The organism is Desulfococcus sp., from assembly GCF_050178255.1.
Taxonomy (GTDB): Bacteria; Desulfobacterota; Desulfobacteria; order Desulfobacterales; family Desulfococcaceae; genus Desulfococcus; species Desulfococcus multivorans.
In genome coordinates this window covers 57,672-173,014 of the sequence record NZ_JBFXGG010000001.1, presented here as the reverse complement: position 1 = coordinate 173,014, position 115,343 = coordinate 57,672, and the positions used below count along the sequence as shown (strand labels likewise).

The window sequence follows — 115,343 nt, the reverse complement described above, 5'->3', positions numbered from 1 at the left end:
TCTGTGGCATCCTCGAAGGTCATGCCGAAACGCAGATCGGGCCGGTCCGAACCGGTTCGGTTCATGGCGTCCAGCCAGGTCATACGCGGGAAGGGACGCGGCAGATCGATGCCGCCGACGGAGAACATGCGAACGGTCAGTTCCTCGAAAAGATCGAAGATGTATTCCTCGTCGATGAAGGAGGCCTCGAGGTCCAGTTGGGTGAATTCCGGCTGCCGGTTAGGCCGCAGATCCTCGTCCCGGAAGCAGCGCACGATCTGGAAATAGCGCTCCATGCCGCCCACCATGAGCATCTGCTTGAACAGCTGGGGCGACTGGGGCAAGGCGTAAAAGCTTTTGGGAAACTGTCGGCTGGGCACTAAATAGTCCCGGGCGCCCTCGGGCGTACTTTTGGTAAGCATCGGGGTTTCGACCTCGATGAATCCCTGCTGATCCAGAAAATCCCGGATGGTCTTGACGATGCGGTGCCGCCGGATCAGGTGATCCTGCATGGTGGGACGGCGCAGATCGAGATAGCGGTACTGCAGTCTCAGATCCTCTCCCACCGTCTCGTCCCGCCTGACCACGCCGCCCGCCAACATCGATTTTTCCGATATCTGAAACGGGAGCGTCGCACAGCTGCCAAGGATGGCCAGGTCTTCAGCCACCACCTCGATATCGCCGGTGGCGATGCCCGGGTTTTCGGTCCCCCCGGTCCGTTGGATGACCCGGCCGGTGACACGGACGCAGAACTCGCTCCTGAGCACCGAAGCCCTGTCGCAAACCGCCTGTGGCGTGCCTTCGGGGGTGAATACGACCTGTACGATACCGCTGCGGTCACGCAAGTGAATGAAGAGCACTTCTCCGTGGTCCCGCAGGGCGTCCACCCAGCCGGCAAGGGTGACGGATTCGCCGGCATGGGACAGGCTCAGTTGACCGCAGTAGGATCGACCGATGGTTGGCATGGCTTCCACCTTTCATTCATATAGGTTTCATTCGCCGCAGGAGCCAAAACGACATCATGGCGAAGGCATGGCATAAAAGCGAATCAATTAGCATAACACCCGGCATTAATCAAGGCAGAGGTGCAAAGCTTTTTTCGCTTGCGGTGCTTCGGATTTTAAAGGTAATCGTTGTCACCCGAAATACGCTTTTTTGACGGCGTAATGAGGTTATGGTGAACATATGATACCCTGAACATCGACAAAAACGATATCGGACATCCAGAGGAACATACTTCATGAGCACCCAAAAGTTCTATGCGGTTGCAAAGGGCCGGAAACCCGGCATCTATACCCGATGGTTCGGGGAAGCGGGGGCCCAGGCCCAGGTCAGCGGCTTCCCGGGGGCCGTCTACAAGGGATTCCTGACCCGGGAGGAGGCTGAAGCCTTTTTGAAAAATCCGCCAAATCGTTGGAAACGCAAGTCTTCCGGCGGCAACATCTCCGCAGCGAAGGCCTCCCGAGATGCCGGGGAGCGGCTGCCCGATGCGGACCGCGTCATCATCTATACGGACGGCGGGGCCCTGGGAAACCCGGGTCCGGGAGGTTATGGAGTGGTTGTCGTCGAAGACGGTGCGACCCGGGAATTTTCCGGCGGATTTCGGCTCACCACCAACAACCGCATGGAACTGACCGCCTGCATTGTCGGCCTGAGCGCTCTTGAAAAGCCGTCTGCCGTTACCCTTTACAGCGATTCAAAATACGTTGTGGACGGCATCACCAAAGGCTGGGCCAGACGATGGCGGTCCAACGGCTGGATGCGGACCAGGACCGACAGGGCCGTCAACCCCGATCTCTGGGCAAAGCTGCTCGATCTCTGCGAGAAGCACGACGTCGAATTCCGGTGGGTCAAGGGGCATGCGGGGAATGCCGGCAACGAACGGTGCGATCAGCTGGTCCGGGTGCAGTCCGCCAGGCCCGACCTCCCGCCGGACACGGTCTATGAAGCGTCCAGACATCTCTGAGGGCCGGGCGGCTCCTCTCTCCGGACGTCAATCGGAGGGTCGGTTTCTCAGGATGAGCCCCTGGGGATCGCAGACTTCCCGAAGAATCCTGAGTTCGGTCGCCGTGGGCGGCGAGGCTTCGCAGGACCGGGAGACATCGACGGCAAAGCCCGTGCTGTCCTGGATCTCCCGGGGAGCGATTCCGGGATAATACCGGTCGAGATAGAGCCTCCGGGTCTCCGGATCGATCCGCATCACCGCCTTGTTGGTGATGACGACCCCAATACCCCCGGGACGCAGGCCGGCCTTCTCCCGCGACCTGCCGCCGTCGAGTCCTCCCGGACTCGTCAGATAGTCGATCCGCTCGACGAACTTGCGTTTTTCATGCTGCATAAAAGCGATACACCGGGGGACGAAGGAGGCTACGTCGCATCCGCCGCCGCTGCCGGAGAAGCGAATCACCGGTCGGTCGTACGGACCGATACAGGTGGTGTTGAGGTTCCCGAACGGGTCGATCTGTGCCGCCCCTAAGATCGCGATGATCCGATCACCGGTGAACCGGTTCTGCATGAAGGCAAAGGCGTCCAGCAGGTTCCCGTGGGCGGCCGCGCCATACATGATCCGCGGATCGGATACCGCCAGCGGCAGCTCTGCGATGCGGGCGTCAACAGCCCCGGTCTCAAAAAAGATGACGCTGTTCGGGGCGTTGATCTTCTTGGCGGCGACAGCGGCCAGCATTGAGATACCGGTCCCGCAGAACACGATGTCTCCGTCCCCGATCTCCCGCGCGGCCATGATCGTCATCATCTCCCGAGGGGTGTAGCACAGCTTCTCCATGGGTTCATCCCCTTTTCATGTTCACGGCATAACCAGTCTCTGGATCGGCTTTCAACGCCTCTAACCTCGGCCGCCCAACCGCTTCCAGAAACGCCTCGTGGGAGTCGACCCCGAAAATGTACCGTTCCTGGTAGGCCGCGAACCGCTCCTCGTCCCCTGCGGCCTCGGCATAGGCCTTCAGGTATTCGGCGTCGTAGTCGTAACGGCGGTAGACCGCGGTGGGATACCCGCCCCAGGGAACATGGCAGACGGCGCTGACGTGGGGAAAGGCAAGCTGGTTTCGCTCCGGATGAGCCCGAAGGGCCTCGGTTGTCGTCAGCGTCTCGCAGGTGACGATGACATGGCGGGAGGCCTTGGCCTGTTCGATATCCCCGAAAGGCAGCCCGTCAATGCGACATGTCCCCATGGCATCCGCGGTCTGGACGTGGAGCAGGGTCACATCGGGATTGACGGCCGGCACCAGCAGCACCCGGGAGGCCTCCCCCCAGGCGCCGAAGGGGTTGTCCATCACGATCAGCTTGTCGTCCGGAAGGCGGGGATCATCTCTCCGCATCGCCTTCGAGAACCCCCACCGGGCGGCGATGTCCGATCCCAGACCGGAGAGGGTCGGCAGAAAAGGAACCCCCATGGCTCCTGCCAGGAATCGGAGACTCATCATATAATTGGAGTAATCCTCAACCACGATGCGCCCCGCCTCCACCGCCTTCCGAAATCGAATGCAGGTGGGCGTCGCCACGCCGTTGCCGCCATAGGCGATCTCGAGTCTCGCAACACAGCCCCCGCCGATCAGTTCGTCCAGTCCGGTGCCGTTGGAGTGGGCATAGAGATGCAGGTTCCGGACCCGTTGCCGGACGATCTCCCGGATCGCCGCCATGGGGTTTCGATTCAGGGTAAATCCGCCAATGGCCAGGTGGGTGCCGTCCCGGACATATCGACGGACGGCATCCGTAAGCGGCACCACCTTATGATGCTGCGGTTGCCTCTGTGTCATGGTCCGATATCATTCCCCCGATCCGCTGTCGGATGCATTGGCAGCACCGGAAGCGGGTTCGTCAGGCGGTATCACCTCTATGTAGTCAACCCGCTGGTATCCCCTGGGCAAGAGCTTTCCGCGGCGGCCTCTCTCCCCCATGAAAACCGACAGGCTCTCCCAGGTAAACCTGACCGCCTGTTTCCCGGAATGAACCTTTATTGTCGCCCCTTGGGGCACGATCTCGATGATGTTAACCAGTTCCCGTCGCTCCCGGGCGGCTTTCGGGGGGATCTGAATGATCTTGTTTCCCTTCCCCTTGGACAACTCCGGCAGATTCCGGACGGGAAAGAGAAGCATCCGGCCTTCGGTGGTGACGATCGCCAGACAATCGGTTTCAGGATTCCGGACCTCCCGGGGCGGCAGGGGTCTCGCGTTCCGGGGAAGGGTCAGCATGGCCTTGCCCTTGGTGTTCTTGGTGGCCATGTTGTGGGCGTCGGTCACAAAACCGTATCCGCAGTCGCTGGCCAGCAAAAGCTTGCGGCCGGGTTCACCCATAACGACGGCGACAAAGCGCTCCCCGCTCGCCAGGGACAGCCGGCCTGTCAAAGGCTCCCCCTGACTTCTGGCCGACGGCAGCGTGCCCGACAGCAGGGCGTAGCTCCGTCCGGCGGTGTCGAGAAAGACGGCCGGCTGATGGGTGTTGCCCCGGGCCACGCTCAAAAGCGTGTCGCCGGCCTTGTAGGAGAGCTGTGCCGGATCGATGTTGTGTCCTTTTGCCGCTCGAACCCACCCGTTTACGGAAAGCACCACGGTAATCGGCTCGGGCGGTGCCAGATCCGTCTCCTTGATGGCATGGGCTTCCCTCCGTGCCACGATTCGGGTCCTCCGGGGATCGCCGTAGGTTTCCGCATCCGCGGCAAGTTCCTTCTTGATCAAGGTTTTCATGCGTCGATCCGAACCCAGAATCCGCTCGATCCGATCCCGCTCCTTCTCGAGGCCCGCCTTTTCCTCACGGATTTTAATCTCCTCCAGCCGCGCCAGTTGACGCAGGCGGATCTGAAGGATGGCTTCGGCTTGTAAAGGGCTGAGGTCGAAACCTGACATCAGGGCCGTCTTGGGCTCGTCGCTGTCCCTTATGATCCGGATCACCGCATCGAGGTTGAGATAGGCGGCGAGGAGCCCGTCCAGGATATGAAGGCGTTCGGTGATTTTGTCGAACCGGAACCGCAGCCGTCGCGTCACCGTGTCCCGACGGAACTCGAGCCATTGGCGCAGGAGGTCGACGAGGCCGAAGGCCTGGGGTTTCCGGTTCAGGCCGATGGCCGTCATGTTCACCTTGACGCTTTTCTCGAGGTCGGTGGTGGCGAAAAGATGGCTCATGAGGGCCTCCTTGTCCACGCGGGCAGACCGGGGCAGTATCATGATGCGCGTCGGCTCCTCCTGGTCCGAAAGATCCCGGATATCCGAGACCATGGGAAGCTTTTTGGCGATCATCTGCGCGGCGATCTGCTCGATGACCTTCTCGGGGGAAACCTGATAGGGCAGGGCTGTGACGACAATGTCGCCGTTGTCGAGCTCATAGGTGGCCCGCATCCGGATCATGCCCTGACCGTTCCGGTAGATCTCCGTCAACTCCGCCGCCGGCGTGATGATCTCCGCCCCCGTCGGGAAGTCCGGCCCCGGGACGATCCCGCAGATATCCTCCAGCGACGCGTTGGGATTGTCGATGAGGTGGATGCAGGCTGCAACGATCTCCCGCAGGTTGTGGGGCGGGATGTCCGTGGCCATGCCGACGGCGATCCCTGCTGCGCCGTTCAGAATGATATTGGGCAGCCTCGCCGGCAGCATCCGCGGCTCTTCAAGGGTTCCGTCGAAGTTGGGCACCCAGTCGACGGTGCCCATGGAGAGTTCCGAGAGGAACACATCGGCATAGGCCGAGAGACGGGCCTCGGTATACCGCATGGCGGCGAATTCCTTTGGAGAGGCGATGGAACCCCAGTTCCCCTGTCCGTCGATGAAGGGATACCGATAGGAAAAATTCTGGGCCATGAGCACCATGGCCTCGTAACAGGCCGAATCGCCGTGGGGGTGGTATTTACCGAGGACATCCCCCACCGTTCGAGCGGATTTCTTGGGCTTTGCGGTGGCCTTGAGGCCCAGTTCGCTCATGGCGTAGACGATGCGGCGCTGGACCGGTTTGAGACCGTCTCCCACAAAGGGCAGTGCCCGGTCCATGATCACGTACATGGCGTAGTTGAGATAGGCGGGCCGGACAAAATTTCCGAGGGAAAGCTGCTCGGCGCCTTCATCGACGATGGATGCGGTGTCGCTCATTAGACTTCACTCCGTGGCGGTGTGTCGAATGGGTTTCAGAGGATTTCGGATTCGGCCAGGTCGCCCTCGGCCTCGAGCCAGTGCCTGCGGTCCTTGGAGCGCTTTTTGGCCAGAAGCATGTCCATGGTTTCAAATATTCCGGCCTCATCATCCAGGGTGAGTTGGACAAGACGCCGGGAATCCGGAAACATGGTGGTCTCCCTGAGCTGACCGGGGTTCATTTCCCCCAGACCCTTGAACCGCTGGACACCGATCCGCCCCTTTTTGGGGCTCTTTTCGAGCCGCTTCAGGATGGCGTCCTTTTCGTTTTCATCCAGCGCATAATAAACGCTCTTGCCCTGGTCGATCCGATAAAGCGGGGGCATGGCGACGAAGATACGCCCCGCCGCGACGAGCGGCTTGAAATGTTTGAGAAACAGCGCGCAGAGGAGGGTGGCGATGTGAAGCCCGTCGGAATCGGCGTCGGCCAGGATGATAATCCTTCCGTACCGGAGTTCGGAAAGGCTCGACGCTCCGGGATCGACCCCGGTGGCCACGGCGATATCGTGAATCTCGTTGGATTTCAGGATCTGGTCGGTGTCGACCTCCCAGGTGTTCAGAATCTTTCCGCGGAGCGGCAGCACCGCCTGGGTTTGCTTGTCCCGCGCCTGTTTCGCCGAACCGCCTGCCGAGTCCCCCTCCACGAGGAAAAGCTCGGCCTCGGACGGATCCTGGGAGATGCAGTCGGCAAGTTTTCCCGGCAGGGTCGGCCCCGACCCTGCTTTTCTGCGCACGACCTTTCTGGCGGCCTTGAGACGTTTTCGGGCATTTTCGATGGCCATTTCGGCCAACCGTTCCCCGGCATCGGTATTGAGGTTGAGCCAGAGGGCGAAGGCGTCCCGGACGATGTTCGACACAAAAGCGGCACACTCCCGGGATGAGAGCCGCTCCTTGGTCTGGCCCGAGAACTGGGGATCGTTCATTTTCACCGAGAGCACGTAGGCACAGCGGTCCCACAAATCTTCCGGGCTCAATTTGATGCCGCGGGGCATCAGGTTCCTGAAATCGCAAAATTCCCGCAGAGCCGCCAGGAGGCCGCTCCGGAAGCCGTTGACGTGGGTGCCGCCCACCGGTGTCGGGATCAGGTTGACGTAGCTCTCGGCAACCATCGGCGCCTGTTCCGGGAGCCAGACCGCAGCCCAGGCCACCGCCTCCCCTTCTCCCTCATGGCTGCCCATGAACGGATCCTCGGGGATGCGCTCGTGATCGGCCATGGCTTCCAGGAGATAGTCCTTGAGGCCGTCTTCGAAATACCATTTTTCCGTCTCCCCCGAAGCCTTGTCGGTGAAGATCACCGTGAGCCGGGGACAGAGAACGGCCTTGGCCCGAAGGGCATGACGAAGCTTTCGCACGGAAAAGCCCGGCGTATCGAAATAGCGCGGATCCGGCCAGAACCGCACCGTCGATCCGGTGTTGCGGATCCCCACCGTTCCGATTGGGGTCAGCTCCGACATTTTGCAGCCGTTGGCAAAGGCGATGGCATACTTGTTTCCGCCGCGTCGGATCTCCACCTCGAGGCGTGTGGAAAGCGCGTTGACCACCGACACCCCAACCCCGTGCAGCCCTCCTGAGAACCGGTAGTTTTTGTTCCCGAACTTGGCCCCGGCATGAAGCTTCGTCATGATAACCTCGACCCCGGTCATCCCCTCTTCGGGGTGAAGGTCGACCGGCATGCCCCGGCCGTCGTCGGCCACCTCCAGAGAACCGTCCTCGTAAAGCACCACTCTGATCTGACGGGCAAAGCCGGCAACGGCCTCGTCCACGGCGTTGTCAATGACCTCCTGAGCGAGATGGTTCGGCCGGCTCGTATCCGTATACATTCCCGGCCGCCGGCGGACCGGATCGAGCCCCCGCAAAACCTCGAGGGACGCAGCATCGTAATCCCCGCCGGAATTACCGTCAAAAAGATCCCTGCTTTTGATAATCAACCTCCGTTCACATCAAGCAGAGCAGCGCCCAACCAACAGGCGCCGTCGTTGTAAATAGACTGAAGACTGAAGGCTGAAGGGGTGCACCCGTGATGAACGGAGTGTTTATCCTCATTCAATCTTCAGTCTCCATATGCTGAAGGGGTGTAACCGTGGCGAACGGAGCATTTGTGCCCCTTCAGCCTTCAGTCTTCAGTCTTCAGTCTTCAGCCTCTAAAATACCATTCCCGCATCAAAAAGCAAATCCTAATCCGCGGCGGCCCGTTGTTCCGGCACTGCTGAAGAAAGCCCCTCGATGCCGGGATAACGGTTGAATTCCCTTCGCGTGGCGGCTATAATTCCAACACCGTGGAGGAAATATCGTTCGGCACAGACCGGGATCCAGGCCGCTCCGGACGACTGCGTTCAGGGATTCATGACATGGAGGGAGCTCTCATGAGCGTCTGCGTTGAAGACAATGTGCTGGAAGAACTGATCAAGCTCTTGAAACTGGAAAAGATCGAGGAGAACATTTTTCGCGGCCAGAGTCAGGATCTGGGTTATCGCAGCGTCTATGGGGGACAGGTGCTCGGTCAAGCCCTGTCGGCAGCCTGCCAGACCGTTCCCAAAGACCGTAGGATTCACAGCCTTCATGCGTACTTTCTGAGAATGGGCGACGCCCGGAAACCCATCGTTTATGACGTGGACTGCATCCGGGACGGCAAGAGCTTTACGACCCGCCGGGTGGTCGCCATCCAGAAGGGACGCGCCGTATTCAGCATGTCGGCATCGTTTCAGGTGGACGAGCCGGGCTTCGAGCATCAGGACGCCCCGCCGAGCGTACCAGGGCCCGAAGGTCTCGAATCCGACATCGAATTCGCCCTCCGCCATCAGGACAAAATACCGGCCGCCATCCGGGAAAAAATTATCTGCAGAAGACCCATCGAGATGCGACCCGTCAACCCCATCAAGCCCTTCGCTCCGGAGAAACGGGAACCGGTCCGGTACACCTGGTTCAAAACCATCGACCGGATGCCCGATGACCCGGCTGTTCACCGGTATCTGCTGGCCTATGCCTCCGACTTCGGCCTGGTGGTAACGGCGCTCTATCCCCACGGCCACAGCTACTGGGAGCCGTCCATGCAGGTGGCGAGTCTGGATCATGCCATGTGGTTCCACCGGGATTTCCGCATCGACGACTGGCTGCTTTATGTCATGAAAAGCCCCAATGCCTGTAAGGCTCGAGGCCTGGCCTCAGGGAGGATTTACACCCGGGACGGCAGGCTCATTGCCTCGGTGGTGCAGGAAGGCCTGATCCGCTACCACGATGATCCGCACCAGGGCATCCCGTGAAACCGATCCATCTGCCGCTTCGCAGGATCCGAGCCGTCGGGCGGGCGCTTCTGGATTTCACCTTCCCCTCCAAATGCACGGTTTGCGGTGCATTTTTCCCTGGGACCGTCGAAGCCGATCCCAGCGGCGTGGCGGCACCGCCGCCCCAGGCCTTTGCAGCCGCGTTAACCCCATTTTTCTGCCCCCGGTGCCGCAGCGACTTCACTGCCTGGGACGGCCCTCACTGCTGTCGTTGCGGCAGACCGATCGACAACCGCGGGGAGTGGGGTCCGATCTGCGATTCCTGCCTGAAAAAACCAAGGCAATTTCACAAAGTCCGGGCATTCGGCATCTACGACGGCAGCCTCAAAACCGCCCTTCATCAACTCAAATACCGGTCCAGAACCCAACTGGCCGGTCCCCTGGGGCGCCTCCTTTTTTCAACCTTTCTTCAGCACTGGCCCGAAGCGGATATCGATCTCGTGATCCCGGTTCCGCTTCACCCCCGCAAGTTCCGGCGACGGGGATTCAACCAGGCCTTTCTGCTCATACGACAGTGGCCCGAGCTCGCCGCCGAAATGCAGATTCCCGTTTTCCAGGAGATGATTCAAAAATCCGCCCTGAAAAGGGTCCGCGATACGGACACCCAGGTCGGAATGAAACGGAGCACGCGCCGGACAAACATCCAGAACGCCTTTGCCGTGGCCGGAGAGTGCGATGTCCGTGAAAAAAAAATCCTGTTGGTGGACGACGTCTACACCACCGGCGCCACGGCCGATGAGTGCGCGCGAACCCTGTGCAGGGCCGGGGCCGGGAGGGTCGACGTGCTCACGCTTGCGCAAACCGTTCAAAGCCGGTAATAGACCGGTCCATGGGAGGATGATCGAACCGCATGTATCCGGATCAGCCCCGCGTCGGCGTCGGCGCCGTGGTATTCAAGAACGACAAGATCCTGTTGGTCCTTCGAGGCAAGCCCCCCGCGGAAGGGGTCTGGGCCATCCCCGGCGGTCGTCTCAACCTGGGAGAGACCCTGAAGGAAGCGGCTGAAAGGGAGATCAGGGAGGAGACCGGCATCGACATCCGGGCCGGTGAACCGGTGTTTACCTTTGACGTCATCGAGCGCGACCCGGACGGAGGGATACGCTTCCATTACGTCATTGTGGATCTCGCGGCGGAATACGTGGGGGGCGTACCCTCGGCCGGAGACGACGCCGTAGAGGTCCGATGGGTGTCTGCGGCGGAGATGGATGCAATGGACGTCAATCCCACCACCCGAAAATTGCTGAAAACCCGGTTCAGTTTTGGCTGATCAGCCCGGAGCGGCTTCCACGGACCCGCGAAAAGGTTGACGGGTTATCCTACCCATTCGACTTTCGACTTTCATGATGGTGATCGGATAGAGGTGCCGGGAGGATACGGCCTATGAATTACCCATTATCAAAGACGGATTGTATGGAAAAAAACCGCGTCAAATGGAACGAAAAGTATCGGAAGGATCCCCATATGAAACCGCCCACGGCCATTGTCCGACGTTTTGGACCCATGGCTCCCGCAGGTCCGGCTCTGGACATCGCATGCGGCACCGGCGGAAACACGCTCTTCCTGGCTGAAAAGGGATTTGACGTCGATGCCGTCGACATCTCCGACGCAGCCCTTGCCGTCATCGCCGGCAAACACCAGCGGATCCGGACCGTTCACGCCGACCTGGACACCTATGATATCCCACCGGAGCGGTACACCCTGATCCTGAACATCCGTTTTCTGAACCGGCGCCTCTTTCCCTACATTCGAGAGGCGCTCCGTCCCGGGGGAATGCTGATCTTCGAGACTTACGTGGAAGCCCCCGAATACGGCGCCCAGGCCGTATCGTGCCGCGACTATTTGCTGCGGGACAACGAGCTGCTTCACGCCTTCATTTCCCTTTATATCATCTATTACCAGGAAAAGACCGTCTCCACGCCCAGGGGATTGTGGCGCACGGCAACCCTGGTGGGGATCAAACGATGAAACATTCCCCAGGGATGGACACCGCCGTTTCGGCGCCGTGGGTAAACCCGTTTTTCGCTCTGGTGGTCGGCGTCTTCGCCGTGTCTACGGGGGCAATCTTCGCCAGACTGGCCGGTGAGGCCCCCGCCCTGGTCATCGCGGCCTATCGCGTGGGGTTGGCGACGCTGGTCCTTCTGCCCGTGGCCTTCTTTACCGCCCGACGTGAGCTGATGCGCCTTTCCGGAGCCGATCTGAGGCTTGCCGGATTTTCGGGCCTCTTTCTCGCCCTTCATTTCGCCACATGGATCTCCTCCCTGGATTACACCTCGGTTACCAACAGCGTCGTGCTCGTCAACACCAATCCCCTGTGGGTGGGCATTCTGACGCCCTTCATCACGGGAGAGCGTCTGGGCAGAACCGCCGTGGTCAGCATTCTCATCAGCGTCGTGGGCGGCGTCATCATCGGCTACGGAGATTTCGAGACCGGCGGCAAGGCGCTTCTGGGCGATGCCCTCGCCCTTGCCGGGAGCATCTGCGCGGCGGTCTACCTCCTGATCGGCCGCCGCCTTCGGCAGAAACTGACACTCACGGCCTATGTCACCGTCTGCTACGGAAGCGCCGCCGTCATTCTGTGGGCCATGGTCCTTTGTCTTCGACTGCCGATCAGCGGTTTTTCCACCAACACCGTCACCGCCTTCTGGGCCATGGCCCTCATTCCCCAGCTGATCGGCCATACGAGTTACAACTGGTCTTTGCGATGGTTCAGCGCCGGCACCATCGCCGTGAGCCTCCTGGGAGAGCCCATCGGCAGCAGTATCATGGCCTATTTTCTCTTCGACGAGGGCTTCACCGTCCACAAGCTGCTCGGCGGGGGCCTGATCCTTTTCGCCATCTACCTGGCGTCCCGGGGGGAAGCGACAAAGAAAGCGGGATGATTCCCGTTGACAAAGCGGCATCGATGCTTTAAGCAACACCCAGTCGAAATTTGGCCGTCGATCCCGGCACCGCACCTTTCAGGGCACCGCACCTTTCAGGCGTAATGACGGATACGGCAGCCGCGGACTTTCATGAATGAGCAATTGAATGAAGACGGAGGCAGACCCATGGCATATGAAAACATTCTGTTTACGGTGGAAGACGGTATCGCAACACTGACCTTCAACCGCCCCAAAGCCCTCAACGCCCTCAACGGGGCGCTCCTGGACGAACTGGCTCAGGCCCTGGACGATACGGCGCAAAATGAGGACATCCGCGTACTGATATTGACGGGCGCCGGTGAAAAATCCTTTGTGGCCGGGGCGGATATTACCGAGCTTGCCACCTTCGGCCCCCTTCAGGCCAAGTTTTTCGCCCAGAAGGGTCAGGCCGTCATCAGCAAACTCCAGGCCCTGGCCATTCCGGTTATTGCGGCGGTGAACGGTTTTGCTTTAGGCGGCGGCAGCGAGATGGCCCTGGCGTGCGACTTCATCTACGCATCGGAAAGCGCCAATTTCGGCCTGCCGGAAATCGGCCTCGGCATCATCCCCGGGTTTGGCGGCACCCAGCGCCTGCCGCGCTTGATCGGCGCCAACCGGGCCAAAGAGATGATCTTCACGGGAAAAATGATCCCAGCGGCCGAAGCGCTGGAAATCGGTATGGTCAACAAGGTCTTCGCACCGCAAGCCTTGATGGAGGAGACCCTTAAAACCGCACGCACCATCGCGGCCAAAGGCAAGGCTTCCCTCAGGGCGGCCAAGCAAAGCATCAACCGGGGTCTCAATGTCGATCTGGCCACCGGCCTTGATATCGAGGCCGAAGCCTTTGCGCTTTGCATGGCCAGCGAAGACGCAAAGGAAGGCACCACTGCCTTCCTCGAAAAGCGAAAGGCCGTTTTCAAGGGTCGCCTGAAATAAAAGGTTCTTTTCGCTTGACACGTTTTCCCGGATTCGTTATGGGTGATTTCGAAATTCTTTCCAACATTTAACAATGGGTTAGCGCCTATGCTCCGGTTTCCCTTTTTTGACGGTCTCGGCTTTTTCAGTGGATTTTTTTACTTTAAAAGGTCCGCTCATGGGCTGAGGGCGTAGACAACCTCGACAAAAAGACAAAAGCGCCATGAGTGGACACAACGTAGGGTGACATTCATGGTATATTGAGAGGGCTGTGGGTGGCGCACCGACAGCCCTTTTTTTGTGCACCCGAATCCGGTCGCAGCCGCCACGGCCGATCCCTTTTCAAACCAACGATCCCACAGTGCGTGAAATCCGGTGGGAACAAGGAGGACAGAACATGATATACGACATCGAATACGAAACCATGCCGAGGGAGGCCCTGGAGGCCATCCAGCTGAGGCGACTCCGCTCGACCCTGGAACGGGCCTACGCCACCGTCCCCTTCTACCGCAAAAAATTCGCCGAAGCCGGCATCACACCCGGTGACGTCAAATCCCTGAAGGATCTTTGCCGTCTGCCCTTCACCACCAAACAGGACCTGAGGGACAATTATCCTTTCGGCATGTTCGCCGTTCCCATGGATATGGTGGTCCGGATACATGCATCGTCCGGGACCACCGGCCAACCCACGGTGGTCGGCTATACGGCCCGCGACGTCAATACCTGGGCCACCCTGATAGCCCGTGCCCTGGCCGCCGGCGGCGCCACCCGGGGAGACATCATCCACAATGCCTTCGGGTACGGTCTTTTCACCGGCGGACTCGGGGTCCACTACGGCGCCGAAAAACTGGGAGCATCGGTCATTCCGGTATCGGGGGGCAACACCAAGCGCCAGATCACCATCATGAAGGATTTCGGCCCCACTATCCTCACCGGCACCCCATCCTACGTCCTTCATCTGGCCGAGGTCGCCTCTGAACTCGGCGTGGATTTCAAGGACCTGAAATTCAAATACGGCATCTTCGGCGCCGAACCCTGGTCCGAACACATGCGGGAAGAGATCGAAAGAAAACTCCACCTGAAAGCCGTGGATATCTATGGGCTGAGCGAGGTCATCGGCCCCGGGGTCTCCATCGAATGCCACGAAGCCCAGCGCGGTATGCACATCGCGGAGGACCATTTCATCGCCGAAATCATCGATCCGGACACCGGCGAGCCCCTTCCCTACGGCGAGACGGGTGAATTGATCTTCACCTCCATCACCAAGGAGGCTTTCCCGGTCCTGCGCTACCGGACCCGGGACATCACCTCCATCAATCCCGAGCCCTGCATCTGCGGTCGGACACTCGTCCGGATGAACAGGGTCAGCGGACGGACGGACGACATGCTCATCATCCGGGGCGTCAACGTGTTTCCCTCCCAGATCGAGAGCGTCCTCATGGAGACCAAGGGCGTGGAACCCCATTACCAGCTTCAGGTGGACCGCGTCGACAACCTGGACAAACTGACGGTGATGGTCGAGGTGGGAGAGAATCTCTTCTCCGACACGGTCAGCCCCCTTCAGGAGATCGAGAAAAAAATCACGAAAGACATCAAGGAGATCATCGGGGTCTCCGCTCACGTCAAACTGGTGGAGCCCAAGACCATCCAGCGCAGCGAGGGCAAGGCCGTTCGGGTGATCGACAACCGGAAGTTGTAACGGCGGGAATTTTCCGATATATATTCCCCGTAGCCGCCGTTCGCCGTCGACGATATCGGAAGGAAAAACCCTATCAGTCAGAGGAGACAACATTATGCGCGCAGAACAGATTTCCATTTTCCTGGAGAATAAATCCGGACGCCTCGCCGAGGTCACCCGGATCCTGTCCGAAAACAAGATCAACATCCGGGCGCTGTCGGTGGCCGACACATCGGATTTCGGGGTCCTGCGACTCATCGTGGACGACAATGAAAAAGCCTGCAGCGTCCTGAAGGAAAACGGCTTCACCGTGGGGAAAACCAACGTGGTGGCCGTCGAGGTGCCGGATCAGCCCGGCGGGCTCTACCATATTCTCACCATCCTTCAAAACGGAAACGTCAACGTTGAATACATGTACGCCTTTGTTCAGCAGAGCGGCAGCAACGCCGTCATGATCTTCAGGTTCGATCATACGGAGGAGGCCCTGAAACTGCTCAAGGATAACGGCGTGACGGTGATCGAGGGACGCAAGCTCTATACCCTTTGACCCCGGTGCGCCGGAATCGACCGGCATGTAGGGATCTCACCCCACACCCCATAACCCCAAATGGAGGAAAGCGGATGCAAACACTGACGGGAGTCAGACGAAACGGTTGGCGGTTGCTCTTGACATGGGCCGTCGTTACGATTTTTGCGGGCGGTGCGCTTGCCGAGGAGACTTACAAGATCGGCGGAATATTCTCCGTCACCGGCCGGGCGTCCTTCCTGGGCGATCCGGAGAAGAAAAGCATGGAAATGGTGATCGAAAAAATCAACGCGGCCGGCGGCATCGACGGACGCAAGCTCGAGGCCGTCATCTATGATACCGAGGGGGACCCCACGAAAGCGGTCATGAGCGTCAGCAAGCTGCTCAACAAGGACAAGGTCCTGGCCATCATCGGGCCAAGCACCACGCCCACTACCCTTGCGGTCATGCCCTTTGCCGAAAAAGCCCGAACCCCCCTCATCAGCTGCGCCGCCGGGAACAAGATCACCATGCCCATCAATCCGTGGGTGTTCAAGACCGCCCAAAGCGACATCCACGCCGTTCAGGCCATCTATGAGCACATGAAGACCCGGGGCATTCGGAAGATCGGCATCCTCACCGTCGCCGACGCGTTTGGCGAGTCCGGACGGGAACAACTGGAAGCCCAGGCCGGGGACTTCGGGCTCACCATTGTCCAGGCCGATAAATTCGGGGGCAACGATACCGACATGACCGCTCAACTCACCAAGATCAAGAGCGCCAAACCCGACGCCGTCATCTGCTGGGGCACAAATCCGGGACCCGCCGTTGTCAACAAAAACGCCCGGCAACTGGCGCTGAACATCCCCGTTTATCAAAGTCACGGGGTGGCGTCGCCCAAATTCATCGAGCTGGCCGGGGAGAGCGCGGAAGGCACCCTGTTGCCCACCGGAAAGATCCTGATCCATGACCTCCTGCCGGAAACCGATCCTCAGAAGGCGGTCCTGGCCGAATATGCCGGAACCTACACCGAGACCTTCAAACAACCCGTATCCGGATTCGGCGGTTACGCCTATGACGCCGTCAATATCCTTGCCCAGGCCCTCAAGGGCACCGACGGCGACCCGGAAAAACTGCGGGACAACATCGAATCCTTGACAGATCACGTCGGCGTTTCCGGCGTTTTCAATTTCGGGCCGAAAGAGCACAACGGCCTCTCCGCCAATGCCTTCGTGATGGTCCGAATCCAGAACGGCACCTGGGAGCTCGTGCAGTAAGTGGAGGAGTTCGCCCAATATGTGTTTTCCGGTCTGACCAACGGCGCCATCTATGCAGTGATCGCCATCGGCTTCTCGATGCTCTTCAGCGCAACGGAGCTGATCAACTTCGCCCACGGTGAATTCGTCATGCTGGGTGCCCTGGGGCTTGTGACGCTGTGGGGGGAGCTGCACCTCCCCCTTCTCCTCGCTATCGTCATGACCGTCGGCGGAGTCGCAATGGCGGGGCTTCTTTTCGAACGCATCGCCATCCGGACCGTTTCAAAACCCCACCCCATCGTACTGGTCATCATTACGGTGGGCGCATCCATTTTTCTTCGGGGGGCGGCCATGATCATCTGGGGGAAGGATGCTCGCAGCGTTCCGCCCTTCTCCGATCATCCGCCCCTGGACCTGGCGGGAGCGAAACTCTTGCCCCAGAGCATCTGGATCCTCGTCATCGCCGTACTCCTTGCCGTAGGCCTCTTTTATTTCTACCGGAAGACCCTCACGGGAAAGGCGATGCAGGCGACAGCCATCAACAAGCGCGGGGCTTGGCTTTCAGGCATCCCCTCCGAAAAAATGGTGCTCCTGGCGTTCGTCATGAGCACGGGACTCGGCGCGACCGCGGGGGTCATCATCGCCCCCATCACCATGTGCGGCTACGACATGGGAACCCTGCTCGGCCTGAAAGGTTTCTGCGCAGCCATGCTGGGCGGCATCGGCAGCCTCTGGGGATCGCTTGCAGGCGGATTCCTGCTGGGCCTCCTGGAGGCGCTGGGGGTGGGCTACATCTCCTCCGCGGCCAAAGACGCCGTCGCGTTCGTCCTGCTGCTCCTCATCCTTTACATCAAACCCGGCGGGCTCTTCGGCGCCGCCGACGCCTCGCGTTTCTGACCGGCGATGGCTCCTCCAACGGAAATCATGACCGTATCCCTTCGAAAGGGCGCTACCCCTGCCCTGGCCCTCCTTATGATCACCGGCGTCGGCCTCGTGACCACCAATCCCTACCACCTTCAGGTGATGACCTTCATCGGGATCAACACATTGCTGGCTCTCGGCCTCAACCTGCTCATGGGGTACGCCGGCCAGATCTCCCTGGGCCATGCCGCTTTCTACGGCATCGGCGCCTACACCACGGCGATCCTCACGACGACCTGCGGGCTGTCACCCTGGTTATCGCTTCCCCTGGCGGTGTCGGCCGCGGTATTGGTCGCCTTTCTGGTGGGCATGCCGACACTCAAGCTCTCGGGGTATTACCTCGGCATGGGAACCCTGGGGTTCGGCATGATCGCCTTCATTGTCTTCCGGGAATGGGACACGGTCACCGGGGGGGCCTCAGGGCTCGTCGGGATACCGCCCCTCTCCATCGGCTCCCTCAATTTTTCTTCGGGGAAAAATTATTTCTATCTGGTCTGGGGCATTCTCCTCATAACCGTCCTGGTCTCTCGACGCATCATCGATTCCCGCACGGGTCGAGCCCTCCGTGCCATCCACGACAGCGAAAAAGCAGCACGCGCCGTAGGCGTCGACACCATGCACCTCAAACTGAAGATTTTCGTATTCAGTGCGGGGATCGCCGCGATGGCCGGTTTCCTCTATGCCCACTACGTCAATTTCATCAGCCCGGGAAGCTTTGATTTCCTCATGTCGGTCCGGATGGTGACCATGGTGGTCATCGGCGGTATGGCCAGCATCTGGGGCGCACTTCTGGGGGCGTCCCTTTTGACCCTGCTTCCCGAATGGCTCCATGCCTTTTCAGACTTCGAGATGGTGGTCTACGGGCTCATCATGATGGGGGTCATGATCGTCATGCCCCAGGGCCTGACACGCGGTTTTCTGGACATCTACGAACGCGCCCGAGGTAGATATGGCCGATAAACCGAAGCTCCTGACGCTTCAGGAAATATCCAAGGCCTTCGGCGGGGTGCAGGCCCTGTCAGGCATATCCTTTGCCGTTGATGAAGGCGTCATCATGGGACTCATCGGTCCCAACGGCGCAGGGAAGACAACGCTCTTCAACGTGATCACCGGTGCCTACACGGCGGATTCGGGAAATATATTTCTCGAGGGCGTCTCCATCCGCGGAAAGCGAATCCAGGACATCGTCCGCCTGGGCATCTCCCGTACCTTTCAAAATGTAGAGCTCTTCGAAAGGATGTCGGTCATCGAAAACATCATGGTCGGCGGTCACGTCAGAACCCGAACCGGTTTATGGGGCGCCGTCACCCGACTTCCGGCGGTTCGAAAAGAGGAGACGGCCTTGAAAGCGCGCGCCCGGAAACTTCTCGATTTCGTCGGCCTCACCGTGGCGCCCGATCAACGGAGCGGCGATCTTCCCTTCGGCTGGCAGCGACTGCTGGAAATCGCCCGGGCCCTTGCGTCGGACCCCAAGGTGCTCCTTTTGGATGAGCCCGCCGCCGGCCTGAACGCAGTGGAAACCGAACGGTTGGGAATACTGATTCGAAAAATACGGGATCTCGGTGTAACGGTCATGCTGGTGGAGCATGACATGAGCCTCACCATGAACGTCTGCGACCGAATCCTTGTCCTCGATCAAGGCCGGATGCTGGCCGAAGGGGCTCCCCGGGAAATCCAATCCAATGCGGCCGTCATGTCCGCCTATCTCGGAACCGGCTGAAACCATGCTGCAAATCAAGAATCTCCGATGCTACTACGGCAGAATCATGGCCATCAAAGGCGTCAGCATTTCCGTGCGCCGGGGAGAGCTCATCACCCTCATCGGCGCCAACGGCTCCGGCAAGAGCACTCTGCTGATGTCGATCTGCGGACTGCTTTCCGCCTGGAAGGGGGAGATCGCCTTCGAGGATGCCTCCCTCAAGGGGATGGACCCGCCTGCCATCGTCCGGAAAGGCATCAGCCTCGTGCCCGAGGGTCGACAGGTCTTCGCACCCTTGAGTGTCCTGGATAACCTGAAATTGGGCGCCTACACCCGATACCGCCGTAAAGAACACACAGAAATCAATCGGGATATCGGCCGAATCACTGATCTGTTTCCGATTCTGGGACACCGTGCCGCGCAGCCCGCCGGGACACTCTCGGGGGGAGAACAGCAGATGCTGGCCATCGGACGGGCTCTAATGGCCAGGCCGCGCCTCCTGGCGCTTGACGAACCGTCCATGGGCCTGGCCCCCATAATGGTGGAAAAGATCCTCGACACCCTGGTCCGGCTCAAGGAAGAGGGGCTGACCATCCTCCTGATCGAGCAGAATGCCCAGGCCGCACTGAAAATCGCCGATCGCGGGTATGTTCTGGAAACGGGGAAGATCGTTTTAGAGGGCACCGGCGGGGATCTCCTTTCGGACGTGGAGGTCAAGCGGGCATACCTGGGTAAAGACTACGAAGAATTCTTTGAAGAGAGGGGATGACATGCTGAATCTTGCCCCCAACGAGCGGGAACAGCTCCAACTGGAGCGGCTTCAGGCCACCCTGAACCGGGCCTACCGGAACGTGCCGTTCCACCAGAACCGCCAGAACCTCGTGGCGGGACGAAACGGGAAGGATCCGTCCGCCATCGAACGGGTCGAGGATATCGCCGCGCTGCCTTTCATGGAACGAAAACACCTGGGCGAACATTACCCCTACGGCCTTTTTGCCGTTCCGCTCAAAGACATCGTACGCATCCATACGGCCCCCGGAACCACCCGGCACCCCACGGTTACGGGCTACACCCGCCAGGATCTCCGCATGTGGCGGGAAATGGTCGGTCGTGCTTTCACGGCTGCGGGGATCACCTCCGAAGACATCCTTCAGATCGACCTGGATCCCGGCCTGGCCAATTGGGGTCGGGATTACAAGGACGGCGCCGAATCCATGGACGTCGCCGTCATCCCCAATACCCCCCTCTCCCCCAGCAAACAGCTCATGGTGCTGAGAGATTACAAGACATCGGCCCTCGTCACGACCCCGTCCCGTGCGATTCAGCTGACCGATCTGATGTTCAAGGCCGAACTCAACCCCACGGCCCTCAACCTCAAGCGGCTGATCCTGGTGGGAGAACCCCTCATGCCGGAGGTGCGTCGACGCCTTGAATCCCGGCTCCACGTGGAGACATGGCATCAATTCGGGCTCAGCGAAGTCCCGGGGCCGGCCATCGCCTTTGAATGCCGGGATCACCACGGACTTCACATCAATGAAGACCATTTTCTCCCGGAAATCGTGGACCCTGTATCCGGCGACGTGCTGCCGCGGGGAGAGACGGGCGAGCTGGTGCTCACCACCCTGACCACCCGGGCCTTTCCCCTCATCCGTTTCCGTACCGGCGAAAAGGCCAGGTTGATGGCGGATACGTGCCCCTGCGGAACAACCTTCCTCAAGTTGGAATGGTTTGAGGATCGGACGGACGATATCCTCAACATCAACGGGGTCAAGGTTCACCCGAGCCAGATTACCCGGCATATTGAAGACGCCCTGTCCTTCGTTCCGAAATACCGCGCCGCCGTCAGGGAAGCAGAAGGCGAAAAAAAACTTCTCGAAGCGGCCATTGCCATGGACGACCGCTTGTTTTCCGATGAAATCAAGATCCTCGAAAAACGGATTCACCAATTGGAAAGCAGTCTCCGTGAAAACTTAGGGGTTCCCGTCCGGATCCGGCTCATGGAAACGAGCCTTCTCTGACGTCTCCGGACGTCCGGAGCACCCCCGGTTTTCCGGTTACGGTTGGTGGGTCTATTTTCGCTTATCATTTGACACACCCTGTTAAAACGGTTATAATCCAATAAGCTTATAACTTTTTATATAGTCAAGTTGTTTTTTTTTGAAGAATTCGACAAGGTTGTCGACATCTGGTGAGCAACCGCGCCGGGAGCAGGTAACCGTCATGACAAAAGATAAAATTTATCTTCACATCGTATGGGGAGCCGTGCTGGTCCTCATGGGTATCGGCGTGTTCTTCCGTATTCCCCAGGTTATGCCCCGGATCGAACAGATCGAGTATTTTTCCTCGATCATGGGGTTTGTAAAATTCAGTTTCTATCTGATCGGCATTCTGCTCATCGTCGGCGGGGCCAAGAAAATCATTTCCTGTTATCGCGAGTTGACCGATCATCCTTCATCATAACGCTCTCATGGCTCAGAGGTTATCTGTAAATGCGATATTTTTGACCATCCGCAATGCCGGTATAGAGGGTTGAAAGAAACGATATGCCCAAAGCGACACACATCAAGGTAGAACTCCCCGTCAGCCATTTGAAGGTCGACACCGCCCAATCCAGAATGAAGGACAGGGTCGCCGGTCTCCAATCCCAGGGCAACAAACCCGGCGTCAGCCCCGAAGTCGCTTTCAGAATCAAATTCCAGATCATCAGCAATAAAATTCAAATGGCGCCCAATCTGGATCAGGTTCTCAACAACCTGAAGGATGAGATCGTCGAGCTGTTTGAATCCGAACGCATCACCATTTACGTCATCGACGGCGTCAAACGCGAGTTGGTTTCACGGATCGTCGCCGGCAAAAATATCCATGACATTCGGGTGCCGGTGACCGCCACCAGCATCGTGGGATTCGCGACATACAAACAACGCCTGGTGAACATCGAAGATGCCTACGACCCGGAAGAACTGAAGGCCATCGACCCGAACCTCGCGTTCGACGACAGCTGGGACAAAACCTCCGGATTCACCACCCGTCAGGTGCTGGCCTGCCCGATCCATTTCCACAAATATCTGCTGGGAGCGATTCAGCTGGTTAACCGGAAAGACAACCGGCCCTTCACCAAAATGGACGAGCATTTCATCCGGGAACTCGCCAAGATTCTCGGTATCGCCATGTATAACCTCAAACGGGCGGCTCGCCAGGCCGGCAACAAGTTCTACTATCTTCTCCAAAACCACAGTCTGACCCAGAAGGAACTCAAAAACGCCATCATCGAAGCCAAAAAGCGGCGGGAATCCATCGAAAGCTATCTGATCGGCGTTCTGAAAATTCCCAAAAAAGAGGTCATCGAATCCCTCGCCAAATATTACGAGGTGCCGGGCGTTCTTTTCGACCCCAATCGGCCGATTCCCACTTCGCTGATGCGGAAGGGCAAAGAGGCCTTCATGAAGAAAAACCTCTGGGTCCCCCTGGAAAGCGACGGCGGGAAAGTCGTCATCGCCGTGGACAACCCCCACGACATTCAGAAGATCGACCTCATCAAACAGCTTTATCCCAACAATCCGCTCGATTTCCGGGTCGCGTTGCCCGGCGATATCATCGATTTCATCAAACACTTCTCCCTGGAGGAGGTCAGAAACGTCGGAGATATCGACGATATCCTTCATGAACTTCAACGGGAAGCGGAAAACGACGAGGAGACCGAAGAGGAGTTCGATGAGTCCGACAGCGCCGTCGTCAAGCTCGTCAACAAGATCATCCACGATGCCTATGCCAGAAAGGCGTCGGATATTCACATCGAACCCTATCCCGGAAAACAGAACACCCTGGTGAGAATTCGTATCGACGGCGTGTGCTCGGTTTATCAGACCATCCCTTACAACTATAAGCGGGCCGTCGTTTCCCGAATCAAAATCATGGCGGGTCTCGACATCGCCGAACGGCGGATGCCCCAGGACGGCAAGATACAGTTCAAGAAATACGGGGGCCTCGACATCGAGCTCCGGGTGGCGACCATTCCCACCCAGGGAAGTCTCGAAGACATCGTCATGCGGATCCTGAATGCCGGAGAGCCGATTCCTCTGGCCAACATGGGATTTTCCGAACGGAATTTCAATCGATTTGTCGAGCTTATTACCCAGCCCTACGGCATTATCTACGTCTGCGGCCCCACCGGTTCGGGTAAAACGACGACACTTCATTCCGCTCTCGCCTACATCAACAAGACGGAAACCAAGATCTGGACAGCCGAGGATCCCGTTGAAATTACTCAGAAAGGACTTCGTCAGGTTCAGGTCCACCCCAAGATCGGCTTCAATTTCGCCACGGCCATGCGGGCCTTTCTCCGCGCCGATCCGGATGTCATCATGGTGGGTGAGATGCGCGACAAGGAAACGACGGCCATCGGCATCGAGGCGTCTCTCACCGGACACCTCGTCCTATCGACACTGCATACCAACAGTGCGCCCGAAAGCATTACGCGCCTTCTGGACATGGGGATGGATCCGTTCAACTTTGCCGACGCCATCCTGGGCATCCTCGCCCAGCGTCTTGTGAGAACCCTCTGCAAGAATTGCAAGAAAACCTACCATCCCACTCGGGAAGAGCACGAACACCTGATCGAACGGTACGGCAGGTATGAATTCGAGGTCGATTTTCCCGATCTGCTGACCTATCGTGAGGACATGACGCTCTACAATGCCCCCGGGTGCATTCACTGCAATCAGACCGGGTATGCCGGCCGGATGGCCATCCATGAGCTGCTCGTTGCCACGGATGAGGCCAAGCGGATGATTCAGATGCAGGCCCGCCTCGAGGAATTGAAGGATCAGGCGATCAAGGACGGCATGAGAACCCTCGAGCAGGACGGCATCAAGAAAATCTTCGACGGCTTCACGGACCTCAAGCAGGTCAGGAAGGTCTGCGCCGCATAACCGCTTCAGTCGATCCGAGCCGCGCGACGAAATTTTTTCAGCTGACTTTCAAAATAGGATCGATCGGTTTTGGCGGCCGCGTAAGCCCGCTCCCCAGCCTGAACTGCGGCCTCATACCGGCCGTTGACAAAATAGCTCTCCGCCAGGGTGTCCCAGATATGGGGGGCGTTTGATCGTTCCGATGCCTTTTTCGCGAGGTCGAGGGCCCTTGCCGGAAATCGGAGGCTTGCATCTTCACAAGTGGCATAGAGCCACGCCAGGTTGTTGAATACCTCGGCGCTTTCCGATCCCAATCGGATGGCATTTTCATAGGCCTCCGCCGCTTTGGCATACTGATTCCGGCTGTAATGGAAGTCCCCCAGCAACCCGAACAATTCGGGTGAATCCGGCTGTTGCTGAAGTTCCCGCTGGAGGATCCGCTCAAAGAGATTCGCATTCAGGGCCTTCCCCGTATCGCCGAAATTGAGAGAATAGGCCATCACGGCGATCACGGTCATCGCCGCCCCATACAGGAGAATGCTCCGTCTCACTTTTCGGTCATGGCGGCGGACCCAACGCCGATCCTGCTCGCACTTGATGAGGTATTTCACCCGTTCAGCAATGCTGAAATGGTGCCAATTGGGTCTGTCGGGGGATTGTCCGCTGGTCAGCGTAATCTTTTCAAAAGTGGAGATCAACGGGCCCGCGGTATTGAAGAGCGTATAGACATAACAGTCGGCCTGGCGTTCGAAATTCCGCATGAAATAGCCGAAAACATACCTGAAATAGACCAGAAAAACGAGAATGGTCGCCAAGGTGATCAGGGTCGAGGTCATGGCCGCCTGACTCACCCCCGACTGGATGATGAACCGGTAGAGCGGCTCCGACAAAAGTATGCCGTAGACAATGAGATCGAACACGGCATAAGAAAACAAGATGTAGCCTACAAAGAAGAACAGGTAGAACAGAATGTGGTTTCGCTTCACGTGCCCGATCTCGTGAGCGATCACCGCATCCACCTCCTCCGGCCTCAACAGTCTCAGCAGGGCGTCGGTGACGAGTATGTAACGGTATCGTCGAACGAGCCCCATAACGCCGGCTGTGATCATCCGACCTTCGAAAAGCGGCCAATTCAGAATATCCGCATATGCCAGGCCGGCCCGTCGACAGAGCGCTTCGATGCGGCTTCTCTCATACCCCGACGGAAGCGGCGTGCATCTCCAGAACTTCTGAATCAACAACGGTCCCATCACCGCAACGATCATCAGAAAACAAAAGAAATAGATTATCTCGCCCTCGCTGCTGGAGAGAAAGCGTTTGAGAGATTCGAACGGCAGCAGGCGAACAAGGTCCGCGAAACCGGACAGCAATACCCATGGCAGCAGCACGGGTATGGATACCGCGAGATTGGAGACCGTGTAGCGCCTGCGATTCAGGTCGGTTCCGTAGAGCTTCCGGTAGGCGTCGAAGGCGACGCTCCAGAGGACGGCCAGGTATCCGATGAAAACCGAAATGAATATGAGTGCCTGGACGGTGGGGAGCATCGAGAGAAAGGAAAGGTGCTGAACAGCCTCAACTAGGTTCAATACGTATATATCGATACCGAAAAATACGATGGCCAGAATTGAGTGCCGGGTCACCATCCGGTTGAAAAGATGGTCGAGATGTTGAAAATCCCCGGTGGAAATACGACGTTCGAGTCTTCGGAACAGCACTCGGGTAAGCCCGGCATATCCCAGGAAAAGCCCGAAGAAAAGCGTTGTGGATTCCACAACCGAAAAGCCGGGCGTATCGGTTGGCTGATAGGTCGCGTAGATCAACAACACGACGATGAAATGGATAAAGTTGCCGAACATGAGCCCCTTGCAATCCGGATGGCCGATGCGTTTGAGGAACCGCCTCGGCAGGTCATCGACACATGACATAAAATGAGATAAAGATATCAAAGAGGCTCTTCGGGCACAAGCCCAAAAGCCGTCACAATTCCTGGAAGTCGTATTCCAGAAGGATTCGCAGATCCGCCTGAACCTCCGGACTGCCCGACGAATGGGTATAATTGTCCCCGATGCGGTACTTTCGACGGCGGACAGGATTTTCGAATCGCCCTTGAGACGTCAGGCTTGGATTACACGGCGCATCGACGCCCGGCATGTATCGGAAGGAAGGGGCGCAATCGTTGAGTTCCGGAACAGGCCGGCGCGGCCCTGACGAACGCCTTGAGGAAGAGCAGTCGCACATAAAACGAAACCCCGACCATTCGGTCGGGGTTGACTGACGTTATGGAGCGGGAAACGGGATTTGAACCCGCGACTTCGACCTTGGCAAGGTCGCACTCTACCACTGAGTTATTCCCGCTCGATCAAGGCGATAAAGCGGATTGATCGGCTCTATGGCGCCTTGCGGTATGATAATATGGAGGCGGCAACCAGATTCGAACTGGTGAATGGTGGTTTTGCAGACCACTGCCTTACCACTTGGCTATGCCGCCTATTGGAGCGGGAAACGGGATTTGAACCCGCGACTTCGACCTTGGCAAGGTCGCACTCTACCACTGAGTTATTCCCGCTCGAACGGATAACGCTTATAACGAGTTATCCCATTGCTGTCAATAGAAAAATCAAAGGTCGATCAGTTTTCTGAACTTGATGAAATAATCGACACCGGACCAGATGGTGAACAGCAAGGCTCCCCATAGAAAGAAGAGACCGATCGCGTGAAAGTTCACATTGAAATAGGGATAATGAATCAACAGGCTGATAATGGCGGCAATCTGAAAACCCGTCTTGTATTTTCCCAACCAGGAGGCAGAGATGTCCTCTCCGCTCTCGATCACCACCACCCTGAGTCCCGTGATGGCCAGTTCCCTGCCGATAATGACACAGACCACCCAGGCCGGTATCCAGCTCAAGGACGTCAGCATGATCAGGGAGGATGAGACCAGGAGTTTGTCGGCCACCGGGTCCATGACCTTGCCGAAATTGGAGATCATGCCCCAGCGCCGGGCGAAATATCCATCCAGATAGTCTGAAATGGCCGCGGCGCTGAACAACAGCATGGCCACCGCCGTCGTCAATCGGTTAGGAAAGAGGAGCAGTATCACCACGCCGGGTGCGGCAATGATGCGAAACATCGTCAAGAAATTGGGGTTGCTCAGTAGCTTACCCAGCTTGTCCCATTGCGTCATGCTGATCCGATCCCTGTTTCAAGGTCCCTGTTGAGGTATCCGGTGCCACCGTCCGGGTATCGGATGCCTGTTAGTGATTACGCTTGTTCCAATCGTCGAGAAAGGACTGGATCCCTTTGTCGGTCATGGGGTGGGCCGCGAGCTTGCCCAGAACCTTGAAGGGTATGGTGGCGATGTGGGCCCCTATGAGCGCGCTCTCCAACACGTGAACCGGGTTTCTCACACTGGCGACGATAACTTCCGTTTCATAGCCGTAATTATCGAAGATATCCACAACTTGCTCCACCAGTGTCATGCCGTCCTGAGACAAGTCGTCCAATCGTCCCACAAAGGGGCTGACATAGGCGGCGCCGGCTTTGGCCGCCATCAATGCCTGAAGCGGCGAAAAAATCAGGGTGACGTTCGTTCGGATACCTTCTTCCGCCAGGGTTCGAACCGCCTTCAGCCCGTCTACGGTCATGGGAATCTTGACGACAATATTGTCATGAATTGTGGCAAGATCTCGGGCTTCGGCGATCATGCCGTCTGTATCCAGAGCAATGACCTCGGCACTGATGGGGCCGTCGACAATGCCGCAGATTTCCCGGATGATCTCCTCAAAATCACGTCCCTCCCTGGCAATGAGAGAGGGATTGGTGGTAACCCCGTCTACCATGCCCATGCTGTGAGCCTCTTTTATTTCTTCGATATTGGCGGTATCGATAAAAAACTTCATAAGATTTTATCCTCCTGTTGATGATCTGGAATGCTCGGCGACAAAAGCGTCCCGGCATTTCCGGCTGCAGAACAGCAATTTTTTTCCATCCAGGTCGAGGGGTACACCCTCTCTTTTGGGGAAATAGGTTTCACAATAAGGATCCTGAACCATGATGTCCTCGACGGCGGCAACAGAGGTGCGGCTGTCGTCAAGACGCCCGGCCCAGGACCTGATTTTCCGATATAAAAAATAGACCAATGCGGAAATGATCAATAATCGGATCAAAACAACACCGTTTCTGATTCTTCGCAGGGAAACATTTTCTGGCCTTCGTCATCGAGATGCTCGAGAAGATATTGAGCATTCTTAAGGAATACGGGGTGGACAACGGTCGGATCTATATCACAAAGCGGTTGCAATACAAAGCGTCTTTTGTGCATGCGGGGATGCGGAATGGAGAGCGTGGGAGTATTCACGACCCAATTCCCATAGAGAATGATGTCCATATCCAGAGTCCGCGGCCCGAAACGGACCCCCTTTCGCTCCCTTCCCGCCGCCTGTTCGATGGTATGCAAGAGATCGAGAAGCGCATACGGATCCAGTTCCGTATCGATGCGCACCACCCCATTGACAAACCAGTCCTGATCCTTGTAATCCACCGGTTCGGTTCGATAGAAACGCGATAGCGCGGTGATGGTCGTACGGGGGGCGGCCCGCAGACCGTCGATCCCCTTCTGACAATATCCCCGCTTGTCGCCGATGTTGGAACCCAGGGAGATGAAGGCTGCCGTTCCGCGATCCACGGTCATTTGCTTCCGACGTCCATGACGTCGTCCGGATCCGCCCAGTTCCATGCCTCTTCCCAGAGCTCCCCGGTACAGACGATGCGGGCATTTCCCTCCAGAAAGACATGGCTGAACGCGGATCCGTCTCGCTCAAAGAAGATCCGAAGCGGCTCACCGCTCTTCGGCATCACGACGACCGGGGAGCGGACCCGGTCGCGGGCGGCCATCACCAATGCCGCCGCTACGGCGCCGGTGCCGCAGGCCAGGGTCTCCCCCTCCACACCGCGCTCATAGGTCCGGTTGAAGAGCCGTCCGTCCTCATGCACGAACGTGAAATTGACGTTGGTCCCCTCAGGTGCGAAAACAGGATGATACCGCAGCTCCCGCCCCATGCCGACGACGTCGACATCCGCGATATCCGCCGCGGCGACAACCACATGGGGTACCCCGGTATCGATGCAGGCGACCGTGAGGGCGCCGCTTCGGATCTCCACTCGTTTTTCAGGTTCGAAGCCGCGGGGATCGGTCATACGGATACGCACCCGATCATCGGTCACCCGGGCCGCAATGACTCCCGCATCGGTATCGAATGTCATGTCGGTTCCGGCGATGCCATTGACGGCAGCGAACCGCGCCACACAGCGGGCGCCGTTGCCGCACATGCCGGCACGGCTGCCGTCCGAGTTGAAAAAATGCCATTTGAAATCCGCGGAGGAAGAATCGTCCACAATCACGAATCCGTCGGCACCGAGAGAACGGCTTCGGGTGCAGAGGCGGCGCGCCAGGTTCGAAAACGCAGCTTCATGGAGGATTTTTTTCCGATTGTCGACAATGATAAAATCGTTCCCGCTGCCACACATTTTAAAAAAAGGAATTTTAGTCATATTCATCAAAACTGCCGGCTTGAAATACGGCCGTCCGAAGGCTCGGCCGGTTGGGTCAATAATCGACGGTAAACGTGTTGGAATCGTCGCCGGCCGCGCCGAACACATCATAGGAGCGCAATTTATAATGGTAACGATATCCGTTTTCCAAGGGGTCCGAAAAGGTCATTCGACCGTTTTGGCGAAGGGACGGTGTTATGGAAACCTGCGCGATCCGGTGGAAAATCAAGGGGCAGTCCCGACACTCAGCTTCCTCCACAGGGGTTTTCGCCCGATATACGGCAAAACCGTCGGCCTCGCCGGCATCGTCCCCGACTGCCGGAATCCCCCAGGTCAACTCCAGGACATCGCCGGCCACGGCCCCCGTCAGATCAGTTACCGCGGCGGGCGGCAACCGGCTGGGGGGAACGGGAGGAGCCTTGACCCCACACCCTGCCGTCAACACCCACGCCGTGAAAAGCAGCCCGATCCAACGGCGCGAACCCTTCACGGGTGCTCTCCGGATTTGATCCGGTCTTCGTTGGCGGATTCTCGGGCCAGCGTCCGACGGGCTTTCAAAATGGCCGACCGGACGTTTTCGGTCGCCGTGCCGCCCGCGGATTTTCGGCGATCAACCATCTCCCGGACCCCCAGAAACGAGAAAATATCCGACTCGATCCGGTCGGAAAAGGTTCGAAGCTCCGCCAGGCTGAGCTCATGCAGTTCCTTGCCGCGTCCGAGAGCGAATCCGACAGCCTTGCCGACCACATGGTGCGCCTCCCTGAAGGGCATCCCCCGGGTTGCCAGATAATCGGCCAGATCCGTGGCGTTCAGAAACCCGGTATGGGTCGCCCGTGCCATCGCATCGGTTTTGAAGGTAATGTTGGGGAGCATCCGGGTATAGACCGCCAAGGTCATCTTCAGGGTGTCGACAGCGTCGAAAAGCGGCTCCTTGTCTTCCTGCATGTCCCGATTGTAAGCCATGGGCAGGGATTTCATCAGGGTCAGGAGCGTCATCAGGTCTCCGTAGACCCGTCCGGTCTTGCCTCGGACGAGCTCGCACACGTCTGGATTTTTCTTCTGGGGCATGATGCTGCTGCCGGTGGTGAAGGCATCGGCAATCTCCACGAATCCGAACTCGACCGAAGACCAGAGGATCAGCTCTTCGGACAGCCGGCTGAAATGCATCATGCAGATGGCGGCTGCGGCAGTAAACTCCAGGGCAAAGTCCCGATCGCCCACCGTGTCCATGCTGTTTTCGGAAATCCGGGGAAAATCGAGCTGTCGCGCGGTATATTCACGATCAATGGGGTAGGTTGTTCCGGCAAGGGCCGCCGCACCCAACGGCATGACGTCGATACGGGAAAGCGCGTCCCGAAACCGTTCCCCGTCTCGGGTGAACATCTCATAATAGGCCATCAGGTGATGGGAGAGCAGGACGGGCTGGGCCCGCTGAAGATGCGTATATCCCGGCAAAACCGCCCCAAGATGAGTTTCGGCGAGAGACACCAGAGCACTGCGAAGCCGGCCGACAGCCTCGATGATCACACGGGTCTCCGCCCTGAGATACATGCGAATGTCGAGGGCCACCTGATCGTTCCGGCTGCGGCCCGTGTGCAGTTTCTGGGCCACCTTTCCCACGATCTCCAAAAGGCGGGACTCCACGTGCATGTGGATGTCTTCCAGGCTGTCGTCGAAGGCGAACGCTCCGGCTTCTATCTCCCGGCGCACCTGTTCGAGCCCCCGAACCAGCTCGGCGGCTTCCTCTGCCGTGATCACACCGGTTTTCGCAAGCATCCGGCAGTGGGCGACGGAGCCTTCAATGTCCCAGGTATAGAGGCGGCGATCATAGCCGATGGAGGCCGTGAACCCCTCCACCAGCGTATCGGTTCCTTCGGAAAATCGGCCGGACCAGAGTTTGTCGGACATGGTTTCCCCTTACGCCTGTTTCCGATTCATTTCCCGGATGCGAAGCCTGAGGGCGTTAAGCTTGATGAATCCCTCGGCGTCCCCCTGCCGGTAAACCGTGTCATCCTCGAAGGTGGCAAAGGCCTCGCTGTAAAGTGAATAATCCGATTTTCTACCCAACACCGTGCAGTTTCCTTTGTAAAGCGACAGACGAACGACACCGGACACATTTCGCTGGCTCTCGTCGATCAGCTTCTGCATCAACTCCCGCTCCGGGGAAAACCAGAACCCGTTGTAGATCATCTCGGCGTATCGGGGCATGAGGCCGTCCCGCAGGTGCATGACCTCCCGGTCCATGGTGATGGATTCCATGGCCATGTGGGCCGCCCGAAGAATCGTGCCGCCGGGCGTTTCATAGACGCCCCGGGATTTCATCCCGACGAAACGGTTTTCGACGATATCCGCCCGCCCGATACCGTGCTTGCCGCCCAGGCGGTTCAATTCCCTGAACAGGGTCGCCGGCGACATGGCGCGGCCGTTGACGGCCGTCGGATCGCCCTGATCAAAGGTAATCTCGATCTCCTCGGCCGTATCGGGCGCATCCTTGGGCGACACCGTCAGGGTGAAAATATCTTCAGGCGGTGGCTGCCAGGGATCCTCGAGAATGCCGCCTTCGTAGCTGATGTGAAGCATGTTCCGGTCGGTGCTGTAAGGCTTTTTCCGAGTTGAGAGGACCTCGATGCCGAACTTTTCAGCAAACGCCATGAGGGCCGTCCGGGATGTCAAATCCCAGATTCGCCAGGGGGCGATGATTTTGATGTCGGGTTTCAGGGCATAGTAACCCAACTCGAAGCGGACCTGATCGTTGCCCTTCCCGGTAGCGCCGTGACTCACCGCGTCGGCCCCTTCGATATTGGCGATCTCGATCTGGCGTCTGGCGATAAGGGGTCTTGCAATAGAGGTTCCCAGCAGATATTGTCCTTCATAAACTACGTTGGCGCGAAAGGCCGGAAAAACGTAGTCCCGAATGAAGGGCTCCCTCAGATCGTCGATATAGACCTTTGAGGCGCCGGTCTTGAGGGCTTTTTCCTCGATGGTGTCGAGTTCCTCCTCCTGACCGATATCGGCTGAAAAAGCAATGACCTCACAATCATAGGTTTCGATCAGCCAACGTAAAATCACCGACGTGTCCAGTCCGCCCGAATACGCCAGTACGACTTTTTTCACTTGCTCCGTCATCTTTCTGAATTCCTTTTCTTCATAACCCCCATAGTCCTTGATATCGCTTTTCGGCTGCCGTCACGAAAACCGAAAATTGCGTTGAGCAGCTATTCCCGGCTCAGCAGTTCGTCCAGACAGTCGACAAGGGCATCCACAGCCGCTTTTTCGATGATCAGGGGCGGTGCAAACCGGAGGATGTTCTCCTGGATACAATTGACGAGGAATCCCCGTTTCAGACAGGCGGTCACCAGCGGGGCTCCGGGAACGCTGAGTTCCATCCCGATCATAAGGCCTTTGCCCCTGACGTCGACGATGACGGGGTGGCGATCCCTGAGATCCCTCAACCGCGAAAGAAAGTGACCGCCGGTTTCAACCGCCTTTTCGATGATCCCCTCCTCGGTCAGAATCCTCAACGTCTCGATCGCCGCCGCAGTAATGACCGGCGTGCCCCCAAAGGTGGTGGCGTGAGCCCCCGGCCCGAAGGCTTCGGCGACATCTTCACGGGCCAGCATGGCCCCGATGGGCAGACCGTTGGCGAGGGCCTTGGCCAGGCTCATGATGTCCGGCACGACGTTGAAATGCTCGTGGGCGAACAGCTTCCCGGTCCGGCCGATCCCGGTCTGGATCTCGTCGAAAATAAGAAGCGCCCCCGCATCATCGCACAACCGGCGGACCGCGGCCAGGTATCCGGAATCCGGTATACGGATGCCGCCCTCCCCCTGGATCGGCTCCAGGATAACGGCGCAGGTTTCATGATCGACCGCCTTTTCCATGGCGTCGATGTCATTGAACGGCACGAAATCAAAGCCGCCCAGAACCGGATGAAACCCCTTCTTGATCTTGTCCTGACCCGTGGCCGACAGGGTCGCCATGGTACGCCCGTGAAAGGATTTCTCGGCGCTCACGATGCGATGGCGCGCCTCCCCCTTCTCGTGAAAATAGCGCCGGGAGAGCTTGATGGCGGCTTCGTTCGCCTCGGCGCCGCTGTTGCAGAAAAAGACCCGATCGGCAAAGCTGTGGTCGACGAGCCAGGTCGCCAGCTCGGTTTGAGGTTGGGTGTAATAGAGGTTGGAGACGTGAAAAAGCCGTCCCGCCTGGTCGCACAAGGCCTTTGCGATCCGGGGGTGGGCATGGCCCAGATTGCACACGGCGATTCCCGCCACGAAATCGGTATAGGCTTTTCCATCGGCATCCCAAACCGTCGCCCCCTCGCCCCGTGTGATGACGATGGGCTGCCGGAGGTAGGTTTTGGCCAGCACCTTGTCCGCCTGCTTCATGATGTCCTGCATCATATAGTCACCTGCGTTCCAATACCGCTGTCGGTAAAGAGTTCCAGCAGGATGGCGTGCCGCTTCCTGCCGTTGATGATGTGGGTCTTCCCCACCCCGTTCCTGAGCGCGTCCAGGGCGCACTCGATCTTGGGAATCATGCCGCCTGAAATGCTCCCGTCGTGGATCATGCTTTCGATGGTCGGCGCGTCGATGGAGGAGATAAGGGCGCCCGTCGCGTCCAAAACCCCGTCGACGTCCGTCAGAAGAATGAATCGTCCGGCGCCCAGGGCCTGGGCGATCCTTCCCGCCACCAGGTCGGCGTTGATATTGTAGCTTTCCCCCCCGTCTCCGGCGCCCACCGGCGCGATAATCGGAATGAAGCCCTGTCGGGAAAGGGTATGGATGATCTCCGCATTCACCTCCACCACCTCTCCCACCAATCCGGGGTCAATGATCTCGGGAGGTTTGGTCTCGTCCTCCTGAAAAACGATGTGGAGCTTCTTCGCCCGGATCAATCGTCCGTCCTTTCCGGTGAGCCCGACGGCCTTGCCGCCCTGTTGATTGATCTGGGAGACGATGCTTTTATTGACCTTTCCGCCCAGGACCATCTCGACCACGTCCATGGTGGGCGCGTCGGTCAGGCGCATGCCGCGGACGAAGGTGGAGGTGATGCCCATCTTCTCCAGAACGCGATTGATTTGAGGGCCGCCGCCGTGAACCACCACCGGGTTGAGCCCGATAAACTTGAGCAGGGTGACATCCCTGGCAAAATCCGTTTTCAGCTGTTCATCCACCATGGCATGCCCCCCGTACTTGATGACGATGGTCATGCCGCTGAACCGGCGTATGTAAGGCAGTGCCTCGACAAGTATGTCCGCGACGTTCGTATTCATGCGCATCCTATAGAATGAATCGGCTCAAATCCTCGTCACCCTTGATGGGTCCCAGTTTTTTCGCAACATAGGCCCGATCGATGACGATCTTTTTCTCTGCCGTGTCCGGCGCGTCGAACAGGATGTCCTCCAGGAGACACTCCATCAACGTATGGAGTCTTCGGGCGCCGATATTTTCAGTAGCCGCGTTGACTTCCTCCGCATAGGCCGCGATTTCGGACACGGCGTCATCCTCGAACACCACGTCCACATTCTCGGTCCTGAGAAGGGCCATATACTGAAGAAGAAGCGCGTTCCGGGGCTCGGTCAGAATTCTGACGAACTCGGCCCTCCCGAGGGAATCCAGTTCGACGCGGATGGGGAACCGGCCCTGCATTTCAGGGATCAGGTCCGACGGTTTGATGGTATGAAAGGCCCCGGCCGCGATAAACAGGACGTGGTCGGTTTTGACCGGACCGTATTTGGTCATGACGGTGGAGCCTTCCACCAGCGGAAGCAAATCCCGTTGAACGCCTTCCCTGGACACATCCGGCCCGTGGCCGCCCTCTTTCCCCACAATCTTGTCGATCTCGTCCAGAAAGATGATCCCCGACTGCTCGACTTTTTCCACGGCCGTCCGGGTGACCTTGTCCATGTCGACCAGGTTCCGGGCTTCCTCCTGTGCGATCATCTCCATGGCCTCGGGCACCTTGACCTTCCGCCGCTTGGTGTTCCGGGGCAGGATGTTGTTGAACATGTCCTTGAAATTGATACCCATCTCTTCCATTCCCATGCTGGAAAAGACCTCGACCATGGGAATCGTCCGCTCGGTGACGTCAAGATCCACGAAGCGTTCGTCGAGTTTGCCCTGCCGCAGCATTTTCCGGAGTTTCTCCCGAGTGGAGGATGCCTGTATCCGTTCCGTGCCGACCACCTCGACGGTGCCGCCCTCGACGTCGTCCCCGCCCCGGAAGGTACGTTCACCGGATTTCGGCAGCAGAAGATCGAGAATCCGCTCCTCGGCCACGGCCATGGCCTTGTCCCTGACCGCCTCCTGTTCCCGGGATCTGAGATCCCCCACCGTCAGTTCAACCAGGTCCCGGATCATGGACTCCACATCACGGCCGACATAACCCACCTCCGTGAACTTGGACGCCTCGACCTTGTGAAACGGACTGTCCGTCAGCTTGGAAAGCCGCCTGGAAATTTCGGTTTTCCCCACGCCTGTAGGACCGATCAGGATAATGTTCTTGGGTGCGATCTCTTCAGCGAGATCGGGAGAGAGGCGCTGCCGCCGCCATCGATTTCTGAGGGCGATGGCCACTGATCTTTTGGCTTTACCCTGCCCGATAATGTATTTGTCAAGCTCTTTTACAATTTCAGACGGTTTTAAATCGCTCATATCCATCCGTTCCCGCTCGTTCGGCCCGGGGCGCCGCTATTTACGCGGAGCGCTCCACCAGAAACGGCGGTTATATCTCTTCCACGGTGATGACCGTGTTGGTATAAACACAAATCGAAGCGGCGATCTTCATGGCGACCTCGACGATCTCCCGCGCCTCCATATCGGTGTGGGACATCAACGCCCCGGCCGCCGCCTGGGCGGCCACCCCGCCGGACCCGATAGCCACGACGCCCTCATCGGGCTCGATGACGTCGCCGCTGCCGGAAATCAAAAAGGTTCGGGCATCGTCCGCAGCAATCATGAGGGCTTCGAGTCGTCTCAGGTATTTGTCGGTTCGCCAGTCCCGGGCCAGTTCGACAGCGCTGCGGGTGAGGTTGCCGTTGTACCGTTCCAGCTTCTTTTCGAGGCTTTCGGAAAGATTGAGGGCGTCTGCGGTGGCGCCGGCAAAACCGACGATGATCTTGTCGTTATAGACGCGCCGGACCTTTCTGGCCTGATGCTTGACGACGGTATTGCCCAGGGTCACCTGTCCGTCGCCCGCGACGGCCAGCCGCCCTTTTCGACGTACCGCCAGAATCGTCGTTCCGTGGAACGTTTCGGTCATTGCCCCTCCTTCCGATCAATTCGGTTTCGTCGGATTTGCCGTCTCATTTTCGGAACCGGCCTCACTTTCTTGGGTGGGCCTTGTCATAGGCCGCCGTCAGGGTATCGATGCTGATGTGGGTATACCGTTGGGTAGTGGACAGTTTCCGATGTCCCAACATCTCCTGAAGGGCCCTCAGATCGGCGCCGGCATCCAGCAGGTGGCTGGCGAATGAATGCCGCAGTCCATGGGGGGATACCGATCCGGCCAGTCCGCATTCGCACAGACGTCGTTCGAGGATCCGCCCCACTGAACGGGCTGTAAGCCTTCCGCCGGAGCAATTCAGGAACATGGGACCGTCCTGGTTCGGATCTATCCTTCTTTCTCGCCAAAGCGCCTCCCGATAAGCTCGGACAGCCGTCAGTGCCTTGCGGCCGATGGGAACCACCCGATCTTTTTCACCTTTGCCTGAAACCCTGACGAGTTTTTGGTCGACATCGATGTCGAACCAGTTCATGCCCACCAGCTCTGAAACACGAATACCGCAGGAATAGAGTGTTTCAAACATGGCACGATCCCGCTTGCCCGAAAGATCGCCGGTGCCGATGGTGTCGAGAAGCCGAAAGACGTCATCCACGGAGAGGCATGCGGGAATGGGCTTTTCCTGCTTGGGTGTCCGGACCTGCTCCGCAGGATTGCGCTCCACCACCCCCCGCCCCACAAGAAATCCGAAAAAAGAGCGCACCGCCGACAACTTTCGGGCGATGGTTTTTTTCGTGTTCTTCCCGTGGAGCGCTCCGAGATACCCTCTGACCACCTGGGGGGTGACCGCCGTCGGATCGACGCCGGCGTCCTCTCCGATCATCCCGTTTTCCGCCAGATAGGTGCAAAACGCTTCCACATCGTGACGGTAGGCCCGGCACGTATGTTCGGAGTACCCTTTTTCCACGCCGAGAAAGCGGATGAAGGCTTCGATCGGCATCGTCGGCAGGTCGGCAGGCATCAGAACGCGATCAGATCTTCCAGCGCCTGCCAGCTGTCCACCTCGATAAAGGGGTGGGCCTTCCGATTCCAGGGCTGCCTGAAGAGAATGGGTGTTATTCCCGCCCGTTCCAAATCGAAACAGGTTTCGAGGCGATCCTCGACAAAATAGCGCCTGCCGCGTTCCCGCAGCACATCGGCCTTGGCCTCAAAGGATCCGGTGGCGGTGATGTCCACACCGGAGGCCGATACGGACAGGGTCTTGAGCATCCACTGGTGGATGGGCTCGGGCGTCGGCCGGGCCGTTACGAAGCAAAGGGGGCCGAAGGTGCTCTCCAACCTTGTCAAAACCTCGGGAGCGCCCCGAAGCGGCCTCAAGCCCTCATCCCGGCTGCCGTCCAGCAGCTTTTCGATGATCTCTCCGATAACCGCCGTCGATATATCCAGACAATCCTCGAGCATGTAATGGGTGATATCGTTATAGGCAATGTGGGTGATGGCATAATCTTCTCGCGCGATGTCGATAAACAGCCGCATGGTATCGGCCACCACGCCGTCGATATCGAAGGCCAGGGATGCGGGATCGATCACCCGCGCCTCAAATCCGGTTCCATACATTCGTTACGCCACCCTGCGGGTTTTCTTCTTGAGCCGGATCATCCGTTTGCGATAGATTCCGGCCATCCGTTCATCCTGGGACGCCTGGGCCGATTCGCGCTTGGCCTTCAACTCCCGGATCTTCTTTTTCAGTTCCCGGACCCCGGTGTCCGTTTTCTTCCGGGTCGGCTCCTCAATGCCCCGGGCCTTGCGAATCTCGGAGATGAGTTCCTCCTTGTTCATGCCGTGGGCACCTGTTACGCCGTCAGTGTTCATGGCCAGTTCACGAAGTTCCTTGGATGTCATTTTCTCCAGGGGTTTTTCCTTGGTTTCTTTTTTTTTGTTGCCCATACAATAAAACTCCTTTCAAGTGGTCGTTTTGAGGACTCGGTGCAAAAAAGCACAAGCGGAGGTCGCCCCCCGCCCATTGTTTCATTCCAAAAGTGAGATTTTTAAACCATTTTTTCAAGTCATGTCAAGGACTAAATCAGCGCCATCACCTTCAGGATCATCTTTATGTCCTCCCAGGTTTCTCGTTTCCTCTCGGGATAACGCAAAAGATAGGCGGGATGGTACGTCGGCATCACCCGTATTCCCCGATAATCGTGAAACCGCCCTCTCAACCGGGAGATGGGGGCGTCTATTTTCAGAAGAGAGCGGGTGGCCGTAGCGCCGAGAGTGCAGATGACATCGGGAGAGACGGCCGCGATCTGGCGTTCCAGAAAAGGCACGCAGCATTCAATCTCTTCGGGAAGAGGTGTCCTGTTGGCCGGCGGACGGCACTTGACGATATTACAGATGTAAACCGATTCCCGGACGAGCTTCATGGCATCGATAATCCGGTCAAGGAGCCGGCCGGCCCGCCCTACGAAAGGTTCACCGGACAAATCTTCATCCTCGCCGGGTCCTTCCCCCACGAACACCAGGCGGGCTCGGGGATCGCCCGCCCCGAAGACGATGTTGGTTCGATATCGACAAAGTCCGCAGCGCCGACAGTCGCCCAGGTCGGTCCGGATCTCTTCCAGGGTTTCCCCCGGCAAAATCGGATCTGAGCCCAATTTGCCCAATTGATCGAGTCGCCTCTTGTCGATGGCGGTATCGAATCCGTTGCAACCGCATGCAGCCATAAACCGCAACGTGTTGCGAAAATTGGCGATGAGGCGTGAGAATTCCTCTCCCGGCGCGACCTGTGGACCGTCTAAAGGCATCGTTCGCGCACCCGATCGAGAATGATGTGCGCCACGGCGTCCTTGTCCATCTCCGCCAGGGGCTCGCAGCTTCCGTCTCGATAAAAAAGCGTCACCCGGTTGGTGTCGCTTCCAAACCCCGATGCGGGATGGCCCACCAGATTGCCGACGATCATGTCCAGATTCTTCCGAACGAGCTTCTCCCGGGCATTTTCTTTCAGATCACGTGTTTCCGCGGCGAATCCGACAAGAATCTGATGGGTTTTCCGCTCCCCCAACGACTTGAGAATATCCTCGTTTCTGGTCAGGGTGAGCACCAGCTGGTCCGCTGTTTTCTTGATCTTGTGCGCCGCGGTCTCAACGGCGCGATAATCCCCGACGGCGGCGCTCTTGATGATGATATCCGCGTCCTTCATGTGGTCGAAAACGGCAAGGGCCATCTCTCCGGCCGTCCGGACCCTGACGGTCTTGACGTTGGCAGGGTCGGGCAGCGCCGTGGGACCGCTGACCAGCACGACATCGGCCCCCCGATATTCGGCGGCACGAGCCAGAGCATACCCCATCTTTCCAGAGGATGGATTGCTGATGAAGCGAACCGGATCGATGGGCTCACGGGTCGGCCCGGCCGTCACCAGAACCGTCTTTCCCGCCAGATCCTTTCGGGTCAGAAGGGCCGTCAGTCGGTCCAATATCTGCGCCGGTTCAGGTAAACGTCCCGGACCTACGGTCCTGCAGGCCAGCTCACCGGCCCCCGGTTCCAGAACCAGATGACCGTCTGATTTCAGACACTCGAGATTCCGCTGCACCGACGGATTCAGATACATGTCCGAATTCATGGACGGACAAATCACCATCGGGCACGTCACTGCCAGAAGAAAAGTGCTGAGGGCGTCGTCGGCGAACCCATGCGCATATTTCGCAACCATGTTGGCGGTCGCCGGCGCTATCACGACGCCCTGGGCGTCCTGAGCCCATTCGATATGGCGAATGGAGGCGTCGGGATCGCTTCTGTCAAAAAGATCGGTACAAACCCGCTTTCCGGAGAGGGCTTCGAAGGTCATCGGCCCGACAAACCGGGTCGCATTTCGAGTCATCATCACCCTCACGTCGGCGCCGCTTTTGGTGAGCAGACGAAGCAGTTCCACGCTCTTGTAGGCCGCGATGCCGCCCGAGACGCCAAGCACGATGCGTACGCCGTGGATGGACGTTTTCATCCCGTTGAAATACCTCCGAATTCAGTTGGTCGGGAAAGCCCCCTCCGGCAACGGCGATGTATCGAAGCCCGAGGACGGGTTTTGAATATTGAGAACGGACGGCAACACCGAGATCTCGGCCTTGGACTGCCAGGCTCCCTCTGATATGGCGATGACACACCAGCGGGTCTCCTTCAGAAAGAGAAGAATCGTCTTGGCGGTAGATACCGATCCGGTCAGTTTCCAATTGTCTTTGGCCATATTCTCTTTGAAAAAAGCGACCAGAGATCCCCGATCGACCCTTCCTTTGAAAACCATCATGCCTGCCGCAAATCCGCGGGACTGAAAAGTCGAGGAAGCGTCCCGATCCGGTTTGAGCTCCCCTGGAATCAGAATATCGTTGAATCCGTCATAGTAAAGGGGCGCCGGACCCGCCGCGGCCGGACTGCCGGCAGCGTCGTTGCCCTTCAGACTCGAACACCCGGCCAGCCCGCATAACAGGAACAGGAACATCACACCGGTCAAGGCATTTTTGCGGAATCCACCATGGTTCATCATCTTGTTTCCTTCCTTATCATTTATGACGTTATCAGGGGATGAAACTGCAAGCGCGCGGGTCAAGGCGCTTTCAGCCGTTTATACGTTAACGTTTCAATACCGGCCCGTAGCATAGGGGACGATTTATGATGATTCCCACAGCCGGCATGCAGGCTATTCGGGATATCCGTCAGGATAGCGCCGGTGCCAGTTCCAGGCGGTCTCGATGATGGCGTCAAGATCGGAATACTGCGGACGCCAACCCAACTCTCGTATCGCTTTTTCCGAAGACCCGATCAGTACCGGTACGTCTCCAGGTCGACGCTCCTCGAACCGGACGGGGATGCTCGCCTGCGTAATCCCTCGGGTTCGTTCGATGACCTCCCGAACCGTAGCGCCGTCGCCGTTTCCAAGGTTGTATTTTCCGCCGGGACCGCCGGCCAACAGTCTTTCGAGTGCCAGAAGATGGGCCTGAGCCAGATCCTCCACATGAATGTAGTCCCGGACGCATGTGCCGTCCCGGGTCGGATAATCATCGCCGTACACGCTTAAAAAATCCCGTTGCCCCAAAGCGGTTTTGATAATAATGGGAATCAGATGGGTTTCCGGCCGATGATCCTCCCCCAGATGACCGTCGGGGTCCGCACCGGCGGCATTGAAATATCGAAGGCAGACGGCGCGAAGCCCGTAGGCTGCTTCGACGTCGTCCAGGATCTGTTCAACCATCCATTTGGTTCGGCCGTAGGGGGTGATGGGGTGCTGAACGTGATCTTCCGACATGGGCGTTCCGTCGGAAACGCCGTAGGTCGCACAGGAGGAGGAAAAAATCAACCGATTCACCCCATGGCGGACCATGCCCTGGAGAAGATTGATGGTATTGGCGACGTTGTTTCCATAATACTTCAGAGGGATATCCACCGATTCAGGAACGCAGGTGTATGCAGCGAAATGAAGTACCCCCTTGATGTCGTATTCGGAAAAAACACGATCCAGCGTTTCGGGGTCGCCAATGTCGCCTTGAATAAAGGGCCCCCACTGAACCGCCGCCCGATGCCCGCAGACCAGATTATCGAGAACGATCGGCCTGTATCCTCGCCGCCAGAGGTATTTGCACATGTGGGAACCGATATATCCCGCACCGCCCACAACCAGAATTTCGTTGTCTGCCATAACCGCCTCCGCATCGGAACCGGACGTCTGAAGCAAAGGGTGTCGGTTGAAACCATCCGCAGCGGGTTCCGAAGGATGAAATTCTTATAATTATATATGACATCCGTATCGGTGTCAATAAACGACTCGACTCAGTTCGCGATGTTGACGGGAAGAAGGCTGATTTCGCCGGAACCATAAAAAATATTGACGAAAACAGCCGGGAATGGTTTATAGGTGCCGATTTGGATTACCGTCACCTGAAAGGAATTTGTGAATGGGCCTATTCAATTATAGGGAAATGCCGCTGACGCCCGCATGCCGTTCCCCTTTCGGCCGTCAAGCCGTCTGAGATTGGTTTCGTCCACCGTTTTTTCGCGTGCATTGCCGCATCAACCCCAAAGAACAGCATGACATCCTATGACTGAAAGAACTCCCATCGCCGTAGTTGGGATCGGCGGCGTATTTCCCGGTGCCGTCGATCTGGACGCTTTCTGGCACAACATCGCTAACGGATTGGAATCGATTCGAAAGATTCCCGAACACCGTTGGCCCGTCGCGCCGGCCAAGGTCGTCGCCCCGATTCCGGCGCCGGACATGGCGCTGTCCATTCGGGCCGGCATCGTAGACGCCTTTGAGCCCGATGCCGAGGCCTGGGGTCTCGATCCACTGCTGGCGGCGGATCTCGATCCCCTCTACCATCTGGTCCTCAGGGCCGGCCATGCGGCCTATTCCGACTGCGGAGGGAAGGCTTCGGATTCCGCCCGCACAGGAGTGATCCTCGCCGCCATTGCATTGCCCACCGATGCTGCTTCCCGAATCGCTCAGGAAATTTTCGGCCGGGATCTGGCCGAACGATGCCTGAAGGAAACTTTCGGCAATGCCGTTGTTCCACCGTTCCGCACACTGAACCGGCGTCAATGCCTGGCCGCCCGTGTCACGTCCCTCCCGGGAGCCCTTCTGGCGCGTTCACTGGGACTGGGCGGCGGCAGCTGCACCCTCGATGCCGCCTGCGCATCGTCCATCTATGCCGTCAAACTGGCCTGCGACGCCCTCGAGTCGCGACGAATGGATGCCGTACTGACGGGGGGCGTCTCTCGGCCGGACAATCTTTACACCCAAATCGGTTTCAGCCAGCTGCGCGCCCTCTCACCTTCGGGTCGATGCGCCCCCTTCGATGCCGGCGCAGACGGTCTCGTGGTCGGGGAAGGGGCAGGCATGCTGATGCTGAAACGGCTGGACGACGCCGTGGCTCAGGGCGACAGGATCTATGCCGTTATCCGGGGTATCGGGCTCTCCAACGACATGCGGGGCAACCTGCTTGCACCTGACACCGAAGGACAGTTGCGGGCCATGCAGGCAGCGTATGCGGCAGCGGAGTGGTCGCCGTCGGCGGTGGATCACATCGAGTGTCACGGTGCGGGAACGCCTTTAGGGGACCGCGTCGAGTTGACCAGCCTGAGGGCTTTGTGGAAAGGCACCCGATGGTCCCGAGGCATATGCGCCATCGGGTCGATCAAATCGATGATCGGGCACCTGCTTACCGCAGCCGGAGCCGCGGGAATGCTCAAAACCCTTCTGGCGATGAAGCACGCGACACTGCCGCCTTCCCTTCATTTTACCCGAGCGGCCGACGGAAGCCCCCTTGAAGGCGGCCCCTTTCGGGTGCAGACCGAGGCCCAGCCATGGGAACCCCGGGAAGATGGGCAACCGCGCCGTGCTGCCGTCAGCGCCTTCGGCTTCGGCGGGATCAATGGACACCTTCTGTTCGAGGAATACCATCCCGTTGCCACCGCCCGACCCAAACCAAACCGGTCCTCCGCCGTGGCGGACACACCGCCGCCCGAGATCGCCATCGTCGGAATGGCGGTCCATATCGGCCCCCTCGAGACCCTGAAAGCTTTTCAGGAAGCGGTTTTCAGGGGCGAGCCCGCTTGTCGGAAACGTCCGACAGGGCGTTTCAAAGGCGCGGACGATGTAGCCGCGGATCACCTGGCGGGACAAGGGGACCACGGGGCTTATCTCGAAAATTTTGCCGTCAATGTCGGCGCGTTCCGCATTCCGCCCAAGGAGATCCCGGACATCCTGACGCAGCAACTCCTGATGCTGAAAACAGCGTCGGACGCCCTCGAAGATGCTCGAATCTCTCTCGGTGGCGAACATCCCCGTGCAGGGGCCGCCATCGGCATGGAATTCGACATGGAAGACACCGACTTCCACACGCGATGGCAGATGATCCATCAGGAAGAGGCCCTCAGGGACGCCCTTCGTCAAAGCCTTCCGGATCTGGACGAGGCATCGGCGTCCCAGTGGCTGACAGCGCTTCAAGACGCCCTCTCCCGCCCCCTCACCGCCACCAGGGTGGTGGGATCCCTGGGGGGCATCGTCGCCAGCCGTGTGGCCCGGGAATTCCGGTTCGGTGGTCCGAGCCACGTGGTTTCCTGCGGAGCGGCATCGGGTCTTCGCGCTCTCGACATCGGGATCCGATCCCTTCAGCGGATGGAAACAGACACCTTCCTGGCTGGGGCGGTGGAACTCACCGGGGACGTCCGCAACATGGTGATCGCCTCGAAAATTCGCCCCTTCAGTACCGGCGATACGGTCCGGCCCTTCGACATTGATGCCGACGGGACCCTCCCCGGAGAAGGCGCCGTGGCGCTGGTTCTCAAACGGCGCGATCAGGCAGTCGCCGACGGCGATCGGATCTATGCCGTCGTCAAAGGTCTCGGAGGCGCCTCGGCAGACGGCGAAGATCCCAAGGCCATGAAGGCGGCTTACGCCCGCTCCCTGAGGCGGGCGCTGAATGACGCCGGCATTCCGGCGGGCTCGGTCGGTTACGTGGAAGCGCACGGCAGCGGGAACCCCGATGAGGATCGGATCGAAACCGAAGCGCTCCACGAGGTATTCAATGATGAAACGAACCGTCCCGCCGTGGGATCCCTGAAATCTCTGGTCGGCGATACGGGCGCGGTGTCGGGCCTGGCATCTGTGGTCAAGACCGCTCTGTCCCTCTACCACGACATCATACCGCCGCTCAGCGGTTTTACGGCGCCCGCCCACGAGGCCTGGCTGTCAGAGAGATTTCACATCCCCATCCAGCCCCAGTTCTGGATCCGGGACCGAAAGGACGGTCCTCGTCGGGCCGCCGTCTCTTCCATGACGACGGACGGCAACACGGTTCACGCCGTTCTGGAAGCCGTTGACGGGTCTCTCCCCGAAAAAATTTCCGTCCGGAACGATCGGGAGCGACAGCGCCCCCTGGGGCTTGAAGGCCCGGGGCTGTTTGTCGTGGAAGGCCAAGACCCTGAAACCCTTCTTGAAGGACTCGACCGTCTGGATCGCCACTCCCGAAATGACGCCGCGACGATGGCGGCATCCGCGGCCGCATGGTTCCGTGAGCGCCGCCCCGTTGCCCCGGGACAGCCCATGGCCGCAGCCGTCGTCGCCCACACCCCCGATGCTCTCCGCCATTGGGTCGACGAATGTCGAAGCGCCGTCCGATCTCGAACACCCCGGAAGATCATCGGATCGAACGGTGTGGCTTTTTTCCCCGAACCGATGGGACCGGAAGGCCGGATCGCCTATGTCTACCCCGGATCGGGGAACCATTATCTTGGCATGGGCAGGGGCGTCGGCGTTCAGTGGCCTGAAATCCTGAGGGAGATGGACCGGGAGACCCAGGCACTCAAAACCCAGATGTTCCCCGGATGCTATATACCGTTTCGTGTCTCGTGGGAGAATGGATGGGAAGCGGCGGCACACCGCAAGATTGTCTCCGACCCCCATCACATGATTTTCGGTCAGGTGGTGCACGGCGGCATGATGACTCGTCTGGCGGGTCGCTTCGGACTCAGGCCCGATGCGGTGATCGGCTACAGCCTCGGAGAGTCGGCCGGCCTGTTCGCCACGGGAGCATGGCCTGAACGGGGCGAGATGCTGAGGCGAATGCAGGAGACTTCCCTTTTCAAGACCGACCTGGCCGGCCCCTGCAATGCCGCCAGAAGCGCCTGGCACCTTCCGGAAGATCAGGCGGTGGACTGGCGAGTCGCCGTCGTAAACCGGAGGGCGGCCGAAGTCCGGGACGCTCTTCCCCGTTGGCCCTTGGCGCGGCTGTTGATCGTGAACACGCCTTCTGAATGCGTCATCGGCGGCAACGGCGATCACGTCGCCGGCATTATCCGGACCCTCAACTGCGAAGCTGTATACCTGGAAGGCGTGGTCACCGTTCACTGCGACGCCGTTGTTCCCGTCGCGGAGGCATACCGGGAGCTTCACCGATTCCCCACATCGCCCCCTCCCGACATTCAGTATTACAGTTGCGCTCTGGGTCGGGTCCAGGCGATGACCGAAGCATCGGCGGCTGAAGACATCCTCGCCCAGGCCGTTGCAGGATTCGATTTCCCGGCGACGATAGAACAAGCCTATGCCGACGGTATACGGCTTTTCATCGAAATGGGACCCCAGTCCTCCTGCAAGCGAATGATCGGCCAGATCCTTCAGGGGAAACCCCATTCAGCCGTTTCCATCTGCGAACGCAGGGAAGACGACACCCTTACGGTTCTCAAGTTTCTGGGAACGCTCGCCGCCGAGCGGGTATCGCTGGATCTTGAACCGCTTTACGGCGAGGCGGCCTTTTCCGAAGCGCCGATAGAAATCCATAGCCCTCAAGATCGGGGTCTCGGAACCATCCAAAGAATCGTCGGGGGAGGAACTCCGAAATCGTTACCGGCCCATCCCCTTCCGATCCGCCCTTCCGCACTTCCGGAGCCGTCCGGAGCACCCTCGGAAAAATCGTCTCACCGAGGTGACGGTGTTGCCGGTTCGGCGGCAGCCCAACGCCTCCCTCTCCACCCGCCGGTGCCGGAAAGGATACCTCATGGCGACGTCGGCACGAAGACCATCCAAGCCGTCGAAAAGCATCCGCCGGCGCCGCACTGTTTCGCCGGCGCCGAGCGCCCGCCCTTCTCCCGATTTCTCGCCGCAGTGACCGACAACATCGCCGCCACGGCCGAAGCCCATAAGGCATTCCTCGACTTTTCCGACGCCCTGACCCGAAATTACGGCAAGAGCTTTGCTATCCAGGTTCGTCTTCTCGAGGAAATGACAACCGTCGAAGGAGATCTTTCCTCGAGGGCTCAAACACCAAGGGAGGCCCGGGGCACCGCGCAAGTCGGCGACCCGCAGCCGGCGTATTCCCGGGAGATGTGCATGGAATTCGCCGTCGGCTCCGCAGCCCGCGTGTTGGGGCCCGAATTCGCCGTAGTGGACACCTATCCGGTACGGGTTCGACTTCCGGATACCCCCCTCATGCTGGTGGATCGGATCCTTTCGATCGAGGGTCGGAAGGGCGGATTGGGCTCGGGGCGAATCGTCACCGAACACGACGTCCTCCCCGATGCCTGGTATCTCGACGGAGATCGGGCACCTACATGTATTTCCGTGGAAGCGGGTCAGGCCGATCTTTTTCTGTCAGCCTACCTGGGTATCGACCTCCGGGTGAAAGGAGAACGCGCCTACCGCCTGCTCGACGCCAAGGCCACCTTTCATCGGGGGTTACCCCGACCGGGCGAGGTCATCCGGTATGACATCCATATCGACAAGTTTGTCCGGCAAGGCAAAACCTATATGTTCTTCTTCCGCTTCGAGGGGTTCATCGGCGCCGAACATCTTATCACCATGCGGGACGGCTGTGCCGGATTCTTCACCGAAGCCGAGGTTCGCAATTCCGGCGGCATCATCCGACAAGAGACCGGAACAGCCCCGCAACCGGGCAGCAAAGACTTCACCGAACTGGTGCCCATGGTGGTCGAACAATATGACGATTCAGCGGTGGACGCCCTTCGTCAGGGCGATCCGGCCCGTTGCTTCGGTACAGCCTTCAACGGCGTGACGCTGCCTGCCGGCGTCCGGCTGCCCGGAGGACTTATGCGTCTCGTCCATCGTGTCGTCGGACTGGAACCCGGAGGCGGTCGGTATGGGCTGGGCATCATTCGGGCGGAGGCCGACGTCCGACCCGACGACTGGTTTCTTACCTGCCATTTCACCGATGATATGGTCATGCCGGGGACCCTGATGTACGAATGCTGCATGCACACCCTCAGAATCTTCCTCCAACGAATGGGATGGATATCGGAAAACCCCGAGGCCCGTTATGAACCGGTCCCCGGCAAAGAAAGTATTCTCAGGTGCCGGGGTCCCGTTACTCCCGCGACACGAAAGGTGCTTTACGAGGTTGAAATCGCCGCGCTCGGTTACGATCCGGAGCCCTATGCATTGGCCGATGCCATGATGTATGCCGACGGCCGACCCATCGTCCGTTTCGAGAACATGTCCATGAAATTGTCGGGAGAAACCCGCGAAAACTTAACGTCTTTCTGGAAGTACCGTTCCACGGGCCATTCCGTGCAGGCCGTCGTGTTCACCCGGGAGCAGCTCATGGCCTTTTGCACGGGAAAGCCGTCGGATGCTTTCGGTGAACCCTACCGGATCTTTGACCGGGAAAGAAAGCTCGCCCGTCTCCCCCGACCCCCATATCTGTTTATGGATCGCGTCGTCAAATGCGACCCTGAACCCTGGGTGCTCAAGCCGGATGGATGGATCGAAGCCGAATACCGTTTTTCCCCGGAAGACTGGTATTTCAAAGCGGATCGGAGCGGTATTCTCCCCTTCTGCATCCTGTTGGAGATCGCGCTCCAGCCCTGCGGCTGGCTCGCCGCCTACATGGGTTCCGCCCTCCAAAGCGATCAGGACCTCAAATTTCGAAACCTGGGCGGTACCGCCGTCATACACCGGAATGTCCCGAGAGGAGCCGGTCTCTTGACCATGCGGGCTCGGTTGACCCGGTCTTCCACGGCCGGGGGCATGATTATCGAGCATTTCGACCTGGCGGTATTGAGCGACGAAGCACCCGTTTACACCGGAACCACCTATTTCGGTTTTTTCACGGAAGCCGCTCTGGCGGAGCAGGCCGGCATCCAGGGAGCCGCCGCCTCGGCTTATCAACCCACCCTGGAGGAGATCAGCTGCGGAGAATCCCATGCTTTCAGCGTCGAAAGGCCGCTGTCGCCGGAAGATACGATCATCGACCCCTCGCCGTCGCCGGCCCTTCCCGCGAAGGCCCTCAGTATGATCGACGCCGTCGAGCTCTGGGCTCCCGACGGCGGGCCCTTTGGTCTGGGGTTCATTCGCGGCGTGAAGACCGTCGATCCGGGCGAGTGGTTTTTCCAGGCCCATTTTTACCAGGATCCGGTATGCCCGGGATCCCTGGGCGTCGAATCCTTCATACAACTGATTAAGTTCGCAGCAATCCGGCGCTGGCCGAACCTCCGGGGAACTCACCGTTTCGAGCTGCTCACGGGTCAGACCCATCAGTGGATTTATCGCGGCCAGATTCTTCAGACCCACCAGAGAATCGAGGTGGACGCCGTGATCACCAAGGTGACGGAAGGGGATACGCCGACCATACAGGCAAACGGATTTATAAAGGTTGACGGTTTGTTTATCTATCGGCTGGACAATTTCGGGCTGAAACTGATGCCCATCGACTGATACATTCGTAACGATCAATTCATACGGTTCCGCAACACGTTCGATCAAGAAGGCTTACGAATTCCGAGACCCGCGGCGAACCACCATCAGGTTGCGGCAACGACGGATGAGGATTGACTCAGATATCGGACGGTTGACCGAATCGTCAATAGTTCATTCTGGAGAACGGCAGGGTTATGCAATTCAACAATGTTTACATCGATGCCTTTGGGTACGAACTGCCGCCGAACGTGGTGGCTTCACGGGACCTCGAAGAACGCCTTGCACCCCTTTACCGGCGCCTCCGTCTCAAAAGCGGACAACTCGAGGCCATTACCGGAATCTATGAGCGTCGATTCTGGGATCCAGGGTTCAAGGTCTCCGAAGGCGCCGCAGCAGCAGGTCGAAAAGTTCTCGACACCGCCTCGATCTCAACGGGTGATATCGGCATGCTGATTTTTGCCGGCGTCTGTCGGGACAACCTCGAACCGGCAACGGCCTGCGCGGTGGCCGATGCGCTGCAAATCCCATCCGAAGCCCAGGTTTACGATGTGTCCAACGCATGCCTTGGGGTCCTGAACGGCATGATCCATATCGCCAACGCCATCGAGTTGGGACATATCCGCGCAGGCCTTGTCGTCTCTTGCGAAACGGCTCGGGAAATCGTCGACATCACCATCAACCGCCTCCTCGAGATTCAGGACATGACCCTGTTCAAAGAGACCATTGCCACCTTGACCGGCGGATCGGGGGCGGTGGGAGTGGTCATGACCCATTCATCCCTTTCCCGCAGGGGGCATCGCCTCGTGGGAGGGGTCGCCCGGCATGCCGCCCGTTTTCACCGGCTCTGCCTGTGGGGTCCCGATGCCGGACGCGCCGTCCACGGCACGCCCGTCATGAAAACCGATTCCATAGGCGTTCTCAAAAACGGCGTCAACCTGGGCATCGAAACCTACCACGCATTTGCGGCGGAAATGAAATGGCCGGCGGATGCCCCGGACCGGATCATCTGCCACCAGGTCGGGGCGTCCCACCAGAAAACAATCCTCGAATCCATCGGCATCCCTCTGGAAAAGGATTTCGTAACGTTTCCGTTCCTGGGCAATATCGGAACGGTCTCTCTGCCCGTCACAGCCGCCATCGCCGCCGAACGAGGGGTTCTTCAAAAAGGCGACAGAGTCGGTTTTTTCGGCATAGGGAGCGGCCTGAACTGCATGATGCTCGGCATCGACTGGTAAGCTTATCCTGAAAGGAAGACGCGTATGCCCCCAAATAAATTCGACATGTCGGCGTTTCGCACCCTCTACCCGTTTCAATCTCATTTCCTCGACATCGACGGACTGAGCTATCATTATCTCGATGAAGGCCAAGGATCCGCGGTAGTCATGCTCCACGGCAACCCGACCTGGTCATTTTATTTTCGAGAAATGGTTCGAGCCCTGTCGCCGGATTTCCGGGTCATCGTGCCGGATCACATGGGATGCGGCCTCTCGGATGCCCCGTCTCCTCGCCGATACGACTACCGTCTCAGGAACCGGGTCGACGACCTCGAACGACTTCTGGATCATTTGAGCCTCGACAGCCCTCTGACGCTGATGGTACACGACTGGGGCGGCATGATCGGACTATGCTATGCCATCAGACATCCGGAGCGTATCGGGAAGTTGATCATCACCAATACCGCCGGGTTTTTCCCTCCCGGAAAAAAGCGCCTTCCCCTGAGACTCCGACTGATCAGAGACCTGCCGCTGTTGGCCGTCCCCGCCGTTCTGGGACTCAACATCTTTTCCCGGGCCGCCGTTTTCATGGCCCCCGGAAGCCGGCTGGACCGAGCCGTTCGCCTCGGACTCACGGCGCCCTATCATTCACCCGCACGTCGAATGGCCACCCTCAAGTTCGTTCAGGACATTCCCCTGTCGCCCGAAGACCCCAGCTATTCCATGGTTCGCCGCGTGGCGGATCATTTGCATGATCTCTCTCATCTTCCGACGCTCATCCTTTGGGGCCTCGCCGATTTCGTTTTCGACACTGATTACCTGGATGAGTGGCGCCGGCGCTTTCCCCGGGCAGAAGTCCATGCATTTTCAGACGGAGGCCACTATCTCCTGGAGGATAAAAGCCCGGCCGTCATCCCCCTCGTCAAAGATTTCTTGAAAAAACATTCTGATTGAGTTAATAATTACTCTTATTTTTATTTTGTCTCCCTCCAAACCCAATCACAGGTGGGCTCCAAAAGGTAACTAAAGGTAAATAATGGATACAATCGATCGGGTCGACGGACTTCCGGAAGAAGACGTAAATGGCAACAGAGGATACAGGGAACCCGACGCACCTCCAATTCAGGCGGATACGGATCGTCGGCCCCTCAATATCGCTTATCGTTTGAAGGAGTCGGCAGTCAAGTATCCGAACAAACGCGCTGTCGTCTATCCCGCAGGATGGGACGACAGCAACCGTGTCGCCTATACGCATTTGACGTTTACCCAGCTTGACAAAGAATCGGATTGTCTGGCCCACGGCCTTGAGCGGGTCGGTATCAGACGGGGCACCCGAACGCTCTTGATGGTCCCCCCCAGCCTCGATTTTTTTGCGTTGACCTTTGCCTTGTTCAAGATCGGCGCCGTCCCCGTCGTCGTGGATCCGGGCATGGGGGTCAAACGGATGATCCAGTGCATTCAGGAAAGCAAACCCGAAGGCTTCATCGGGATTGCCAAAGCGCATCTCCTGCGATGGCGGTATCCGGCATTCTTCCGCACCGTCACCACTTGGGTGAGCGTCGGGCGCCGGTGGTTTCCGGGCGCCTTCAACCTCAAGCAGGTCCACCAGCGTCCCTGGGTGCCCTACCAGCCCGCCGTCACCTATGCCGACGAGATTGCGGCCATTCTTTTCACCACCGGAGCCACCGGACCCGCCAAGGGCGTGATCTACACCCACGGCAACTTCGATGCACAGGTCCGCCATATCCAGAGCTACTTCGGCATCGGACCCGACGAGATCGATCTGCCCACTTTTCCCCTATTCTCCTTGTTCGACCCGGCTCTCGGCATGACCGCCGTCATCCCGGACATGGATCCCACCCGACCGGCAGAGGCCGATCCCGAAAAGATCGTCGATATTATCGAGGATCAGGGGATCACCAATATGTTCGGATCGCCGGCCCTGTTGAACCATGTAGGAGAGCACGGTCGCAGCGCCGGAATCACGCTGCCTTCTCTGAGGCGGGTTATCTCCGCCGGTGCTCCGGTAATGCCCGCCATAATCGAAAAATTTTCCGGAATGCTGCCCGAGGACGCGGAGATCTATACGCCCTACGGGGCCACGGAAGCCATGCCGGTCCTATGTCTGGGCGCCAAGGAAATTCTGAGCGCTACCCGCAAATTCAGCGAACAGGGATACGGCATCTGCGTCGGCCGTCCCGTAGGCGACATCACCGTCGGCATCATCCGCATTACCGACAATCCCATCGAACAGTGGTCCGATGACCTTCTTGTGGAAAAGGGCGAGATCGGCGAAATCGTCGTCAAAGGGGATGTGGTCACCCGCCGCTATTTCGAAAGGCCCCAGGAGGAGACGGCGGCGAAGATACCCGACGGCGACGCGTTCTGGCATCGTATGGGCGATGTCGGTTGGCAGGACAACAAGGATCGGGTCTGGTTCTGTGGTCGGAAAACCCATCGCGTCGTCACGGAAAACGGGCCGCTGTTCACCATTCCCTGCGAAGCCATCTTCAATCAGCATCCCGCCGTCTTCAGGAGCGCTCTGGTCGGCGTGGGCAGGGCGCCGCACCAAAAGCCCGTGATTTGCATCGAGTTGAACAAGAATGACAAGAATGTCAACAAGGATGCCCTGAAGCACGAGCTGCTCAATCTGGCGGCCAAACACCCCATGACCCAGGAGATTAAAACCATCCTGTTCCATGACGGTTTTCCGGTGGACATTCGTCACAACGCCAAGATCTACAGAGAACAGCTTGCGGCATGGGCAACAAAATAGCCGACGGCGACATCCTCGTTACCGGCGGGGGCGGATTTCTGGGCGGCGCCATCGTTCGGGAACTGGTTCAGCAGGGCGAAACCGTTCGGACCTTCTCCCGGGGACACTATACCGGCCTCGATGATCTCGGCGTTCGCCAGATCCGCGGAGACCTGACCGATCCCGAGGCGGTGGAACGCGCCTGCCGCGGCGTCGAGGTCGTCTTCCACACAGCGGCCAAACCCGGCGTCTGGGGGGATGGAAAGGTCTATTACAGCGCCAATGTGACGGGTACCGGGAACATCCTTCGAGCGTGCCGGAAAACCGGGGTCGCCCGGCTGATCCATACCAGCTCTCCCAGCGTCATCTTCGACGGCACCGATATGGAAGGCATCGATGAAACCGCACCCTACCCGACATATTACACCGCCCACTATCCCCGGACCAAGGCCCTGGCCGAGCAGGCAGTGGTCGCCGCCGCAGCGGAAGGACTTCCGGCCGTCGTTATCCGTCCGCACCTGATCTGGGGGCCGGGCGATCCCCACTTGACACCCCGGATCCTGAAAAGGGCCGCCCGTCTCAGAATTGTCGGAAACGGCCGGAACCGGGTCGACACTATTTACATCGACAACGCGGCAAAGGCCCACCTGCTCGCGGCTCAGGCCCTTCGAGATCGTCCCGAGATCTCCGGCCGCATCTATTTCGTCAGTCAGGACGATCCGATCCCCCTGTGGGACATGATCAACGCGATTCTCGCCGCCGCCGGGAAGCCGCCGGTGCGACGGACCATCTCCAAACGGCAGGCCGCTTTTGCCGGACATCTTATGGAATGGCTGTACCGTGCCTTCCGCCTCCCCGGCGAACCCCCCATGACGCAGTTTGTCGCCGAAGAATTGGCCACTGCCCATTGGTTCGACATCACCGCTGCGAAAAGAGATTTGGGGTACCGGCCGGAAATTTCCATAGCGGAAGGGCTGAAAAGGCTTGCCGATTCCCTGTCCCCCCTCCGGAAACAAGCGGTTCCTTAATCTCGGAATCTCCTCCGGAGCGACCTGCTGGTTCAAGCATCGAATGGTTCAGGGGCGTCTGTCCCCCAGAATCCATTTTTTCAGGGCCCGGGTAATCCAGCGGCCCAACGGCGCTGCGGCGACATACCCGATGACGGCGATCATGAAAAACAGCACCACTCCGCCGGCCGCCCCCAGGTCCTGAGGCCGAATCCGGGGAACCACAACCCATGCGGCGATGAGACCTGTGATAATCTGCCAGGTGTCCGGCAGGAAGAGCACATAAAAGAAGATGTAACCGAAACGCCATTGTCTTTTTCGCAAAACAACACCTCTTGATCGTCATGATTTGGAGACTGACTGGAGGTACCCTATAGCAGTTCCGGAAGTTTCATGCAATTCCACTTCGACGCCCGCTGAAATTGTCATCCCGCCGGCATTCCGAACGCCTCGTTCCCGATCTGCGAGAAGAGAACCCTTGCGAAGCCTCGTCAAAATGGGCTATAAATTCGCGATCAGCCGACGGGAAGCGTCGGTCGGTCGACCCGTTTCACCGAAGGAAGGCACTGAAACGGCATCTCCCTTGAATCGCCGCCGGAAAGCGCCGGTCGGCAAAACCGAAGCCATAAGATGAAACCCAGGAGACGACTCAATGATCAAGGCGAACACCCTGAAGAAGGGAAATATCGTGGATATCGGCGGCCAGCCCCATCAGGTCAAGGATATGGAAGTCCAAACCCCCTCGGCCCGGGGCAGCAACACGCTCTACAAGGTCCGGTTCACCAATGTGGTCACCGGACAGAAGCTGGATCAGACCTTCAAAGGTAACGACACCCTGGAAGAACTGGAGATGGAGCGCCGTCCCGTCAGCTTCATTTTTCGAAATCAGGACATGTATACCTTCATGGACAGCGAGAATTTCGAACAGTACACGCTGGGGGAAGCGAGCCTGGAGGGAAAGACGGAATGGCTCGTGGAAGGCCTGGAGGAGATCACGGCCCTGTTGTTGAACGGTCGCGTCATGGCCGTCGAACTGCCGGCATCCATCGACCTTGAGATCGTCGATACCGCTCCGGCCCTCAAAGGCGCTTCAGCCACCAACCGCAACAAGCCCGCGACCCTTTCAAACGGGATGACGGTTCTCGTTCCCGAATACCTCACCCCAGGAGAGATGATTCGGGTTAACACCGAAACCGGAAAGTTCATGTCCAGGGTCAAATCGTAATGCGGCTCGAACCGCATACCGTTAAGCCTGGCAGATCATTAAAAAGGGACATCCGCTGAAGCGGATGTCCCTTTTTTAAACTATGTATGCGGCCGGAGCGTTAAACGACCGTCACGTTCACGGCGGCAGGTCCTTTTTGGCCCTGCTCGATGTCAAAGGTGACCCTGTCGCCCTCATCAAGGGATTTGAAACCGCTTGCATTGATCCCTGAATGGTGAACAAATACATCCGGTCCGTTTTCCTGTTCGATGAATCCATAACCCTTGCTGCTGTTAAACCATTTTACAATTCCATCAGCCATCGTGGTAAATCCTCCATGTTAAAAAATTTTTTTCCGGGTTCCAAACTTCAGGCTACCACTTTGACAAATGGACCTTTCCTTTAGAACGAAACCGGCCCGTCAACCGCGACCGGGCCCTTACTAATGATCGTTATACTATCATATTCAAGGAAAAAATCAAGATTATTTTTAAAATATCGGAAATTTATTTCCAGCCGTAGAATTGCGTCACGCTAAAAAATTGACAGACGGCCGTCATTCCTTTACACAGATGGAAAGGGCGCCATTGAAGGGCCGAGTGTCCCCGGGTTTGAAAATGAAGCCGTACCGTTTGAAGAAAGAAAAACCGAAAAGCCGTACGCCGGGAAAGGAATCGAGAATGAAGGTGTTGATAGCGAATCGGGAGGAGACCACCAGACTGATGCCCATGGATGCCTGTATCGATAGCATGGAAGACGCCCTCAGGCTTCTCGACCAAGGCGACGCCGTTATGCCGTTGCGACAGATGCTCGCCCTGCCCGACAGCAAGAACATCCTGGCACTGATGCCCGCCCACCTTGGCGGCATCGGATCGGTAGGCGTGAAGGTGATCACCATCTTTCCGGGAAATCACGGCACGGAATACGACAGCCATCAGGGTGCCGTGCTGCTCTTTGACACCGAACACGGTCGTCTCCAGGCCATCGTGGACGGAACGGCCGTCACGGCGATCCGGACGGCCGCCGTCAGTGGGGCGGCCACCCGTCATCTCGCCCGCCCCGATGCGAGCGACCTCGCCATTATCGGCTCGGGCACTCAGGCCGGAACCCATCTGGAGGCCATGCTGACGGTCCGGGAGATCCGACGGATTCGCATTTTCAGCCGCTCGACAGCGAGAGCAGATGCCTTTGCCGCCACGGCGGAAAAAAAATTCGGACGAGCCGTCGAGGTGATAAAAACGGCGAAGGCCGCCGTTGAAGGCGCCGACATCATCTGTACCACCACCGCCGCTCACGCGCCTGTCGTCATGGGGGATTGGATTTCTCCAGGCGCCCATATCAATGCCGTCGGCGCCTATCAACCCCATACACGGGAACTGGATACGGCTGCCGTGGCAGGCGCCCGGCTCTATGTCGACCGCCTCGAGTCGGCTCTCCGGGAGGCCGGCGAATTCATCATTCCCAGAAACGAGGGCGTCATCGACACAAACCATATCATCGGTGAACTCGGAGCGTTGCTGTCGGGACGGATCCCCGGGAGACAATCCCCCAGAGACATCACGCTGTTCAAATCTCTCGGCATCGCCGTCGAGGACCTGGCTGCGGCCCGTCTCATCCTGGATCAGGCCCTTAAAAAGAACATCGGCACCTTTGTGGATTTCGGCGGCGGGGAATCGGCGGCATAACCGGAGGCCGGATCAGGCATATGGCAAACCCCACGACAGTTTCAGGTCCGAAGGACCGCCAACTCTGCCGCATGACGGAGACCCGGCGGACGTGTTCCTATCTTCCCGAAAAATTCGCCGCACTGGAATACCGCCTCATCGCAGGTGCGACATCCGAAACCTGTGGACGGCTTGTGGCCCGGGGATGGCGTCGGTTCGGCATCTCCTTCTTTCGCCCCGCATGCGAAGACTGTACTGAATGCCGCAGCCTTCGTGTCGTCGTGGACCGATTTCGACCCTCCAAAAGTCAGCGTCGTTGTATAGCCCGAAACCTGAAAGTCGGAGCAGTTCTCAAACAACCCGGGATCAGCCGCGAACACGTACAACTCTACAATGCGTATCACGAGGACATGCATCATCGCCGCGGATGGCCTTACCGCCCCATAGAGACTCGGGAATATTTCGAATCCTTTGTCATGGGCGCCGGCGACTTCGGGCATGAGATCGCATATTACAAGGATACGCGTCTCGTCGGCATCGGGCTGGTGGACATCCTCCCCGGGGGAATTTCCAGCGTTTACTTCTATCATGACCCCGCCTGGCGACACTGCGGACCGGGTACTTTTTCGATTCTCCGGGAAATCCAATTGGCGAAAACGATGGGTATTCCCCACCTGTATCTCGGTTACTGCATCCGGGGGAACCCATCCATGAGCTACAAATCCCGGTTTGTCCCTCATGAAATTCTCGATCCCCGAACGAAGGGTCACCCATCTCCGTCCTGGCGCCCTCCCGCATAAACCCGCTGCCGGGCGAGCGCCGCCGCTGCAAGCGGTCCCACCGCCGAATCCACATAGTCATAGACACGAGCCCTGGTTTTGCCCGGCGCCGGCCGTAAAACACGGCCCAGGTATTGGAGAAGGCGCCCGCTGAACCTGACAGGAGTGGCGATGAATAAGGTTGCAAGATCCCTGCAGTCGAATCCCTCGCCCACCAGTTGACCGGTGGCCACCAGCACCCGGACCTCGCCGGCTCCAATGCCCTCGAGCACCGCCTTTCGCTGCCGAGGCGGAACATCCCCGGTCAGGAGCGCCGCTTCGATTTTATACCGATACCGCAGCAGCGACTGGAGGACCTCGCAGTGCCGTTTCCGATCCGAGAGCACCAGACAAACCCCCTGCCCCTTCAGGGCTTCCGCCGCCACATCCGCCGCGATGAGGTGATTCCGTCTGTCGTCTGCGGTAAGTTCGGACAGCATCTTCGCATATTCGCGGACCGGATCGTGATAGGGCGAGAAAGCGGTCTCCCGGACCACCACGTCGGCCGCCAGGATGTGGCCGCCTGCCACCAGATCTTCTTTTTCGATGACGTGGTGGACATCGCCAAGATACCAGAAGATCAGCTTGGAGAGCTTGTCCCGCCGCCAGGGAGTCGCCGTAAGCCCCAGCATGAAACGCGCATCGAAGGCGGAGACCGCATCCGTGAAGGTGCGGCTGGGGGTTCGATGGCACTCGTCTACGATAAGGAATCCCGTGTTCGGCGAAACCTCACGGCAGCACTTGCAGAGGGACTGGATCAGCGCCACGGTTACCGGCCTGCCCATCTGTTTTTTTCCCGCACCGATAAGCCCGATGTCGTTTTCGGCCACATCCAGAAACCGTTTGATGCGCTCGATCCACTGAAAAGCGAGTTCCCGGTTGTGCACCACCACCAGCGACGGCTGCCGCCGCCGGGCCATCATATAGAGGGCGATAACGGTCTTCCCGCTGCCCGTCGGGGCCGAAAGAACCCCGAACTCCTTTTTCAGCATCCGCTCCGCGGCCTCTTGCTGAAAAGGTTTGAGGACTCCGTTGAATACCAGCGCCGTTTCTCCAAATGAGCGCCGTCGGTCATCGATCTCACAGGGCACTCCCGCCCGTCGACACATCAGAAGGAGCTGGCGGACAAACCCCCGCGGGACGACGAGGTCGCCCCGGCGGGTTTTCTCATAGGCTCTCACGTACTTGGGCGTATCGCCGTTCCACCGGCCCATCCGTTCGTTTTCCGCCCACCGGGGGTTGAGAAAATTGAGTCGGCGCTTGATCTCGCCTTCGACGTCCTCCGGCACGTTCGACAGGATCAATTGATTGGCAATCAATATGTTCATGCTGACATTCTCTTCTTCCATCTCAACTTTCATAGGCCGGTGCTTTCCGGTCAACATCATGAAAATCGAAAGTTGAATTCCATGTTGAAAGCCCCGCTCTGCTTTCCAGGGAAGATCCGGTGGGTCCCGCTGAAAGTTCGGGATCAGGGCTTGCGAATCCCGTGGAATGCGGTGTGATTGAACAATAAGCCGCAGGAACGGGAAATGAAACGCTGCGCAGATATCGAAGTTCTGCGGGATCGTTATGATTGGCACTCTTCCCGGCGCCGGTCAATAAAGAATTTGTTTGACTTGTACGATCTAATTGCCTATTCAATCATGGAATTATCATCGGCATGAACCGATAGATCCATGGACCTCCCGATAATGATTTTGGCAAGGCCTGGCGATGACGGCATATTGAGAGCATATGTCGACGAAGGAGGTCGCCGTCAAAATCACTATCCGGAAGTCTATACAATTCATCTTCGAGAAGGGACAGACACCACGCCATATGAGCAGCAAAATCCTTATCAACGCCGTTGATCACGACGAATGCCGCATTGCCAAGGTTACGGACAGCAAACTGGAAGAGTTCAATATAGAAAACGCGGCCAGGGAGATCACCCACGGCAATATCTACAAAGGCATCATCACCCGGATCGAGCCCGGGCTTCAATCCGTATTTGTAGATTACGGCGCCGAACGGCACGGCTTTCTTCAAAAGCATGAAATTCACAGTGACTATTTCCAGGACAATCGTACCGGAGAGGATTCCATCAGCAATCTCGTTCGGCGGGGACAGGAACTCCTGGTTCAGGTGACCAAGGACCCCATCCTCAACAAGGGGGCCATGCTGACAACTTTCATCTCCCTGCCGGGACGTTACATCGTCCTGATGCCCGGAAGCAAGAACAAGGGCATTTCCCGGAAGATCGAGGACGAAGAGGAACGCAATCGCCTTAAAGAACTCCTCGGCATGCTCAAAATCCCGGACGGTTTCGGTCTCATTATTCGAACGGCCGGGGCAAGCTGCACCAAAACCCGCCTGGCGAAAGACCTCAGGTATCTCCTCACGCTCTGGAAAAACATCAACAAGAAAGGTATCGGCGAAAGCGCGCCTGCCCTGCTTTACAAGGAGCGTCATCTCGTCCTCCGCTCCATCCGGGATTCCTTCACCCACGATGTGAAGGAGATCCTCGTCGACACGGAATCGGTCTATCAGGAAATCAAAGATTTCATCCATATCATCTCGCCCAAGCATACCCGAATCGTAAAGCTCTACAAAGGGGACAAACCCATCTTTACCAAATATGAGCTGGAAGACCAGATTGCGTCCATTTACGAAAACCGGGTCGATCTGAAATCCGGCGGTTCCATCGTCATCGATCCTACCGAAGCGCTGGTCGCCATTGACGTCAACTCCGGGAAAAGCACCCAGAAACGCTCCATCGAGCAGACAGCGTTCTCCACCAACATCGAGGCCGCCGAGGAGATCGCGCGTCAGTTGAGACTCAGGGATCTGGGGGGGCTGATCGTCATCGATTTCATCGACATGCGGGAGTCCAAGCACAAACTGGAGGTAGAGCGGAACCTCAAATCTTTCATCAAACTGGACAAGGCCCGCATCAAGGTCGGACGGATTTCCCGTTTCGGCCTTCTCGAGATGTCCCGGCAGCGGATCCGCCCCTCCATCGAGTTCGGCAATTTCCAACCCTGTAAATATTGCGGTGGAAAGGGGCAGTTGCCTTCAACGGAAATGCTGGGGCTCAACATTCTGCGAAGACTGCAACTGGAAACATTGAAACAGGGAATCACCCGCGTCAAGGGCGTCGTACCTCTTGACGTCGCCGATTATCTGCTGAATAAGAAGAGAAGGGAGATTCTCGACCTGGAGGTTCGCCGCGACATCAGCATTCTCATAGAGGGGGATGCGGCCATGCTTCCCAAAGAGAGCACGATTACCAGCGAGTGATACGCTGCGTCGGGAGCGGATTCCGACCCTGGAATGAGCATGGAACGCGGTTTTTTGAAAGAGGGGGGCTTATGTCGAACTATCAGAGCGGCAGTAATCGAACATTCAAGATAATCCTCATACTGACCATTCTTCTGGTATTGGCGGTGGGCATCGGATGGTTCTGGTGGATGCAAAAAACCCATGCCCCGGCAACAACGCCCCTTCCGCCCCATTCTTCCCAAACCGTCCCGGAGGGTGAATCGCCGTCCGCGGGAATGGCGTTGGATTCCGTCGAGACAACGCAATCGCCGGGCCCCGTCGTTCACTACGACATCACCGACGATGAGTTCAAAAAGCTGATGTCCGAGAGAAAAGCCCAATTCGGACTGAAAGACAGCGTCGACATGATTGTCGAATCGGGCGAGACCCTCGAGGTCGGCGGAATCTCGCTTTCCATGGAGGAGATTCTCGAAAAAATCCGGATCAAGAGTGGAACGATATCGGAATCGGATCTGGGCCCCACCCTCTCCACCCTGAACGAAAAGGAGCGGATCGACCGCCTTTATACCCAGCTCAGAGAGAGCGAAAAACGCTTTGAGGCGTTGGAAGATGAACTCGAAAAAGCATCGCCGGATACACCTGATCTGGCGAAAAAGCTCAAGGAACACGAAAGCCTCCGAGAGGTGGTAAACGACTACCATGCGTACCGCAGCGCTCTTTCGGCGATTCGCGAATGGGAACTCGTCCGGAAACGCAGGGAATCAGGAGGAAACCCGGCTGAAGAAGCGGCCGTTCTGACCTTGCAGAAAACAGACCTCGAACGCCGCCTGACTGCTGGGATGGAATTCCCGGCGACGGATCCGGCGGTGGAAGACCGGCTGCTTGAGATTCTGAACGAATCCCGAACCCGATTGAAAGAAATCGATGAAGCCCTTACCGAAATCAAGGATCTGGCCGCCGCACCGACTCTCGTCCGGGAACGGACCGAGCTCGTCGATCGGATCACCGCGCTGGAAACATACGAAACCGTGCTCAACAGAATCGACAAACTTGAGACCTTTTCGACGATGACGGATGCCGAGGCAACGGCAAACATCGATGCAATATTGCAGGACCTTCACGTCACAGCCGACGAATTGGAGGATCGTCTGACGGATCGGCTGGTTCCCGATGCAAAAACCGAGGTCTACGGCATCTACATCGTCCGCCCCGGCGACAACATCTGGAATATCCATTTTCAATTTCTGAAGGAAAACTTCGCATCCAGAGGTATCCTCCTGTCCCCCGTCGCCGACGAACCCAACGAAAGGGGCGTCAGTTCAGGGGTGGGGAAAATTCTGAAATTCGCGGAGGGGATGGTTTACATCTACAACCTTCGTGAGCGCCGCCTTTCGGACAACGTCAACATCATTCAGCCCATGACCAAGATCATCGTTTTCAATATGGCCAAGGCCATCGATTTAATCAAGAAAATCGAGCGGGATGATATCAAGCGCATTCAGTTCGACGGGGAAACGCTCTGGCTGCCCGCAGAATAAAGGCCGGCATGGGCGTGCGCAAGGGAAAAAAATGGAAACCATTTGACGAACGTGGATATTTAAAGTATATGTGCGCCGTTTTGTTTACAAGAATCGGTCATTTGGAATTAAACTATATATTTTTTCAAGGAGGTTTGTTGTGATCGATATCGCTTATGCAATGGCCCCGCCTGCCGGCGGCGGCTCCGGAGGGGCCGGCGGGTTCGCCTCTTTCGTCCCCCTGATATTGATGTTCGTGATCTTCTATTTCCTGTTGATTCGTCCCCAACAGAAAAAGGCGAAGCAGCATCGCGAGATGGTCAATAATTTAAAAAAAGGCGACCGGATCATGACCAACGGAGGTCTTTACGGCCGAATCGTCGGTCTGGACGGAGACGCCATATCCCTCGAGATTGCCGATAAAGTCCGGGTCAAAATCAATCGGGGTTATGTCGGGTCCCTGCTTCAGGATACACCCCAAAAGCAGTCGAACAAAAACGACAAAGATTCCGACGATCTAAAATCCAAATAGATAGAGTATCCTCTTTAAAACCCCGTTTTAAATCGAGATGATTTTCGTTGTCCATCTCGTTTATCGGGGTTTTTCGCTATTGGTCAGTGGATTGCCCCCATCCTCGTTTGCCGGATGCATTGACCAAATCCACTCGTGAAAGGAACGGATCATTGAAGAACATCTCATGGAGGCTGATAATCGTTGGCATCGTCCTGACGGCTGCGGTCGTTTATCTTCTCCCGACAATCGCACCGGGTATGTGGCCACACAAACAGATCAATCTCGGGCTGGATCTCCAAGGCGGCATGCACCTCGTTCTCGAGGTCGATACGGATAAGGCCGTCGAAGGCACCGTAGGTCGTCTGACCCAGGAAATTCGAGACGCCCTCAAAAGCGAGCGGCTCAGATACACCCGGCTCGATCGGGTCGAGGGAAACGTCATCGTCCTCTCGATCCCGTCGACCGAGGATGAAAAAGTCAATGCCGTCCTGGACGGTGAGTTTCCCGAGCTGCGAATGATAGCGACATCCCGGGAAAACGATGCCGTCACATTGAGGATGGATTTGCCGGAAAAGGAAGTCGAGGGCATCAAGACCATGGCCGTGGCCCAGGCTCTGGAGACCATCCGGAACCGGATCGATCAGTTCGGCGTGAGCGAACCGGATATCCGGAATCAGGGTGAGAATCGTATCCTCATCCAACTTCCCGGCATTCGAGACACCCAACGGGCCAAAGAGTTGATCGGGCGAACCGCACAGCTGGAGTTCAAGCTTCTGGACGAGGTAAACACGCCCCAGGATTATGTCGATAAAACGCCTCCTCCGGGAACCGAGCTGTTGTGGCAGATCGACCGGGATCCCAATACCCGTCGGGAGATCAAGACCCCCTTTCTGGTCAAGAAAAACGCGGTGCTGACCGGCGCTTACCTGACCGATGCCCGGGTCCAGATCGATTCCCAGTACAACGAACCCTATGTTTCCATCAATTTTGATCGCAAGGGTGCACGAATATTCGAAAAGATCAGCGGCGAAAACGTCAGGAAGCGGCTGGCCATCGTGTTGGACGACAAGGTTTACTCGGCGCCGGTCATTCAGGAACGGATCAGCGGCGGCGAAGCCCGCATCACCGGTAATTTCACCGCGGAGGAGGCCAGGGATCTGGCCATCGTTCTGCGGGCGGGCGCACTTCCCGCCCCCGTAAAAGTGATGGAAGAACGCACCGTCGGGCCGTCCCTGGGCTCGGACTCCATTCGTAAGGGGCTTTTTTCCATGATCGTGGGCAGCATCCTGGTGGTGATCTTCATGGTCGTTTATTACAACATGTCCGGGCTCATCGCCGATCTCGCGCTCATTCTCAACATCGTGTTCATTGCGGCAGGGCTTGCCGTCTTTCAGGCGACGCTGACAATGCCGGGCATTGCGGGGATCATCCTGACCATCGGCATGGCCGTGGATGCCAACGTCCTCATCTTCGAACGCATCCGGGAAGAGCTGCGGATCGGCAAAACACAGCATTCGGCCGTCAACGCGGGCTACGACCGCGCCACCCTGACCATCATGGACGCCAATGTGACGACCCTCATCGCCGCCTTGGTTCTGTTTCAGTTCGGTACCGGCCCCGTCAAGGGATTTGCCGTCACCCTAAGCCTGGGAGTGATCTCAAGTCTCTTTACGGCGCTTTTCGTGACGAAAATCGTTTTCGATTATCTGCTCGTCAACCGCCGGGTCAAAAAAATCAGCATATGAATTCCGGGCGTGTAATCGGCAAGCCTTACTGGACCGAACCCATCAACCGAGGATAACGAACCATGCAGTTTATCAAATCCGACATCAATATCGACTTTATCGGCAGAAGGAACATCGCATACTGCATCTCCGGTGTACTGCTGCTGTTGAGCATCGCCACCCTTCTTTTCCACGGCGGCCCCAAATACGGCATCGATTTTGCCGGTGGCACGGTCATTCAGGTCAAATTCGACAGCGCCGTCACTGCGGCTTCGATCAGAAAAGGGCTGGAAGAGATCGGCATCACGCAACCGACGGTTCAGGTTTTCGGAGAGGCGCAAGACCATGAGTTCCTCATCCGGAGCGATGTTTCCGAAGAAGTCTCGGAGGAGTTGCAGAACCGGATCGGAGAGACCTTGAAAACCGCCACGGGAAGCGATGTCGAGATCCGACGCGTGGAGATGGTGGGTCCGCAGGTGGGCAAGGACTTGCGGGAAAAAGCGCTTTTCGCCATGTTTTACGCCCTGCTGTTCATCACCATCTACATTTCGGGCCGATTCGAGCTCAAATGGGTACAGTCCGGGATCATGGTGGCCGTCCTCATCGGTGCGGTCTACCTGCTATCTCTTCTTAAAGTGAGCATCCCTTTTCTGATCTTGTCGGCCCTGATCGTCAGCCTGGTGCTGTTCTGGTTCCTGCAGTTCAAATACGCCATGGGCGCCATCGTGGCGCTGATCCATGACGTCACCATTACCGTGGGCGTATTCTCTCTGTTCGACAAAGAGTTTTCTCTCCCGATTATCGCAGCCCTTCTGACCATCATCGGGTATTCCCTCAACGACACCATCATCGTCTTTGACCGCATCCGGGAAAACCTTAAAAAAATCAGCAAAAATTCTCTGGATATCATCATTAATCAAAGCATCAACGAGACCCTTTCCCGGACGATCCTGACCTCCTCAACCACGCTGGTCGTGGTATTGGCGCTCTTTTTTCTGGGCGGCGGCATCATTCACGATTTCGCTTTCGCGCTGATCATCGGCATCGGTATCGGCACCTATTCGTCCATCTTCGTTGCCAGTCCGATTCTTCTGGCATGGCAGAAAGCCGTCGGGAAACGATAGGCGCGAAGGGCTCGAAGACGTTGGATCCGTTGGCATCCGAATCCTTGAACAGTCTGACCGCCTGGTTCAGATTGCGAAGCGTTCCAGGGGTCGGCAACTATCTGTTCAAACGGCTCGTAGATCGATTCGGTTCACCAGACGAGGTCTTTCAGGCCGCTATCGAGGTACTTCAGTCGGTCGACGGCGTCTCACGGCGCCTGGCAGTCGCCATCAAGGCTCATCCTCTGACGGAGGCCGTCAAAAAAGAACTTGCACTGTTAAAACGAAGTGCTTACTCCATTATTACGATGAACGACCCGGACTATCCGGGTCTTTTACTTGAAATCCCCGATCCGCCTCCGTTTCTGTATGTCTATGGAGACCTGGGCGACGGCATGCACAACATCGCCGTAGTCGGGTCGCGCAGCGCCACGGCTTACGGCCGCGCCACAGCGCGGAAACTCTGCTCGGAAATAGCCTCGGCCGGCTTCACCGTCGTCAGCGGCCTGGCCCTGGGCATCGATACGGCCGCCCATGAGGGTGCTCTGGCGGCCGGGGGAAAAACCATAGCCGTTCTGGGAACCGGTCTCGACCAGGTTTATCCGGCGGCGAATCGGCATCTATGTCACCAAATCGCCAGGTCCGGAGCGGTTATCACCGAATTTCCTCTCAAAGCGGGCCCTGATGCACATCATTTCCCTGTCCGGAACAGAATCATCAGCGGTATCTCCCTGGGAACCGTCGTCGTGGAGGCGGCCCGGAAAAGCGGGTCGCTGATCACCGCCCGACTGGCCGCGGAGCAAAACCGCGAGGTTTTCGCGGTCCCCGGCAGTGTGCATTCGACAAAGAGTGTCGGCACCCACTTTCTCATCAAACAGGGGGCGAAGCTGGTGGAAACCGTGGACGATATCTTCGAAGAATTCCCCACCGCCGTAACGCACGCGACGGCGGGCTCTTCGACATTGGGGACGGAACGATCTCAAGACCCGCTCCTTTCCGCCGAGGAGCGGCGGGTCATATCGGCCCTCGGGCCCTATCCGATTCATATCGACGCCCTGGTTCGAAGTCTCGACATGGATGCGGGAAAGCTTTCGGCCGTTTTGATGCAAATGGAATTGAAGGGCCTTGTGGTCCAGGCACCGGGAAAAATGTTTTTAATCGAATCAGATACCCTAAACAGCGTTAATGAAAAGCGTCAAGGATGAATGCGGTGAGCAGTAAACCACTTGTTGTCGTCGAATCTCCGACCAAGGTCAAAACCATCAAAAAATATCTGGGCAGCAACTACAACGTTGCCGCAACCGTCGGTCACATCAAGGATCTGCCTTCCAAGGAAATGGGCATAGACATCGAAAAGGATTTTCAGCCCCAGTACCGGGTTATTCCAGGCAAACAGAAGGTGATCTCTTCCTTGAAAAAGGAGGCCGGGGATGCCGAAGATATCTATCTGGCCCCCGACCCGGACCGGGAGGGCGAAGCCATTGCATGGCATACGGCCGAAGTGCTCAAAAAGAAGGGCCGCCGTTTTCATCGGGTCCTGTTTCACGAATTGACGGAAACCGGTATCCGCGAGGCCATGAAATCGCCTGAAGCCCTGAACGACAACAAATATCATGCCCAGAAGGCACGACGGATTCTCGACCGGCTGGTGGGATATCAGATATCTCCGCTCTTGTGGCGTAAGGTCAAAAACGGTCTGAGCGCGGGACGCGTCCAGTCGGTCGCCGTCCGCATTATCTGCGAACGGGAAAAAGCGATTCAGGTTTTCAGGCCTGAGGAGTATTGGACCATCACCGCCCGCTTATCGGCCGATACGCCGCCCCCCTTCACGGCAAAACTGGCGAAAAAGGACGGTCGGAAGCTGACCATCCCCGACGAAGCCTCGGCGGAAGCGATTCTGTCGGAGCTGGCGGGGCAGCAGATCGTCGTGGAGAAGGTCCTCCGAAAAACGACGCGGCGAAACCCGCTTCCACCTTTCACCACAAGCAAACTCCAGCAGGACGCCATACGAAAGCTGAGATTCTCGGCCAAGAAAACCATGATGGTGGCCCAACAGTTGTATGAAGGCATCGAACTGGCCTCCGGAGAACCGACGGGCGTCATCACCTACATGAGGACCGATTCCACACGGATCGCCGCTGAAGCCGCGGAAGAAGCGCTGAAGCTGATACGGGAACAATTCGGCGAGGCCTACGCCATCCAGCGGCCCCGATTCTTCAAAAATCGCAAAAAGGTCCAGGATGCCCACGAGGCAATCCGTCCCACCTCGGTACATCATACGCCTGACAGCGTCAAATCTTACCTGAATCAAGACCAACTTGCGCTTTATACGCTGATCTGGAAACGATTCGTGGCCTCCCAGATGCAGCCCGCCCTCATCGACAACACCTCACTGACCATCCGTATCGGCGCTTACCAGTTCAAAGCCAGCGGCTCAACCGTGAAATTTCCCGGATTCATGGTGCTTTACCAGGCGGCCGAGGACAATGACCGTCCCGAGCCGGACAAGACAATTCTGCCGGACCTTCCCGAAGGGACAGTGCTCAATCTCGACGGATACGATCCCAAACAACATTTTACCCAACCGCCGCCAAGGTTCTCCGAAGCCTCCCTGGTCAAGGAACTGGAAGAAAACGGCATCGGTCGGCCCAGCACCTATGCCGCCATTCTCTCAACCATCCAGGAGAAGGGGTATGTGGAGAAACAGAAAGGATATTTTCGTCCCAGCGAACTGGGTCTCATCGTCAACGATCTCGTGGTCAAGAGCTTCCCGGATATTTTTAATGTGGAGTTCACCGCAAAGATGGAGGATGATCTGGATCGTGTTGAAGCAGCTGAAATCGATGCCAAAATGATTCTTCATGATTTCTACGCGCCCTTCTCCTCCGAGTTGGAAGCCGCCGACCAGAGCATGCTCAGCATGAAAGGCGTAGGTGCCTCCACCGGCATCAAATGTCCCCAGTGCGGCAGCGAACTCCATATCAAAGTCGGTAAAAACGGTCCATTCCTTGCCTGCAGCAGCTATCCCGAGTGCAATTTCAGTCGGGATTACACCCGCGACGAAAAGGGCAACATCCAGATCATCGAACCCGTCTCCGAGGATGCCGTCGACAAGGCTTGCGAGAAATGCGGAAAACCCATGGTCATCAAGCGCGGGCGTTACGGCACCTTCCTGGCCTGCAGCGGCTACCCCGAGTGCAAGTATACCCAGTCCGCCAGCACGGACGTCGGGGGGCAGTCCACCGGCGTCAAATGCCCGGAAGAAGGGTGTACCGGTGAACTGGTCGAACGACGGTCCAAGCGGGGAAAGGTTTTCTATGGGTGCAGCCGCTTCCCGGATTGCAAATATGCCATCTGGGATAAACCCGTCAATCGTTCCTGCCCTCAGTGCGGTGCGCAATTCATGGTCGAAAAAACTACAAAGAAAGACGGTACGTTTCTGATGTGTCTCAACCCCGCCTGCGGCTTCAGAAACACTGGCGGCGATGACGAGGCATCGTGAAAAGACCGCAATTCACCCGAATCGAACAAAAAAGTTGACAGGGACTTCAAAGCCTGTTACGAGCTATATAATCTATACAAAAGGAATTTCGTTCAGTGTCCAACATCGTCATTATCAGCATTATTATTCTCGTTCTCCTTCTTGGGGTACTCCTTCCCATCGAGGCAGAAAAGGGTTGATAATGGCCTGACGAAAACACAACAGAACACTTCAGAATCCGTTATCAGCCCAGTGCCGATAACGGATTTTTTTTGGAAGAAAGACGGCAACCCATGAAAAGCGACAATGCGAAAAAGGGCCTGGAAAGGGCACCCCATCGGGCGCTCTTCAAAGCCATGGGCTATACCGATGTCGAGATCGAGAGACCCCTTGTCGGCATCGCCAATTCAGTGAACAGCATCGTTCCCGGCCACATCCATCTCGATAAGATCGTTGAAGCGGTCAAGGCCGGGATCTACATGGCCGGCGGGACGCCCGTGGAATTCGGCGTCATCGGCGTATGCGACGGCATCGCCATGAACCACATCGGCATGAAATACTCGTTGGGAAGCCGGGAACTCATCGCCGATTCCATCGAGGTCATGGCCACGGCCCATGCCCTCGATGCATTGGTGCTGGTGCCTAACTGCGACAAAATCGTTCCGGGAATGCTCATGGCGGCCGCGCGTCTCGATCTTCCTGCGGTGGTGGTCAGCGGCGGTGCCATGCTGGCCGGCCGTCATCCCAGAACCGGTGAAAAAGTGGATCTGATCACCGTTTTCGAATCGGTCGGCGCCGTCAAATCCGGCCGTATGACCGAATCCGAGCTTCTGGAGATCGAGGAGGCAGCCTGCCCCACCTGCGGCTCCTGCTCCGGCATGTTCACGGCCAACTCCATGAACTGCCTTACGGAAGCCATTGGCCTGGGTCTGCCCGGCAACGGCACCATCCCGTCTGTCATGGCCGCCAGGATCCGCCTGGCCAAACAGGCGGGCATGCGGGTGATGACGCTCCTCGAACGGGAGATCACGCCGCGAAAAATCCTGACGGAAAGCGCCTTTCAAAATGCCCTGGCCGTCGACATGGCCCTGGGGTGCTCGACCAACACCGTCCTCCACCTGGCAGCCATCGCCCGGGAGGCGGGGGTGGATATGGATCTGAATCTCATCAACACGGTGAGTCGAAAGACCCCCCATCTCTGTTCCCTCAGCCCCGGCGGAAAGGATCATATCGAAGACCTTAACCGCGCCGGCGGTATTCCCGCCGTCATGAAGGAATTGTCAAAGGTCGGACGAATCCACCTAGACGTCCTCACCGTCACGGGCGAAACGGTCGGCACCAACATCGCCGATGCCGCGGTGTTGGACCGTGAGGTCATCCGTCCGGTGGATGATCCTTACCACGCCGAGGGCGGATTGGCGGTTCTTTTTGGAAATCTGGCCCCCGAAGGATGCGTCGTCAAGCAGTCCGCGGTGCGGGAAGAGATGATGCGCCACGAGGGACCGGCACGCGTGTTCGATTCTGAAGAAGCGGCGTCCGGCGCCATCATGGCCGGAAAGATCCAAAAGGGGGACGTCGTCGTTATTCGATACGAGGGCCCCATGGGGGGTCCGGGCATGCGTGAGATGCTGACCCCAACGTCCACCATCGCCGGCATGGGCCTGGACGCCCATGTCGCCCTGCTGACCGACGGGCGATTTTCCGGCGGCACCCGCGGTGCGTCCATCGGGCACGTTTCGCCGGAGGCCATGGCCGGCGGTCCCATCGCTCTGGTACGGGAGGGGGATGTCATCGCCGTCGACATCCCGGAAAAAACCCTCACTCTGAAGGTATCCGATAAAGTCCTCGCCGCAAGAAAGGCGGAGTGGCGCGCCCCCGATCCCAGGATCACCCGCGGATACATGGCCCGGTACGCGCAGATGGTCTCTTCGGCCAGCCGCGGCGCCGTGGTCGAAAACCCGCGGCGGGTGTGAACCGATGCGTTTTAACCCATCAAGGAGGTTGCTATGAAGTTAACCGGCGCGCAGATCCTGATGAAGGTGCTCAAAGAAGAAGGCGCGGATACGATATTCGGGTATCCGGGCGGCGCGGTCATCGATATCTACGACGAACTCGTCAAAACCGATATCCGCCACATCCTCGTCCGCCATGAGCAGGGCGCGGTGCATGCCGCCGACGGATACGCCCGGGCGAGCGGCAAGGTGGGGGTCTGTCTGGTAACCTCGGGCCCTGGGGCGACCAATACGGTAACCGGCATCGCCTCGGCCTACATGGATTCCATCCCCCTGGTGGTCATCACGGGTCAGGTACCGTCCCACCTGATCGGCAATGATGCCTTTCAGGAGGTGGACATCGTCGGCATCACCCGACCGTGCACCAAGCACAATTACCTGGTGCAAAGCGTCGAGGAACTGGCCCAGGTCATCAAAGAGGCATTCTACATCGCCCGATCCGGCCGACCCGGGCCGGTCCTCGTGGACCTGCCAAAGGATGTCATCAACAGCGTTACCCAGTATCACGCCCCAAAAAAAGTGAAGCTGAGATCCTACAACCCCACCTACAACCCCAACATGAAGCAGCTCCATAAGGTGATCGAACTGGTCAAAATGGCGCGACGCCCCATGATCTTCGCCGGAGGGGGTGTCATCCTGGCCAAGGCCCACAAGGAACTCACCGAATTCGCCCGCAGGGCACAGATTCCCGTCACCACGTCCCTTATGGGTTTGGGGGCCTTCCCGGCCACGGACCCCCTGTGGTTGGGGATGATCGGTATGCACGGCACGTACCGGTCCAACAAGTGCACCGCCGCCTGCGATCTGCTCATCGCCGTCGGCGTCAGGTTCGACGACCGGGTGACCGGCAAGACGGATACTTTTGCCGCCCAGGCCCAGATTGTCCACATCGATATCGACCCCACCTCCATCCGCAAGAACATACCGGTGTCGATCCCGGTGGTGGGAGACTGCAAGATCACCCTCGGCCACATCAACCATCTCCTCAACGACGAGGAGCTGGGTAATCTTTCGGAAAAGCGTAGCGGGTGGTTTGCCCAGATCGCCGGTTGGAAGGCCAAAACACAGTTGGCCTACGAGCAGGGACCGGACATCATCAAGCCTCAGTTCGTGATCGAAGAGCTTTACCGGTTAACCGAAGGCAAAGCCATTGTCACCACCGAGGTCGGCCAGAACCAGATGTGGGCCGCCCAGTATTACCATTTTAACGAACCGGGCCATTTCATCACCTCGGGCGGATTGGGCGTCATGGGGTTCGGCTTGCCTGCGGCCATCGGCGCTCAGGTGGCCTGTCCGGACGAACTGGTTGTGGACGTGGCCGGCGACGGCAGCATACAAATGAACATCCAGGAAATGGCCACGGCGGTTCAATACGGACTCCCCGTCAAAATAGTCATCCTGAACAATGGATACCTGGGGATGGTGCGGCAGTGGCAAGAGTTGTTCTACAATAAGTGTTACGCCTGCACCTGCATGGAACACGCGCCCGATTTCGTCAAATTGGCCGAGGCTTATGGCGCCGTGGGGTTAAGGGCTACCCGGCCCGATGAGGTGGAAAAGGTGCTCTTTCAAGGGCTGTCGGTCAAAAAACCGGTGATTATGGACTTTGTCGTAGAAAAGGAAGAAAGCGTCTACCCGATGGTCCCGGCCGGCAAACCCATCACGGAGATGCTTCTGGTCTGATTGAAGCGACGGATCCCTGGGCATCGATCCCAGGAAGAGGAGTGCTTATATGCTTTCAGAGGAAAAACACGTTTTGTCCATCCTGGTCGATAACCAGCCGGGAGTGCTCTCGCGAATATCCGGTTTGTTTTCAGGCAGGGGGTACAATATCGAAAGCCTCTGCGTGGCCGAAACCACCGATGAAAACGTATCCCGCCTGACCATCGTCACCAAGGGAAATCAGCCGGTCGTCGAACAGGTCAAGAAGCAGCTCAACAAACTGATCAACGTGATCAAGGTCCATGAGCTGACGGGTTCAAGATATGTTCATCGGGAGCTGGCCCTCATCAAAATGAGTGCCAAGGCCGAAAATCGAGCCGAAATCCTGAGAATCGTGGATATTTTCAGGGGAAAGATCGTGGATGTCGGACCGGATCATTACACCATCGAGGTCACCGGCGACGAAGGGAAGCTCGAGGCGATCCTGAGTCTTCTGAAGCCCATCGGCATCAAGGAGGTTGCCCGGACAGGGGCCATCGCACTGTTCCGGGAACCCAAATAACTCTGCATTTCAACATATGCGTTAAGCATCATAAAGGAGAAGCATTCATATGGCAAAGATCGATTTTGGCGGTGTTATGGAAGAGGTGGTCACATCGGAAGAATTTCCCTTGGAAAAGGCCAGGACCATTCTCGAAAACGAAGTCGTAGCGGTGATCGGATACGGGGTCCAGGGGCCGGGTCAGGCCCTCAACCTGCGGGACAACGGTGTTCGGGTCATCGTCGGACAGCGTGAAGGCGGGGCGTCATGGGATCGCGCCGTAGCCGACGGCTTCGTGCCTGGAAAAACCCTTTTCCCCATCGAGGAGGCCGCTCGAAAAGCGACCATCATTCAGTATCTCCTCTCGGACGCCGGTCAGGTGGCCATGTGGCCCAAAATCAAGGCCTGCCTCAACGAAGGGGACGCCCTCTATTTCTCCCATGGGTTCGGGGTGGTCTACAAAGACCAGACCGGGATCGTACCTCCTGAAAACGTGGATGTCATTCTGGCCGCGCCCAAGGGATCCGGCAGGACGGTTCGCACCAATTTCCTCGACGGCAGCGGGATCAACTCCAGTTTCGCCGTTTTCCAGGATTTCACGGGAAGGGCCCGGGAACGATGCCTGGCCATGGGTATTGCCATCGGATCGGGCTACCTGTTCGAGACCACCTTCGAGAGAGAGGTCTACAGCGATCTCACCGGGGAACGGGGCGTCCTGATGGGCTGCCTTGCGGGCGTTATGGAAGCCCAGTACGATCTCCTCCGGCGGCACGGCCACAGCCCCAGCGAGGCATTCAATGAAACCGTGGAGGAATTGACCCAGAGCCTGATCCGACTCGTGGCGGAAAACGGCATGGACTGGATGTTCGCCAATACCAGCACCACGGCCCAACGAGGGGCCTTGGACTGGGCGCCCCGATTTCGCGACGCCGTCATCCCCGTTTTCGACCGACTATATGAAAGCGTCAAAAACGGCGATGAAACCCGGCGGGTACTGGATGTCAACAGTGCCCCGGATTATCGCGAAAAGCTGAACGCCGAGCTCGACGCGATCAGGAAATCGGAGATGTGGCGGGCGGGAAGTGCCGTCCGGGCCCTCCGGCCGGAAAATCGAAAGCAGTAATGTTGACACTTTTCGGCTCGGCAACCTACCGTACCGAAACGGCGCATAGACGCCTCTGAAAGGAGAACCGAGATGGATCCGGTCCTGTTGTACGACACCACACTGAGAGATGGAACCCAGGGAGAAAACATCAATTTCTCGGCCGAGGAAAAGATCAAGATCGCCCAGAGATTGGATGATATCGGGATCCACTACATCGAGGGTGGCTGGCCGGGCTCCAACCCCAGGGATCGCCAGTTTTTCAACCTGGCCAAAACAGTTCGGTTCAACACCGCCCGCCTGGCCGCGTTCGGCTCCACCCGACGCCCGGGAATTCTGCCGGGGGACGACCATAACCTGGCGGCCCTCGTCGAGAGCGAAACACCGGTGGTCACCATCTTCGGAAAGACCTGGGACCACCATGTGAAGCTCATGAGCAACACCCTGGAAGAAAACCTTTCCATGATCGAAGAAACCGTGATCTGGCTCAAACAAAAAGGTCGCGAGGTGTTCTACGATGCCGAGCATTTTTTCGATGGGTATCGAGCCAACCCCGAGTATGCCATGCTGACCCTGAACGCGGCGATTCGGGGGGGGGCCGATGCGCTGATTCTGTGCGACACCAACGGCGGCAATCTGCCCTCATTTATCGCCGATGCCTTTCGCGCGGTCAGATCGGCTGTCGGGCAATCCGGCATCCGTCTGGGCATCCATACCCACAACGACGCCGGCCTGGCCGTGGCCAACAGCATCGAGGCCGTCAACCAGGGCGCCGTAGTGGTCCAGGGAACCATCAACGGTTATGGTGAACGGTGCGGCAACGCCGACCTGATCACCCTCATCCCGATCCTGACCCTCAAAATGGAGCGACCCTGCATCACCCCGGAAAATCTTAAAAAGTTGCGGGGATTGTCGCGGTTCGTCAGCGAGACGGCCAACATCGTACCTCTCAACTCCCGACCTTTCGTGGGCAAAAGCGCTTTCGCCCACAAAGGCGGCATCCATGTCAGCGCGGTAATGAAGGATCCCACCGCCTACGAACATGTCGACCCGGCCTTGGTAGGCAACAGCCGAACGGTCCTGATCTCGGACCTGTCGGGAAAGAGCAACATCGAATACAAGGCCCGGGAGATGGGTATGGACATCGGCGGAAACGGTTGCGACAGCCGAAAGATCGTTCAGGAAATCAAGAAGCGCGAGCAGGAAGGCTTCCAATTCGATGCCGCCGAAGGTTCCTTCAAGATCCTTCTGGAGAAATTGACCGAGCAGCACAGACCCGCTTTCGAGCTCGAATCCTTCCGGGTTGTCATCGAGAAGGAGAAAGATCGTCCATGCAATTCCCATGCCATCGTCAAGATCTCCGTCGGCTGCAGGGACGAGATTACCGCGGCCGAAGGCAACGGTCCCGTCAGCGCCCTCGACAATGCCCTCAGACGGGCGCTTCACCAGTTCTTCCCCGATGTGGACACCATGCACCTGGTCGACTTCAAGGTAAGGGTTATCGACGGTAACGCCGGTACGGCGGCCAAGGTTCGGGTTTTGATCGAGTCGCGGGATCGGGACAACCTCTGGAGCACCATCGGCGTTTCAGAGGACATCATCGAGGCAAGCTGGCAGGCCCTGGCCGACAGCTTCCAGTATAAACTGGCCAAGCAACAGAATTTACAATGTGTCGAATAAACGGACCCCTATGAAAACCACGCAACCCATTCCGAGAGGCAACAACGCCGCGGGACTCATCCTTGTCCCGCGGCCCATGCTCCATTGAACGGTGGGCAATCCAGCAGGCATTTTTTGACCTGCCGACAAACACGATCTTGAATTTTTCCGCCGGAAATCCGATGGGGGATCATACCACCCGGATGAAGCCGGCTTCCACTCGAAAAGGAGCATATCATGACCGAACGCGTATATATCTTTGATACGACGCTGAGGGACGGCGAACAGTCCCCCGGGGCCAGCATGAACACCGCCGAAAAGCTGCGACTGGCGACCCAGCTGGAGAAACTGGGCGTGGACGTCCTGGAGGCCGGTTTCCCCGCCGCCTCGGAAGGTGATTTCGATGCGGTCTCAAAGATCGCCGCCAAGCTCGAGCGTACACAGGTAGCCGGCTTGTGCCGAACCCACAAGGCCGACATCGACCGGGCGTGGCAAGCGGTGAAGCATGCCGGGAATCCCAAAATCCACACCTTTATCGCGACCTCGGACATCCATCTCAAGTACAAGTTGAAAATGGACCGGGACCAGGTGATCGCCGCCGTCGTGGATGCGGTGAAATACGCAAAATCTCTGACCGATCAGGTGGAATTTTCCGCAGAGGACGCCTCCCGAAGCGACCGGGATTACCTCTGCAAGGTCTTCGGCGCCGCCATAGCTGCCGGGGCCACCGTCGTCAACCTGCCGGACACCGTAGGCTATGCCATTCCCAGCGAATTCGCCGAACTGGCCCGCTACGTCCTGGACCATACCCCCGACATGCACCGGGCCATTTTAAGCGTTCACTGCCACAACGATCTGGGGTTGGCAACGGCCAACACCCTGGCGGCCATCGGGGTTGGCGCCCGCCAGGCGGAGGTGACCGTCAACGGCATCGGCGAGCGGGCCGGCAACACCTCCCTGGAAGAGGTGGTCATGGCCCTCAAGACCCGTAACAACTACCTGCCCGTGACGACGGGGATTCACACTGAACAGATCTATCCCACCAGCCGGCTGGTCAGTATGATCACGGGCATTATCGTTCAGCCCAACAAGGCTATCGTCGGTGCCAATGCGTTTGCCCACGAAGCCGGTATTCATCAGGACGGCATGCTGAAAAACCCCATGACCTACGAAATCATGCAGCCCGAGGCCATCGGCCTCAACGCCAACAAACTGGTGCTGGGCAAGCATTCCGGGCGGCACGCCCTAAGGGATCGGCTGCGCGACATGGGCTATGACCTGTCCGACGAGGAGTTGAACATCGTCTTCACCAAATTCAAGGAACTCGCCGACAAGAAAAAACATATCGTCGACGAGGATCTGGAAGTTGTGGTGACCGAGGGCATTCTGAGGACCACCGAGTACTTCAAACTCGAATATCTGCATGTCTCCGCCGGCACGTCGGTCATGCCGATGGCCAGCGTGGAGCTTTCCATCAACGGCAGGAGGGTTCGGGGGGCGGACTGGGGCAACGGCCCCATCGACTCGGCATACAACACCATCGCCAAGCTGACCGGGACCCATTCGGAGTTGCTGCGGTTTACGGTGTCGGCGCTGAGCGGCGGCACCGACGCCCAGGGCGAGGTGACGGTTCGCCTTCGGGAAAACGGTCTGGTGGCCTTGGGCCGGGGCTCGGATCCCGACATCATCACCGCCAGTGCCAAAGCCTATATCAACGGACTCAACCGCCTGGAATACCTGAAAGCCAACCCGGTGCAGGCCTCCCAGCAGACCATATAGACAGACGCGACACGTATCCGCCTGGAAGATCCGTTTCGACCTCCCAGGCGGTTTAAATGAAATAAATTCAACTTTCGACTTTCACAGGCCGGTGCCGGGAGGATACGGCCCACGCCCCTCAGTCACCCTGACTTTCGGAAGCGAGGGATGCATCGAACTGCTTCTCCGCTTCCAACCAGTCCGTCAATTCGCCGCCGGGAGAAAATCCACGCTGCTCCGCCAGATAGTACGCCGCCAAAGCGATTTTCTGCAGCCGCTCTTCCGCTGACATGGACGGGCTTGCCGCCGTGTCGGCAGAGGCGTTCTGGAGCTCTTCCATTCCGCTGTTTTCCGATTTCTCCGTCATGACATCATCTCCTTTTAAATTGTGATTTCGACGTTGAGGACCGGTTCCGCCGGATAAGGACTCTCGTTCCACACCGGCGGCATCTAAACTTCGTCTTCAGCCTTCAGTCAGCCGATATCGGCTTTCCGATCAACATCGCGAAAATCGAGGTCGGGGTGGGAATCCACAATTCAAACCCCGCCGGGAACAACGCAGTCATTCCGATGCGACACACCGGACGATCTTACTGCCAGAAGCCGTCAACCATGGCGCCGCAGTCAGGACAAGCGCCTGCGACCATACGGTTTCGCCGGACGATAAACCCCCTTCGCTCGATAAGCAGTTGATTGCAGACCGGACAAAAGGTATTCTCCCCCGAATCGCCGGGAAGGTTGCCGGTGTAAACATAGCGCAGCCCCGCCGCGAACCCGATATCCCTGGCGCGGCGGAGGGTCTCCACCGGTGTGGCCGGCCGATCGAGCATCTTGTAGGTGGGGTAGAAGGCGGTCACATGCCATGGGATATCCGCTCCTGTTGAATGCAGGAACCGGGCGATATCATGCAATTCCGCGTCGGAATCATTCAGCCCGGGAATGAGCAATGTCGTCACTTCGACCCAAACCCCCAGCGTCTTCATGCGCACAATGGTATCCAACACCGGCTGGAGCTTCGCCTTGCAGACCTTGCGGTAAAATCCGTCCGAAAAGCTTTTGAGGTCGATGTTGTCTCCATCGATGACGGCGGCCATGGCGGTCGCAGAGGCCTCTGTCATATAACCGTTTGAAACGAAGATGTTGCGCAGTCCTTTTTCACGGGCCAGAAGAGCGGTGTCATAAGCGAACTCCGAGAAAATCGTCGGCTCGGTATAGGTATAAGCGATGGAAGCCGAACGAGTGGCCAAAGCCTGATCGACAACTTGAGCCGGGGTCTGGTTCTCGCCGGGGATGTCGCCGTCGTGAAAGCGCGGCCATTGGGAAATCGTATAGTTCTGGCAGTGTAGGCACCGGAAGTTGCAGCCCACGGTGGCGATCGAATAGGATCTTGTGCCGGGCAAAAAATGAAACAGGGGTTTTTTTTCGATAGGGTCTGCGTTTCCTGAGATCAATCGGCCGTAGACGAGGGAATAAAGGGTGCCGGCACGGTTTTCACGGACCGCGCAAATTCCCCTTTTGCCCGGATCGATGATGCACTCGTGTGCGCAGAGATGACATTGAACCTTGTCATCCTCCAGTTTATGAAAAAATCTGGCTATATGCATGACTGACCTCCCAATGCGCAACGGCGACATCCAGGTCCAATGCCCAGGCGACCCGCTATCTCCATGGCGCATTCAAATGATGTTCGCCTGCAGGGAAGGCCGGATGCCCGGGCATTCAAATGAAAAGCTTCCGGCTGCCGGCTCATTTTTCCCGGTTTTTCGAAGGGGTTGAGGCCTGCTCTGACGATGAAAACTGTTCCAGCGCCTCCATGGCTTTGCATGCATAGACAACCGCCGGGCCGCCGCCCATCATAATAGCAATCCCCAGGGTTTCCAGAATCTCCTGTCTCGTGGCGCCTGTACGAAGGACGTCATGCACATGGAAGGCAATACATCCCTCACACCGGGCTGCGATCCCGATGCCCAAAGCGATGAGTTGTTTTGTTTTGGCATCCAAGGCTCCCGGGAGGGTTGTCGTGCCGTTGAGTTGCGCAAACGCGGACATGGGGCCCCGCAGATCTCTTGCCAATTTGGCGGACAATTTTTGCAGATGCTCATAAACTAGAATATAATCATCCTTCATGTCATGCATCTCCCTTTGCGTAAGGATCGCTCAATCGTTGCCATAATATCTTCGAAAAGCCCATTGGAGGCTGATAATTGACGAAAAGAACGGATCAACTCAAGCGGGATGAGAGATACTGAATGATCTTCGATAAGGTATCGAGTTCACCGTAGTCCGATTCAGGGATGTCCACGCCCAGTTCCTCATGAAGATGAATGAAAAAATTCAAGGCATCAAACGAGTCGATGTCAAGCGCTTTTCGGATGTGTTCGTCCGGTGCCAAAGTGCCTGGGTCTGACTCGGGAGCGATCTGTTTGAGTATCCGGAAGACGATCTCTTCAATTTTATCGTTTTTCATAGCGTCAAAGGCTCCTGAAGATAACGGTTCAAAGCGTCGAGGAACTGGGCACCACGACGGCCGTCCGTGGCGCGGTGGTCCGCCGCCAGGGTAGCCGTGAGTATCGGCCGGACGGTGAGCATACCGCTTTCGGCCCAGGGCTGTTCCATGATCTTCCCGAATCCGATCAGCGCCACCTGGGGCGGGTAAATTACCCCGTACAATGCCTCGACGCCGAGATCGCCTAAACTGGTGACGGTAACGGTAGCCTCCGTCATCTCCGAACTGCGCAATCCACCGGATCGCGCTCGCGTAATAAGATCTCTCAGCGATGCCATGAGCTCGTCCAGGTTTTTCAAGTCCGCATTCAGAATGGCCGGCGTGATCAGTCCCCCCTGCCGCAGCGCAATCGCAAAGCCGATGTTTATGGCCTCCTGAGGCTGATGGCGATCCTCTATCCAGTAGCCGTTGAGCTCCGGAACATCCCCCAGGGCCAGGGCGACCGCTTTGATGAGCGGTACCACCGGCAGGATACGCTCCTTGATGGAGCGTTTCAGGTTGTCCGATTCCAGCCGGCGCAAGGTACGGCTCATGTCAATACGCGTTTGGAGATAATAGTGGGGAATTTCGCGGTTGGAGCGCACCATGGCTTTTGCGATGGCACGACGCATCGCTGCCGCATAATCCTTGACGACCGATTTTTCAACTGCAGAGACTGTTGGCGGTTGTATGGGTGGCACGGCTTTCGCCGTTGGGACGACCGCCTCGACATCCGCCGCATTGATGATCCCTCCCGGCCCCGTCCCCTTCAGACGGCGCAAATCAATGGCCTGTTCTGCAGCCAACCGGCGTGCATACGGAGAGGCTTTGATGCGCTTGAGCGAAGTTGTCGAAGCCGGCGGCACAAGGGGAACGTCCGATGCCGGCGGTGCTTTCCCTTCTATCTCCGCCCCTGTCGGGGGAGCATCCTCCACAAGGAACTTTTTTTCCTTTGGGAACACGGCGCCCTGACCTGCTTCCGTTCGAATCATGGCCAGGACGGTCCCCACAGGAACCTTGCGGCCCGGCGGAACGAGAATTTCATCGATGACGCCATCTTCGAACACCTCGATTTCGATGGCGGCTTTATCCGTTTCCACGACGGCGATAACATCTCTACGCTTGACGCGGTCCCCGGGCTTCACCAGCCATTCGACGAGGATGCCCTCCTCCATGTCCGATCCCAGACTGGGCATGCGAAATTCAGCCATCGCCTCCCACCATTTTCCTCACGCGGTCCACGATTTTGTCCACCTGCGGCAAAGCCGCCTCTTCAAGATGCTTCGCATACGGTAAGGGCACTTCCGCACTGCAGAGACGCTCGACCGGCGCATCCAGCTCATAAAATGCGCCTTCCATGATGCGTGCGCTGATCTCGGCAGCAAGACTCCCGGTACGCCATCCTTCATCCACGATAAGCGCCCGATGGGTTTTGGCCACGGAATCCAGAAAGGTTTTTTCATCCAGGGGACGCAGCGTACGCAGATCGATCACCTCGGTTTCAATCCCTTCCTTCGACAGAATTTCCGCCGCATCCAACGATTTGAATAGGCTCGCCGAATAGCTGATGATGGAGACATGCCGTCCCTCACGCCGCACACGAGCCCGGTCGATATCCACCGGTCCGGCATCGACGGGAAGCTTTCCCTTCATGTTGTAAAGTCCGCTGTTTTCAAAGATGAGCACGGGGTCCGGATCCTGGAGAGCGGTCCAGAGCATGCCGCGAGCGTCCTCGAGGGTTGCCGGGCTGAGCACCTTTATTCCGGGAATGTGAGCGTACCACCCCTCGAGGGAACGGGAATGCTGTGCCGCCAGCTGCCGCCCGCCGCCCGTTGCCAACCGGATGACGATGGGGACATTGAAAAGTCCGCCGGACATGTGAAGATAGACGGCGGCGTTATTGATGATCTGGTCGGCAGCCAGCAGGCTGAAGTTGACCGTCATGATCTCCACGATAGGACGCATTCCCCCCAGAGCCGCGCCGATGCCCGCTCCAGTGAACCCGGATTCCGACAGAGGGGTATCGCGGATCCTTTCAGGGCCGAATTCCTCGAGCAGCCCCTTGCTCACGGCAAAACAGCCCCCGTATCGGCCGACGTCCTCTCCCATGAGGAAGACCCTGTCGTCTTTTTGCATGGCCTCCCGTATAGCTTCACGCACTGCTTCACGGTACGTGAGCGTTCGCATGGTATCAACACCGTTGGTCATGGCGTCCTCCGTTCCGAATAAACAAAACGGGTCAAGTCTTCGAGAGGCTCCCACGTGCAGGCCTCGGCAAAAGCGACAGCTTCCTTGATCTCCCGAGCGACATCGCGCTCCATCTCCTCCAGATCCGCATCAGTCAGAAGTCCTTCACGCTTGAGCTTCCGGGAAAATGTCTCAATGGGGCAACGCTTTTTCCATTCCTCGACTTCCGCCTTGGTCCGGTAAAGCTCGGCGTCGAACATGGAATGGGCTCGAAAGCGATAGGTACGGCATTCCAGAAAACAAGGTCCATCGCCCGAGCGAACGGCTTGCACCGCTTCTCTCGCAGCCGCCTCCACCGCCAGGACATCCATTCCGTCAACGGCGGAGGAAGGCATGTCGTAGCTTGATGCCTTGCGAGCGAGATCCATGACGGCCTGCGTGTATTTCAGCGCCGTTCCCATGGCATACAGGTTGTTTTCACACACGAACAGCAGCGGTAATCTCCAGAGCGACGCCAGGTTCATGCTTTCGTGGAATTCCCCTTCGGCGACGGCGCCGTCCCCGAAAAAACAGCATGTCACGCGCGGCTTCTGCCGCATCTTGTCGGCCAGAGCCAGGCCAACGGCGATGGGAAGGCCGCCGCCAACAATCGCATTACCCCCATAAAACCGCGTCTTGTCGTCGAACAGATGCATGGAGCCGCCTCTGCCGCGGCTGCAACCTTCCTGTTTTCCGTACATCTCCGCCAGAATACAACCTGCGGAAAGGCCCCGGATCAACGCATGCCCGTGTTCCCGATAGGTGGCCACAACAGCGTCGTCTTGCGTCAACGCCTCCATGACACCGACGGCGACCGCCTCCTCGCCGTCATACAGATGCATAAAGCCCCGAATCTTCATAGCGGTATAAAGCTCGGCGCATTTTTCCTCCATACGCCGGATGCGAATCATGGAACCCAGCAGGTGGAGGGCGTGATCACGATCCAGGGATTCAGCCTTTGTTTTGGTCATGCGTTGGGTTTTCATTCGGTCTTCTCCAGTGTCGACAGGTCGCCTTCGGGCAGACCCAGCTCACGGGCCTTGAGCAACCGCCGCATAATCTTGCCGGCCTTGTTTTTCGGCAGATTGGGCTGGAAATCGATCTCCTTCGGCGCCACGGCCGCCCCCAGCTTTTTGCGGGCAAATCCGATAATCTCCAGGCGAAGCTCCTCGCTGGGATTTATTCCGGTTTTGAGGGCCACGAACGCTTTCACGATTTCCCCGATAAGGGGGTCCGGCTTTCCGATGACGCCCGCTTCTGCCACGGCGGGGTGCTCCATGAGGGTGCTCTCGACTTCAAAGGGGCCCACCATATGGCCGGATGTCTTGATGATGTCGTCGGCACGACCCACAAACCAGAAATAGCCGTCGGCATCGCGCTTCGCCAGGTCTCCCGTCAGATACCAGCCTCCGACAAAACACTTCCGGTAGCGCGCTTCGTCGTGCAGATATCCCCGAAACATGGACGGCCACCCCGGTCGGAGTGCCAGATCACCCTGAGTGTCGGGCTCGTCGACGACCTCGACGGTATCCTTGTCGGTACGACGGACAATGGCAGCCTCGATTCCGGGGAGAGGGCGTCCCATGGAGCCGGGTCGGATCTCCATTGCGGGGAAGTTGGCGATCATGATACCGCCTGTTTCCGTCTGCCACCAGTTGTCGTGAATAGGGAGTCCCATGGCCTTCCGGCCCCAGACGACCCCCTCCGGATTGAGCGGCTCCCCGACGCTGTGAATGACGCGCAGATCATGGAGATCATAGCTTCGGGCCGGTTCGAAATCCAACCGCATGAATCTGCGAATGGCGGTGGGAGCCGTATACCAGACACTCACCTTTTGGGATTCCAGGATATGACACCAACGCTTCGCGTCAAAATCGGCTTCATCGACGATGTTGGTGATGCCGTGAACCCAAGGCGCAATGATGCCGTAGGATGTTCCAGTGACCCATCCGGGGTCCGCCGTGCACCAGAAGATATCGTCCGGGTGAAAATCCATGACGTATTTGCCGGTCATATAGTGGATAAGCACGGCATTATGGACATGGAGAGCCCCCTTGGGCATCCCCGTGGTACCGCTTGTAAAGTGCAGAACCGCTATGTCTTCCGGATCGGTTGGCGGGATTGAAAAGAGGCTGGAGGATTCCGCCATAAGCCTGGGCATCGACAGAAGACCGTTTTCCAGATGGTCTTGCGTATCAACCAGGAGAACATACTTCAATTTGGGCAATGTGTCCCTGATGCGGCTCACCTTCTGTCGGTACTGATGACCGGTGGTCATCAGAACTTTGGCGTCTCCGCGCTTCAGCCGTTGATAGACGGGTTCGGGACCGAACGCGGAAAACAGCGGGCAGAAAACGCCGGCGTTCTTGAGGGTCCCCAGGGCCGCGATGTACAGCTCGGGAATACGGTCGGCCAAAACGAAGACCGTATCCCCCTTTCCAATGCCAAGCCCTTTCAGAATGTTGGCAAAACGGTTGCTCAAGGCTTTCAATTCGCCATAGGTGAAGTCACGCTTCGCCCCGTCACACCCGAGCCATCGCAATGCCACGTGATCGCGAAGGCGACTTTCGGCATGGCGATCGATCGCTTCATGAGCGATGTTGAGTCCTCTTCCATCCGGAAGCCCCTGTAACTCGTCGCGGATGGTATCCCAGGAAAAAGCGGCGCACGTCTGGGAGTAGTCCAGAAGGTTTGGCGTTTTCTTATATGTTTCAGGATGTTTATGGATTGCGGTCCAAAACAAGTTTACACCTCCTCCAATGACGGATAAAGGTTCTGCTCTGCTGGCTGGTTATCTTTTCAACTCTCAACCCGATCCATGATGTTGACTGAAAAAAGGTGTTGTCGGGGGACGGTGAAGCCCGTTGAACATTGCGCTTGAGTCTGATGTTATTTTAATAAAGAAAAAAGTCTCTTTTGCAAATAGGGATAATAACTCAAATGTGTGAGGATAATGCCTATCCCGGATGGGGATTTATACCTATGAGGACTATTCTTTCCGTTTCCTTCGCCGCTCGAGAAACTCGATAAACCCGTACCAGACCGCCAACATGGCCCCGCCTTCATCCAGGTTGCCGATGATCGGGATATTGTCCGGAATCAGCTCGATAATCCCCGATCCGGGATTGAGCATGTATATGCCGCCCAGCAACGCCAGCAGATACACCACCAAAACCGGAACGCCTCGCTGGGACAGGGGCGTTGTCAGAAAATTACGTTCAGTCCTTTCCGATGACTGTTCCATGGGTCGTGCCTCCTCGTGTTGTCGGCAGTGATACGTCCCAAGACGCCGCTCACCGGCCGTCCGCCTGATAAATTCTTAATTCAAAGGCTTTTCTCCCGGCCGTTCGCCGATAGGTTTCGTTCGGATGTCCCAGGGCGATAACCGCATGAACATCCTCCTCCGGTGGAATTCCCAGAAAGCGCCCGATGGCGGGATCCTTTTTCATGGCGACGACGGCAAAACCGATTAGGCAGGTGCCCAGCCCCATGGCATGGGCCGCCAGGAGAATGTTCTGGGTGGCCAGAAGCGCGTCCTCCACGGGACAGGCGGCTCCTGGTTTTGATCCCACCACGATGGCGGCGGCAGCGCCGTGAAAGAGACGGTCGACGCCAAGGTTGCGGTATTCGCGCAAGGCCTCCCGGACCGTGGGGTAATAGTCGCGATAATATCGATGAAGTTCCGGTCGTCCGACAAGTTTCAGCAGGCCTCGAAGCCATCCTTTTTCCGCCGTATGGTTAAGCCGCTCAAAGAATTGCCCCACCCGCTCGCCAAAGGTCCGGACCGCCGTCGGTCCGGGAAGAACGGTAAAGGTCCATTTCTGGCTGTTGGTGCCGGACGGCGCAAGCACGCCCGCCCGGACCAGGTCCGCCAACACAGCCGGATCCACCCGACGCTTTGTATAATTCCGGCATGAACGACGGGATCCCATAAGCCGGATCAATCCGGCCGCGTCGTAACGGCCGTGCGGCAGCCAGGATGCGTCGGGCACGATGGTTCGAAAACGGGTTGCGCCGGCATCCATGGCCGTCACCCGGACGGCTCCCGTCGGACAGGCCGCCTCGCAGTGCCCACAGCCAAGGGAGGTGTCCCCGGTGACTTTGGCCTTTTTTTCTTCCAGAGACAAGGTCCCCGATGGGCAAACCGAAACGCACGCCCCGCAGCCGATACACTTCTTCCGATCGATGATGGTCGTCACTTTGCGATTCATTCCGTTCCTCAATTTCCGGAGTTCACGCAACTGTTACCCGGCAAAAGGAAACTCAACATCAGGCAGGCCCCTGCCGCCGCCAGGGCAATCCAGAAAACCGTAATGACGCCCTGCCCCAGGGACTCGTACAGAAGATACCGGAGTTCCGGAGACAAGAGGGCCTGCACGTCCGGCTTGAAAAAATTCTCATAGTTCCGGCGTATCTGCGCCGACACCGCCGCAGTCAATCCGGCATGGCCGAAGGATTCAGCCAACACGTCGAGTCTGCTGGAAAAATCGGCGGTCATGAGACTGCCGCAGACACCGACCCCGACGGTCCCGCCCAGGGTCCGGGTAAACTGGTGGGACGAGGTCGCCACGCCCAGATGGGCGGGGCCGATACTGTTCTGGACGATCAAAAGCGTCGAAATGGACACGAATCCCATCCCGGCACCTGCAAGGGCAAGGGCCGTGGAACAGGCCGCCAGGGTTGTTGCCGATGAAAACCGTACCATCAGAATACACCCCAGAATCAGGAGAAGCGACCCTGCCAGGGCAAACTGCTTCTCCCCTCCCTGCCGAACCGTCCGGCCGCAGATCAAGGCCCCGACAGACCATCCCAGGCTCAGAAACAGCATGGCCACCCCCAATGCCACCGGCGTGCGTCCCATGGCGCTCTGAACGAAGAGAGGGGTGAAAGCCGAGAGGGAAAACACCGAGAAGCTACTCATCAGAACGGCGGCGTTGCCCGCACTGAAGGCCGGCACCTTGAAAAATTCAATGGGCAACAGGGGTTCGACGGCCCGTTTTTCAACAGCATAGAATCCGCATCCCGATACCGCGGCAAGCATGAAAAGGCCGATGACGTGAGGGGAATCCCAGGGATAGTCCTTTCCGGCAACCAGAAACATGGTGAGAAGAGAGAGGATAGCGGTCGTCATGAGGCAGATGCCCGCATAGTCGATGACGACCTTCGATCGTTTGTCCCGGGTCTCCTTCAGAAATTCGACGATGCCCCACAGGGAGACAAGGCCCAGGGGAATGTTGATGAAAAAGATCCATCGCCAGGAGAAATAAGCGACGATGAAACCGCCGCAGGTCGGGCCCAGAACACTGGCGATCCCCCAGACCAGACTGGCCTGGGACATCATCTTTCCCCGGTCTTCCGGTCGGGAGATGTCTGCGAGGACGATATAAACCAGCGCGAATATTCCCCCGGCTCCGATGCCCTGAACAACCCGAAAAACGGTGAGCTGGGCCATGCTCCGGGAGATGCCGGCGAGGATGGAACCCACAAGGAAAACAACGACTGAAATTCCATACAGAATCCGATTGGGATACAGGTCGGCCAGCTTCCCGAAGACCGGAAGCGCCACGGCGCGGCTCAGCATGTAGGACGAAAAAACCCAGCTGTAGAGGTGCAGCCCCCCCAACTCGGCGACAATGGTGGGCATGGCCGCGCCCATAACCAGGGTGTCGAGGGCGCTCAGAAAAAGGGAGAGGAGCGTGGCGAAGATAATCCAGCGTCGCTCTGTCGACGACAGCGGCGGCATGTGCCCTTCGGTGGTCAAGCCTTTCGCGCCCTCCGGGCCCACCGGAAACAGGCAATCCCTCGGGCCGCAGGGATGCCTGGGGCAATCCCCCGAAAATGGCTGCGTCGGCGAACGCCGGGGGTATGAAGGAGGCCGGTGGTGATCATCCGGTCATCCCACCTGGGGCATCAACGCCCATTTGATGACCCAGTCGCCGGGCGTGTCCGGATGGGTGTCAAGACAGACGATACCGCCGTTTTGAAAACGGAAGATGGGACGCGCCGTGTTGCCGGTGACCAGGCCGGCTGCGAGCTTTTCCATAAACGGCAGGTGTCCCACCAGCATCACGCTGTCGGCCGGGTCCGCCTGAGCCATCCACCCCTCGGGTTCGTCCAGAGGCCCCAGTCCGGGTGCCGGACTCACCCCTTTTCGGGGGTTCAGGTATTCGGCGATAATTTCAGCCGTCTCCAATGCGCGTCGCTTTCCACTGTGAAGGATTCGGGAAACCGTCACACCGTACCCTTGAGCGACCCCGGCGATGCGCCGCACATCAGCCTCACCTTCCGGCGACAGGGGCTGTTCGGGATCTATCGTCCTGGGCAGACTTTTTCCATGCTGAACGAGATAAAGGGGCATGGTCATCCCTCTCTTGTAATTTGTGGCGATTGCCGTTATATTTTTCTGTTTGATTTCACCTTCGGACCCGCGCCTTACGCGAGGGTGCACCTACACCGAGCCATAAAGAACCATAAATTTTGATAGTATGACACTTTGCGGCAAACCTCAACATCAAAAGGAAACCCCATGAGAATCGTGACGCGTCCTGATTTTGACGGCATCGTCTGTGCCGTCCTTCTCTATGATATGGAATCGATCGATCAGCCCATCCGGTGGGTCGAGCCCAATGATCTGCAACAGGGTCGTGTAACCATCCGGAAAGGCGACATCATCGCCAACCTGCCCTACCATCCCAACTGCGCCATGTGGTTCGATCACCATTACACCAACAACCCCGGCACCCCTTTCAAAGGCCTTTACCGAGTGGCGCCGTCGGCGGCCGGCTTGATCCACGAATATTATGGAAAGCGGTTCCCAAGAGATTACGACGAACTCATTCGTCAGACCGATCGGATCGATTCCGCCGATCTGAGCCTCGAGGAGGTGCTCCACCCCGAAAACCACCCTTACATCCTTCTCTCCATGACCGTGTCGGGACGGGATACGTCGGAGGAAAGCTACTGGAACCGCCTCGTCGGGCTGATCCGCCGCAACGACATCCATGCCGTCCTCGCGGATCCGGAGGTGAAACGGCGATGTGATCGCGTTGTAGACATCAACGCGCAATACACCCCTGTTCTGCAAAAACATACCACTCTGGAAGGCCACGTATCGATAACCGATTTCCGGGCGATAGACGAGGTCCCCAACGGGAATCGCTTCCTGGTATACTCCCTCTATCCCGATGCCGTGGTCAGCGTGCGGATTCGATATGACGGTCGGAAGAAAAAGCGGGTAATCATCGGTGTGGGGCACAGCATCTTCAATCGTCACTGCAGGGTTAACGTCGGCCTGTTGCTGGCACGCTTCGGGGGAGGCGGACACCGTGGTGCGGGATCCTGCACCGTATCCGCCGAAGCGGCGGACGCATGTCTCGGTTCCATCATAGAAACCCTCAAACGCAATGAACCCAACGAATGACCGCCGTCGGACGATCGGGATGCCGTCAGCCGTTTTCGCATTGCAAGCGCCGGGAATCCAAAGATGTAATCCTGGCCCCTGGAGAAACGCTTGAAAACCCGGCGGCCGACCGCCGGGTTTTTCGGCACTCCTTGCTTGCCCTGGGGGAGTGCGTTACATCCGCGGTAGAATATTGGTAAACTGATACGCTTCGACCCAGTGGCCCACGGATGCCTCGAAATCCTCCTCATCCCATTGTTGGATGGACAGGAAACACTCCCCGCTTTCATCCTCGTAATCCCACACCAGAAATTCACGGCCGGGACCCTTGCCGTCCTTGAAAAATTTTCCGCCGCCGAATTCATTCAGGTGATAGATCCTGTCCTCGAACTCGATTTCATCCGGTGGATCCTCCTTCTCCAGAATATGATTCCGAACGCCCGCGCCAAGGCGCTTGAAAGGGATGGGGCGGCTGACGCTCCACTCGGTTTCATCGTCGGAAGTCTTCTCGAGATAAAGGGTATCGTCAGCGCTGTTCAGCTGCCACTCATGGGTGAGGTTTCCGCCGTCTCCCCAGTCATAGTAATGATAGGCCGTCACCTCCCATGTTTTCATGTCGTGATCGAGAAGATATCCCACTTTGATATCGGAAAGCGTAAGATCCGTCACCTGAGCAGCCGGACCTTTCGCCGGGGTGCCGACATCCTGTCTCCGATCCTTTTTACGAATGCCGAAAAATTCTCTCCAGCCCATCGTCGCTCCTGCTATTGAAGAATGCCCATCTTCTTTTTCAGTTCCAGCAGATCCGCTGCCGCGGTAGAGCTCTTGCCGCTTTCCAACGCCGTCGTAATCTCGTCGTCGACGGTCTTTTCCGGGGTTGCGAGGTCGCCGTAGGCGATGGCCATTCCCATATCGATCAGATATGCCTTCACCAGATCAAACTTGTTCATAGTTGCCTCCTGAGGTGCCCACCCGAAAATTTCATCCACAATCTAACGCGTAATCAGTGCCGATCAAGATCCGGAACGGAAAAACCGTCTTGGGCTGGAAAAGACTGAAGGCTGAAGGGGTGTGCCTGTGGTGAACGGAGCACTTATCCCTCTTTTCTTTTCTGACCTCTGTCCTCTGACCTCTGACCTCTGTCCTCAGCCTTCAACCGCTACCCGGCCACCATAACGAAAGCCAAAAAGTTGATATATATGGTATTTGTTATATACACATTTTGTTTTTTTATCAAGAAAATAGAAATTTATTCAGCACGTCGTTCCGTACCGTAATCCTCCCATGCCATTATCATCGACGGGGTGTGCGATGTCGTGATTCGACGCCTCATCGGACGGGATTTTCGAGATCCTCCCGACCCTGTTTTTGCTTGTCCGGCCGCTTTGATTCTGATAATCTTCAGTTTTAAGCCCTTTGCAGGAAAGTACCGCTCGGCGAAATGAAATTCGGCTCCGACATCAACGAGTATATCCGTTCCCTGAAAGCCTCCCCCCGGATGGGCGATCAGGTGGTTTATCACATGACGCTTCCGGAGCGCCCGGCAGACTTCGCCGCGCTCGAGCGCCCTCTTGCCGATCCTCTCCGTAAAATTCTGACGGCCGCCGGCATCAACCGGCTTTACCGGCATCAGGCTGCAGCCGTGGACATGATCCGGACCGGCCGTCACGTGGTGGTCGCCACCCCGACAGCGAGCGGGAAAAGTCTGGTTTACAACCTGCCGGTTCTGGAGCGTATTCTGGAGAATCCCGATTCGAGGGCTCTCTACCTTTTCCCGCTGAAAGCCCTCGCTCAGGACCAGCTGCGCACGTTTTCGGCGATGCTCGGGAAGAGCGACGTCCTCAAAAAAGCGACGGGAGCCATCTATGACGGCGACACCAGCGCCTGGCACCGCCGCCGCATCCGTGAAAAACCGCCCAACGTGATTTTTACCAACCCGGAAATGCTTCATCTCTCGCTGTTGCCTTATCATGAAAAATGGGCCGGTTTTTTATCGAACATCAAGATCGTGGTCATCGATGAGGTCCACACCTATCGTGGTATTATGGGATCTCACATGGCCCAGGTGTTCAGGCGTTTCAGACGGATCTGCACCCATTACGGCGCATCACCTGTATTCGTCTTCAGCTCAGCCACCGTCGCCAACCCGGCGGAACTGGCCGAAGCGCTTACCGGACTCATCGTGACGCCCGTCACCGAAAGCGGTGCGCCTCAGGGGAAAAAGCACCTGGTCTTCGTGGACCCGTTTCAGGGGCCCGCCCAGACCGCCATTCTTCTGCTCAAAGCTGCACTTTACCGAGAGCTCAGAACCATCGTCTACGCGCAATCCCGAAAACTCACCGAACTGATCGCGCTTTGGGCCGGAAGTCGCGCGGGGGCTTTTGCCGACCGAATCAGCCCGTACAGGGCCGGATTTCTCCCTGAGGAGCGACGCGAGATCGAAGGGCGCCTTTCCGATGGAGAGCTTCTGGCGGTCATCTCCACCAGCGCCCTGGAGCTGGGCATCGACATCGGCGATCTGGACCTCTGCCTCCTGGTAGGTTACCCCGGCACCATTGTCGCTACATGGCAACGCGGCGGTCGGGTGGGGCGGAGCGGCCAGGATGCGGCGATCATCCTTGTCGGCGGAGAGGATGCCCTGGACCAGTATTTCATGCGGAATCCCCTGGAATTGGTCACCCGGGAAGCCGAGGCCGCTGTGATCAACCCTCGAAATCCGGAAATTCTCAAACGCCACCTGCTTTGTGCCGCCGCTGAGTTGCCCCTTGACCGCGACGAAGAGATCATAAACGAGAATGCCGTCAAGCAGGCCGCGGATGCCCTTGAGGCTGCCGGAGACCTTCTCAGAAGCGGTGACGGAAAACGGCTTTTCAGCCGTCTCAAGGCACCCCACCGTCTGGTGGACTTGAGGGGAACCGGCAGTCGATTTGCCATCGTCTGCGCTCAAACCGGATCCAACAAGGGTGAAATCGACGCTTTCCGCGCCTTTCGAGAGACCCACCCCGGTGCCGTCTATATCCACAACGGCGATACTTTCCTGGTGGAAACCCTCGACATCGACGCCGGCATCGTCAAAATCGCCCCGGCCAAGGTGAACTATTATACCCGGGTGCGGGCCAACAAGACGACCGAAATTCTCGAGATTTACGAGGAATGCACCGCGTGGGGAACCCGGGTCTTCACCGGCCGCTTGAAGGTCACGGACCAGGTGTCCGGATATGAAAAGCACCCGATCCACGGCCGCGGAAAGCGCGCCGTCATCCCCCTGAATCTGCCGCCCCAGATCTTTGAAACCGAAGGCCTGTGGATCACTATTCCGGACTGGGTACAGCGAAAAACGGAGACGGAACGACTGCATTTCATGGGCGGCATCCACGCCGTCGAACATGCGGCCATCGGCATTTTCCCACTCCTGGTCATGACCGACCGAAACGATCTGGGGGGCATTTCGACTCCGCTGCACCCCCAGGTCGGATGCGCGGCCGTCTTTGTCTACGACGGCATACCGGGAGGAGCCGGACTGAGCCGGCAGGCTTTCCGGAAAACGGAGACGCTGCTGGAAGCGACCCTCAAATCCATTACGGCCTGCGCCTGCGAATCCGGTTGTCCTTCATGCGTCCATTCCCCCAAATGCGGCTCCGGCAATCGCCCCATCGACAAAGCAGCCGCACGATTCATTCTGGAAACCCTTCAGACCGCCGCCGAGTCCCTTCCAACACCGGAACCGTCCAGGCCTGCAAGGCCGACACTGCCCATGCCGGCCTCAATACACCCTTCGTTTCAAGGTCGTTCTCCGGCCCCGAAACGTTTCGGTGTGTTGGACATCGAAACCCGGTTGTCAGCCGATGAGGTGGGGGGATGGCACCGAGCCGATCGGATGGGTGTCAGCTGCGCCGTACTTTACGATTCAGGGGCGGATCGTTTTTTTGATTATCTGCAGGACCAGATACCGGCTTTGACGGCACGCATGAAAACGTTGGATCTCGTGATCGGCTTCAACGTCAATCGTTTCGACTACCGTGTGCTGACCGGCCAGATCGATTTTGATTTCAAAACACTGCCCACCCTCGACATACTTGAGGAGGTCAAGCGGTACCTTGGATATCGACTGTCGTTGAACCATCTGGCGAGCGTGACCCTGGAAACGGAAAAAACGGCCGACGGCCTTCAAGCCCTGCGGTGGTGGAAAGAGGGCCGCATCCAGGACATCATTGACTACTGCCGAATGGATGTAGCGGTCACCCGTGATCTTTATCTTTACGGTAGGGAAAAGGGCTACCTGCTTTTTCGGAACAAAGCCCTCAACATCGTTCGGATCCCGGTCCGCTGGTGACGCGGCGAAAACCGATCGCAGGTGTAGACGCGATAATTCAAGCGGCTTCTCGATCCCATCCGCATACGGGGAGGCTTCAAGGAACGCCTCGAGGCCCGGGGTATCAGCGTTGACCAGACAGAGATCGCCTCGGAACCTTCCCGGAAATACCCCCCTGCTTTTCAATGATTCCCGCGGCCCGACGGCCGTCCGCGGTCTTGAACAATCGCAGCACGTGAGTGGTGCATGCGGGAATCTCTTCAATATGATGGACCACGCAGAGAATGTGGGTAGGGGTGTGCCGGCCGACGGCATCGATGAGTGCAAGGACCCGTTGTCGATTTTTCCGGTCGAGGCCTTGACACGGTTCGTCCAGGATGAGCAGGATCGGCGATTTTACCATGGCCCGGGCCAGAAGAACCATCCGCTGCTCTCCTTGAGAGAGCTGGGGAAAGGGGCGCTGTGCCAGATTCGCAATCCCCATGTGCCGCATCCATTGTCCGGCGATTTTCTCCTCCTCCGGAGTGGACCGCCGAAAAAGACCTATGGAATCATAAAATCCCGACAGAACGACCTCCAGACCGATGATGTTTTTACGGTAGCGGATCTGAAACTCCGGAGAAATCATGCCGATGGACGCTTTGATCTCCCAGATGCTTTCTCCGGTGCCCCGCCGTCTGCCGAAAAGACGGATATCGTTGGCATACGCCTGAGGGTGGTCTCCGGCGATCATTTGGAGAAGGGTTGATTTCCCGGCACCGTTGGGACCGAGAATCGTCCAGTTTTCGCCCCGTCGGAAGGTCCAGTCGAGACCGTCGATGACGGCGGTCGAGCCGTAAGAGACACACACCCCCCGCATGGCCACCAGAACCGGCGGCGACGCCTTCCGAATGCCGCGAAACGGCGGGATGGCCGACAGCTTCGTCCGGATGTCTTCAAACACCGGAGTTTCACGGTTCGCATCAAGAAAGGCTTTTCGAGGCCCCTTCCCCACAACGCCCTTTTTCCCTAATACAAGAACATGGGTTATTTCCGGAGGGATTTCGGAAAAGCGATGGGTGACCAGAACGATTTGAGCGCCTTCCGCCATCAATTTTCGGACAAGAAGCATGAGGTCCCTTCGGGAGGACTCGTCCAGGCCTTCAAAGGGTTCGTCAAGAATCAGCAGAGTTGGCAGCTTCGGGAACCGTGCCAGCGTCTTTGCGATCAGGACCTTGCGCATCTCTCCCGTGGAAAGGGCCTGAACGGGACGATCCATCAACAGGGACACACCTGAATTCAGAGATGTCAGGACGTCATTGTCGAGGGTTTCGAGGTTTCCCTCGAAAAGGTCCCGTACTGTTGTCAGGTTTTCTGCGTTGCAGCTGAATTGCCGGGATATGTCGAGGCGCTCCTCTCGGGCGATCAGTCGGCGGTGGGATTCAAAGGAAACATATCCTGTGTTTTCGATTTTCCAGGCTTTCCCGGGGATGACTCGCCCCCGTACGACCGGGAGTTCTCCGGCCAACGCCTGGACAAGGGTCGACTTTCCCGTCCCGTTGGGACCCGTGACCACCCAGTGCTCGCCCCGCCGGATCCGCCACGAAGTGCCCTCCAGAAGCAGCCGCGTTCCCCTGCGGACCGCGATATCCACAAGGGAAACAACAGCGTCCCCTTCAGGCAATGCCGTTTCCACGGATCAATCCGGGAGCATGTCATAAAAGTAGAGCATCACGTCCGAACGCGTGACGATGCCGATGATCTCATCATTTTCAACCACCGGAAGCCTGCCGATGTCGTGCTTCACCATCAGCCGGGCTGCCTGCATAGGGCTCTTTCCCGGTTCAATGGTTCGGATATCCTTGCTCATGAAAGCCCTGACAGGTGCTTTCATGTCCTTACTTTTTCGAACCTTCCTGAAATCTCGACGGGAAATGACCCCTACCAGGCGACCGTCTTCCACCACCGGCAGCCCGGTACAGCTCTTTTCCGTGAGAATCTTGCGGAGATCGGACATGGACGCGTCGGCGGATATGGTCATCACCGGGAAAGACATGAGATCACTGATCTGGACCGAAGCCTGCTGATTGCCTTGGATAAGTTCGGTGATCATCTCCTGGATCGTATCGGGATTGACAAAATCGACCATAGCCGACCCCGCCCCCGGATGTCCTCCGCCGCCGAGACTTCGCATGATGGCGCCGATATTGAGGCCGTCGGCGTTGCTGCGCCCGATGACGATGGACTTGCCTTTTCTCTGTCCGGTAAATATGCCGAAGACCGCATCGACATTCAGGATCTCCCGGCACATCTGAGCCACCACCGAAAGGCTGCCCACATGGCCATCGATGTCGATCTTGTGGAAAGAGACCTTGTACCCGTTGATGCTTTCCCTCTCCTCGGATTTGAGCATCTCAAAAAGGACGTTCTTCTGTTTCTCCCCGTAGGCGGGCCGAAGGAGGGATGCGACCACGTTGACATCGGCCCCCATTTCCATCAGGTAAGCGGCGGCCATGACGTCCTCGGGGCAGGTGGCCGGGAACATGAAGCTTCCCGTATCCTCATGGAGGCCCGTCAGGAAAAGGGTTGCCTGTATCGGCGTGAGCGGTTTGCTTTCCAATCGCATCTGACGCACCATCAGCGTAATGTTGGCCCCCATGGTTTCGTGTCGGATCCAGTTGGCGTTGATGTCGCCCTTGTCCGGATGATGGTCCCAGACAATCACTTCCAGGTCGTCCACCCTGGCTTTGAGTTTGCGAAGACCGTCCAGCCGATGCCATTGGTTGACGTCCACCACGACAAGAGACCGCACCTTGTCCAGATCGATTTCATCCACCGTCCGGACATCGAAAAGATCTTTGTGGATGGCAAGGAATGACCGGACATTGGGATTGATGTTCCGGGGGATCACCGGAACGGCACCCGGATAGAGAACCGTTCCGGCGATGATCGAAGCGAAGCCGTCGAAATCCGTATTTTTGTGGCTCGTGACGATGCGCATGGGGTCACGCTGAAGTCATACCGGTAGAATCCACAACGGCTTCCCGCTGATCCTCGGGGGGATCCCCGGGTTTGGGGGACGCCGTCGTCTGCTTTGAATCCTCCTCGAAAGACTCCTTACGAACCGCCGGTTGTGGATCCTCAACTGGCTGGGCCTCGTAGACCAGACGCGCTTGCGGCGCCGACCCGCCGCGGTATTCGAGTTGAAGCCGTGCCTTTTCGAGTTCGGCCTGGTTGTCGATGCTCCGTTTGGCCAGAAGATACCGAAGATAGATGATCCAGACAAACAAACCGACAACCACCGTTCCCGCTGCGATGAAGACCCATTTGAACCTGACGAGGGTGTCGACGCTGACCCGGCCGATATAGGTGACCATGTTGGGGAGCACCCAGTACATGAACACCGCGAGAAGCAGAAGAAACCCGATGGTGAAGATGTTGAAACTGCTGATAGTGGCCACGATCTTCTCGAATTCAGTTTCATACCGGCCGATTTTATCGTTTGCAGATTTCGACCGCGCCGCCTCCTCTCCGTAGAAAAGCGATACATAAGCCTTGACGACAAAAGCGAAGAGCAGGATTACGCCAATGGGAATACCGACCGCAGCCGTAAACCATGCGCGGAACGGAAAGGGCTGATCTCGTACCTCCAGTTTTTTTTCATACTGGTCGAGCGGTCCGAACGTCTTTTCGAAATAGTACTTGTTAAAGTCGCTCAGACTTTTGCCGTCGGTCTCATGAATGACATTGCCGTTGCCGTCGATGATCTGGAGCCATGCCTTCCGTCCGGAGTTCATGGCGGCGACGGCAAAAATCTCAAGCTCGATAAGGAAGAGCACCACGGCGATGATAACAAAAACGGTCTTGTGTTCTTTCAGCAAAGATGCGATACTTTTTTTTTGGTTGATCATTTGTTTTTCCTGGCTGTATTTCCCGGTTGTGTCCCCTCGAACCGGATGTTCAGGCCTGTGCCTGCGTTTCCCTTTCGGGCTCACAAACAGAAACATAATAACGATTTTGACGTTCGCACACTTTCATAAAAGGACTTGAGTGCCTGCTTTCCTGTAACCGAAACACCCCCGGCACAAGACATCCTGAGAACTGCCTGACCGATAGACCGTCGGGGACAAGTCGCCCACCGGCCAAGGTCCTCCGCGATGACGGCGTCAAAACGGATACAGCCTCATTAACACAGAGACTCATCGAAATTCAAGGCGTAAAACCAAGGAGTAAAGAATCCAGATGAAAGAAGTTCGCCAAACGGCAAAGGAAAGAATGAAGGGCTATTGTCGGGTTTGTCCGGTATGCGACGGGCGTGCCTGCGCCGGTGAGGTACCCGGCATGGGCGGCATCGGTACGGGAAGCGCTTTCATGAATAATCTGAGTGCGCTTGCCGCCTTCAGACTGAACATGAAAACTCTCCACGACGTCGCAGAACCGGATACCGGCATCGAGCTTTTCGGTAAACGATTGGCCGTTCCGGTCCTGGCGGCGCCCATCGGGGGCGTCTCATTCAACATGGGAGGGAAGATCTCCGAAGAGGATTACATCCGTGCGATATTGGAGGGTTGTGTTGAAAAAGACACCCTCGGCTGCGTTGGCGACGGCGTCCCGGCATTTATCCACGAAGCGGGATATGCTGCGATCCGTGAGTTAAACGGCGCCGGGATTCCCTTTATCAAACCGTGGGAGGAGACAGAGCTGTTCGAGAAGCTCGAAAAAGCCGCTGACACCGGCGCCGATATCGTTGGGATGGACATCGATGCAGCCGGTCTTGTCACGTTGAAACTCATGGGGCGCCCCGTCACGCCGAAGTCGCCGAAAAAACTCAGGGCGATCATCGATAAAACGCCTATGAAGTTTATCCTCAAGGGGATCATGACACCGGATGAAGCTCGCCTCGCCGTCGATATCGGTGCCGACGGCATCGTGGTGTCCAACCACGGCGGAAGGGTGCTGGATCACACTCCCGGCGCAGCGGAGGTACTCCCCGGCGTCGTCGAAGCCGTCAAGGGGAATATTACCGTAATTGCCGACGGGGGGGTGCGCACGGGCGGCGATGTTCTGAAAATGCTGGCCTTGGGCGCCGATGCCGTCATGATCGGTCGCCCCTTTTCCATCGCCGCGGTCGGCGGTCTCAAGTCCGGTGTCGAGGCATTCATCGATCAGATTCATTCGGAACTCGTCTCGGCCATGATTTTGACCGGGACGGCCTCGGCGGCCGCGGTCGACCCGACAATTTTGTACGATTTTTCCTGAAAGGGGCTGCCGACATCATGGACCCGAAAATCGTGATTACCATTCTGGGTCAGGATCGACCCGGCATCATTGCCCGAATAACCCGGGTTCTGTTCGAACAGGACTGCAATGTGGAAAATGTGAGCCAGACGATCCTTCAGTCTGAATTCTCGGGCATCTTCATCGTGTCGATACCCGAAACCCTGGCCATAGACGCGCTTTACAGTCGCCTGATCGACCAGACGGAGGATCTCGGCCTGCATGTCTACATCAAGGATCTGAAGCCGGCACCCCCGGCTTCGCCGGCCGGCGATCCGTTCGTTATCACCACCCAGGGTCCGGATCGAAAGGGTCTTGTCGCCGCCGTCACAGCGATTATCGCCGAGCACGGCGTCAATGTGACCAACCTTCAGGCCGTGTTTAAAGGCGGCAATGATCCGACCCGAAACATCATGATCTATGAAGTATGCATCCCCTTGGAAACGGATCGGGCGAAAATGACGGAGCAGCTGACCCGTAAAGCAGCCGAACTGGGTCTTCACCTCAGCATTCAGCACCGGCGTATCTTCGAGACCATCAACCGAATTTGAGGGTTCCGGTTTGAATCCCGGTCTATTTCTGGTATGATAATGGATAGCTGGAATTCAGGTCCAGACTGTCAGACAAAAGCGACGAGAGACCCGAATTTGCGGTTGCCTTTTCGAGGCGGGCTGTTTCAACACAGCGCGGACGCAAGCCGATCCTTATCTGGAGCAGTGGTATGAGTGAAGCCGACGGTATCCACAGTAACGAAAAATGGCAGGAGATCAAAGCCCAACGGGTCCGGGTCAAGCTGGCCGATGGAACGATTTTTCGCGGCAAGATCAATCTGAACAGCGAGGCTGTTCCCGCGGATCGGATGAGCGACTTTTTTCTGAAGGGGGTCAGTCCGTTTATTATTCTTTTCGATGTGAGTGCACAGGGTAGAAATTCCTTTTTTATCCTCAACAAGAGTCATATCGTCTGGATAACCCCGGATGATTGACGACCGCCAGGCATCCGGCCGCTTCGGCACGTTTCTCGAGACGGACCTGACGTGTTCATAAAAAGTCAATTTCCAGACGTTTTGAAAGAGTTGAATATAGGTTTACAATCCCCCAAAAAATGCGAGATAGTTTCAGTCCATTCCAATGACGAGGGATATGCGTAAGACAACAACCGGGCTTTTTGTGGAGCCGTCAGACAAGGATTGAGGGAGCTATGGAAAAAAAAATACTACTGGCCGTGGATGAATCCAAACATGCCAAAAATGCGATTCAATATGTCATCGATATCGCACCTCGGGTCAACCAACTCACCTACACCCTTTTCCATGTTCAGCCCCAGATTTCCCAATTTCTTCACGACGAGGCCAGAATCAACGTAAGAGCCCAATCGGCCATTGAAAAAATCAAAAAGAAAAATGCCCAGAACGCGCATGCTCTGCTGGAAAAATATAAGAATTTGATGGTGGATGAAGGCATCGATGAAACCCATATCGAGAGCAAAACCGCTCCCCGTAACCTCGGGCTTGCCAAGGACATTATCGAGTTTGCCCAGAAAAAGCATTATGACGCCGTGGTCGTAGGACGGCGCGGTCTCACCAAAATGCAGGAGGTCTTCATGGGCAGCCTGACCACCAAACTCGTCGAGCACTCACAGGTCATTCCCCTCTGGATCGTGGACGGCAAGGTGACCTCCCGTCGCGTCCTTGTGGCGGTCGACGGCTCCGAGAGCGCGTTCCGGGCAGTGGATCATGTAAGCTTCATCTTCCGCAACAATCCCCATGCGACCATCACCCTTTTCCATGTCACACCGAGACTCAAGGATTACTGCCGGCTCGATTACATTACCGATGAAGAGGATCTGGAATCCGCGATTCTCCAGAGCGACAAAAAATGTATCGATCAATTTCTATCCGTCGTCGAGAAGAAGTTCATCGATGCCGGCATCGCCAGGGAGCAGGTCATCGTCCGGCAGACCAAACCCCGTTTCAGCATCGGCGACGCCATTTTGGAGGAAATTCAAAAGGGAGACTACGGTACCGTGGTTATCGGACGGCGCGGCACCGAGCGCGCCTTCTATCTGGGAAGGGTCTCCAACCAGGTTCTGTCCAAGACAACCCGGCGGGCGGTATGGTTGGTCGCGTGACCGATAACACCCCTCTTGAAAACGGCGACCGTTTTCTTCACAAAGAGACGCCGCCGAGCAAGTCCAGGCGAAAACGGGAAATGATCGAGCTTCAGAACCTTGGTGAACGCCTCGTGGCGTTATCGCGCCAACAAATCGATCGATTGTCGCTGCCGCCGGAGCTTCGTGAGGCGGTGATTTTTGCCGGTACGCTGACCCGCCATGGCGCACGACGACGACAGATTCAACGGATCGGAGCGCTGATGCGGGAGGTGGATTCCGATCCCATTCGGGAAGGCTTGGACCGGCTGGATCAACGCTGTTACGATGAAATCCTTCGGTTCAAAAACGCCGAATCCTGGCGGGAACGGCTCCTGGCTGAGGGCGACGCCGCAGTAACAGCCATGGCAACAGCATTCCCAGCGATGGACCGTCGACGAGTCCGGCAAATGTTACGAAACGCCCAGACAACGGGACGCCCTGCAGTGAGGACACGGGCATCGAAACAGCTCTTTCGATACATCATCGGATTGTTGACCGAGGCACCCGAGCCCCTATCATGAAATTCGAGGCTTCCTTTCAAAAAATTGCACCCCGACTTTACGAGTACCGGCTGGCCGGTGACTGGGTTGTTCTGGCCGGTCGATCGGATACAGACAATGACACGCTCAGCATCAAGCTGGCCGCACCGAACGACTGGTGGTTTCATGTGCGGGGGGTTCCCGGCAGTCATGTAGTGTTACGGGTCACGGACAATCGTGAACCGGACCGCGAAACCCTTCGCCGGGCTGCCGCCGTCGCCGCCTACCACAGCAAGGCTCGAAACGGCGGTATTGTACCCGTCGCCTGCACTCAGGCCCGGTATGTCTCCAAACCGAGAGGTGCCAAACCGGGGACCGTCCAGATACGGAAAGAAATCATCCTCAAGGTGCGGCCTGCCCTCCCGAAACAATCTTAAATCAAGGTCAATGTGATGTTAACCCAAAGAGAGATTCTTTCCACAATTGAAATGCTCCGAAACGAGCATCTGGATGTTCGCACCGTGACCCTGGGCATCAATCTCTTTGACTGCGCGGGTCACAATCTCGCTGAATTCAAACGGAAAATCCAGGACCGCATTCTCGGGCTTGCGGAGAACCTGGTGGAGACGTGCAACGAGGTCGGCGACAAATACGGCATCCCCGTAGTCAACAAACGGATCGCCATCAGCCCGGTGGCGGCGGTCGGTGCGGCTTTTTCCGCCGGGGAGATGGTGGAGATCGCCCACACTCTCGACCAGATTGCCGGGAAAGCCAACGTCGACTTTATCGGCGGGTTCTCCGCGCTGGTCGAAAAAGGCATGGCCAAAGGCGATCGTGCCCTCATCGCCGCCGTTCCCCAGGCCCTGACCGAGACCGACCGTGTCTGTGCGTCCGTCAATGTCGCATCATCCAAGGCCGGCATCAATATGGACGCCGTCCTGCTCATGGGACAGATCATCAAAAAGGCTGCGGAAATGACCGCGGATCGGGACGGGATCGCCTGCGCCAAACTCTGTGTCTTCGCCAACATTCCCCAGGACACGCCTTTTATGGCGGGCGCCTATCTGGGCATCGGTGAACCGGACGCTGTCATCAATGTAGGGGTCAGCGGACCCGGTGTCGTCAAAAAAGCTGTTGATCGTGCACTCTCAACCCGTCCGGACATGCCCCTTGGCCTGATCTCCGAAGAGATTAAGCGAACCGCCTACAAGGTCACGCGCATCGGCGAACTGATCGGCCGGGAGGTGGCCGAACAGTTGGGCACTCAATTCGGTGTGGTCGACCTTTCTCTGGCACCGACACCCAACGTGGGAGACAGCGTGGGAGAAATTTTCCAGAGTCTGGGCTTGCTCAGCATCGGTGTGCCCGGCACTACGGCGGCCCTGGCCCTCCTGAACGACGCGGTTAAGAAAGGCGGGGCTTTCGCCAGTTCTTACGTCGGCGGCATGAGCGGGGCCTTCGTGCCGGTCAGTGAGGATCTCAACATTTCCAAGGCGGCCGAGGAAGGTCACCTCACCATCGAAAAACTGGAGGCCATCACCAGCGTCTGTTCCGTCGGGCTGGACATGGTTGCCATTCCCGGGGATACCAGCGAAGACACCATCGCCGCCATCATGGCCGACGAGATGGCCATCGGGGTCATCAACAAAAAAACCACGGCCACCCGCCTGATCCCGGTGCCGGGAAAAAAGGCCGGGGAGCGGGCCTGTTTCGGTGGACTGCTGGGGGAGTCGATCATCATGCCGGTGAAAAACATCCCCGGGCCCAACCGCTTTATCCGCCACGGCGGCCGCATCCCCGCACCGATTCAGAGTCTGACCAATTGAAGTTCAGCGAAAAACGCCTCCCGACAGCAGCATTGGAGCCGATAATGATCGTTCCATCCAAACATGAATGTTTCGGATTGATTCATTCAGCCGGAACACTTGACCACATCGTTGCCCACTCCATCCAGGTCTGCCGGGTGGCCCTCCTGATCGCCGACAGTCTCCAGGGTCAGGCCGGCTGTCTCAACCGGAGCATCGTTCTTGCCGGCGCCCTGCTCCACGACATCACCAAGACCCGAAGTCTCACCACCGGCGAGCGCCATGCGGAAAGCGGCGGCGTATATCTTTCGGGAAAGGGGTTCCCCGAAGTGGCGGCCGTCGTCCGCCAACACGTTCGTCTGGACACTTTCCACCCGACCGGACCTGTCTCCGAAGCCGAGATTGTCAACTATGCGGACAAGCGGGTCATCCATGACCGGATCGCGCCCTTGGACGAGCGAATGGCCTACATCCTGGAGCGTTACGGCAAAACGCCCGAGTTACGGGACCGTTTGAACATCATCTGGGAAGAAACCGTGAGCCTGGAAGAGAAGCTCTTCCGGCGGCTCCCTTTTCCTCCGTCGGCTTTGACGGAACAACTTCCCGACGAAGATCGGAACCGGGAAATGAAGGAATATGCGGAATCGATTTTGACATGTTGACCCTCTGGGGATAATCTGTTATTTCCCATACACATTCTTACCGATCACACCTACAAAAGGAGGCATCCTCATGGATCAGGTCAAAGCGGTTCTTTTTGCCGTGTTGAACGCATGCTTGAATTTCATCCTGGCCCGGAAAAAAATCGGGATCTATTTCTGTTTCGCCGCCCTCTACGCCATCCTTACCGGCATGGTCGCCTTTGCGTTTCTCGTTCTCACGCTCCTTCAAGGCATCGTGCTCATCATCCTGACCCAGCCCAACGGCGCCATCAAAAGCCTGAATCATCGCTTGACGGTATACATCTACAGGATGTTGCGCTTCATCGCACTTTGCGAAACCCAGAAGCCCTACCCCTTCGGTCCCGTCCCTCAGGAAATAGAACCTGCGGACGAGGTGGATCTCAGGGTCGAGACCCCGGAAACGAATATGTTTGGCCCGAAAGGCCCTTCAAAGCCGGCGGCCGATACCGAGCCCGGCGCTTCCCATGGCGATGCGCCGGAGGGCAAGGCGCCGGAACAGCCGGCTGATTCGGTTCCAATGGGATACGACGAGGAGAAGGAAAAATAGATTCCTGAGACAGACGCGTTTATCGAGGGGGCAGGTCATTCATCAGACGACCGAATACCAGCTTGCCCGGCCATACCCGTTCGACAACAACGGGTACGATACAGTTTTTCAGACCGTCGCCCCCTTCCAGCATCACCTTCAGATAATTTGAACTCATCCCTTTCAACAACCCTGTTTCAGCATCCCGCTCATTTTCCACGAGAACAGTGACGGTCCGTCCCAGAAAACGCCGATAAAACGCCTTGCGCTTAATACTCCCCAGATCCCGCATGCGACGACACCGGTCCTTGATCGCATCGATCGGGACCGGATCCGGATAACGGGCGGCGGGAGTGCCTTTTCTCGCCGAGAAAGGGAAGACGTGGAGATAGCTGATGGGCAGGTTTTTCACGGTTTCATAGGTATTTCTGAAAGCCGCCTCACTCTCGCCGGGGAACCCGATAAGCACATCCGCGCCGATAGCGGCGTGAGGGATTTCATCGTCTATTCTCACAACTATCTTCTCGAAGACGTCTCGCGTATAGGGCCGATGCATGCGACGCAAGACACCGTTATCCCCGCTCTGGAGCGGAACATGAAAATGGGGGCAGAATCGCTCCGAAGCGGCCACCCGGTCCACGATATCCGCGGACAGCTCAAGGGGCTCGATGGAGCTCAACCGGACCCGATCGATGACGGCTTCATCGTCGATCCGTCGGAGCAGTGTCGGAAGATCCGCAGACGGCTCAAGATCCCGTCCGTAACATCCCAGGTGGATGCCGGAAAGGACGACCTCACGGTACCCTGCCGCCGAAAGCCTTGCGATGCTCTCCATCACCTCCGAAAGCGGCATGCTTCGACTGCGGCCCCGGGCATAGGGCACGATACAGTAGGTGCAAAAGGCATCACAGCCGTCCTGGATCTTCAGCGAAGGCCGGGTGCGGTTGCCGTTGGGAGCGGCAGGCATCGGATCGAATCCCCGTGCGTCCGCGACATCACGCCTGAGAACCATGGGCGAGAGGGTTTTCATCGCCTGAAATTCAGGCGCCGGATCCACATCCGTTTCGAAACGGCGGGGCGTCGAAGCGTCCTTGAGATAAACGTCCACAATCTCAGCGATGCGGTGCTTGTCGCCGTGGCCCACGATGAAATCGACCCCTTCGATTTTCTTGAGTGCTTCGGCTTCCGTCTGGGCATAGCAGCCCGTCACGACGATAAAAGCGCCGGGATTGGCTCGAACGGCCTGGCGAACGGCCTGGCGCGACTGCATGGAAGCTTTTCCCGTCACAGTGCAGGTATTGATGATACAAAGCCCTGCCGGCCAGTCTTCAGGGGCCGGCCACCAGTCTGCCTCCCTGAGGGCAACCCCCAGGGATTCGGATTCGCATTGATTGACCTTGCAGCCCAGGGTAATGATTTTAAACGATTTCAACGGTACCTCTCAATCCAACCGCCCCCCAACACCTCGCTTTCTCTGTAGAAAACAGCACCCTGACCGGGGGTTACGGCCGGTTCAGGCGCGTCGAAAAGAAGCGTTCCGCCACCCCTGTCATCCGGTTCGAACGTCGCCGGCACCGCCTGATGCCGATATCGGATTCGAGCCCTCAAACGGATTCTCCCCGAAGGGGGACGCCCAATCCATCGGATGCTGGAAAGACGGCATCGGGAGACGCCCATCTCGGTCCTGAACCCCACCACCAGACGGTTCTCCCCGGGAACTGTATCGATCACGTAATAAGGCTCCGAAGCCGGACAGTTGATGCCTTTGCGCTGCCCCACAGTGAACTGATGAAGCCCCGAATGGGTACCGATGATCCGGCCGTGCACATCCGAAATCGGCCCCGGGCGAGGCTCGATCCCACCCCGCTCCACCAGAAATTTCCGGCAGGATCCCTTGATGAAACAGACATCCTGGCTCTCGCGGCCTTCGATCGGCGAAAGCCCTCTTTCAGCCCCCAACCGCCGCACCGCCGTCTTGGTCATGCTCCCCAGGGGGAAAAGGGCGCGCGACAGCTGAACCTGGGACAGAAACGCCAGGAAATAGGATTGGTCCTTTCGGCTGTCCCTGCCTTTGAACAAACGGCATGTCCCGTCCGGATACCGCCGGATTCGGGCGTAATGACCCGTAGCCATCCAATCGGCGCCCATCTGCCGGGCGATCGTCATGACGGCGCCAAACTTGACATCGGGGTTGCAGACGAGGCATGGATTGGGGGTCAGCCCCTTTTGGTAGGTCGTGACGAAATAGTCGACCACCCTCCGATGAAACAGGTCGCCGACGTCCACGATTTCCAGAGGGATATTCAGCTGTCGGGCCGCCCCCTGCACCTGTTCCATGGAGAGATCCTGATATCCGGTAAAAAAATGGATACCCATAAGGCGGTGACCACGCTCCTGGAGAAGACTTGCCGCCACAAGTGAGTCGATCCCACCGCTTATGGCGATGGCTGTTCTGGGTTTCATTCAAAAAACATCTTATTGGTGGGACGGATCCTCATGGCACGGGTGGGACAGGCGGTGATGCACAACTCGCAGACGCTGCACTTTTGTTCTTCAAATTCAACACGCATCTCCGGACGCCGGATATGGAGGGCGCCGGTGGGGCAAACCGCCGTACAGGCGCCGCAATGGGTGCATCGCTCCTCCAGCCGTTTGACCTCCTGATCGGCGTTGGTCACCTTGACGCCCTGATCTTTCAAAAAGCTCACACCGGACTTGAAATTCTTTTTCTCGCCATAGAGCTCAAGCACCAGAATGCCTTCCTTGCGGGGAAGGACCTGAGCGTTCAGGATATTGAACATGAGATCGTAATCCTTGACCAGGTGACAAACGATGGGCTTATGGGCGACCTCGCGTGGAAAGCGAAGAATCAATATCTTAGAATACATGGACGACCTCCGAAAGTACTTTATTTTTAATTCAAAGCGTTATACGATAATCCCAACGTAAGCCCATGTCAATCGAAACCTGATAGATTACCATCGCCACGACATGTCAATGAACCCATGAATCGATTCGCATACCTGACAACGGGCCTTGCCATCAAGACCCTTTCCAGCCTCTCCAGGGCCAATATCCATGTTCACGGAACGGAAAACATTCCCAGAGGGTCGATCATCTTTACAGTGAATCACTTCACACGCATCGAAACCATGATCCTCCCCAGCTATATCTACAAACTCACGGGAGGCGTTCCCGTATGGTCGCTGGCGGACGCCGCTCTTTTCAAGGGAGGGCTCAAGACCTACCTGGACTATGTGGGCGCCATTTCCACCCGTGATCCGGATCGGGACTGCCTGATCCTCAAAACCCTGCTCAAGGGAGACGCCGCCTGGATCATCTTCCCCGAAGGTCGGATGGTCAAAAACAAGAAGATCGTCCACCGGGGCCGCTACATGATCCTGAGCGAGACAGGCAAACACCGGCCCCATACCGGAGCCGCCAGCCTGGCGCTCAGAACCGAATTCTACCGGCGGCGCATGGGGAAAATCGGCGCGACATCGCCCGAAGAAGCCCGGCGCCTGATGTCGCTCTTCGAAATCGACGCCCTTGCGCCGATGCTGGAACGACGGACCTATATCGTCCCCGTCAACATCACCTATTACCCCTTGCGCGCCCATGAAAACCTGCTCAGCAGACTAGCCGTCACCTTTGTGGAGGACCTGGACGAACGGGCCGTGGAAGAGCTGATGACCGAAGGGTCCATGCTCCTTTCCGGTGTGGACGTCGACATCCGGTTCGGTGCGCCCATCGATGTCGGCATCTATCTCGACCATCCCACCGTTCAACGGGATATCGAAACACCGGGTTACATCAGCTTCGACAATCCCATCCCTTCCGCAAAGATTCTCAGGAAATCGGCCGCGAAAATCATGGAACGCTACATGAGAAGCATTTACCGGATGACCACCGTGAATCACGATCATCTGGCGGCCTCCATCATCCGCCACATGCCTTTCCGACGAATCCGCATCGACGATCTGAAACGCCGCCTGTTTCTCGCGACGCAGCTCAATCTGAAAGGCCTCGAGATCTTCTTCCACCACAGCTTTGAGACTGATCAGGTCCATCTTCTTACCGACGACCGTTACGGCAAGTTCGGCGACTTTATCACCATCGCCGTCGCGAAGGGTGTTCTCGCTCGTCAAGGTCCCTATCTCGTCAAAAAGAAACCCTTTTCAACCCCTATATTCAACTTCCATCAGATTCGGGTCGACAACCCGATTGCCGTGATGGCCAACGAGGTGGAACCGTTGGAACGACTTCAGCGTAAAATCCGACCCATCGCCTTTTTACCGGAATTCTGGATCAGGCGCCGCACGGCAGCCTATCTGATCAGACAGGCCGAGTCGCTCTACGAGCAGGAGTATGAAACCTTTTTCGTGGACGGCGAGTCGCGTCCTAAAGAGGTCGGCATGCCCTATCTGGTCAGAGGAAAAGGCAGCGGGATCGGCGTTCTTCTGATCCACGGATACATGTCGGCTCCCATTGAAATGGCGGAGCTCGCCGGGTATCTCGGCAGCAAGGGCATAACAGTTTATGTCGCACGCCTCAGAGGACACGGCACTTCACCCGATGATCTGGCCACGCGTACCTACTCGGACTGGCTCAACGCCGTCGATGCGGGCTTTGCCGTTGTCCGCAGCCTGTGCAAACGGGTGGTTGTCGGTGGATTTTCCACCGGCGCGGCGCTGGCTCTGGATCTGGTGTCGCGGAACGAAGGCGTTCAGGGGGTTTTTGCCGTCTGTCCTCCCCGAAGGCTGCATGATCCCTACTTGAAGAAAAATATGGCATTGGACTTCTGGAACCTGCTTGTGAAAAGGGTGCGGGGCAATGCGGATCGGGAAAAGGAATTCATCGAGAACCTGCCGGAAAACCCCCTTACAAACTACAGCCGGAATCCGGTATCGGGAATCCGTGAAATCGAACGACTCATGGAGCGGCTGGATCAGAAGCTGCCGGGTATCGATATTCCGGCCCTCCTGATCCACTCCCACCGGGACCCTATTGCCTTCCCCGGTGAATCGAAACGAATCTTCGATCTCATCGGCTCCGAAAACAAGACGTATATCCTGTTCAACTTCGACCGACACGTCATCCTCGCCGGCGACGGCGCCCACCGGGTTCACCGGGTCATCGGAGACTTCATCGCAGACCTCACGGCATAAAGGCTTTCCGATCCGAACCGTTCATTTCGAGCCTTCGGCACGAAGAACGATGCCCGTCGGCAGCGCTTCCCCGAAAACCGTGTTGATTTCCTGCTGCTTCATGGGAACGACTTCCCTGAGGGGCCGGAGATCGTCCGCCGAAGCCCCGTTCCGAGCAAGGGCATCGATCACTCGCCGAGTCGTTCCGTCATCCACGTCCCGTATACGGTCCCCGGTTTTCCGGGACATCTGGGCCGCTGCAAGGAGCGCAGACCGTGGATCCGGCCAGTCCCGATCCAAAACCGCGGCAATCCAGCGGGCAGCCTCGTCGGGAGGGATGACGCGATCGACGGGGCCGTAAAGGAGATCTCGGGCCCCCATGCGGGAAAGAGACCAGAAATGCTGGGGCATCGCCTTTCGGTCGTTCAACTCGGAAAGCAATTTACGACCCCATTTAATTTTATCCTTGACAAGCAGGAGTTCCATGTTTGCAACGGCCATCCAGATCTCCAGATACTCCTGAGGGGCCACCCTGACCCGCGCCTCCTTTTTCGGAAACATTACCGGCGTCAAATCCTGAATGAACTGTCGCTGTTGGCCAGGCTTGAGTCCGCCGGCCACCCGCCGCCACATGATCCACCACTCGGACCTGACCTGAGGGTTGTTTCCATGAATGGGACCGCCCTTGTAAATTTTCCAGAGCTTCCTGATGCGATGTTCGTCGAAACCGTCCCCCATACCCGGCCGCAGGCAGTATCCCAGAAGATTGAGCCAACGGCTCTCCGCCAGATGTCTGGCGCCCCTTGCGGAAACTCGGCCAAGCAGTGCATCTGCCATCTTTCGGATGAGAGTCAGGGGCCATTGATCCCGGGGCCGATCGATCATGCCGCCGATATCCTTCACCAGAGCGGTCAATGCCTTGGGGTCGGCGTCGCTTGAAAATGCATTTTCAATCTTTCGGCACACCGCATCCACGACCGATTCGTCGAAAACCTCCGTCTCTGAAACGTCGGCGGCGGCCCCCGCATCCCGCAACTGAAATCGAAGCTGCCAGCGGTGATCACTGATTCGGGATCGGCACCAGATCCCCAAGGTCCCAACCTCGGTATATTCCGCTTCGACATCGACTGGAATCAATTTTTCCGCACCCTTTTTGCCGAACTGGATGACAGTCCGAAGCGGTGGAAGGGGGGTCAATGTGTCGTCCACCACGACAAGGTCTCCCGCCTTGTCTCCGGAACGAAAGCTCGAGCTGAACACTTCGAAAAAGACCGGCTGATTGGTCAGCACCTCAAAGGTTCGGTCCTCCAGAATGATGCGGCTCCCTTCGTCCAGCCCCCGCTCGACAATGCAGACCGCTTCCTGCCGAGGGGAATCCGTTCGTACCCCCATGTAATACGCACGCGCACTGCCGCTCCCCACCCGAACCCCGCGACCGGCCCTGACCAGTCCGTAATAGGCCGCTCCCAGGGCGACGGCCGTGTCGGGGTTGGGATTCGCGAGTACCCGAGGCAGCGCTGTGTCGGATATCCCGAACCAGTGTCGGAGCGCTTCCCGAATGCGATCCTGAATCACCCGGGACTTGAGTGATCCGCCGTTGAACAGGATCAGGTCCGGGGCAGGGCTGTTTCGGCCGAGAGCCTTCATAACATCCTCACCGTGATGCTCCAGAAACCAGCCCATGTGACGGGTGATCGCCGGTTCCGGCTCATAGGGCAGGCCGAACTCGGTGATGCCTTTCCGCGACATCGCCTTTCGTTCGTCCGTTCGATCCACGACAGGGAAAAACCCTTCCAGAACAATGTGTTCGACCTCCTTCCGCCCAAGCTCGGTTGTAAGGACGTCACCGATGACTTTCCGCCCCTTCCCCATGAGCGTGATTTTCCGCGATTCCCCAAGACCGTCCAGAAGCATTTCCTTGGCCTGACGGCATTGATGACACAGCATCTTCCATCGATCGCCTGTGAGCGATCCCCTGGTTTTCCTACGGAAAAGCACGGCCTCCGCGTGCCGTGCCAGGGCAAGATCGATGTTGTCGCCGCCAAGGATCAGATGATCCCCTACGGCAATCCTTTCAAAACGGGGACTTCCGTCCACCTCTCTCAGGGTGATGAGGGTGAAGTCCGTCGTTCCGCCGCCGACATCGCAAACCAGGATCAGTTCATCCGGTTTGACATGATCGTCCCAGTCCTTTTCGTGCCGCGTCAACCAGCTGTAAAAGGCCGCCAACGGCTCTTCCAGAAGCGTTACCGGGCCGAAGCCCGCCAGGGCCGCAGCCTCCAGGGTCATATCCCGCGCCACTTCGTCAAAGGAAGCGGGAACGGTGAGGGTGACGAACTGATTCTCCATGTACAGTTCAACCTCATCCCCCATGGCGTGATTCCAGGCGTTTCGGATGTGTTTCAAAAAATAGGCCGTAGCCGTCACCGGAGATACCTTGTTTACATCCGCTTCGGCGCCCCAGGGCAGAATCCTGGCGTGCCGATCCGCCTTGTCGTGGCAGAGCCAGCTTTTCGCGGAGGAGACCAATCGGGCCGGCACCGAAGCACCGTGATCCCGGGAAAAGGCCCCTACGAAATTGTCGTCCTCGGTTTTCCAGGGGATAGTGATGGCCGATTTGGAAATGTCGTAGTCACCGGGGATATACAAAAAGGAGGGGAGCACCGGCAGCCGTGAAAATTCTCCCGCACCGGTCAACTGGGGGATCTGGAAGAGTCTGATCCGCGACGAATCGCCGTTCTCCGCCGCCATGTCCACATAGGAGACGGCGGAATTGGTGGTTCCCAGGTCTATGCCGATGATGTATCGTTTGTCGTTAGCGTCCAAAAGGGCCTCTCTCTTTTGTAAGACCTGTCTGAGGCGTGCCCCTTTTGCCCGATTTTCCCGTCAAAATGCGCCGAGAATTCCTGCGGCCAACCTTTCCATGCATATTGAGGTAGAACAAAAATGGCTCGATCTCGAACCGGTCCTGAGTGTGGGGAAATGGTCCGGGCAAAACCGCCGAACCATCGTGATTCGGTCATGTATAAATATTCAGTATACTACTTCTGCTGCTGTTTTTTGTCAAAAAATATCCGACGGTTTTCCTTTCCGAAGTTTTGTGTTGCATTCCATCTCCCGGCCATTATACTATTAATATAAGAACTTATTTTCCTTTTATTTTCCTTAGATTGCATGCATCTGCCGGTTCGGTGACGGCAGAGTGATCCTTAAAAAACCATCCGGATAAGGGAATCTCTGGTCGCCCCTCTCCCCATCCGCCAGACACAGGAGGACATCATGGCGAGTACAGACAAGAACACGCTCCGACATCATCTTACAGCGGTCAAAGAGGGAAGCCGCCGTTTCGAAAATGCCTTCCAGGGCGTCGCCCGAATGATATTGGACAACGAAATCAAGAAAGTCGTGGTCAACGGTAAAACTACATATGATTTCAATATCTTCAGGACAGGGAAGAAGCATGTTATCGGCATGTACGATGAAATCAACAGTTTTGTCTCCTATGTCAAAGATGCCGCTGAAGGCGGATCTTCCAAGGAGATGGCGTATGTCCTGGTGGGGGAGCCGGGCAACGGGAAGACCTTCCTGGTCGATTTTGTCTGTGCAAAATACCGTGAATTCCTTTCCAAACCCGAAAACCGAAAGTACACCTTCCGTTTCATGAACATAGATCAGCTGGGAAGCTACGGCCGGATCAGCGTCATTGAATCCCAGACATACGAGGATCCCGTCATTCTGGGGAT

General features: G+C 57.6%; 100 protein-coding genes and 3 tRNA genes (2 of these 103 cut by a window edge). 51 read left to right on the top strand and 52 right to left on the bottom strand.

Going from position 1 to position 115,343, the window contains the following annotated elements; translation table 11 throughout:
- Positions 1–944, bottom strand: the 5' portion of a protein-coding gene (gene aspS, locus AB7S84_RS00765) for an aspartate--tRNA ligase (RefSeq protein ID WP_020875098.1). The gene continues 1,177 nt to the left of window position 1, outside the view; the window shows 944 of its 2,121 coding nt (coding positions 1–944); it begins with the start codon at positions 942–944; the stop codon falls past the left edge of the window.
- 275 nt (positions 945–1,219) lie between these two features.
- Between aspS and rnhA the strand changes: the two genes are divergently transcribed.
- On the top strand, positions 1,220–1,945 hold the full coding sequence (gene rnhA / locus AB7S84_RS00760; RefSeq protein ID WP_428152731.1) for a ribonuclease HI: 726 nt from the start codon (positions 1,220–1,222) through the stop codon (positions 1,943–1,945).
- A 27-nt stretch (positions 1,946–1,972) separates the two neighbouring features.
- Here rnhA and AB7S84_RS00755 read toward each other — a convergent pair whose 3' ends face one another.
- The 4 genes from AB7S84_RS00755 to parE are packed head-to-tail and all read right to left on the bottom strand — an operon-like array spanning position 1,973 to position 8,035.
- The gene (locus AB7S84_RS00755) at positions 1,973–2,761 is read right to left on the bottom strand and encodes a CoA-transferase subunit beta (protein ID WP_020875100.1); all 789 of its coding nucleotides are present in this window, start codon (positions 2,759–2,761) and stop codon (positions 1,973–1,975) included.
- 4 nt (positions 2,762–2,765) lie between these two features.
- Positions 2,766–3,752 carry a CoA transferase subunit A gene (locus tag AB7S84_RS00750; protein ID WP_020875101.1) on the bottom strand — a complete coding sequence of 329 codons (987 nt, stop codon included), beginning with the start codon at positions 3,750–3,752 and terminating at the stop codon, positions 2,766–2,768.
- A 9-nt stretch (positions 3,753–3,761) separates the two neighbouring features.
- Entirely contained in the window at positions 3,762–6,068 is a 2,307-nt protein-coding gene (gene parC / locus AB7S84_RS00745) for a DNA topoisomerase IV subunit A (protein WP_428152730.1), read from the bottom strand.
- A gap of 35 nt (positions 6,069–6,103) precedes the next feature.
- Complete coding sequence (gene parE, locus AB7S84_RS00740) at positions 6,104–8,035, bottom strand: DNA topoisomerase IV subunit B (RefSeq protein ID WP_428152729.1); 1,932 nt, start codon at positions 8,033–8,035, stop codon at positions 6,104–6,106.
- A 420-nt stretch (positions 8,036–8,455) separates the two neighbouring features.
- On the opposite strand from parE, the gene tesB reads away from it, so the two are divergent.
- The 16 genes from tesB to AB7S84_RS00660 all read left to right on the top strand — a co-directional run bounded on the left by tesB (position 8,456) and on the right by AB7S84_RS00660 (position 24,190).
- The gene (gene tesB, locus AB7S84_RS00735) at positions 8,456–9,367 is read left to right on the top strand and encodes an acyl-CoA thioesterase II (RefSeq protein ID WP_428152728.1); all 912 of its coding nucleotides are present in this window, start codon (positions 8,456–8,458) and stop codon (positions 9,365–9,367) included.
- Complete coding sequence (locus AB7S84_RS00730; protein WP_020875105.1) at positions 9,364–10,206, top strand: ComF family protein; 843 nt, start codon at positions 9,364–9,366, stop codon at positions 10,204–10,206. Before tesB ends, AB7S84_RS00730 begins: the two co-directional genes overlap by 4 nt.
- Positions 10,207–10,238: 32 nt before the next feature.
- Positions 10,239–10,655 (top strand): NUDIX hydrolase, encoded by a 417-nt coding sequence (locus AB7S84_RS00725; protein WP_020875106.1) that lies wholly within the window; start codon positions 10,239–10,241, stop codon positions 10,653–10,655.
- Positions 10,656–10,849: 194 nt separating this feature from the next.
- Positions 10,850–11,353, top strand: coding sequence for a class I SAM-dependent methyltransferase (locus tag AB7S84_RS00720; RefSeq protein WP_428152727.1), 504 nt, complete (start codon positions 10,850–10,852; stop codon positions 11,351–11,353).
- Positions 11,350–12,267, top strand: a complete 918-nt coding sequence (locus AB7S84_RS00715) for a DMT family transporter (RefSeq protein ID WP_020875108.1) — start codon at positions 11,350–11,352, stop codon at positions 12,265–12,267. Before AB7S84_RS00720 ends, AB7S84_RS00715 begins: the two co-directional genes overlap by 4 nt.
- 168 nt (positions 12,268–12,435) lie before the next feature.
- Positions 12,436–13,224 (top strand): enoyl-CoA hydratase-related protein, encoded by a 789-nt coding sequence (locus AB7S84_RS00710; RefSeq protein WP_020875109.1) that lies wholly within the window; start codon positions 12,436–12,438, stop codon positions 13,222–13,224.
- Between the two features lie 376 nt (positions 13,225–13,600).
- Entirely contained in the window at positions 13,601–14,902 is a 1,302-nt protein-coding gene (locus AB7S84_RS00705) for a phenylacetate--CoA ligase family protein (protein WP_020875110.1), read from the top strand.
- Positions 14,903–14,996: 94 nt separating this feature from the next.
- Complete coding sequence (locus AB7S84_RS00700; protein WP_020875111.1) at positions 14,997–15,428, top strand: ACT domain-containing protein; 432 nt, start codon at positions 14,997–14,999, stop codon at positions 15,426–15,428.
- Positions 15,429–15,502: 74 nt separating this feature from the next.
- A complete protein-coding gene (locus AB7S84_RS00695) occupies positions 15,503–16,663 on the top strand; it encodes an ABC transporter substrate-binding protein (RefSeq protein ID WP_020875112.1) in 1,161 nt (386 codons plus the stop codon).
- A gap of 21 nt (positions 16,664–16,684) precedes the next feature.
- A complete protein-coding gene (locus AB7S84_RS00690) occupies positions 16,685–17,539 on the top strand; it encodes a branched-chain amino acid ABC transporter permease (RefSeq protein ID WP_428152726.1) in 855 nt (284 codons plus the stop codon).
- Between the two features lie 27 nt (positions 17,540–17,566).
- Entirely contained in the window at positions 17,567–18,523 is a 957-nt protein-coding gene (locus tag AB7S84_RS00685; RefSeq protein WP_020875114.1) for a branched-chain amino acid ABC transporter permease, read from the top strand.
- Positions 18,513–19,283, top strand: a complete 771-nt coding sequence (locus AB7S84_RS00680) for an ABC transporter ATP-binding protein (RefSeq protein WP_020875115.1) — start codon at positions 18,513–18,515, stop codon at positions 19,281–19,283. Before AB7S84_RS00685 ends, AB7S84_RS00680 begins: the two co-directional genes overlap by 11 nt.
- A 4-nt stretch (positions 19,284–19,287) precedes the next feature.
- Positions 19,288–20,031, top strand: a complete 744-nt coding sequence (locus AB7S84_RS00675; RefSeq protein ID WP_020875116.1) for an ABC transporter ATP-binding protein — start codon at positions 19,288–19,290, stop codon at positions 20,029–20,031.
- A gap of 1 nt (position 20,032) precedes the next feature.
- A complete protein-coding gene (locus AB7S84_RS00670) occupies positions 20,033–21,280 on the top strand; it encodes a phenylacetate--CoA ligase family protein (RefSeq protein ID WP_020875117.1) in 1,248 nt (415 codons plus the stop codon).
- A gap of 202 nt (positions 21,281–21,482) precedes the next feature.
- On the top strand, positions 21,483–21,722 hold the full coding sequence (locus AB7S84_RS00665; RefSeq protein ID WP_020875118.1) for a hypothetical protein: 240 nt from the start codon (positions 21,483–21,485) through the stop codon (positions 21,720–21,722).
- 83 nt (positions 21,723–21,805) lie between these two features.
- On the top strand, positions 21,806–24,190 hold the full coding sequence (locus AB7S84_RS00660) for a GspE/PulE family protein (protein ID WP_020875119.1): 2,385 nt from the start codon (positions 21,806–21,808) through the stop codon (positions 24,188–24,190).
- Positions 24,191–24,195: 5 nt separating this feature from the next.
- On the opposite strand, the gene AB7S84_RS00655 is transcribed toward AB7S84_RS00660, so the two are convergent.
- The 23 genes from AB7S84_RS00655 to galE all read right to left on the bottom strand — a co-directional run bounded on the left by AB7S84_RS00655 (position 24,196) and on the right by galE (position 42,623).
- On the bottom strand, positions 24,196–26,025 hold the full coding sequence (locus AB7S84_RS00655; protein ID WP_020875120.1) for a M48 family metallopeptidase: 1,830 nt from the start codon (positions 26,023–26,025) through the stop codon (positions 24,196–24,198).
- A 424-nt stretch (positions 26,026–26,449) separates the two neighbouring features.
- Positions 26,450–26,524: transfer RNA gene (locus AB7S84_RS00650), tRNA-Gly, on the bottom strand.
- A 58-nt stretch (positions 26,525–26,582) separates the two neighbouring features.
- Positions 26,583–26,657: transfer RNA gene (locus AB7S84_RS00645), tRNA-Cys, on the bottom strand.
- 3 nt (positions 26,658–26,660) lie between these two features.
- Positions 26,661–26,735, bottom strand: a tRNA-Gly gene (locus tag AB7S84_RS00640).
- Between the two features lie 51 nt (positions 26,736–26,786).
- On the bottom strand, positions 26,787–27,353 hold the full coding sequence (gene pgsA, locus AB7S84_RS00635) for a CDP-diacylglycerol--glycerol-3-phosphate 3-phosphatidyltransferase (protein ID WP_020875121.1): 567 nt from the start codon (positions 27,351–27,353) through the stop codon (positions 26,787–26,789).
- Positions 27,354–27,423: 70 nt separating this feature from the next.
- Positions 27,424–28,068, bottom strand: a complete 645-nt coding sequence (gene fsa / locus AB7S84_RS00630; RefSeq protein ID WP_020875122.1) for a fructose-6-phosphate aldolase — start codon at positions 28,066–28,068, stop codon at positions 27,424–27,426.
- A gap of 6 nt (positions 28,069–28,074) precedes the next feature.
- Positions 28,075–28,335: a hypothetical protein gene (locus AB7S84_RS00625; protein ID WP_040413793.1), complete on the bottom strand. Its 261-nt coding sequence runs from the start codon at positions 28,333–28,335 to the stop codon at positions 28,075–28,077.
- Positions 28,332–28,859 carry a 2-amino-4-hydroxy-6-hydroxymethyldihydropteridine diphosphokinase gene (folK, locus tag AB7S84_RS00620; RefSeq protein WP_428152725.1) on the bottom strand — a complete coding sequence of 176 codons (528 nt, stop codon included), beginning with the start codon at positions 28,857–28,859 and terminating at the stop codon, positions 28,332–28,334. Before folK ends, AB7S84_RS00625 begins: the two co-directional genes overlap by 4 nt.
- Entirely contained in the window at positions 28,856–29,725 is an 870-nt protein-coding gene (dapF, locus tag AB7S84_RS00615; protein ID WP_234979152.1) for a diaminopimelate epimerase, read from the bottom strand. The genes folK and dapF overlap by 4 nt, the downstream gene beginning before the upstream one ends.
- A 49-nt stretch (positions 29,726–29,774) precedes the next feature.
- Positions 29,775–30,209 carry a hypothetical protein gene (locus AB7S84_RS00610; RefSeq protein WP_020875125.1) on the bottom strand — a complete coding sequence of 145 codons (435 nt, stop codon included), beginning with the start codon at positions 30,207–30,209 and terminating at the stop codon, positions 29,775–29,777.
- Complete coding sequence (argH, locus tag AB7S84_RS00605; protein ID WP_020875126.1) at positions 30,206–31,627, bottom strand: argininosuccinate lyase; 1,422 nt, start codon at positions 31,625–31,627, stop codon at positions 30,206–30,208. Before argH ends, AB7S84_RS00610 begins: the two co-directional genes overlap by 4 nt.
- A gap of 9 nt (positions 31,628–31,636) precedes the next feature.
- Complete coding sequence (locus AB7S84_RS00600) at positions 31,637–32,845, bottom strand: argininosuccinate synthase (RefSeq protein WP_020875127.1); 1,209 nt, start codon at positions 32,843–32,845, stop codon at positions 31,637–31,639.
- A gap of 89 nt (positions 32,846–32,934) precedes the next feature.
- Positions 32,935–34,119, bottom strand: a complete 1,185-nt coding sequence (locus AB7S84_RS00595) for an acetylornithine transaminase (protein ID WP_428152724.1) — start codon at positions 34,117–34,119, stop codon at positions 32,935–32,937.
- Positions 34,116–34,991 carry an acetylglutamate kinase gene (gene argB, locus AB7S84_RS00590; protein ID WP_428152723.1) on the bottom strand — a complete coding sequence of 292 codons (876 nt, stop codon included), beginning with the start codon at positions 34,989–34,991 and terminating at the stop codon, positions 34,116–34,118. Before argB ends, AB7S84_RS00595 begins: the two co-directional genes overlap by 4 nt.
- 7 nt (positions 34,992–34,998) lie before the next feature.
- Complete coding sequence (gene hslU, locus AB7S84_RS00585) at positions 34,999–36,372, bottom strand: ATP-dependent protease ATPase subunit HslU (RefSeq protein ID WP_428152721.1); 1,374 nt, start codon at positions 36,370–36,372, stop codon at positions 34,999–35,001.
- A gap of 70 nt (positions 36,373–36,442) precedes the next feature.
- Positions 36,443–36,979 (bottom strand): ATP-dependent protease subunit HslV, encoded by a 537-nt coding sequence (hslV, locus tag AB7S84_RS00580; RefSeq protein ID WP_020875131.1) that lies wholly within the window; start codon positions 36,977–36,979, stop codon positions 36,443–36,445.
- 61 nt (positions 36,980–37,040) lie between these two features.
- Positions 37,041–37,961, bottom strand: coding sequence for a tyrosine recombinase XerC (locus tag AB7S84_RS00575; protein ID WP_428152718.1), 921 nt, complete (start codon positions 37,959–37,961; stop codon positions 37,041–37,043).
- Positions 37,961–38,557 carry a 5' nucleotidase, NT5C type gene (locus AB7S84_RS00570; RefSeq protein WP_428152716.1) on the bottom strand — a complete coding sequence of 199 codons (597 nt, stop codon included), beginning with the start codon at positions 38,555–38,557 and terminating at the stop codon, positions 37,961–37,963. The genes AB7S84_RS00575 and AB7S84_RS00570 overlap by 1 nt, the downstream gene beginning before the upstream one ends.
- Positions 38,558–38,560: 3 nt before the next feature.
- Positions 38,561–38,887, bottom strand: a complete 327-nt coding sequence (locus AB7S84_RS00565; protein ID WP_428152714.1) for a Rho termination factor N-terminal domain-containing protein — start codon at positions 38,885–38,887, stop codon at positions 38,561–38,563.
- Between the two features lie 131 nt (positions 38,888–39,018).
- Positions 39,019–39,744, bottom strand: coding sequence for a uracil-DNA glycosylase (locus AB7S84_RS00560; RefSeq protein ID WP_428152712.1), 726 nt, complete (start codon positions 39,742–39,744; stop codon positions 39,019–39,021).
- Positions 39,735–40,937 (bottom strand): bifunctional phosphopantothenoylcysteine decarboxylase/phosphopantothenate--cysteine ligase CoaBC, encoded by a 1,203-nt coding sequence (coaBC, locus tag AB7S84_RS00555; protein WP_428152710.1) that lies wholly within the window; start codon positions 40,935–40,937, stop codon positions 39,735–39,737. The genes AB7S84_RS00560 and coaBC overlap by 10 nt, the downstream gene beginning before the upstream one ends.
- A 21-nt stretch (positions 40,938–40,958) precedes the next feature.
- Positions 40,959–41,474 (bottom strand): hypothetical protein, encoded by a 516-nt coding sequence (locus tag AB7S84_RS00550; protein WP_428152708.1) that lies wholly within the window; start codon positions 41,472–41,474, stop codon positions 40,959–40,961.
- Between the two features lie 153 nt (positions 41,475–41,627).
- Positions 41,628–42,623, bottom strand: coding sequence for a UDP-glucose 4-epimerase GalE (galE, locus tag AB7S84_RS00545; RefSeq protein WP_428152706.1), 996 nt, complete (start codon positions 42,621–42,623; stop codon positions 41,628–41,630).
- A gap of 399 nt (positions 42,624–43,022) precedes the next feature.
- Here galE and AB7S84_RS00540 point away from each other — a divergent pair, with 399 nt between their 5' ends.
- From AB7S84_RS00540 to AB7S84_RS00520, 5 genes are all read left to right on the top strand, one after another.
- Positions 43,023–50,150, top strand: a complete 7,128-nt coding sequence (locus tag AB7S84_RS00540) for a beta-ketoacyl synthase N-terminal-like domain-containing protein (RefSeq protein ID WP_428152704.1) — start codon at positions 43,023–43,025, stop codon at positions 50,148–50,150.
- Positions 50,151–50,326: 176 nt separating this feature from the next.
- Positions 50,327–51,367: a 3-oxoacyl-ACP synthase III gene (locus AB7S84_RS00535; protein WP_428152702.1), complete on the top strand. Its 1,041-nt coding sequence runs from the start codon at positions 50,327–50,329 to the stop codon at positions 51,365–51,367.
- A 24-nt stretch (positions 51,368–51,391) separates the two neighbouring features.
- Positions 51,392–52,300: an alpha/beta fold hydrolase gene (locus AB7S84_RS00530; protein ID WP_020875141.1), complete on the top strand. Its 909-nt coding sequence runs from the start codon at positions 51,392–51,394 to the stop codon at positions 52,298–52,300.
- Positions 52,301–52,382: 82 nt separating this feature from the next.
- Positions 52,383–54,122, top strand: a complete 1,740-nt coding sequence (locus AB7S84_RS00525; RefSeq protein ID WP_020875142.1) for a fatty acid CoA ligase family protein — start codon at positions 52,383–52,385, stop codon at positions 54,120–54,122.
- On the top strand, positions 54,107–55,129 hold the full coding sequence (locus tag AB7S84_RS00520; RefSeq protein ID WP_020875143.1) for an NAD-dependent epimerase/dehydratase family protein: 1,023 nt from the start codon (positions 54,107–54,109) through the stop codon (positions 55,127–55,129). The genes AB7S84_RS00525 and AB7S84_RS00520 overlap by 16 nt, the downstream gene beginning before the upstream one ends.
- A gap of 48 nt (positions 55,130–55,177) precedes the next feature.
- Here the strand turns inward: AB7S84_RS00520 and AB7S84_RS00515 are convergent, their stop codons facing one another.
- Positions 55,178–55,432: a hypothetical protein gene (locus AB7S84_RS00515; RefSeq protein WP_020875144.1), complete on the bottom strand. Its 255-nt coding sequence runs from the start codon at positions 55,430–55,432 to the stop codon at positions 55,178–55,180.
- A gap of 328 nt (positions 55,433–55,760) precedes the next feature.
- On the opposite strand from AB7S84_RS00515, the gene efpL reads away from it, so the two are divergent.
- Positions 55,761–56,333, top strand: coding sequence for an elongation factor P-like protein EfpL (gene efpL, locus AB7S84_RS00510; RefSeq protein WP_020875145.1), 573 nt, complete (start codon positions 55,761–55,763; stop codon positions 56,331–56,333).
- Between the two features lie 100 nt (positions 56,334–56,433).
- Here the strand turns inward: efpL and AB7S84_RS00505 are convergent, their stop codons facing one another.
- Positions 56,434–56,634: a cold-shock protein gene (locus AB7S84_RS00505; protein WP_020875146.1), complete on the bottom strand. Its 201-nt coding sequence runs from the start codon at positions 56,632–56,634 to the stop codon at positions 56,434–56,436.
- 358 nt (positions 56,635–56,992) lie between these two features.
- Between AB7S84_RS00505 and AB7S84_RS00500 the strand changes: the two genes are divergently transcribed.
- The gene (locus AB7S84_RS00500) at positions 56,993–57,997 is read left to right on the top strand and encodes an ornithine cyclodeaminase family protein (RefSeq protein ID WP_020875147.1); all 1,005 of its coding nucleotides are present in this window, start codon (positions 56,993–56,995) and stop codon (positions 57,995–57,997) included.
- Between the two features lie 20 nt (positions 57,998–58,017).
- Positions 58,018–58,776: an arginyltransferase gene (locus tag AB7S84_RS00495; RefSeq protein ID WP_020875148.1), complete on the top strand. Its 759-nt coding sequence runs from the start codon at positions 58,018–58,020 to the stop codon at positions 58,774–58,776.
- On the opposite strand, the gene AB7S84_RS00490 is transcribed toward AB7S84_RS00495, so the two are convergent.
- Complete coding sequence (locus tag AB7S84_RS00490) at positions 58,743–60,122, bottom strand: DEAD/DEAH box helicase (protein ID WP_144016493.1); 1,380 nt, start codon at positions 60,120–60,122, stop codon at positions 58,743–58,745. The two genes, AB7S84_RS00495 and AB7S84_RS00490, sit on opposite strands and share 34 nt — an antisense overlap.
- A gap of 409 nt (positions 60,123–60,531) precedes the next feature.
- Here AB7S84_RS00490 and AB7S84_RS00485 point away from each other — a divergent pair, with 409 nt between their 5' ends.
- The 13 genes from AB7S84_RS00485 to AB7S84_RS00425 all read left to right on the top strand — a co-directional run bounded on the left by AB7S84_RS00485 (position 60,532) and on the right by AB7S84_RS00425 (position 79,152).
- Positions 60,532–62,076 carry an Rne/Rng family ribonuclease gene (locus AB7S84_RS00485; RefSeq protein ID WP_020875150.1) on the top strand — a complete coding sequence of 515 codons (1,545 nt, stop codon included), beginning with the start codon at positions 60,532–60,534 and terminating at the stop codon, positions 62,074–62,076.
- Positions 62,077–62,147: 71 nt separating this feature from the next.
- Positions 62,148–63,596 (top strand): hypothetical protein, encoded by a 1,449-nt coding sequence (locus AB7S84_RS00480; RefSeq protein WP_020875151.1) that lies wholly within the window; start codon positions 62,148–62,150, stop codon positions 63,594–63,596.
- 139 nt (positions 63,597–63,735) lie between these two features.
- The gene (yajC, locus tag AB7S84_RS00475; RefSeq protein WP_020875152.1) at positions 63,736–64,107 is read left to right on the top strand and encodes a preprotein translocase subunit YajC; all 372 of its coding nucleotides are present in this window, start codon (positions 63,736–63,738) and stop codon (positions 64,105–64,107) included.
- A 152-nt stretch (positions 64,108–64,259) separates the two neighbouring features.
- Positions 64,260–65,834 carry a protein translocase subunit SecD gene (secD, locus tag AB7S84_RS00470; protein ID WP_020875153.1) on the top strand — a complete coding sequence of 525 codons (1,575 nt, stop codon included), beginning with the start codon at positions 64,260–64,262 and terminating at the stop codon, positions 65,832–65,834.
- A gap of 62 nt (positions 65,835–65,896) precedes the next feature.
- Positions 65,897–66,937 (top strand): protein translocase subunit SecF, encoded by a 1,041-nt coding sequence (gene secF, locus AB7S84_RS00465; protein WP_428152693.1) that lies wholly within the window; start codon positions 65,897–65,899, stop codon positions 66,935–66,937.
- A 20-nt stretch (positions 66,938–66,957) separates the two neighbouring features.
- Positions 66,958–68,121, top strand: coding sequence for a DNA-processing protein DprA (dprA, locus tag AB7S84_RS00460; RefSeq protein WP_428152691.1), 1,164 nt, complete (start codon positions 66,958–66,960; stop codon positions 68,119–68,121).
- On the top strand, positions 68,118–70,418 hold the full coding sequence (gene topA, locus AB7S84_RS00455; protein ID WP_020875156.1) for a type I DNA topoisomerase: 2,301 nt from the start codon (positions 68,118–68,120) through the stop codon (positions 70,416–70,418). The genes dprA and topA overlap by 4 nt, the downstream gene beginning before the upstream one ends.
- A 272-nt stretch (positions 70,419–70,690) precedes the next feature.
- On the top strand, positions 70,691–72,370 hold the full coding sequence (ilvD, locus tag AB7S84_RS00450) for a dihydroxy-acid dehydratase (protein WP_020875157.1): 1,680 nt from the start codon (positions 70,691–70,693) through the stop codon (positions 72,368–72,370).
- 33 nt (positions 72,371–72,403) lie between these two features.
- Positions 72,404–74,092, top strand: a complete 1,689-nt coding sequence (ilvB, locus tag AB7S84_RS00445; protein ID WP_020875158.1) for a biosynthetic-type acetolactate synthase large subunit — start codon at positions 72,404–72,406, stop codon at positions 74,090–74,092.
- 49 nt (positions 74,093–74,141) lie between these two features.
- Positions 74,142–74,633 carry an acetolactate synthase small subunit gene (ilvN, locus tag AB7S84_RS00440; protein WP_020875159.1) on the top strand — a complete coding sequence of 164 codons (492 nt, stop codon included), beginning with the start codon at positions 74,142–74,144 and terminating at the stop codon, positions 74,631–74,633.
- 49 nt (positions 74,634–74,682) lie between these two features.
- A complete protein-coding gene (ilvC, locus tag AB7S84_RS00435) occupies positions 74,683–75,735 on the top strand; it encodes a ketol-acid reductoisomerase (protein ID WP_020875160.1) in 1,053 nt (350 codons plus the stop codon).
- Between the two features lie 72 nt (positions 75,736–75,807).
- Positions 75,808–77,394, top strand: coding sequence for a citramalate synthase (gene cimA / locus AB7S84_RS00430; protein ID WP_020875161.1), 1,587 nt, complete (start codon positions 75,808–75,810; stop codon positions 77,392–77,394).
- A 216-nt stretch (positions 77,395–77,610) separates the two neighbouring features.
- Entirely contained in the window at positions 77,611–79,152 is a 1,542-nt protein-coding gene (locus AB7S84_RS00425; protein ID WP_020875162.1) for a 2-isopropylmalate synthase, read from the top strand.
- A 118-nt stretch (positions 79,153–79,270) separates the two neighbouring features.
- Here AB7S84_RS00425 and AB7S84_RS00420 read toward each other — a convergent pair whose 3' ends face one another.
- The 12 genes from AB7S84_RS00420 to sixA all read right to left on the bottom strand — a co-directional run bounded on the left by AB7S84_RS00420 (position 79,271) and on the right by sixA (position 90,200).
- On the bottom strand, positions 79,271–79,498 hold the full coding sequence (locus AB7S84_RS00420; protein ID WP_020875163.1) for a DUF2934 domain-containing protein: 228 nt from the start codon (positions 79,496–79,498) through the stop codon (positions 79,271–79,273).
- Between the two features lie 223 nt (positions 79,499–79,721).
- Positions 79,722–80,735 (bottom strand): AmmeMemoRadiSam system radical SAM enzyme, encoded by a 1,014-nt coding sequence (gene amrS / locus AB7S84_RS00415; RefSeq protein WP_020875164.1) that lies wholly within the window; start codon positions 80,733–80,735, stop codon positions 79,722–79,724.
- Positions 80,736–80,877: 142 nt separating this feature from the next.
- A complete protein-coding gene (locus AB7S84_RS00410; RefSeq protein ID WP_020875165.1) occupies positions 80,878–81,258 on the bottom strand; it encodes a carboxymuconolactone decarboxylase family protein in 381 nt (126 codons plus the stop codon).
- Between the two features lie 94 nt (positions 81,259–81,352).
- Positions 81,353–81,598, bottom strand: a complete 246-nt coding sequence (locus AB7S84_RS00405) for an acyl carrier protein (RefSeq protein WP_020875166.1) — start codon at positions 81,596–81,598, stop codon at positions 81,353–81,355.
- Complete coding sequence (locus tag AB7S84_RS00400; protein ID WP_428152683.1) at positions 81,595–82,827, bottom strand: dihydrolipoamide acetyltransferase family protein; 1,233 nt, start codon at positions 82,825–82,827, stop codon at positions 81,595–81,597. The genes AB7S84_RS00405 and AB7S84_RS00400 overlap by 4 nt, the downstream gene beginning before the upstream one ends.
- Positions 82,820–83,824 (bottom strand): alpha-ketoacid dehydrogenase subunit beta, encoded by a 1,005-nt coding sequence (locus tag AB7S84_RS00395; protein ID WP_428152681.1) that lies wholly within the window; start codon positions 83,822–83,824, stop codon positions 82,820–82,822. Before AB7S84_RS00395 ends, AB7S84_RS00400 begins: the two co-directional genes overlap by 8 nt.
- On the bottom strand, positions 83,821–84,828 hold the full coding sequence (gene pdhA / locus AB7S84_RS00390; RefSeq protein ID WP_020875169.1) for a pyruvate dehydrogenase (acetyl-transferring) E1 component subunit alpha: 1,008 nt from the start codon (positions 84,826–84,828) through the stop codon (positions 83,821–83,823). The genes AB7S84_RS00395 and pdhA overlap by 4 nt, the downstream gene beginning before the upstream one ends.
- A complete protein-coding gene (gene acsA, locus AB7S84_RS00385; protein ID WP_020875170.1) occupies positions 84,825–86,585 on the bottom strand; it encodes an acetate--CoA ligase in 1,761 nt (586 codons plus the stop codon). Before acsA ends, pdhA begins: the two co-directional genes overlap by 4 nt.
- Positions 86,586–86,831: 246 nt before the next feature.
- On the bottom strand, positions 86,832–87,086 hold the full coding sequence (locus AB7S84_RS00380) for a DUF1232 domain-containing protein (RefSeq protein ID WP_020875171.1): 255 nt from the start codon (positions 87,084–87,086) through the stop codon (positions 86,832–86,834).
- Between the two features lie 49 nt (positions 87,087–87,135).
- Complete coding sequence (locus AB7S84_RS00375; RefSeq protein ID WP_020875172.1) at positions 87,136–88,053, bottom strand: nitroreductase family protein; 918 nt, start codon at positions 88,051–88,053, stop codon at positions 87,136–87,138.
- 8 nt (positions 88,054–88,061) lie between these two features.
- Entirely contained in the window at positions 88,062–89,603 is a 1,542-nt protein-coding gene (locus tag AB7S84_RS00370) for an MDR family MFS transporter (protein WP_428152677.1), read from the bottom strand.
- A 132-nt stretch (positions 89,604–89,735) separates the two neighbouring features.
- Complete coding sequence (gene sixA / locus AB7S84_RS00365) at positions 89,736–90,200, bottom strand: phosphohistidine phosphatase SixA (RefSeq protein ID WP_020875174.1); 465 nt, start codon at positions 90,198–90,200, stop codon at positions 89,736–89,738.
- A 168-nt stretch (positions 90,201–90,368) separates the two neighbouring features.
- Between sixA and AB7S84_RS00360 the strand changes: the two genes are divergently transcribed.
- The gene (locus tag AB7S84_RS00360) at positions 90,369–91,262 is read left to right on the top strand and encodes an exopolyphosphatase-like protein (RefSeq protein ID WP_020875175.1); all 894 of its coding nucleotides are present in this window, start codon (positions 90,369–90,371) and stop codon (positions 91,260–91,262) included.
- A gap of 153 nt (positions 91,263–91,415) precedes the next feature.
- On the opposite strand, the gene AB7S84_RS00355 is transcribed toward AB7S84_RS00360, so the two are convergent.
- Together AB7S84_RS00355 and AB7S84_RS00350 are read right to left on the bottom strand one after the other, a co-directional pair.
- Positions 91,416–91,994: a DUF4178 domain-containing protein gene (locus AB7S84_RS00355; protein ID WP_020875176.1), complete on the bottom strand. Its 579-nt coding sequence runs from the start codon at positions 91,992–91,994 to the stop codon at positions 91,416–91,418.
- Positions 91,995–92,005: 11 nt separating this feature from the next.
- On the bottom strand, positions 92,006–92,191 hold the full coding sequence (locus AB7S84_RS00350) for a hypothetical protein (protein WP_020875177.1): 186 nt from the start codon (positions 92,189–92,191) through the stop codon (positions 92,006–92,008).
- Positions 92,192–92,682: 491 nt separating this feature from the next.
- Between AB7S84_RS00350 and AB7S84_RS00345 the strand changes: the two genes are divergently transcribed.
- Positions 92,683–95,574, top strand: a complete 2,892-nt coding sequence (locus tag AB7S84_RS00345; protein WP_020875178.1) for a DEAD/DEAH box helicase — start codon at positions 92,683–92,685, stop codon at positions 95,572–95,574.
- 103 nt (positions 95,575–95,677) lie between these two features.
- Here AB7S84_RS00345 and AB7S84_RS00340 read toward each other — a convergent pair whose 3' ends face one another.
- Genes AB7S84_RS00340 through AB7S84_RS00330 form a run of 3 tightly spaced genes read right to left on the bottom strand, consistent with a single transcriptional unit; the run spans position 95,678 to position 99,443 of the window.
- Positions 95,678–97,228, bottom strand: a complete 1,551-nt coding sequence (locus AB7S84_RS00340) for an ATP-binding cassette domain-containing protein (RefSeq protein WP_020875179.1) — start codon at positions 97,226–97,228, stop codon at positions 95,678–95,680.
- 3 nt (positions 97,229–97,231) lie between these two features.
- Positions 97,232–98,533, bottom strand: coding sequence for a CBS domain-containing protein (locus AB7S84_RS00335; RefSeq protein ID WP_020875180.1), 1,302 nt, complete (start codon positions 98,531–98,533; stop codon positions 97,232–97,234).
- Between the two features lie 4 nt (positions 98,534–98,537).
- Positions 98,538–99,443 (bottom strand): hypothetical protein, encoded by a 906-nt coding sequence (locus AB7S84_RS00330; RefSeq protein WP_020875181.1) that lies wholly within the window; start codon positions 99,441–99,443, stop codon positions 98,538–98,540.
- Between the two features lie 331 nt (positions 99,444–99,774).
- Here AB7S84_RS00330 and AB7S84_RS00325 point away from each other — a divergent pair, with 331 nt between their 5' ends.
- The 9 genes from AB7S84_RS00325 to AB7S84_RS00285 all read left to right on the top strand — a co-directional run bounded on the left by AB7S84_RS00325 (position 99,775) and on the right by AB7S84_RS00285 (position 106,474).
- A complete protein-coding gene (locus AB7S84_RS00325; protein ID WP_428152671.1) occupies positions 99,775–100,791 on the top strand; it encodes an alpha-hydroxy-acid oxidizing protein in 1,017 nt (338 codons plus the stop codon).
- Between the two features lie 17 nt (positions 100,792–100,808).
- Complete coding sequence (locus AB7S84_RS00320) at positions 100,809–101,360, top strand: glycine cleavage system protein R (RefSeq protein WP_020875183.1); 552 nt, start codon at positions 100,809–100,811, stop codon at positions 101,358–101,360.
- 170 nt (positions 101,361–101,530) lie between these two features.
- Positions 101,531–101,794 carry a DUF6812 domain-containing protein gene (locus AB7S84_RS00315; RefSeq protein ID WP_020875184.1) on the top strand — a complete coding sequence of 88 codons (264 nt, stop codon included), beginning with the start codon at positions 101,531–101,533 and terminating at the stop codon, positions 101,792–101,794.
- A gap of 215 nt (positions 101,795–102,009) precedes the next feature.
- Positions 102,010–102,939, top strand: a complete 930-nt coding sequence (locus AB7S84_RS00310) for a universal stress protein (RefSeq protein WP_428152668.1) — start codon at positions 102,010–102,012, stop codon at positions 102,937–102,939.
- Entirely contained in the window at positions 102,936–103,481 is a 546-nt protein-coding gene (yjgA, locus tag AB7S84_RS00305) for a ribosome biogenesis factor YjgA (RefSeq protein ID WP_428152666.1), read from the top strand. Before AB7S84_RS00310 ends, yjgA begins: the two co-directional genes overlap by 4 nt.
- Positions 103,478–103,876, top strand: coding sequence for an NFACT RNA binding domain-containing protein (locus tag AB7S84_RS00300; protein WP_428152663.1), 399 nt, complete (start codon positions 103,478–103,480; stop codon positions 103,874–103,876). The genes yjgA and AB7S84_RS00300 overlap by 4 nt, the downstream gene beginning before the upstream one ends.
- Positions 103,877–103,891: 15 nt before the next feature.
- On the top strand, positions 103,892–105,265 hold the full coding sequence (locus AB7S84_RS00295) for a PFL family protein (RefSeq protein ID WP_428152661.1): 1,374 nt from the start codon (positions 103,892–103,894) through the stop codon (positions 105,263–105,265).
- A gap of 44 nt (positions 105,266–105,309) precedes the next feature.
- A complete protein-coding gene (locus AB7S84_RS00290; protein ID WP_020875189.1) occupies positions 105,310–105,906 on the top strand; it encodes an HD domain-containing protein in 597 nt (198 codons plus the stop codon).
- Positions 105,907–105,976: 70 nt separating this feature from the next.
- A complete protein-coding gene (locus AB7S84_RS00285; protein WP_428152657.1) occupies positions 105,977–106,474 on the top strand; it encodes a DUF4389 domain-containing protein in 498 nt (165 codons plus the stop codon).
- Between the two features lie 19 nt (positions 106,475–106,493).
- Here AB7S84_RS00285 and mtaB read toward each other — a convergent pair whose 3' ends face one another.
- The 3 genes from mtaB to AB7S84_RS00270 are packed head-to-tail and all read right to left on the bottom strand — an operon-like array spanning position 106,494 to position 109,341.
- A complete protein-coding gene (mtaB, locus tag AB7S84_RS00280; RefSeq protein ID WP_428152655.1) occupies positions 106,494–107,885 on the bottom strand; it encodes a tRNA (N(6)-L-threonylcarbamoyladenosine(37)-C(2))-methylthiotransferase MtaB in 1,392 nt (463 codons plus the stop codon).
- Positions 107,882–108,916, bottom strand: coding sequence for a tRNA 2-thiouridine(34) synthase MnmA (gene mnmA / locus AB7S84_RS00275; protein ID WP_020875192.1), 1,035 nt, complete (start codon positions 108,914–108,916; stop codon positions 107,882–107,884). Before mnmA ends, mtaB begins: the two co-directional genes overlap by 4 nt.
- The gene (locus AB7S84_RS00270) at positions 108,913–109,341 is read right to left on the bottom strand and encodes an NIL domain-containing protein (RefSeq protein WP_020875193.1); all 429 of its coding nucleotides are present in this window, start codon (positions 109,339–109,341) and stop codon (positions 108,913–108,915) included. The genes mnmA and AB7S84_RS00270 overlap by 4 nt, the downstream gene beginning before the upstream one ends.
- 117 nt (positions 109,342–109,458) lie before the next feature.
- On the opposite strand from AB7S84_RS00270, the gene AB7S84_RS00265 reads away from it, so the two are divergent.
- Entirely contained in the window at positions 109,459–111,621 is a 2,163-nt protein-coding gene (locus AB7S84_RS00265) for an alpha/beta fold hydrolase (RefSeq protein WP_428152651.1), read from the top strand.
- A gap of 21 nt (positions 111,622–111,642) precedes the next feature.
- On the opposite strand, the gene AB7S84_RS00260 is transcribed toward AB7S84_RS00265, so the two are convergent.
- Positions 111,643–114,426: an Hsp70 family protein gene (locus AB7S84_RS00260; RefSeq protein WP_428152649.1), complete on the bottom strand. Its 2,784-nt coding sequence runs from the start codon at positions 114,424–114,426 to the stop codon at positions 111,643–111,645.
- Positions 114,427–114,879: 453 nt separating this feature from the next.
- Here AB7S84_RS00260 and AB7S84_RS00255 point away from each other — a divergent pair, with 453 nt between their 5' ends.
- Positions 114,880–115,343: the beginning of a serine protein kinase PrkA gene (locus AB7S84_RS00255; protein WP_020875196.1), read on the top strand. The gene runs 1,597 nt beyond the window's last position; the window shows 464 of its 2,061 coding nt (coding positions 1–464); it begins with the start codon at positions 114,880–114,882; the stop codon falls past the right edge of the window.

Excerpts from the sequence above, each read along its gene's own strand:
- rnhA (WP_428152731.1), top strand. The coding sequence starts at position 1,220 with ATGAGCACCCAAAAGTTCTATGCGGTTGCAAAGGGCCGGAAACCCGGC.
- AB7S84_RS00755 (WP_020875100.1), bottom strand. The coding sequence starts at position 2,761 with ATGGAGAAGCTGTGCTACACCCCTCGGGAGATGATGACGATCATGGCC.
- AB7S84_RS00750 (WP_020875101.1), bottom strand. The coding sequence starts at position 3,752 with ATGACACAGAGGCAACCGCAGCATCATAAGGTGGTGCCGCTTACGGAT.
- parC (WP_428152730.1), bottom strand. The coding sequence starts at position 6,068 with ATGAGCGACACCGCATCCATCGTCGATGAAGGCGCCGAGCAGCTTTCC.
- tesB (WP_428152728.1), top strand. The coding sequence starts at position 8,456 with ATGGAGGGAGCTCTCATGAGCGTCTGCGTTGAAGACAATGTGCTGGAA.
- AB7S84_RS00725 (WP_020875106.1), top strand. The coding sequence starts at position 10,239 with ATGTATCCGGATCAGCCCCGCGTCGGCGTCGGCGCCGTGGTATTCAAG.
- AB7S84_RS00720 (WP_428152727.1), top strand. The coding sequence starts at position 10,850 with ATGAAACCGCCCACGGCCATTGTCCGACGTTTTGGACCCATGGCTCCC.
- AB7S84_RS00715 (WP_020875108.1), top strand. The coding sequence starts at position 11,350 with ATGAAACATTCCCCAGGGATGGACACCGCCGTTTCGGCGCCGTGGGTA.
- AB7S84_RS00710 (WP_020875109.1), top strand. The coding sequence starts at position 12,436 with ATGGCATATGAAAACATTCTGTTTACGGTGGAAGACGGTATCGCAACA.
- AB7S84_RS00705 (WP_020875110.1), top strand. The coding sequence starts at position 13,601 with ATGATATACGACATCGAATACGAAACCATGCCGAGGGAGGCCCTGGAG.
- AB7S84_RS00700 (WP_020875111.1), top strand. The coding sequence starts at position 14,997 with ATGCGCGCAGAACAGATTTCCATTTTCCTGGAGAATAAATCCGGACGC.
- AB7S84_RS00695 (WP_020875112.1), top strand. The coding sequence starts at position 15,503 with ATGCAAACACTGACGGGAGTCAGACGAAACGGTTGGCGGTTGCTCTTG.
- AB7S84_RS00685 (WP_020875114.1), top strand. The coding sequence starts at position 17,567 with ATGACCGTATCCCTTCGAAAGGGCGCTACCCCTGCCCTGGCCCTCCTT.
- AB7S84_RS00680 (WP_020875115.1), top strand. The coding sequence starts at position 18,513 with ATGGCCGATAAACCGAAGCTCCTGACGCTTCAGGAAATATCCAAGGCC.
- AB7S84_RS00675 (WP_020875116.1), top strand. The coding sequence starts at position 19,288 with ATGCTGCAAATCAAGAATCTCCGATGCTACTACGGCAGAATCATGGCC.
- AB7S84_RS00670 (WP_020875117.1), top strand. The coding sequence starts at position 20,033 with ATGCTGAATCTTGCCCCCAACGAGCGGGAACAGCTCCAACTGGAGCGG.
- AB7S84_RS00665 (WP_020875118.1), top strand. The coding sequence starts at position 21,483 with ATGACAAAAGATAAAATTTATCTTCACATCGTATGGGGAGCCGTGCTG.
- AB7S84_RS00660 (WP_020875119.1), top strand. The coding sequence starts at position 21,806 with ATGCCCAAAGCGACACACATCAAGGTAGAACTCCCCGTCAGCCATTTG.
- AB7S84_RS00655 (WP_020875120.1), bottom strand. The coding sequence starts at position 26,025 with ATGTTCGGCAACTTTATCCATTTCATCGTCGTGTTGTTGATCTACGCG.
- pgsA (WP_020875121.1), bottom strand. The coding sequence starts at position 27,353 with ATGACGCAATGGGACAAGCTGGGTAAGCTACTGAGCAACCCCAATTTC.
- fsa (WP_020875122.1), bottom strand. The coding sequence starts at position 28,068 with ATGAAGTTTTTTATCGATACCGCCAATATCGAAGAAATAAAAGAGGCT.
- folK (WP_428152725.1), bottom strand. The coding sequence starts at position 28,859 with ATGACCGTGGATCGCGGAACGGCAGCCTTCATCTCCCTGGGTTCCAAC.
- dapF (WP_234979152.1), bottom strand. The coding sequence starts at position 29,725 with ATGAATATGACTAAAATTCCTTTTTTTAAAATGTGTGGCAGCGGGAAC.
- argH (WP_020875126.1), bottom strand. The coding sequence starts at position 31,627 with ATGTCCGACAAACTCTGGTCCGGCCGATTTTCCGAAGGAACCGATACG.
- AB7S84_RS00600 (WP_020875127.1), bottom strand. The coding sequence starts at position 32,845 with ATGACGGAGCAAGTGAAAAAAGTCGTACTGGCGTATTCGGGCGGACTG.
- AB7S84_RS00595 (WP_428152724.1), bottom strand. The coding sequence starts at position 34,119 with ATGATGCAGGACATCATGAAGCAGGCGGACAAGGTGCTGGCCAAAACC.
- argB (WP_428152723.1), bottom strand. The coding sequence starts at position 34,991 with ATGAATACGAACGTCGCGGACATACTTGTCGAGGCACTGCCTTACATA.
- hslU (WP_428152721.1), bottom strand. The coding sequence starts at position 36,372 with ATGAGCGATTTAAAACCGTCTGAAATTGTAAAAGAGCTTGACAAATAC.
- hslV (WP_020875131.1), bottom strand. The coding sequence starts at position 36,979 with ATGACCGAAACGTTCCACGGAACGACGATTCTGGCGGTACGTCGAAAA.
- AB7S84_RS00575 (WP_428152718.1), bottom strand. The coding sequence starts at position 37,961 with ATGCCTGCCGACCTGCCGACGATGCCGATCGAAGCCTTCATCCGCTTT.
- AB7S84_RS00570 (WP_428152716.1), bottom strand. The coding sequence starts at position 38,557 with ATGTATGGAACCGGATTTGAGGCGCGGGTGATCGATCCCGCATCCCTG.
- AB7S84_RS00565 (WP_428152714.1), bottom strand. The coding sequence starts at position 38,887 with ATGGGCAACAAAAAAAAAGAAACCAAGGAAAAACCCCTGGAGAAAATG.
- AB7S84_RS00560 (WP_428152712.1), bottom strand. The coding sequence starts at position 39,744 with ATGCCTTTAGACGGTCCACAGGTCGCGCCGGGAGAGGAATTCTCACGC.
- coaBC (WP_428152710.1), bottom strand. The coding sequence starts at position 40,937 with ATGAAAACGTCCATCCACGGCGTACGCATCGTGCTTGGCGTCTCGGGC.
- AB7S84_RS00550 (WP_428152708.1), bottom strand. The coding sequence starts at position 41,474 with ATGATGAACCATGGTGGATTCCGCAAAAATGCCTTGACCGGTGTGATG.
- galE (WP_428152706.1), bottom strand. The coding sequence starts at position 42,623 with ATGGCAGACAACGAAATTCTGGTTGTGGGCGGTGCGGGATATATCGGT.
- AB7S84_RS00540 (WP_428152704.1), top strand. The coding sequence starts at position 43,023 with ATGACTGAAAGAACTCCCATCGCCGTAGTTGGGATCGGCGGCGTATTT.
- AB7S84_RS00535 (WP_428152702.1), top strand. The coding sequence starts at position 50,327 with ATGCAATTCAACAATGTTTACATCGATGCCTTTGGGTACGAACTGCCG.
- AB7S84_RS00530 (WP_020875141.1), top strand. The coding sequence starts at position 51,392 with ATGCCCCCAAATAAATTCGACATGTCGGCGTTTCGCACCCTCTACCCG.
- AB7S84_RS00525 (WP_020875142.1), top strand. The coding sequence starts at position 52,383 with ATGGATACAATCGATCGGGTCGACGGACTTCCGGAAGAAGACGTAAAT.
- AB7S84_RS00520 (WP_020875143.1), top strand. The coding sequence starts at position 54,107 with ATGGGCAACAAAATAGCCGACGGCGACATCCTCGTTACCGGCGGGGGC.
- efpL (WP_020875145.1), top strand. The coding sequence starts at position 55,761 with ATGATCAAGGCGAACACCCTGAAGAAGGGAAATATCGTGGATATCGGC.
- AB7S84_RS00505 (WP_020875146.1), bottom strand. The coding sequence starts at position 56,634 with ATGGCTGATGGAATTGTAAAATGGTTTAACAGCAGCAAGGGTTATGGA.
- AB7S84_RS00500 (WP_020875147.1), top strand. The coding sequence starts at position 56,993 with ATGAAGGTGTTGATAGCGAATCGGGAGGAGACCACCAGACTGATGCCC.
- AB7S84_RS00495 (WP_020875148.1), top strand. The coding sequence starts at position 58,018 with ATGGCAAACCCCACGACAGTTTCAGGTCCGAAGGACCGCCAACTCTGC.
- AB7S84_RS00490 (WP_144016493.1), bottom strand. The coding sequence starts at position 60,122 with ATGAACATATTGATTGCCAATCAATTGATCCTGTCGAACGTGCCGGAG.
- AB7S84_RS00485 (WP_020875150.1), top strand. The coding sequence starts at position 60,532 with ATGTCGACGAAGGAGGTCGCCGTCAAAATCACTATCCGGAAGTCTATA.
- AB7S84_RS00480 (WP_020875151.1), top strand. The coding sequence starts at position 62,148 with ATGTCGAACTATCAGAGCGGCAGTAATCGAACATTCAAGATAATCCTC.
- secF (WP_428152693.1), top strand. The coding sequence starts at position 65,897 with ATGCAGTTTATCAAATCCGACATCAATATCGACTTTATCGGCAGAAGG.
- topA (WP_020875156.1), top strand. The coding sequence starts at position 68,118 with ATGAATGCGGTGAGCAGTAAACCACTTGTTGTCGTCGAATCTCCGACC.
- ilvD (WP_020875157.1), top strand. The coding sequence starts at position 70,691 with ATGAAAAGCGACAATGCGAAAAAGGGCCTGGAAAGGGCACCCCATCGG.
- ilvB (WP_020875158.1), top strand. The coding sequence starts at position 72,404 with ATGAAGTTAACCGGCGCGCAGATCCTGATGAAGGTGCTCAAAGAAGAA.
- ilvN (WP_020875159.1), top strand. The coding sequence starts at position 74,142 with ATGCTTTCAGAGGAAAAACACGTTTTGTCCATCCTGGTCGATAACCAG.
- ilvC (WP_020875160.1), top strand. The coding sequence starts at position 74,683 with ATGGCAAAGATCGATTTTGGCGGTGTTATGGAAGAGGTGGTCACATCG.
- cimA (WP_020875161.1), top strand. The coding sequence starts at position 75,808 with ATGGATCCGGTCCTGTTGTACGACACCACACTGAGAGATGGAACCCAG.
- AB7S84_RS00425 (WP_020875162.1), top strand. The coding sequence starts at position 77,611 with ATGACCGAACGCGTATATATCTTTGATACGACGCTGAGGGACGGCGAA.
- AB7S84_RS00420 (WP_020875163.1), bottom strand. The coding sequence starts at position 79,498 with ATGACGGAGAAATCGGAAAACAGCGGAATGGAAGAGCTCCAGAACGCC.
- amrS (WP_020875164.1), bottom strand. The coding sequence starts at position 80,735 with ATGCATATAGCCAGATTTTTTCATAAACTGGAGGATGACAAGGTTCAA.
- AB7S84_RS00410 (WP_020875165.1), bottom strand. The coding sequence starts at position 81,258 with ATGAAGGATGATTATATTCTAGTTTATGAGCATCTGCAAAAATTGTCC.
- AB7S84_RS00405 (WP_020875166.1), bottom strand. The coding sequence starts at position 81,598 with ATGAAAAACGATAAAATTGAAGAGATCGTCTTCCGGATACTCAAACAG.
- AB7S84_RS00400 (WP_428152683.1), bottom strand. The coding sequence starts at position 82,827 with ATGGCTGAATTTCGCATGCCCAGTCTGGGATCGGACATGGAGGAGGGC.
- AB7S84_RS00395 (WP_428152681.1), bottom strand. The coding sequence starts at position 83,824 with ATGACCAACGGTGTTGATACCATGCGAACGCTCACGTACCGTGAAGCA.
- pdhA (WP_020875169.1), bottom strand. The coding sequence starts at position 84,828 with ATGAAAACCCAACGCATGACCAAAACAAAGGCTGAATCCCTGGATCGT.
- AB7S84_RS00380 (WP_020875171.1), bottom strand. The coding sequence starts at position 87,086 with ATGGAACAGTCATCGGAAAGGACTGAACGTAATTTTCTGACAACGCCC.
- AB7S84_RS00375 (WP_020875172.1), bottom strand. The coding sequence starts at position 88,053 with ATGAATCGCAAAGTGACGACCATCATCGATCGGAAGAAGTGTATCGGC.
- sixA (WP_020875174.1), bottom strand. The coding sequence starts at position 90,200 with ATGCCCCTTTATCTCGTTCAGCATGGAAAAAGTCTGCCCAGGACGATA.
- AB7S84_RS00360 (WP_020875175.1), top strand. The coding sequence starts at position 90,369 with ATGAGAATCGTGACGCGTCCTGATTTTGACGGCATCGTCTGTGCCGTC.
- AB7S84_RS00355 (WP_020875176.1), bottom strand. The coding sequence starts at position 91,994 with ATGGGCTGGAGAGAATTTTTCGGCATTCGTAAAAAGGATCGGAGACAG.
- AB7S84_RS00350 (WP_020875177.1), bottom strand. The coding sequence starts at position 92,191 with ATGAACAAGTTTGATCTGGTGAAGGCATATCTGATCGATATGGGAATG.
- AB7S84_RS00345 (WP_020875178.1), top strand. The coding sequence starts at position 92,683 with ATGAAATTCGGCTCCGACATCAACGAGTATATCCGTTCCCTGAAAGCC.
- AB7S84_RS00335 (WP_020875180.1), bottom strand. The coding sequence starts at position 98,533 with ATGCGCATCGTCACGAGCCACAAAAATACGGATTTCGACGGCTTCGCT.
- AB7S84_RS00330 (WP_020875181.1), bottom strand. The coding sequence starts at position 99,443 with ATGATCAACCAAAAAAAAAGTATCGCATCTTTGCTGAAAGAACACAAG.
- AB7S84_RS00325 (WP_428152671.1), top strand. The coding sequence starts at position 99,775 with ATGAAAGAAGTTCGCCAAACGGCAAAGGAAAGAATGAAGGGCTATTGT.
- AB7S84_RS00320 (WP_020875183.1), top strand. The coding sequence starts at position 100,809 with ATGGACCCGAAAATCGTGATTACCATTCTGGGTCAGGATCGACCCGGC.
- AB7S84_RS00315 (WP_020875184.1), top strand. The coding sequence starts at position 101,531 with ATGAGTGAAGCCGACGGTATCCACAGTAACGAAAAATGGCAGGAGATC.
- AB7S84_RS00310 (WP_428152668.1), top strand. The coding sequence starts at position 102,010 with ATGGAAAAAAAAATACTACTGGCCGTGGATGAATCCAAACATGCCAAA.
- AB7S84_RS00300 (WP_428152663.1), top strand. The coding sequence starts at position 103,478 with ATGAAATTCGAGGCTTCCTTTCAAAAAATTGCACCCCGACTTTACGAG.
- AB7S84_RS00295 (WP_428152661.1), top strand. The coding sequence starts at position 103,892 with ATGTTAACCCAAAGAGAGATTCTTTCCACAATTGAAATGCTCCGAAAC.
- AB7S84_RS00290 (WP_020875189.1), top strand. The coding sequence starts at position 105,310 with ATGATCGTTCCATCCAAACATGAATGTTTCGGATTGATTCATTCAGCC.
- AB7S84_RS00285 (WP_428152657.1), top strand. The coding sequence starts at position 105,977 with ATGGATCAGGTCAAAGCGGTTCTTTTTGCCGTGTTGAACGCATGCTTG.
- mnmA (WP_020875192.1), bottom strand. The coding sequence starts at position 108,916 with ATGAAACCCAGAACAGCCATCGCCATAAGCGGTGGGATCGACTCACTT.
- AB7S84_RS00270 (WP_020875193.1), bottom strand. The coding sequence starts at position 109,341 with ATGTATTCTAAGATATTGATTCTTCGCTTTCCACGCGAGGTCGCCCAT.
- AB7S84_RS00265 (WP_428152651.1), top strand. The coding sequence starts at position 109,459 with ATGAATCGATTCGCATACCTGACAACGGGCCTTGCCATCAAGACCCTT.